Annotated in this window: 103 protein-coding genes and 1 pseudogene (2 of these 104 only partly in view); 50 read left to right on the plus strand and 54 right to left on the minus strand. The window is 48.1% G+C overall.

The window, feature by feature from the left end; translation table 11 throughout:
• The 3 genes in view from KDN34_RS09940 to KDN34_RS09950 are tightly spaced (at most 59 nt apart) and all read left to right on the plus strand, a layout consistent with a single transcriptional unit that may run on beyond the window.
• Positions 1 to 1316, plus strand: the 3' end of a protein-coding gene (locus KDN34_RS09940; protein ID WP_212593647.1) for a DUF748 domain-containing protein. Its footprint begins 1756 nt before the window's first position; the window shows 1316 of its 3072 coding nt (coding positions 1757-3072); the start codon falls outside the window, past its left edge; it ends in the stop codon at positions 1314 to 1316.
• Between the two features lie 17 nt (positions 1317 to 1333).
• Positions 1334 to 1783: an RDD family protein gene (locus KDN34_RS09945; protein WP_228730306.1), complete on the plus strand. Its 450-nt coding sequence runs from the start codon at positions 1334 to 1336 to the stop codon at positions 1781 to 1783.
• Positions 1784 to 1842: 59 nt separating this feature from the next.
• Positions 1843 to 2355 (plus strand): hypothetical protein, encoded by a 513-nt coding sequence (locus tag KDN34_RS09950; protein WP_212593648.1) that lies wholly within the window; start codon positions 1843 to 1845, stop codon positions 2353 to 2355.
• 208 nt (positions 2356 to 2563) lie between these two features.
• Here KDN34_RS09950 and KDN34_RS09955 read toward each other — a convergent pair whose 3' ends face one another.
• The 4 genes from KDN34_RS09955 to KDN34_RS09970 all read right to left on the minus strand — a co-directional run bounded on the left by KDN34_RS09955 (position 2564) and on the right by KDN34_RS09970 (position 5259).
• Complete coding sequence (locus KDN34_RS09955) at positions 2564 to 2773, minus strand: cold-shock protein (protein WP_212593649.1); 210 nt, start codon at positions 2771 to 2773, stop codon at positions 2564 to 2566.
• Positions 2774 to 3009: 236 nt separating this feature from the next.
• The gene (rlmA, locus tag KDN34_RS09960) at positions 3010 to 3813 is read right to left on the minus strand and encodes a 23S rRNA (guanine(745)-N(1))-methyltransferase (protein WP_212593650.1); all 804 of its coding nucleotides are present in this window, start codon (positions 3811 to 3813) and stop codon (positions 3010 to 3012) included.
• 21 nt (positions 3814 to 3834) lie between these two features.
• On the minus strand, positions 3835 to 4641 hold the full coding sequence (locus KDN34_RS09965) for a hypothetical protein (protein ID WP_212593651.1): 807 nt from the start codon (positions 4639 to 4641) through the stop codon (positions 3835 to 3837).
• A gap of 156 nt (positions 4642 to 4797) precedes the next feature.
• On the minus strand, positions 4798 to 5259 hold the full coding sequence (locus tag KDN34_RS09970; protein ID WP_212593652.1) for a P-loop NTPase family protein: 462 nt from the start codon (positions 5257 to 5259) through the stop codon (positions 4798 to 4800).
• A 550-nt stretch (positions 5260 to 5809) separates the two neighbouring features.
• On the opposite strand from KDN34_RS09970, the gene sbcB reads away from it, so the two are divergent.
• Positions 5810 to 7222 (plus strand): exodeoxyribonuclease I, encoded by a 1413-nt coding sequence (sbcB, locus tag KDN34_RS09975; protein ID WP_212593653.1) that lies wholly within the window; start codon positions 5810 to 5812, stop codon positions 7220 to 7222.
• Between the two features lie 39 nt (positions 7223 to 7261).
• A complete protein-coding gene (cdd, locus tag KDN34_RS09980) occupies positions 7262 to 8152 on the plus strand; it encodes a cytidine deaminase (protein WP_212593654.1) in 891 nt (296 codons plus the stop codon).
• A 50-nt stretch (positions 8153 to 8202) separates the two neighbouring features.
• Here cdd and KDN34_RS09985 read toward each other — a convergent pair whose 3' ends face one another.
• The 10 genes from KDN34_RS09985 to yceD all read right to left on the minus strand — a co-directional run bounded on the left by KDN34_RS09985 (position 8203) and on the right by yceD (position 16182).
• Entirely contained in the window at positions 8203 to 9081 is an 879-nt protein-coding gene (locus KDN34_RS09985; protein ID WP_212593655.1) for an NAD(P)-dependent oxidoreductase, read from the minus strand.
• Between the two features lie 134 nt (positions 9082 to 9215).
• The gene (locus KDN34_RS09990; protein WP_212593656.1) at positions 9216 to 9695 is read right to left on the minus strand and encodes an acyl-CoA thioesterase; all 480 of its coding nucleotides are present in this window, start codon (positions 9693 to 9695) and stop codon (positions 9216 to 9218) included.
• A gap of 179 nt (positions 9696 to 9874) precedes the next feature.
• Positions 9875 to 11113: a beta-ketoacyl-ACP synthase II gene (fabF, locus tag KDN34_RS09995; protein WP_212593657.1), complete on the minus strand. Its 1239-nt coding sequence runs from the start codon at positions 11111 to 11113 to the stop codon at positions 9875 to 9877.
• Between the two features lie 163 nt (positions 11114 to 11276).
• The gene (gene acpP, locus KDN34_RS10000; protein ID WP_006081231.1) at positions 11277 to 11510 is read right to left on the minus strand and encodes an acyl carrier protein; all 234 of its coding nucleotides are present in this window, start codon (positions 11508 to 11510) and stop codon (positions 11277 to 11279) included.
• A gap of 161 nt (positions 11511 to 11671) precedes the next feature.
• Entirely contained in the window at positions 11672 to 12418 is a 747-nt protein-coding gene (gene fabG, locus KDN34_RS10005; RefSeq protein WP_212593658.1) for a 3-oxoacyl-ACP reductase FabG, read from the minus strand.
• A 12-nt stretch (positions 12419 to 12430) separates the two neighbouring features.
• Positions 12431 to 13357 carry an ACP S-malonyltransferase gene (fabD, locus tag KDN34_RS10010; RefSeq protein ID WP_212593659.1) on the minus strand — a complete coding sequence of 309 codons (927 nt, stop codon included), beginning with the start codon at positions 13355 to 13357 and terminating at the stop codon, positions 12431 to 12433.
• Between the two features lie 101 nt (positions 13358 to 13458).
• On the minus strand, positions 13459 to 14418 hold the full coding sequence (locus KDN34_RS10015; protein ID WP_212593660.1) for a beta-ketoacyl-ACP synthase III: 960 nt from the start codon (positions 14416 to 14418) through the stop codon (positions 13459 to 13461).
• An 8-nt stretch (positions 14419 to 14426) separates the two neighbouring features.
• The gene (gene plsX, locus KDN34_RS10020) at positions 14427 to 15455 is read right to left on the minus strand and encodes a phosphate acyltransferase PlsX (protein WP_212593661.1); all 1029 of its coding nucleotides are present in this window, start codon (positions 15453 to 15455) and stop codon (positions 14427 to 14429) included.
• Between the two features lie 15 nt (positions 15456 to 15470).
• On the minus strand, positions 15471 to 15641 hold the full coding sequence (rpmF, locus tag KDN34_RS10025; protein WP_212593662.1) for a 50S ribosomal protein L32: 171 nt from the start codon (positions 15639 to 15641) through the stop codon (positions 15471 to 15473).
• Positions 15642 to 15657: 16 nt separating this feature from the next.
• Positions 15658 to 16182, minus strand: a complete 525-nt coding sequence (yceD, locus tag KDN34_RS10030; RefSeq protein ID WP_212593663.1) for a 23S rRNA accumulation protein YceD — start codon at positions 16180 to 16182, stop codon at positions 15658 to 15660.
• 311 nt (positions 16183 to 16493) lie between these two features.
• On the opposite strand from yceD, the gene KDN34_RS10035 reads away from it, so the two are divergent.
• Positions 16494 to 17078: a Maf family protein gene (locus tag KDN34_RS10035; RefSeq protein ID WP_212596602.1), complete on the plus strand. Its 585-nt coding sequence runs from the start codon at positions 16494 to 16496 to the stop codon at positions 17076 to 17078.
• Between the two features lie 8 nt (positions 17079 to 17086).
• Here the strand turns inward: KDN34_RS10035 and KDN34_RS10040 are convergent, their stop codons facing one another.
• Both KDN34_RS10040 and rluC read right to left on the minus strand, forming a co-directional pair.
• Entirely contained in the window at positions 17087 to 17734 is a 648-nt protein-coding gene (locus tag KDN34_RS10040) for an HAD family hydrolase (protein WP_212593664.1), read from the minus strand.
• Between the two features lie 31 nt (positions 17735 to 17765).
• Positions 17766 to 18728, minus strand: coding sequence for a 23S rRNA pseudouridine(955/2504/2580) synthase RluC (gene rluC / locus KDN34_RS10045; RefSeq protein WP_212593665.1), 963 nt, complete (start codon positions 18726 to 18728; stop codon positions 17766 to 17768).
• Between the two features lie 588 nt (positions 18729 to 19316).
• On the opposite strand from rluC, the gene rne reads away from it, so the two are divergent.
• Together rne and KDN34_RS10055 are read left to right on the plus strand one after the other, a co-directional pair.
• On the plus strand, positions 19317 to 22685 hold the full coding sequence (gene rne / locus KDN34_RS10050; RefSeq protein WP_212593666.1) for a ribonuclease E: 3369 nt from the start codon (positions 19317 to 19319) through the stop codon (positions 22683 to 22685).
• A 133-nt stretch (positions 22686 to 22818) separates the two neighbouring features.
• Positions 22819 to 24375 (plus strand): SulP family inorganic anion transporter, encoded by a 1557-nt coding sequence (locus tag KDN34_RS10055; RefSeq protein ID WP_212593667.1) that lies wholly within the window; start codon positions 22819 to 22821, stop codon positions 24373 to 24375.
• 61 nt (positions 24376 to 24436) lie between these two features.
• Here the strand turns inward: KDN34_RS10055 and KDN34_RS10060 are convergent, their stop codons facing one another.
• Entirely contained in the window at positions 24437 to 25342 is a 906-nt protein-coding gene (locus KDN34_RS10060; RefSeq protein WP_212596603.1) for a bifunctional methionine sulfoxide reductase B/A protein, read from the minus strand.
• Positions 25343 to 25581: 239 nt separating this feature from the next.
• On the opposite strand from KDN34_RS10060, the gene KDN34_RS10065 reads away from it, so the two are divergent.
• Positions 25582 to 26421 carry an isopenicillin N synthase family oxygenase gene (locus KDN34_RS10065; RefSeq protein WP_212593668.1) on the plus strand — a complete coding sequence of 280 codons (840 nt, stop codon included), beginning with the start codon at positions 25582 to 25584 and terminating at the stop codon, positions 26419 to 26421.
• 120 nt (positions 26422 to 26541) lie between these two features.
• Here KDN34_RS10065 and KDN34_RS10070 read toward each other — a convergent pair whose 3' ends face one another.
• Positions 26542 to 26745, minus strand: a complete 204-nt coding sequence (locus tag KDN34_RS10070; protein ID WP_212596714.1) for a hypothetical protein — start codon at positions 26743 to 26745, stop codon at positions 26542 to 26544.
• A gap of 33 nt (positions 26746 to 26778) precedes the next feature.
• Between KDN34_RS10070 and nhaC the strand changes: the two genes are divergently transcribed.
• The 3 genes from nhaC (at position 26779) to ylqF (ending at position 30515) form a co-directional block, all read left to right on the plus strand.
• A complete protein-coding gene (nhaC, locus tag KDN34_RS10075) occupies positions 26779 to 28224 on the plus strand; it encodes a Na+/H+ antiporter NhaC (protein WP_228730307.1) in 1446 nt (481 codons plus the stop codon).
• 24 nt (positions 28225 to 28248) lie between these two features.
• Positions 28249 to 29418 carry a MalY/PatB family protein gene (locus KDN34_RS10080; protein WP_212593669.1) on the plus strand — a complete coding sequence of 390 codons (1170 nt, stop codon included), beginning with the start codon at positions 28249 to 28251 and terminating at the stop codon, positions 29416 to 29418.
• 158 nt (positions 29419 to 29576) lie between these two features.
• Positions 29577 to 30515, plus strand: a complete 939-nt coding sequence (ylqF, locus tag KDN34_RS10085; RefSeq protein ID WP_212596605.1) for a ribosome biogenesis GTPase YlqF — start codon at positions 29577 to 29579, stop codon at positions 30513 to 30515.
• A gap of 50 nt (positions 30516 to 30565) precedes the next feature.
• Here the strand turns inward: ylqF and KDN34_RS10090 are convergent, their stop codons facing one another.
• The gene (locus tag KDN34_RS10090; RefSeq protein WP_267459526.1) at positions 30566 to 31054 is read right to left on the minus strand and encodes a low molecular weight protein-tyrosine-phosphatase; all 489 of its coding nucleotides are present in this window, start codon (positions 31052 to 31054) and stop codon (positions 30566 to 30568) included.
• Positions 31055 to 31086: 32 nt separating this feature from the next.
• Complete coding sequence (locus KDN34_RS10095) at positions 31087 to 31923, minus strand: DNA ligase (protein ID WP_228730308.1); 837 nt, start codon at positions 31921 to 31923, stop codon at positions 31087 to 31089.
• 248 nt (positions 31924 to 32171) lie between these two features.
• On the opposite strand from KDN34_RS10095, the gene KDN34_RS10100 reads away from it, so the two are divergent.
• On the plus strand, positions 32172 to 32552 hold the full coding sequence (locus tag KDN34_RS10100) for a diacylglycerol kinase (RefSeq protein ID WP_212593671.1): 381 nt from the start codon (positions 32172 to 32174) through the stop codon (positions 32550 to 32552).
• A gap of 15 nt (positions 32553 to 32567) precedes the next feature.
• Here the strand turns inward: KDN34_RS10100 and hdfR are convergent, their stop codons facing one another.
• Positions 32568 to 33413 carry an HTH-type transcriptional regulator HdfR gene (gene hdfR, locus KDN34_RS10105; protein ID WP_212593672.1) on the minus strand — a complete coding sequence of 282 codons (846 nt, stop codon included), beginning with the start codon at positions 33411 to 33413 and terminating at the stop codon, positions 32568 to 32570.
• A gap of 109 nt (positions 33414 to 33522) precedes the next feature.
• Here hdfR and KDN34_RS10110 point away from each other — a divergent pair, with 109 nt between their 5' ends.
• Positions 33523 to 33957: a DUF413 domain-containing protein gene (locus KDN34_RS10110; protein WP_228730309.1), complete on the plus strand. Its 435-nt coding sequence runs from the start codon at positions 33523 to 33525 to the stop codon at positions 33955 to 33957.
• Positions 33958 to 34043: 86 nt separating this feature from the next.
• Here the strand turns inward: KDN34_RS10110 and KDN34_RS10115 are convergent, their stop codons facing one another.
• Positions 34044 to 35582 carry a M28 family metallopeptidase gene (locus tag KDN34_RS10115; RefSeq protein WP_212596607.1) on the minus strand — a complete coding sequence of 513 codons (1539 nt, stop codon included), beginning with the start codon at positions 35580 to 35582 and terminating at the stop codon, positions 34044 to 34046.
• Between the two features lie 204 nt (positions 35583 to 35786).
• Here KDN34_RS10115 and KDN34_RS10120 point away from each other — a divergent pair, with 204 nt between their 5' ends.
• A complete protein-coding gene (locus KDN34_RS10120) occupies positions 35787 to 36812 on the plus strand; it encodes a GGDEF domain-containing protein (protein ID WP_212593674.1) in 1026 nt (341 codons plus the stop codon).
• A gap of 73 nt (positions 36813 to 36885) precedes the next feature.
• Here KDN34_RS10120 and KDN34_RS10125 read toward each other — a convergent pair whose 3' ends face one another.
• From KDN34_RS10125 to pdsO, 4 genes are all read right to left on the minus strand, one after another.
• The gene (locus KDN34_RS10125; protein WP_212593675.1) at positions 36886 to 38040 is read right to left on the minus strand and encodes a 1-acyl-sn-glycerol-3-phosphate acyltransferase; all 1155 of its coding nucleotides are present in this window, start codon (positions 38038 to 38040) and stop codon (positions 36886 to 36888) included.
• Between the two features lie 163 nt (positions 38041 to 38203).
• On the minus strand, positions 38204 to 38842 hold the full coding sequence (locus KDN34_RS10130; RefSeq protein WP_228730310.1) for a class GN sortase: 639 nt from the start codon (positions 38840 to 38842) through the stop codon (positions 38204 to 38206).
• Positions 38842 to 41055, minus strand: a complete 2214-nt coding sequence (locus tag KDN34_RS10135; protein ID WP_212593676.1) for a marine proteobacterial sortase target protein — start codon at positions 41053 to 41055, stop codon at positions 38842 to 38844. Before KDN34_RS10135 ends, KDN34_RS10130 begins: the two co-directional genes overlap by 1 nt.
• Before the next feature lie 18 nt (positions 41056 to 41073).
• On the minus strand, positions 41074 to 41805 hold the full coding sequence (pdsO, locus tag KDN34_RS10140) for a sortase-associated OmpA-like protein PdsO (protein ID WP_212593677.1): 732 nt from the start codon (positions 41803 to 41805) through the stop codon (positions 41074 to 41076).
• A 207-nt stretch (positions 41806 to 42012) separates the two neighbouring features.
• On the opposite strand from pdsO, the gene pdsR reads away from it, so the two are divergent.
• The 7 genes from pdsR to KDN34_RS10170 all read left to right on the plus strand — a co-directional run bounded on the left by pdsR (position 42013) and on the right by KDN34_RS10170 (position 49357).
• Positions 42013 to 42705 (plus strand): proteobacterial dedicated sortase system response regulator, encoded by a 693-nt coding sequence (gene pdsR, locus KDN34_RS10145; protein ID WP_212593678.1) that lies wholly within the window; start codon positions 42013 to 42015, stop codon positions 42703 to 42705.
• Positions 42702 to 44867: a proteobacterial dedicated sortase system histidine kinase gene (gene pdsS, locus KDN34_RS10150; RefSeq protein ID WP_228730311.1), complete on the plus strand. Its 2166-nt coding sequence runs from the start codon at positions 42702 to 42704 to the stop codon at positions 44865 to 44867. The genes pdsR and pdsS overlap by 4 nt, the downstream gene beginning before the upstream one ends.
• Before the next feature lie 131 nt (positions 44868 to 44998).
• Positions 44999 to 46177: a cystathionine beta-lyase gene (locus KDN34_RS10155; RefSeq protein ID WP_212593679.1), complete on the plus strand. Its 1179-nt coding sequence runs from the start codon at positions 44999 to 45001 to the stop codon at positions 46175 to 46177.
• Between the two features lie 154 nt (positions 46178 to 46331).
• Positions 46332 to 46601 (plus strand): YihD family protein, encoded by a 270-nt coding sequence (locus tag KDN34_RS10160; protein ID WP_212593680.1) that lies wholly within the window; start codon positions 46332 to 46334, stop codon positions 46599 to 46601.
• Between the two features lie 279 nt (positions 46602 to 46880).
• The gene (locus KDN34_RS10165) at positions 46881 to 47204 is read left to right on the plus strand and encodes a hypothetical protein (protein WP_212593681.1); all 324 of its coding nucleotides are present in this window, start codon (positions 46881 to 46883) and stop codon (positions 47202 to 47204) included.
• Between the two features lie 337 nt (positions 47205 to 47541).
• Entirely contained in the window at positions 47542 to 47757 is a 216-nt protein-coding gene (locus KDN34_RS17450) for a GDCCVxC domain-containing (seleno)protein (RefSeq protein WP_228730312.1), read from the plus strand.
• Positions 47758 to 48046: 289 nt separating this feature from the next.
• Positions 48047 to 49357: a S10 family peptidase gene (locus KDN34_RS10170; RefSeq protein ID WP_212593682.1), complete on the plus strand. Its 1311-nt coding sequence runs from the start codon at positions 48047 to 48049 to the stop codon at positions 49355 to 49357.
• An 804-nt stretch (positions 49358 to 50161) separates the two neighbouring features.
• On the opposite strand, the gene KDN34_RS10175 is transcribed toward KDN34_RS10170, so the two are convergent.
• On the minus strand, positions 50162 to 51955 hold the full coding sequence (locus KDN34_RS10175; protein WP_212593683.1) for a SulP family inorganic anion transporter: 1794 nt from the start codon (positions 51953 to 51955) through the stop codon (positions 50162 to 50164).
• 253 nt (positions 51956 to 52208) lie between these two features.
• Here KDN34_RS10175 and KDN34_RS10180 point away from each other — a divergent pair, with 253 nt between their 5' ends.
• The 7 genes from KDN34_RS10180 (at position 52209) to pstB (ending at position 59812) form a co-directional block, all read left to right on the plus strand.
• Positions 52209 to 53432 carry a multidrug effflux MFS transporter gene (locus KDN34_RS10180; RefSeq protein WP_228730313.1) on the plus strand — a complete coding sequence of 408 codons (1224 nt, stop codon included), beginning with the start codon at positions 52209 to 52211 and terminating at the stop codon, positions 53430 to 53432.
• A gap of 298 nt (positions 53433 to 53730) precedes the next feature.
• Positions 53731 to 55455 (plus strand): acetolactate synthase 3 large subunit, encoded by a 1725-nt coding sequence (locus KDN34_RS10185; protein ID WP_212593684.1) that lies wholly within the window; start codon positions 53731 to 53733, stop codon positions 55453 to 55455.
• Positions 55455 to 55952: an acetolactate synthase small subunit gene (gene ilvN, locus KDN34_RS10190; RefSeq protein WP_212593685.1), complete on the plus strand. Its 498-nt coding sequence runs from the start codon at positions 55455 to 55457 to the stop codon at positions 55950 to 55952. The genes KDN34_RS10185 and ilvN overlap by 1 nt, the downstream gene beginning before the upstream one ends.
• Before the next feature lie 172 nt (positions 55953 to 56124).
• Positions 56125 to 57171, plus strand: a complete 1047-nt coding sequence (gene pstS / locus KDN34_RS10195; RefSeq protein ID WP_212593686.1) for a phosphate ABC transporter substrate-binding protein PstS — start codon at positions 56125 to 56127, stop codon at positions 57169 to 57171.
• Between the two features lie 66 nt (positions 57172 to 57237).
• On the plus strand, positions 57238 to 58173 hold the full coding sequence (pstC, locus tag KDN34_RS10200) for a phosphate ABC transporter permease subunit PstC (RefSeq protein ID WP_212593687.1): 936 nt from the start codon (positions 57238 to 57240) through the stop codon (positions 58171 to 58173).
• Complete coding sequence (gene pstA, locus KDN34_RS10205; RefSeq protein ID WP_212593688.1) at positions 58170 to 59000, plus strand: phosphate ABC transporter permease PstA; 831 nt, start codon at positions 58170 to 58172, stop codon at positions 58998 to 59000. The genes pstC and pstA overlap by 4 nt, the downstream gene beginning before the upstream one ends.
• Entirely contained in the window at positions 58997 to 59812 is an 816-nt protein-coding gene (gene pstB / locus KDN34_RS10210) for a phosphate ABC transporter ATP-binding protein PstB (protein WP_212593689.1), read from the plus strand. Before pstA ends, pstB begins: the two co-directional genes overlap by 4 nt.
• 111 nt (positions 59813 to 59923) lie before the next feature.
• Here pstB and KDN34_RS10215 read toward each other — a convergent pair whose 3' ends face one another.
• Positions 59924 to 60568 carry an MBL fold metallo-hydrolase gene (locus KDN34_RS10215; RefSeq protein ID WP_212593690.1) on the minus strand — a complete coding sequence of 215 codons (645 nt, stop codon included), beginning with the start codon at positions 60566 to 60568 and terminating at the stop codon, positions 59924 to 59926.
• A 219-nt stretch (positions 60569 to 60787) separates the two neighbouring features.
• Here KDN34_RS10215 and KDN34_RS10220 point away from each other — a divergent pair, with 219 nt between their 5' ends.
• Both KDN34_RS10220 and KDN34_RS10225 read left to right on the plus strand, forming a co-directional pair.
• On the plus strand, positions 60788 to 62074 hold the full coding sequence (locus KDN34_RS10220) for an alpha/beta fold hydrolase (RefSeq protein ID WP_212593691.1): 1287 nt from the start codon (positions 60788 to 60790) through the stop codon (positions 62072 to 62074).
• A gap of 210 nt (positions 62075 to 62284) precedes the next feature.
• Positions 62285 to 62482 carry a DUF4250 domain-containing protein gene (locus KDN34_RS10225; protein ID WP_212593692.1) on the plus strand — a complete coding sequence of 66 codons (198 nt, stop codon included), beginning with the start codon at positions 62285 to 62287 and terminating at the stop codon, positions 62480 to 62482.
• Here the strand turns inward: KDN34_RS10225 and KDN34_RS10230 are convergent.
• The 3 genes from KDN34_RS10230 to fadI form a co-directional block, all read right to left on the minus strand.
• The gene (locus KDN34_RS10230) at positions 62479 to 64485 is read right to left on the minus strand and encodes a DNA topoisomerase III (protein ID WP_212593693.1); all 2007 of its coding nucleotides are present in this window, start codon (positions 64483 to 64485) and stop codon (positions 62479 to 62481) included. The two genes, KDN34_RS10225 and KDN34_RS10230, sit on opposite strands and share 4 nt — an antisense overlap.
• Positions 64486 to 64611: 126 nt before the next feature.
• Complete coding sequence (gene fadJ / locus KDN34_RS10235; RefSeq protein ID WP_212593694.1) at positions 64612 to 66741, minus strand: fatty acid oxidation complex subunit alpha FadJ; 2130 nt, start codon at positions 66739 to 66741, stop codon at positions 64612 to 64614.
• Between the two features lie 5 nt (positions 66742 to 66746).
• Complete coding sequence (gene fadI / locus KDN34_RS10240; protein WP_212593695.1) at positions 66747 to 68057, minus strand: acetyl-CoA C-acyltransferase FadI; 1311 nt, start codon at positions 68055 to 68057, stop codon at positions 66747 to 66749.
• Positions 68058 to 68423: 366 nt separating this feature from the next.
• Here fadI and KDN34_RS10245 point away from each other — a divergent pair, with 366 nt between their 5' ends.
• The 14 genes from KDN34_RS10245 to KDN34_RS10310 all read left to right on the plus strand — a co-directional run bounded on the left by KDN34_RS10245 (position 68424) and on the right by KDN34_RS10310 (position 84301).
• Positions 68424 to 69380, plus strand: a complete 957-nt coding sequence (locus KDN34_RS10245; RefSeq protein WP_212593696.1) for an AAA family ATPase — start codon at positions 68424 to 68426, stop codon at positions 69378 to 69380.
• A 2-nt stretch (positions 69381 to 69382) separates the two neighbouring features.
• Complete coding sequence (locus tag KDN34_RS10250; protein ID WP_212596611.1) at positions 69383 to 70321, plus strand: DUF58 domain-containing protein; 939 nt, start codon at positions 69383 to 69385, stop codon at positions 70319 to 70321.
• The gene (locus tag KDN34_RS10255) at positions 70318 to 70836 is read left to right on the plus strand and encodes a DUF4381 domain-containing protein (protein WP_212593697.1); all 519 of its coding nucleotides are present in this window, start codon (positions 70318 to 70320) and stop codon (positions 70834 to 70836) included. The genes KDN34_RS10250 and KDN34_RS10255 overlap by 4 nt, the downstream gene beginning before the upstream one ends.
• A complete protein-coding gene (locus KDN34_RS10260) occupies positions 70830 to 71816 on the plus strand; it encodes a vWA domain-containing protein (protein ID WP_212593698.1) in 987 nt (328 codons plus the stop codon). Before KDN34_RS10255 ends, KDN34_RS10260 begins: the two co-directional genes overlap by 7 nt.
• Positions 71813 to 74002 (plus strand): vWA domain-containing protein, encoded by a 2190-nt coding sequence (locus KDN34_RS10265; protein WP_212593699.1) that lies wholly within the window; start codon positions 71813 to 71815, stop codon positions 74000 to 74002. Before KDN34_RS10260 ends, KDN34_RS10265 begins: the two co-directional genes overlap by 4 nt.
• A complete protein-coding gene (locus tag KDN34_RS10270) occupies positions 73996 to 75624 on the plus strand; it encodes a BatD family protein (protein WP_228730314.1) in 1629 nt (542 codons plus the stop codon). The genes KDN34_RS10265 and KDN34_RS10270 overlap by 7 nt, the downstream gene beginning before the upstream one ends.
• 177 nt (positions 75625 to 75801) lie before the next feature.
• Positions 75802 to 77253 carry a sodium/proline symporter PutP gene (gene putP, locus KDN34_RS10275; protein WP_212593700.1) on the plus strand — a complete coding sequence of 484 codons (1452 nt, stop codon included), beginning with the start codon at positions 75802 to 75804 and terminating at the stop codon, positions 77251 to 77253.
• Between the two features lie 210 nt (positions 77254 to 77463).
• On the plus strand, positions 77464 to 78177 hold the full coding sequence (locus tag KDN34_RS10280; protein ID WP_212593701.1) for an SIMPL domain-containing protein: 714 nt from the start codon (positions 77464 to 77466) through the stop codon (positions 78175 to 78177).
• A 145-nt stretch (positions 78178 to 78322) separates the two neighbouring features.
• On the plus strand, positions 78323 to 79354 hold the full coding sequence (locus KDN34_RS10285; RefSeq protein WP_407695768.1) for an efflux RND transporter periplasmic adaptor subunit: 1032 nt from the start codon (positions 78323 to 78325) through the stop codon (positions 79352 to 79354).
• 15 nt (positions 79355 to 79369) lie between these two features.
• On the plus strand, positions 79370 to 82621 hold the full coding sequence (locus tag KDN34_RS10290; RefSeq protein ID WP_212593702.1) for an efflux RND transporter permease subunit: 3252 nt from the start codon (positions 79370 to 79372) through the stop codon (positions 82619 to 82621).
• 1 nt (position 82622) lies between these two features.
• On the plus strand, positions 82623 to 82835 hold the full coding sequence (locus KDN34_RS10295) for a YgaP family membrane protein (RefSeq protein WP_212593703.1): 213 nt from the start codon (positions 82623 to 82625) through the stop codon (positions 82833 to 82835).
• A 15-nt stretch (positions 82836 to 82850) separates the two neighbouring features.
• Positions 82851 to 83222: a rhodanese-like domain-containing protein gene (locus tag KDN34_RS10300; protein ID WP_212593704.1), complete on the plus strand. Its 372-nt coding sequence runs from the start codon at positions 82851 to 82853 to the stop codon at positions 83220 to 83222.
• Between the two features lie 98 nt (positions 83223 to 83320).
• Positions 83321 to 83647 carry a VF530 family protein gene (locus KDN34_RS10305; RefSeq protein WP_212593705.1) on the plus strand — a complete coding sequence of 109 codons (327 nt, stop codon included), beginning with the start codon at positions 83321 to 83323 and terminating at the stop codon, positions 83645 to 83647.
• 159 nt (positions 83648 to 83806) lie between these two features.
• Positions 83807 to 84301 (plus strand): FlxA-like family protein, encoded by a 495-nt coding sequence (locus KDN34_RS10310; RefSeq protein ID WP_212593706.1) that lies wholly within the window; start codon positions 83807 to 83809, stop codon positions 84299 to 84301.
• 337 nt (positions 84302 to 84638) lie between these two features.
• Here the strand turns inward: KDN34_RS10310 and KDN34_RS10315 are convergent, their stop codons facing one another.
• Positions 84639 to 85253 (minus strand): tyrosine-protein phosphatase, encoded by a 615-nt coding sequence (locus KDN34_RS10315; RefSeq protein WP_212593707.1) that lies wholly within the window; start codon positions 85251 to 85253, stop codon positions 84639 to 84641.
• 402 nt (positions 85254 to 85655) lie between these two features.
• Between KDN34_RS10315 and KDN34_RS10320 the strand changes: the two genes are divergently transcribed.
• Positions 85656 to 86687, plus strand: coding sequence for a purine-nucleoside phosphorylase (locus KDN34_RS10320; protein WP_212593708.1), 1032 nt, complete (start codon positions 85656 to 85658; stop codon positions 86685 to 86687).
• 57 nt (positions 86688 to 86744) lie between these two features.
• Here the strand turns inward: KDN34_RS10320 and ribA are convergent, their stop codons facing one another.
• From ribA to rssA, 4 genes are all read right to left on the minus strand, one after another.
• Positions 86745 to 87359, minus strand: coding sequence for a GTP cyclohydrolase II (ribA, locus tag KDN34_RS10325; protein WP_212593709.1), 615 nt, complete (start codon positions 87357 to 87359; stop codon positions 86745 to 86747).
• 283 nt (positions 87360 to 87642) lie between these two features.
• A complete protein-coding gene (gene nrdG, locus KDN34_RS10330) occupies positions 87643 to 88116 on the minus strand; it encodes an anaerobic ribonucleoside-triphosphate reductase-activating protein (protein ID WP_212593710.1) in 474 nt (157 codons plus the stop codon).
• A gap of 44 nt (positions 88117 to 88160) precedes the next feature.
• Positions 88161 to 90278, minus strand: a complete 2118-nt coding sequence (gene nrdD / locus KDN34_RS10335; protein ID WP_212593711.1) for an anaerobic ribonucleoside-triphosphate reductase — start codon at positions 90276 to 90278, stop codon at positions 88161 to 88163.
• A 294-nt stretch (positions 90279 to 90572) separates the two neighbouring features.
• Positions 90573 to 91529: a patatin-like phospholipase RssA gene (rssA, locus tag KDN34_RS10340; protein ID WP_212593712.1), complete on the minus strand. Its 957-nt coding sequence runs from the start codon at positions 91527 to 91529 to the stop codon at positions 90573 to 90575.
• A gap of 187 nt (positions 91530 to 91716) precedes the next feature.
• On the opposite strand from rssA, the gene KDN34_RS10345 reads away from it, so the two are divergent.
• Genes KDN34_RS10345 through KDN34_RS10355 form a run of 3 tightly spaced genes read left to right on the plus strand, consistent with a single transcriptional unit; the run spans position 91717 to position 94054 of the window.
• A complete protein-coding gene (locus KDN34_RS10345) occupies positions 91717 to 93063 on the plus strand; it encodes a DEAD/DEAH box helicase (protein ID WP_212593713.1) in 1347 nt (448 codons plus the stop codon).
• 35 nt (positions 93064 to 93098) lie between these two features.
• Positions 93099 to 93536 (plus strand): DUF3010 family protein, encoded by a 438-nt coding sequence (locus KDN34_RS10350; RefSeq protein WP_212593714.1) that lies wholly within the window; start codon positions 93099 to 93101, stop codon positions 93534 to 93536.
• Positions 93533 to 94054 (plus strand): M48 metallopeptidase family protein, encoded by a 522-nt coding sequence (locus KDN34_RS10355; RefSeq protein ID WP_407695801.1) that lies wholly within the window; start codon positions 93533 to 93535, stop codon positions 94052 to 94054. The genes KDN34_RS10350 and KDN34_RS10355 overlap by 4 nt, the downstream gene beginning before the upstream one ends.
• 159 nt (positions 94055 to 94213) lie before the next feature.
• Here the strand turns inward: KDN34_RS10355 and KDN34_RS10360 are convergent, their stop codons facing one another.
• The 9 genes and pseudogenes from KDN34_RS10360 to KDN34_RS10400 all read right to left on the minus strand — a co-directional run bounded on the left by KDN34_RS10360 (position 94214) and on the right by KDN34_RS10400 (position 103940).
• On the minus strand, positions 94214 to 95497 hold the full coding sequence (locus KDN34_RS10360; protein ID WP_212596614.1) for a peptidoglycan DD-metalloendopeptidase family protein: 1284 nt from the start codon (positions 95495 to 95497) through the stop codon (positions 94214 to 94216).
• Between the two features lie 143 nt (positions 95498 to 95640).
• Positions 95641 to 98715 (minus strand): AAA family ATPase, encoded by a 3075-nt coding sequence (locus tag KDN34_RS10365; RefSeq protein ID WP_212593716.1) that lies wholly within the window; start codon positions 98713 to 98715, stop codon positions 95641 to 95643.
• The gene (locus KDN34_RS10370; protein WP_212593717.1) at positions 98712 to 99845 is read right to left on the minus strand and encodes an exonuclease SbcCD subunit D; all 1134 of its coding nucleotides are present in this window, start codon (positions 99843 to 99845) and stop codon (positions 98712 to 98714) included. The genes KDN34_RS10365 and KDN34_RS10370 overlap by 4 nt, the downstream gene beginning before the upstream one ends.
• A gap of 33 nt (positions 99846 to 99878) precedes the next feature.
• Positions 99879 to 100655, minus strand: a complete 777-nt coding sequence (locus KDN34_RS10375; protein WP_212593718.1) for a TSUP family transporter — start codon at positions 100653 to 100655, stop codon at positions 99879 to 99881.
• Between the two features lie 127 nt (positions 100656 to 100782).
• On the minus strand, positions 100783 to 101172 hold the full coding sequence (locus KDN34_RS10380) for a ribonuclease E inhibitor RraB (protein WP_212593719.1): 390 nt from the start codon (positions 101170 to 101172) through the stop codon (positions 100783 to 100785).
• 12 nt (positions 101173 to 101184) lie between these two features.
• Positions 101185 to 101415 (minus strand): RNA-binding S4 domain-containing protein, encoded by a 231-nt coding sequence (locus KDN34_RS10385; RefSeq protein ID WP_212593720.1) that lies wholly within the window; start codon positions 101413 to 101415, stop codon positions 101185 to 101187.
• A 61-nt stretch (positions 101416 to 101476) separates the two neighbouring features.
• A complete protein-coding gene (locus KDN34_RS10390) occupies positions 101477 to 101632 on the minus strand; it encodes a GNAT family N-acetyltransferase (protein WP_212593721.1) in 156 nt (51 codons plus the stop codon).
• Between the two features lie 16 nt (positions 101633 to 101648).
• Positions 101649 to 101963, minus strand: a pseudogene (locus KDN34_RS10395) (GNAT family N-acetyltransferase); the annotation flags it as partial.
• A 150-nt stretch (positions 101964 to 102113) separates the two neighbouring features.
• The gene (locus tag KDN34_RS10400; protein ID WP_212593722.1) at positions 102114 to 103940 is read right to left on the minus strand and encodes a DUF885 domain-containing protein; all 1827 of its coding nucleotides are present in this window, start codon (positions 103938 to 103940) and stop codon (positions 102114 to 102116) included.
• A gap of 81 nt (positions 103941 to 104021) precedes the next feature.
• On the opposite strand from KDN34_RS10400, the gene KDN34_RS10405 reads away from it, so the two are divergent.
• The gene (locus KDN34_RS10405; protein ID WP_212593723.1) at positions 104022 to 104525 is read left to right on the plus strand and encodes a nucleotidyl cyclase domain-containing protein; all 504 of its coding nucleotides are present in this window, start codon (positions 104022 to 104024) and stop codon (positions 104523 to 104525) included.
• Positions 104526 to 104596: 71 nt separating this feature from the next.
• Here the strand turns inward: KDN34_RS10405 and KDN34_RS10410 are convergent, their stop codons facing one another.
• The 9 genes from KDN34_RS10410 to KDN34_RS10450 form a co-directional block, all read right to left on the minus strand.
• On the minus strand, positions 104597 to 105841 hold the full coding sequence (locus KDN34_RS10410; RefSeq protein ID WP_212593724.1) for a tetratricopeptide repeat protein: 1245 nt from the start codon (positions 105839 to 105841) through the stop codon (positions 104597 to 104599).
• A gap of 1 nt (position 105842) precedes the next feature.
• Positions 105843 to 106463, minus strand: coding sequence for an energy transducer TonB (locus KDN34_RS10415; protein WP_212593725.1), 621 nt, complete (start codon positions 106461 to 106463; stop codon positions 105843 to 105845).
• Position 106464: 1 nt separating this feature from the next.
• The gene (locus KDN34_RS10420; RefSeq protein WP_133037629.1) at positions 106465 to 106869 is read right to left on the minus strand and encodes an ExbD/TolR family protein; all 405 of its coding nucleotides are present in this window, start codon (positions 106867 to 106869) and stop codon (positions 106465 to 106467) included.
• A gap of 13 nt (positions 106870 to 106882) precedes the next feature.
• Positions 106883 to 107410 carry a MotA/TolQ/ExbB proton channel family protein gene (locus tag KDN34_RS10425; RefSeq protein ID WP_212593726.1) on the minus strand — a complete coding sequence of 176 codons (528 nt, stop codon included), beginning with the start codon at positions 107408 to 107410 and terminating at the stop codon, positions 106883 to 106885.
• The gene (locus tag KDN34_RS10430; RefSeq protein ID WP_212593727.1) at positions 107410 to 108765 is read right to left on the minus strand and encodes a MotA/TolQ/ExbB proton channel family protein; all 1356 of its coding nucleotides are present in this window, start codon (positions 108763 to 108765) and stop codon (positions 107410 to 107412) included. Before KDN34_RS10430 ends, KDN34_RS10425 begins: the two co-directional genes overlap by 1 nt.
• The gene (locus tag KDN34_RS10435; RefSeq protein WP_212593728.1) at positions 108765 to 109547 is read right to left on the minus strand and encodes a DUF3450 domain-containing protein; all 783 of its coding nucleotides are present in this window, start codon (positions 109545 to 109547) and stop codon (positions 108765 to 108767) included. The genes KDN34_RS10430 and KDN34_RS10435 overlap by 1 nt, the downstream gene beginning before the upstream one ends.
• Positions 109548 to 109869: 322 nt before the next feature.
• On the minus strand, positions 109870 to 110811 hold the full coding sequence (locus KDN34_RS10440) for a class I SAM-dependent methyltransferase (RefSeq protein ID WP_212593729.1): 942 nt from the start codon (positions 110809 to 110811) through the stop codon (positions 109870 to 109872).
• Positions 110812 to 110864: 53 nt separating this feature from the next.
• Positions 110865 to 113474 (minus strand): TonB-dependent receptor, encoded by a 2610-nt coding sequence (locus KDN34_RS10445; RefSeq protein ID WP_212593730.1) that lies wholly within the window; start codon positions 113472 to 113474, stop codon positions 110865 to 110867.
• Between the two features lie 449 nt (positions 113475 to 113923).
• Positions 113924 to 115343, minus strand: partial view of a DNA polymerase II gene (locus tag KDN34_RS10450; RefSeq protein ID WP_212593731.1) — the 3' portion only. It continues 944 nt past the right edge of the window; the window shows 1420 of its 2364 coding nt (coding positions 945-2364); its start codon lies beyond the right edge, outside the window; its stop codon occupies positions 113924 to 113926.

Below are 115343 nucleotides of genomic sequence, written 5' to 3' on the forward strand. Positions count from 1 at the left end.
AACAAGCGTCGGACAAAATGGCCGACACCAAAACGACAACTGCTAAAACCAAACCAGCGCCAGAAGCGACCAATGACGGCAAGACAGAACAACCGTTTAAAGTAACTGTCGCCAGCATTAACTTTAACAACGGTTCCGCCTTTTTTGCCGACAACTCACTGACGCCTAACTTTGCGACGGGAATTGAACAACTCCATGGTAAAATCAGTAGTCTGTCCTCTATTCCGGGAACCAAAGCGACCGTAGATATTGCGGGCAAAATCGATCGTTATGCCCCGATGACCCTAAAAGGGGAAATAAATCCACTTTTGAAACAACCGTACTTAAATTTGGATTTGTTATTCAAAAGCGTCGAACTGACAACGGTTAACCCCTACTCCGGTACTTATGCAGGTTATTACATCGATAAAGGGCAGTTAACGCTGGCTCTGAATTATCAGTTAGAAAACAATCACCTCAATGGTAATAACCATGTTGTCATTGATCAATTGAAACTCGGGAAACCTACAGACTCAAAACTCGCTACAAGTTTGCCCGTCACGCTGGCAATAGCGCTGCTACAGGACCGGCATGGAGTCATTGATCTCGGTTTACCGGTCTCAGGTGACCTGGATAATCCCGATTTCAGTTTTGGCGGGGTCCTGCTTACGGTGTTAACTAATGTGATCACTAAAGCAGTGACAGCCCCCTTCTCCTTCCTTGCCGGATTAATCAGCAGTGATGAGGAACTCAATCTGGTGGCCTTTGATGCAGGTTCCTCGAAGCTGAGCAAAGCCGAACAGGACAAATTGCAAAAGCTTGCCTCTGCACTTGCGGATCGGCCCAAACTGACACTGAGTATTGAAGCCTCAGTTGATCCACAGCCAGATAGTCAAGTGTTAGCAGAACGCAGATTGCAACGGCAATTACTGCAACAGAGTGGCTTAGATAATTTACCTGACGATTTTAGTGCTAGCCGGATCCCCGCATCAGGGAAACTGACAGATGCGTTGTTAGCATTGTATCAAAAGCAATTTAATATCGACCCCACTATCGAAAAAGCAAAAGCGGAGAAGGCTGCTACTGACGATAAAGGCAAGGTTGACACAAATAAGCTGACCACGCTGTGGCACATCGGTCTCTACAATCAGCTGTTAAATGCCGAGACTATCACTGACGCTGACCTAGGAAATCTGGCGCAACGTCGTAGTCAGTCAGTTAAAGCATTTTTAGTCGACAATGCAGCAGTTGCTCCTGAGCGGGTATTTTTATTAGACAGTAAAACCAAACTGAATAGATCCAAAGCTGAGGCACAGTTGAGTCTTAGTGCAAATTAACCGTAGGAGAACCACTAGTGGCGGATGTTAAGTCAGAAGCAATGTCGTATCAATATGTGGGCTTTGGGGAACGCTTTGCCGCAACCATGATAGATGTTCTGTTGCTACTGATAATAACGCTGCCACTCAGTATCTGGATATACGGTGACAAGCTGGTATCAGATACCAGCTTGATCCATGGCCCCGCAGATATCATCATCAACTATCTGGTGCCACCACTGTTAGTGCTACTGTTCTGGAGATACCGTTCAGCGACACCGGGAAAAATGTTGATTAAGGCTACAATCGTGGATGCCGAGAGTCTTAAAAAACCCTCAATGCGCCAATGGATTATCCGATATCTGGGCTATATTCCGGCAATGTTACCGTTATGCCTGGGTTTAGCATGGGTCGCATTCGATCCCCGAAAACAAGGATGGCATGACAAACTGGCAGGTACAGTTGTCATAAAGCATATAGGGTATTGAACCTTACCCATTTTTAAATCTCATATAAAGATACACGTTTTAAAAGGAATTCTTCATTTATGCGCCCGTTGCTGTTGCTTGCTACGCCATTAATACTTTGCGCTTGTTCTTCTGAACCCGATCCACAGGCATTAGCAGGAAAGCTGACTGACAGTTTTCAGACTGAGATAAAAAGTGATGGCATGAAGCTGTTTACCTATAGTATTGAAACTATTAACCGTCACCGTAATCAGCAACAACGGCGAGCAATGAACGATGATAGGCAACAATCCCCAACTGGCATGCCCGACAGACAAAGGACCAGGCAACCACAGGATAATATGGGCAATCAACAAATCAATCGTAGCTCACGCCGCAGTGATTCCGAGAACAAACAGATGACACAAGAACTGGAGTTCGGACTAAAAAAAACATTGGAAGCCAATCAATATTGTCGTGACGGCTATTATGAGCTTGAACGGTTGGTATTGAATGACCGGGCAGAATTACGCGGCGAGTGCCATGAAGGCGCGACCGATAAAGATATCCAACGTTTTGGCTATGGGAAATTCACTTCTCAGAAAACAGAATAGAGTGAATGCGTTATATAAAAAATAGGAAAATCGTTTAAATTTTTATTGGTAATCAAGCGGCGGGAAATTAAAGTCCGGTTATAAATATTCAATTTATTTTAATAGCAGCCTTAGTCACTCTGATAATCGGTAATAAATAAACCATTGGGGAATAAAAAAACGCGGCATTTTGCCGCGTCTTTTTCGAATTTCTATAATAGAAATTATATTAGCTGATTACAGTTACGTTTTCAGCTTGTGGACCTTTCTGGCCCTGAGTAACGGTGAAAGAAACTTTCTGACCTTCGTCCAGAGTTTTGAAACCTTCAGAGTTGATAGCACGGAAGTGTACGAATACGTCTGGACCTGATTCCTGAGCGATGAAGCCGAAACCTTTGTCAGCGTTAAACCATTTAACAACACCAGTTACTTGAGACATAGTCTTAATCCTGTAACAAAAACAATACATAAGCCTTAACGGCGGTGGAGCTGAAAATGCCGGTATTATTTATGCTAACAGGACGAACAAGTCGTTTTGAACACATAAAAATAAGCCCAACTTTCAAGCCTCCATGACTATAAATCATTCCCTAAAGAAGTCAACTGACTTCGTAAATAGAGCATTAAAATCTGCGCCATAAAGCTAAATTTAAATTTCTCAATACGACTTTATGCTTATATATGCCGCTTAAACAGCTCAATACAAAAATCCAGTTCACAATTGACACCGAGCGCTTCCATTTGAGCTATCTGTTCCGCAGTAAATTTCCACAAATATGGGGTCATCTGTAAAAAGCTACGGCTACACTCTCCTGCTGGCGTATGCAGCATCCATTGCAGTCGTTCCTGATGTTGCAATACAAAACCCGGTATTTTCCCTTCACTTAAAGGATGTTCTCTCGGAGCATCATAGATGATCTCTTTTAATGCGTAATGATGCATTGGCCCTGCCGTCACACTCAGGTAATAGCCGCCAGGTCGACAAACTCTAACGAGTTCAGTTGCTGCGGCAGGGGCGAAAATCTTAAGCAGCAGATCAAAACTATTGTCGGCAAAAGGCATATCAAAAGCACTTGCAACACAAAACTGCAAATTTGCATAACGCTTTGCGGCATAACGAATGGCTGTTTTTGAAATATCCATGCCCTGCAGATTGGCATTGGTAGCACTTTGTAACCGCTGGCTGTAATACCCCTCACCACAACCCACATCGAGGATATCTGGACAGATGAGCCCCAAGTCTTTAGCTAACGCATTAATACGATCACTTAACGGCTGATAATAGCCAGCATCGAGGAAAACTCGACGGGCAGTCATCATCTGCTGATTATCACCGGGATCGAGTGACCGCTTTTTATTAACCGGCAGCAGATTGACGTAACCTTCCTTCGCCACATCAAAGCAATGGCGCTGTTCGCAGCGCCATTGCTTATTATCTAGGACTAACGCCTTACGGCAGATAGGACATTCATAATTCATTTTATTCTCTCAGGTTAACGATCAGTGTTCGCTGTCGTCACCAGCAAGCGCCTTCACCATTGCCGTCAACTCAGGAGGCGCCAATAATTCATAACATTCGAGTATACGTTGTAGTTGGTCATCGCCTATCTGGTTAGCACTATAGCGATAGCTGTGACGACTCAACGCCTGGTTATAACAATGCACCAACCATTGCCGTTTTTGTTCCAACTGATCTTGCAATTGCAACAATGTTTCCACATCATCTGGTAACAATTCCAATGCAAATCGGCGTTGGTAACTTTTGAGTCGATAACTCGCCTGCAAAAGTTCAGCGAGTTGTACTGCCAGCTCTACCGCTCCCGCGTTGAAATCTGGGGCTACCGCTAATACAGCCCTTGCTTGCTGTATGGGCTGTGGTTGCTTGAAAAGACGCTGATCAGCCTCAAGTGATATCAACTGAAATGCCTCAGTCTCTAGGGAGAAACAAATATTGTCAGTAGTTTGCAGATACAAGGTAATCCCTTGTCGTAACTCAGCGATGGCAACCGTATTACTTTTTCCGGGAATCGTATAAAGTCTTACCCCCTGACCAAACGTTCTGACCATCGCATCAGTTTTCATCTGTTGGCGATCGTCAGACAGTAATGTTTGCTGCAAAAAAGGTTGAGTGCGTAGCAGGCTGCTAACGCCATTTCCCGCATTTTCCCCAACGACCCACTCCAATATCGGAAGACTTGACAGTTCCAGCAACACAAAATCACTAAACTTCGCTGGGACTTTCAGCTCGAGTCGCTGAGGGCCCGAGGTCACTATTGCAGAGGCAGACGCAAAATACTGACTTAACATACCCATTACCCATGGAAACAACGTTTGTCCACCTGACACTGTCGTCCGGCAAGCACCATTGTAATGTTTAATTGTTAATGGATCATCCGGTAACAACTAAACATTTAGGCGCGTTCATACCTGTCGCCTATATACCTTGAAATCAGTCTGTTGGCGTCAGTAAAAAGCATCGGTATCCACTAAAAATGTTTTAACCGTCTTAATCGAAGTTAGATGATATACATGCTTGCTACTGGCAGCATCATTAACAAACTTACGATAGGCAGGGGAGAGTTTTTTGTGACACAACCATAAAACACGGTAGCTATTAATTGACCCTTTCAAAATCGGACTAAGTTCTGACCATCCTTCAGGATTAATAAAAATGCCTTTGAACAATCGCTTAGTGACCCAAAGAAAATGCCATACAAGCGGTAGGTCGATGTAAATTAACGTGTCGGCTGCGGCAAACCTTTCCCATGCAGATTGCATACAGCCAAAACCATCGATAATCCACGTATCCTGTTTGAGCAGTTCAGCATGAAGTTTTAAATACTCTTTATGAGATATTTCCTCACCACCAGGAAGATACTGAATTTTATCAAGCGCATAAAGCGGTAATTGCGTGACTTGAGTCAACTGCCTGGCCAGGTTGACTTCCCTCCCCCAGCATTTCCAAATATCGCTACTTTTTTCATAAGGCCTTCTAAGCGTATCGGTACCTAAGAGGCGAAAAATTAAAACCCGCCTCTACGGCGGGCTTACGATCCAGTGACACACCAAAACCCACCATTCCCTACGGAATGATGGTAATAATACTGAAAAACTGATCCGGTATTTTTGTTTGTATGACATGGTAATGGTGCCTATTAGATGACAAAGTCAACCATTAGTTTGTGTCTTCCCTTTCCTTTGACTGAAAGTCATCAACGCTTGGGGCATTTTTCTAACCATGAACCGCCCAGACAGCACTCAATACGAACAAGAAATTTATGGGTGAAGCGTGGTATGCTGCAACCACAAAGACTGCACCATACCGCCAACCGCGATTTAGTGCCGTTCAAAAATTTGAGGCAAATGAGATGAGTAATCGATAGCGGTTTATAAAGCCGCAGCCAGAAATCACGCCTTCTCATAAAGCTAATAGATACATATAGATAAATGATCAAATAAAAGGATTTTATCCGCAATGAAAGAACAGATGCCGGCCACAATTTACTGGCACGATTATGAAACCTTTGGCGCAGACCCTTCTCGTGACAGGCCAGCACAGTTTGCCGGTATTCGCACGGATCTGGAGCTTAATATCGTTGGCGAACCTGATACGTTTTATTGCCGACTCGCTGAAGACTATCTACCGGCTCCAGAAGCTATTCTCATTACAGGCATAACACCACAATTAGCCAATAGTAAAGGGATGGTAGAAACCGAATTTATGGCGCGTATCAATGAAATATTCAGCGTGCCCAATACCTGTGTTGCCGGATACAATTCGCTGCGTTTTGACGATGAAATCACTCGCTATGGCTTTTACCGAAACTTTATCGATCCTTATGCCAGAGAATGGCGTAATGGTAATTCCCGTTGGGATATTATCGATTTAGTTCGTGCCTGTTATGCGTTACGACCAGATGGCATTAACTGGCCAGAGCGAGAGGATGGAAGCCCCAGCTTCAAACTTGAACATCTGACACTCGCAAATGGCCTAGGTCATGAAAAGGCACACGATGCGATGTCAGATGTTTACGCCACGATCAGCCTGGCACGGCTGATTCGTGAGCATCAACCAAGGTTATTCCAGTATTATTTTGATTTACGCAAAAAGCAGGCGGTAGCAGATCTGGTTGATGTACTGAACATGACGCCCTTGGTGCATGTCAGTTCAAAGATCCCAGCCAGCCAAGGATGTACCACATTAATGGCACCGATAGCCTACCATCCAGTTAATCGTAATGCCGTTATCTGTATTAATCTCAATATGGATATTAGCCCGCTACTGGAATTGGATGTCGATGAACTCCGTCGCCGAATGTATACGGCTCGGGATGATTTAGCACCAGACGAACTACCGGTGCCGGTAAAACTCATCCACTTAAACAAATGTCCGTTTATTGCACCAGCCAAAACCTTGCCAGATGATCGTGCCGTTGCATTAAACATCAACAAAGATTTTGCACGCGAGCAATTTCGAAAATTGCGGCAAACACCGGAACTCAGACAGAAATTGGTAGCACTGTTTGAAGATGAAACTCATGCCGAGATAGCTGACCCAGATCGTATGCTTTACAGCGGTGGTTTCTTCTCTGATGCCGATCGCAACAAAATGGAGATTATCCGTAATACTGCACCACAGAATCTCGCCGCACTTGAGTTGCAGTTTGACGATGCCAGATTACCGGAAATGCTGTTTCGCTACCGGGCGCGTAATTACCCAGCACTGTTGGATTACCAGGAAAGTTTACGTTGGCGGGAATTTTGTAAGCAGCGTTTGAGCGACCCTGATTACATTATCAGGCTGGAAAATCTGCTGGAAGAAACCGCTGCAAATGAAAGCAAACAGCAATTGCTGAAATCACTGGTGCTTTACCTGCAATCACTTTAGCTGCATCATTCGTGATCCGCTCACCAACAGGAAAGACGGATGCAAGATAGATTTCTCAATAGTCTGCAACAGTTGCCGTCATCATTGAGCACTGTGCTGGTGCCTTTGCTCGGGAAAGACTTTGCTGGACATTTCGATGCTCAGCAATTGGCGCATTTGCAGCATGCAAGTGGTATGGATGAATCCCAGTTACTTTCGGCATTGCTTCCTATTGCCGCCGCGATGTCACTGGCACCTGTGAGTGATTTTTATGTCGGTGCCATTGCCAAAGGTCAAAGCGGCGCGGTTTATATGGGTGCCAATATGGAATTGGCCGGTGAAGCGTTATGTCATTCGGTTCACGCCGAACAAAATGCGATTAGTCACGCTTGGTTATGTGGTGAAGTACAAGTGACTGATATCTGGGTAAATGCCAGCCCTTGTGGCCACTGCCGGCAGTTTATGAACGAATTAGTTGCAGGCGGCAATATCTGCATTCATTTGCCACAACAGCCCCCCGCGACGCTGACACATTATCTGCCTTATGGCTTCGGTCCGAAAGATCTGGGCGTTGTTTTGCCCTTACTCGCAAAACAGCAAGTCGAGTTGACGCTAGAAAGTAGTGACCCAATGGTTATCGAAGGGCTTGATCATGCGAGCCTCAGTTATGCACCTTACAGCCAGAGTTACAGTGCCGTAGTGCTGGAGATGGTTGACGGTGTCACTTTCTGTGGCCGTTATGCTGAAAATGCCGCGTTTAACCCTTCAATGATGCCGATGCAAATGGCGTTAGCGAGTCTTATTCGCCATAATCGAGACTTCTCCGATATCAAACGCGCGATGTTACTGGAATCTTCTGCCGGGAAATTATCACTAGTGGATATGAGCATGGATGCGCTGCATGCAGTCGCCAATGTAGAACTGGAATATGTAGTAGTCGCGCCACTTTAACCGTAATCAGAAAGAGGGCTACAAAAAGCAGCCCCCAGATTACAAAGCGATTATTTTTCCTGACATTTTTGCTGGCGGGCCATCAGGCTGGAAGTATCCCAACGATTTCCGCCCATGGCCTGCACTTCTGCGTAAAATTGATCAACCATCGCTGTCAGCGGTAATGTGGAACCGTTGCGACGCGCTTCATTTAGCGCAATGCCTAAATCTTTACGCATCCAATCCACTGCAAAACCGAAATCATATTGGCCTTTTAACATGGTCTGGTAACGATTTTCCATCTGCCAGCTTTGGGCGGCGCCTTTGCTGATGACGTCAACGACCTTTTCACCATCTAATCCAGCGTTTTTTGCAAAGCTTAAGGCTTCAGCTAACCCTTGCACCACTCCGGCAATACAGATTTGATTTACCATCTTAGCCAGTTGACCCGCTCCGGTATCACCAATCAATTCAGCACTGCGAGCATAAGCACTCATGACGGGCTTTACAGCGGCAAATACATTGGCATCACCACCGACCATTACAGTCAGCACACCCTTTTCAGCCCCTGCCTGTCCACCAGAAACCGGCGCATCTAGAAAGGCAATACCATTAGCCGCCAAGGTGACAGACAACTCACGAGCGACATCAGCCGAAGCCGTTGTGTGATCAACAAATACGGCACCTTGACTCAAGCCATGAATAGCGCCATCGGCTCCAACAACAACTTGTCGCAAATCATCATCATTGCCAACACAACAAAATACGATGTCCTGCCCTTCTGCTGCATCCTTAGGTGTTGCGCAACAACGGCCACCATACTCGCTTACCCATGCCTGCGCCTTAGCAGCTGTTCTGTTATAGACAGTGACCTCATGCCCTTGTTTGAGCAAATGGCCGGCCATGGGATATCCCATAACTCCCAAACCTAAAAATGCAACTTTGGCCATTGTATTTCCTTAGTTTAATGATTTATAAGCACTAAACGGACAATGATAAAATCATTGTCCGATATAGGTTAGTAAAAGTGTGTAACGCATTGTGCCACGACGACCAGCAGAGTGAAAGGCAAGCAGCACTTCGACTATGGATGAATATGAGCTTCCATTTCAGCGCCAATTTTTTTGCGCATTTCCACTAACTTCAACGCGGAATCCCGCAGTTCAATATCGCGCTTGGTCGTCGGGATCCATTCAGGTACTGGTGTTGGTTGGCCGCTTTCATCCACAGCAACCATAATCACGATACAATGTGTGGTCGTTTCACGCTGGCAGAATTTGGGATCACAAGCCTTAACTTCAATGCCAATGTGCATTGATGTGCGGCCGGTATAAATGACCTTGGCACACACCTCTACCATATTGCCCACTAAAATTGGTCGTACGAATCGAATGCCGCCGGCATATGCGGTAATACAATATCTACCGCTCCACCCAGCAGCACAGGCATAGGCCGCCAAGTCGATCCATTTCATCACGGCACCGCCATGCACTTTACCACCAAAGTTTACGTCTGTAGGCTCTGCCAGAAATCGCAGGGTGATCTCTCTATCTGTACCCGCCATTATGGTCCTCTCGCTGTTGTCACAGCTTCTGATTAAAACTGCCGTTGAGTGTATTCGAAAAATACATTTTAGAAAATTGTTACTGAAAACTAAGCCACTTATTGCATTAGAAAACGGCAAATTATTATGAATGTGATAAAAAAAGCGCCATGATGGCGCTTCTTATACAGGAATCGTCGTTAAACGCGTTTCAGTAGTAGTGACCCGTTGGTGCCACCAAAACCAAATGAGTTACATAGGGCATAATCGAATTTAGCCTGGCGCGCTGTGTGCGGTACAAAATCCAAGTCACACCCTTCATCTGGGTTATCCAGATTGATAGTCGGTGGCACGGCCTGATCTTTGAGCGCTAACGCGGTGAAAATCGCTTCCACTGCGCCGGCTGCACCGAGTAGGTGTCCGGTCATGGACTTAGTGGAGCTAACCATCACTTTGTAAGCCTGTTCACCAAAAACAGACTTAACTGCCGCAGCTTCTGCTTTATCACCGGCCGGTGTTGAGGTGCCGTGAGCATTGATATAACCGATCTGCTCCAAGGCAACGCCACCATCTTTAATGGCATTGACCATCGCCAAAGCTGCGCCAGCACCGTCTGCTGGTGGAGAAGTCATATGAAATGCGTCACCACTCATACCAAAGCCGTTGATCTCTGCATAAATCTTCGCGCCACGGGCCTTAGCATGTTCATATTCTTCCAGCACCATAATGCCCGCACCATCGCCGATGACGAAACCATCACGATCTTTATCCCAAGGGCGACTAGCTGCAGTCGGATCATCATTGCGGGTAGAAAGTGCTTTCGCGGCTGAAAAGCCCCCGACCCCCAGTGGACAGGTAACGTCTTCAGCCCCGCCGGCTACCATTACGTCAGCATCACCATAGGCAATGGTACGTGCAGCGAAACCAATGTTATGTACACCGGTAGTACAAGCGGTAGTGATCGCAAAGTTAGGCCCAGTCATGCCGTATTTGATAGATAGATGACCAGCAATCATGTTGATGATGGTGCTGGGCACGAAAAACGGCGATATTTTCCGCGGACCACCTTCCATATAGGCTGTGTGATTCTGTTCAATGAGCCACATACCGCCCATACCGGCACCAATGGCAGTACCCACACGGGTAGGATCTTCCTGCGCCATATCCAGTCCAGCATCTTCAACAGCTTGAATACCTGCAGCCATACCGTACTGAATGAACAAGTCCATCTTACGGGCATCTTTTTTGGAGACATACTGTTCGGCGTCAAAATCTTTGACGGAACCGCTGATGCGTGTTGCAAAAGCACTTGCATCAAACTTGGTGATGGGAGCAATACCACTTTGTCCAGCCAACAGCGCTTTCCAGCTACTGTCGACAGTGTTGCCCACCGGCGTTACCAACCCAAGGCCGGTAATGACGACTCGACGTTTTGTCACGTTAATCACCTTTCTTTAGCGAACGAGTTGAAGAAAGAGGTGCTTTTACACCCTTGAGATAGGTTTTATCTCGAATGCCCTGTTTTACTAAGCTTAGCTCAGCGAAAAGAGCCTAAAACAAAAACAGGCGGCATATTAGCCGCCTGTTTTCAGGAATTCAGTATTACTGATTCTTGGAAACGTAATCAATCGCTGCCTGAACAGTGGTGATTTTCTCAGCTTCCTCATCAGGAATTTCGGTATCAAACTCTTCTTCCAGAGCCATAACCAATTCGACGGTGTCCAGAGAATCTGCACCGAGATCGTCAACAAAAGAAGCTGCTGGCTTAACGTCTTCTTCTTTAACGCCCAGTTGCTCTACAATGATTTTCTTTACACGTTCTTCGATGTTGCTCATTAGTTTTCTTTCCTATTCAAATTACGCACTTGCGTAAGATTGCGAGTAGTTTATTAGATTTGACCAACATTGCAAGCCCCGTTTTCGTGGTCTAACCACGATTTAAGGCCCCAATAACTGCAGATCACCACCCAATTTACGACAGTTCCCTGCAATCGCCATTAAACCATATACATCCCACCATTTACATGCAAGGTTTCCCCTGTAATGTAAGCGGCGGCATCAGAGGCCAAGAATAATACGGCATTGGCAATTTCTTGGGCCTGCCCCAAACGCTCCATCGGAACTTGGGACATGATGGCTTTTTGCTGTTCTTCTGTCAGTTCATCCGTCATGTCAGTCTGGATAAAACCAGGAGCAATAGCATTAACTGTAATTTGACGGGATGCAACCTCTTTGGCAAGAGATTTGGTAAACCCGATCAATCCAGCCTTAGCTGCTGCGTAATTTACCTGACCAGCGTTACCCATTGTTCCTACCACAGAACCAATGCTGATAATGCGACCATGGCGTTTTTTCATCATTGCCCGTAACACAGGCTTGGACAACCGGAAAAGCGAAGTGAGGTTAGTATCAATAATAGACTGCCACTCTTCATCTTTCATCCGCATCAATAAGTTATCGCGAGTGATACCGGCATTATTAATCAGAATATCAATATCCCCGGCTTTTTCTTTGATCGATGCAAATAAATTTTCAACAGATTGCAGATCTGTGACGTTCAGCACTAATCCATAGCCTTTATCGCCGAGATAAGCGCTGATAGCGGCAGCACCACTATCGCTGGTGGCAGTACCAACAACAGTAGCGCCAGCTTGTGCCAGTGTGGTCGCAATGGCTTTACCAATGCCACGACTGGCACCAGTAACCAACGCAACTTTGCCAGTCAAATCAATGGCAATACTCATGAACAGCTCCTTTTATTCAGTCAGCGCCGCAATTGCAGCCGCTGTGTTAACTGCCTGAGCAGCTATCGATTTATTGATCCGTTTTGCCAGCCCAGTCAATACCTTACCGGGCCCCATTTCAACCAGTTCGGTAACACCGTCTGCAGCCATTTTTTCTACGGTTTCAGTCCAACGTACTGGGTTATATAACTGGCGAATCAGGGCGTCTTTGATTGCATCAGCATCGTATGGTGAAGCAACATCAACGTTATTAATGACTTTAACCTTAGGCTCAGCAAATTCCACTTTAGCGAGAGCTTCAGCGAGCTTTTCAGCGGCAGGCTGCATGAGTGCACAGTGAGACGGAACGCTCACTGGCAACGCGACTGCCATTTTTGCACCAGCTTCCTTACAAGCTGCTGCAGCGCGCTCAACCGCATTTTTTTCACCGGCAATGACCACTTGCCCAGGACTATTAAAGTTAACCGGGCTAACAACTGAACCTTGGGCACATTCTGCGCAGATATTGGCAATAGTGTCGTTATCTAAACCGATAATCGCGTACATAGCTCCAGTCCCCGCAGGAACCGCTTGTTGCATTAGCTGACCACGCAACTCTACCAGCTTTACCGCCTCTTTGAATGGGATGACGCCCGCACATACCAAAGCGGAATACTCACCCAAACTGTGTCCGGCCATCATCTGAGGCAACGCCTTACCGCTGGCTTGATAAACGCGATATAACGCTACAGAAGCGGTCAACAATGCAGGCTGAGTTTTATCCGTTTCGTTCAAAGTTTCAGCCGGTCCTTGTTGCACCAACTGCCATAAATCATAGCCTAGCGCTTCGCTAGCTTCGGCAAACGTGTCTGCCACTACTGGGTATTGCTCTGGCAAATCGGCCAGCATTCCCACGGTCTGAGAACCTTGACCTGGGAAAACAAAAGCAACGCTGTTCATATTTATTGACCTTTTGAGTTAAAAACAGGTTGAGTATAGCTGGCAACCCATCACATACGTTTATATGACGAGATTGCCATGCTCGGAATTCGTGTTAGCAATCAAAAGCGGACTAAAGCACTGCCCCAGGCGAAGCCTGCACCGAAAGCTTCGAGTAACAGCAACTGCCCACGTTGGATGCGACCATCACGCACCGCTTCATCTAAGGCGATAGGAACTGAGGCAGCTGAAGTATTGCCATGTTTGTTGAGTGTGACCACAACTTTCTCCATGGTCATATCAAGTTTGCGAGCTGTGGCCGCGATGATGCGTAAGTTGGCTTGGTGAGGCACGAGCCAATCAATATCCGCTTTTTCAACATTATTCAGACGCAATGTTTCAGTGACAACATGAGACAACTGCGTTACCGCAACTTTAAAGACGTCATTTCCCTTCATTGTCATATAGCCCACAGCGGCTGAGGACTCTCCGACACGTGGAGGAAACGAACATTTCAGCAAATCGCCCTGACTGCCATCAGCATAAAGATGCGTGGCAATAACTCCCGGCTCATCACTACGGCCGACAACTGCTGCGCCAGCACCATCACCGAACAGGATAATGGTGCTGCGATCTTCAGGCTGACAAAAGCGGGATAATACGTCAGCGCCAATCACTAGAACCTTTTTGGCAGACCCGGCTTTCACAAATTGATCGGCAATCGATAACGCGTAAATAAAGCCTGAACACGCGGCAGCAACGTCGAAGGCAGGTACCGGAGCAATCCCAAGCATCGCCTGAATTTCACAAGCCGCCGCTGGAAACGCATTGGAAGCACTGGTCGTGCCACAAATAATCAAATCGATTTCACTGGCGTCGATTCCGGCCATCTCGATGGCCTTCACTGCGGCGTTATACCCCATGGTCGCCACAGTTTCATCACCGGCAGCTATACGGCGCTCCGAAATACCCGTGCGTTCAACAATCCACTGGTCACTGGTTTCCACCATTTTTTCCAGATCCTGATTGCTACGCACCTGCGCCGGCAGATAACTGCCAGTTCCAAGAATTTTTGTATGCATAGGAGAAATCAGCTATTGATGTCTAAAAGAATCGACTCGAGACGTTGTTCTATCATCTCTGGGAGTCGACGTGTAGCTTCGGTTACTGCCAGGCAAATAGCTTGTAGAAAGGCAGTTTCGTCCGCATTACCATGGCTCTTAACCACTATTCCGCGCAATCCTATCAGACTTGCACCATTATAGTGGTCGGGGTTCATTTGTCGCAGAACCGATTGAATACTAGGCGCCAGCAATTTTGCCAGCAAACGGATGAAAAAGCCCTGTGTCAGTCCCTGCTTCAATTGATGCAGTAACAGACGGGCGATACCTTCGGAAGTTTTGAGTGTGATATTACCAACAAAGCCATCGCAAACAATGACATCGACTTTGCCACAATAGATTTCATCACCCTCAATAAATCCCTGATAATTGATCTGAGGCGTATGTGTCAGTATTTGTGCGGTCTGCTGTACCTGACCATTGCCTTTAATCTCTTCGCTGCCCACATTCAGCAAAGCCACCGAGGGATGTGGCTTTTTGGTGACGGCTTCACAAAGTACCGACCCCATGACTGCAAATTGAAACAGCGTTTCAGCATCGCAGGCGACATTGGCACCAAGATCCAATAGATACACAGGTTTATGATTGATTGTGGGTAAACAACTCACCAAAGCAGGACGATCAATCCCCGGGAGCGTTTTCAGTACAATCTTGGCGATCGCCATCAATGCACCAGTATTACCAGCACTGACACAAGCATCCGCTTGATGCTCTTTAACCAAATCAAGAGCAATACGCATGGAGCTTTGTTTACGGCAACGCAACGCAAAGGCAGGCTTATCCCCCATTTCCACAATTTCGGAAGCATGGTGGATTTCTAAACGAGAAGTTATATCTGTCCCGAATTGAGACAACAACGGCCTAATCTGGTTTTCATCACCAACCAGAATTAGTTTTAGACTTGGATATATTCTAAGTGCCTGCACAGCGGCAGGCACCGTAATACGGGGGCCATGATCGCCACCCATTGCATCCAACGCAAGCGTCAGATCTGTCATAGGACAATCAACAGCTTACTTGTTGATTACCTTTTTGCCACGGTAGAAACCGTCAGCAGTGACATGATGACGAAGATGTACTTCGCCGGTGGTTGCATCTACTGCCAGCTGAGCAGTGCCCAGTGCATCATGTGAACGACGCATACCACGCTTTGAACGGGATTTTTTATTCTGTTGAACAGCCATTGATCTGTCTCCTGGATTACTTGCTCTTCAGTTTTTCTAACACTGCAAACGGATTTGGACGACTTTGTTGAGCGTCTTCAATCTCGCCGACGGCCATATCGTTGGAACCTACATGACATGCAGCCACATCATGAGTAGGCACCAATGGCACAGCCAGGATTAATTCATCTTCAATCATAGTATGAAGACGAACTTCGCCAATTTCATCACACTCAATAGGATCGTACGCTTCCGGGAGCTCATCGACTTCTGCCTGTGTCCGACAAGGACTAAAGCAAAATTCGACCGTAACCTCCGTGGTAAACAGCGTCATACAGCGTTGACATAACAGAGTGAGCTCCGTCACAGCCTTCCCTTTCAGGTAGACTATCCCCTGTAAATCCACACCGCATTCAAGCGACACTGCCACATCGGAACAGTCGCCGGCACATAATTCGTTCAATCTTTTTAACACTTTGCCTGGTACAGTTCCCTGATAGTTCAGGCGACTGGTGGCAGCGCGAATAGGATCGATTGAAACCGGTATCTTTACTGTTTGCATAAGCAGGCGCGCATCTTATAGTTTGGAGCCTGCGGAGTCAAAGGAAAAATGGTGTTCACGTAAATAAAATCTACGTCTATAGCCTTGGCTGCCGCATACTCGAAATTGACGGAGGGAAATTTTACTCAAGCGTTAGCAGCTGTACAAGCAGCACACGCATAAAATAGAAGCAATTGGGATAAATTATCGCGATAAATTGATTATTGCCAAGCACTAAGAGAATTGCCGACAATATAGCTGTAGGTTTTTTCTTTTACTCATCTCGCATGGTTAGTTAAGCAAGGATTATTGTGTCTAATTTCTCCAGTCCCATGGCGCGTCAATTAGTGTTGGCGTCCACATCTAGTTTCCGTAAATCCCTGCTGCAAAAACTCGGATTACCCTTTATCACCTGTGCCCCGGATGTCGACGAAACGCCGTTGCCAGGCGAATCTGCACAAGCGTTAGTGACAAGACTGGCACAGGCAAAAGCCACCGCTGGCGGCAAAATGCATCCTGGCTCGCTGAGCATAGGTTCAGATCAAGTGGCGGTGATTGATGGCGACATTATGGGCAAGCCATACACCGAAGCTAAAGCGTGTGACCAATTAGCACGGGCATCCGGTAAAGCCATTACCTTTTATACCGGGTTAGCACTCTATGATGACGCCACTAAAAATACTGAGGTCATGCTGGAACCCTTTACCGTGCATTTTCGCCGACTCACTGATCAACAGATTGCTAACTATGTTGCTAGGGAACAACCACTTTATTGCGCCGGTAGTTTTATGTGTGAAGGCTTAGGGATAGCGTTATTTGAACGCTTAGAAGGAGACGATCCGAACGCCCTGATAGGTTTACCTCTCATTGCCCTAACCCGTCTCTTAGCCAAACATGGGATCGATGTGTTGGGATAAACTCCCCCCTACTGTAGTAGCGACAGTAGGGCTAATGGTTCGTTAATGATGCCTTTGGGATTTTGAGTTCGCAGCTTTTCACGAGTGTGGGCACCATAACTCACCCCAATCGCGGCCACCCCGGCGGCATTTGCCATCTGCAGATCCAGCACCGAATCGCCTATCATCAGTGCCCGTGAAGCTGGAATGCCGGAATGTGACAGGAGTTGTTGCAGCATATCTGGATGGGGCTTACTGTGGGCTTCATCGGCACAGCGACTGTACGCAAAAAACTGATCCAATCCCGTCTGTTGCAGTGAACGATTGAGCCCCGGACGGGATTTGCCAGTCGCCACCGCCAACTGATAGTTCTGCTGCTGCAACGTACTAAGCAACTCAGTAATCCCTGCATATAAAGGTGTCGCAACATGCGCTTGCCGATGATAGTTGTCACGATAACTCTGCTGCAACAGCGCATATTCTGGCGCGGGTCGGTCCGGAAATAGTGTTTGCATCGCCTGATCCAGTGACATACCGATGATATCCCGCAATGCTGACTCAGGTGGTTCAATTAGTCCCAGGTCACTGGCAACGTGACGCAAGCAGGCCAAGATGCGACCTATGGAATCCATCAGCGTGCCATCCCAGTCAAAAACAATCAGATCGTAGTGCTTCATTTATACCACTTGGTAAATCTTGGACGGAAAATCAAACCTTGGTGAGTTTATCCAGTAATACCTGTAATTCAGCGTCCAGCGGCGCCTGAACTTCCATTACCACCTCAGTTTCTGGATGAATAAACCGTAATTGTGCTGCGTGCAGAAATAACCGGTTCAGTCCAAGCGCTCGCATACTGTCATCGAATTTCTGCTCACTGTATTTTTCATCACAGGCAATCGGATGCCCTACGTACTGACAATGCACGCGGATCTGGTGGGTGCGTCCAGTCACAGGACTTGCCTTGATAAGCGTTGTCCCGTCATAACGCTGCATAATTCTGAAATGGGTTTCTGAAGGCTTACCTTCACTGTTCACTCTGACAATCCGTTCCCCTGATGGTAGGGTGATTTTCAGTAGCGGCGCTTTAATTATCCGGTCATGACTCTGCCAGTCGCCACGGACTAGTGCCAGATAGTCCTTTTGCATCTGTTTGTTACGTAGCTGATCATGCATGTGACGTAATGCACTACGCTTTTTTGCTACCAACAACACACCGGAGGTTTCCTTATCCAGTCGATGTACCAGCTCCAAAAACTTCTGTTGTGGCCGCAACGATCTTAAGGCTTCAATGACCCCGTAATCGACGCCACTACCACCATGCACTGCAATGCCCGCAGGCTTATTCAGCACCAGAATGTGTTTGTCTTCAAAAAGAATACGCTCTTCCAGTTGCGATACACGATGCAGATTGGCCGACGGGGCCTGACGTGGATTGTCTTCACTCACTCTGACGGGAGGAATACGCACTTCATCACCGATATTCAATTTGAATTCAGGCTTAATACGCTTTTTATTAACACGCACTTCGCCCTTACGGACGATGCGATAAATCATGCTCTTGGGAACGCCTTTGAGCTTAGATAACAGAAAATTGTCAACGCGTTGGCCGGCGTTGTCTTCATCTATTGTGAGCAGTTGTACCTGCCTGGCGATGGATTCTTGATTATTCATAACACTTACAAGAGAAAAGAAAGCGCCTCATTGTACATGATGTCCCGCTATTTGATTGCTCTAATTTTTCATTTCGGCTATATTTCAGCAGCGAACAGTCGGTTAGAACGCCTTTGGGGCTGACCGGACAACTGTTCACTTTCTGGTCAAACAGAAGTTAACCTTACAAATTTTGGTAGCATCTCATTGATTTGCAGGCTGTTGTTAAAAGCAAATTACGTTTAATGGCGCTTTTACAGTCAAACCAACATAGAACAAGTATTTTTGGTTTTCTTCAGACAAATACCAGGCCGTTTTAAAGAATTTTATTATTAACCAGTTATCAAACGACTACGTGCGAAATTGGCATTACTGGAAAGAATTTAAAGAATTTATGGGGTTGGTTGACGTTTTACAACGAATTCCTTGTTTTTGTAATCATTGAAAAATAAGCCATAAATAGGATGCGACACGCAGTGACTGCGTCTAACAGCAATGCGCACCTGCCCGCCTGGGACCCCGCCGTGAGGCACTGGTAATATCGACCCAAGGCCCGTAATGCAGCGACAACGTGATGTTTGATGACCCATTGAGAAGAATGACGTCATCATGAAAAGGATGCTAATTAATGCAACTCAGTCAGAAGAGTTGCGCGTTGCCTTAGTGGATGGGCAGCAACTGTATGATTTAGATATAGAAAGTCCAGGCCACGAACAGAAAAAAGCCAATATTTACAAAGGTAAAATTACCCGCGTAGAACCCTCTCTGGAAGCTGCATTCGTTGACTACGGTGCTGAGCGCCATGGCTTCCTGCCACTCAAAGAAATTGGTCGTGAATACTTCCCAAAAGGTTATTCCTTTCAGGGACGCCCAAGTATTAAAGAAGTGGTCAGTGAAGGTCAGGAAGTTATTGTCCAGATCGATAAAGAAGAACGTGGTAATAAAGGTGCTGCACTAACCACTTTCATCAGTCTTGCCGGTTCCTATCTGGTACTGATGCCTAACAATCCTCGTGCTGGTGGCATCTCTCGCCGTATTGAGGGTGACGAGCGCACAGAACTGAAAGAAGCGATGTCAGAGCTTGACGTACCAAACGGTATGGGCCTGATCGTGCGTACGGCTGGTGTAGGAAAAGCGGCTACCGAATTGCAATGGGACCTCAAAATTCTGTTGCAACATTGGACCGCAATTCAGGATGCAGCAGCCAGTCGCCCGGCGCCATTTCTTATCCATCAGGAAAGTAATGTTATCGTCCGTGCTATCCGCGATTATCTGCGTCGAGAAGTCGGTGAAATCCTTATCGACCATCCAAAAGTATTCGAACGCGCCAAAGAACACGTAGCGTTGGTTCGCCCGGATTTTGTCGAACGCGTAAAACTTTATAAAGCCGAAGTACCACTGTTCACGCATTACCAGATTGAATCGCAGATTGAATCTGCGTTCCAGCGTGAAGTACGTTTGCCATCCGGTGGCTCTATCGTTATCGATCCAACGGAAGCGCTGACCTCTATTGATATCAACTCTGCCCGAGCAACTAAAGGCGGTGATATTGAAGAGACAGCCCTGAACACCAACCTGGAAGCTGCTGACGAAATTGCGCGCCAATTGCGCCTGCGTGACCTCGGCGGTCTGATTGTAATCGACTTCATCGACATGACACCGGTACGTCATCAACGTGAAGTAGAAAATCGTTTGCGCGATGCGGTACAAACTGACCGTGCCCGTATCCAATTAGCCCGCATCAGCCGTTTCGGTTTGATGGAAATGTCTCGTCAACGTCTGCGTCCATCACTGGAAGAGTCTGCCGCGCATATCTGTCCTCGCTGTCATGGTCAGGGAACCGTTCGCGGTACTGAATCACTGGCGTTGTCTATTTTGCGGCTGATTGAAGAAGAAGCAATTAAAGATAACACCACACAGATTGAAGCGATTGTGCCGGTTGATGTTGCGGCATTTTTGTTGAACGAGAAACGTAAAGCCATTCGTATCACTGAAGAGCGGCACGATGTTGAAGTCTATATCATCCCAGATCCGCATATGACCACCCCCGATTATCGGGTAGTGCGTCATCGCGATGATGATGAAATTGATGAAGCTAGCTATAAACGCGCAGAAGTACCGCAATCACAATTGTACGAGCCGCGTAAACTAGAACGCGCTGCAGCAGCACAACCAGTGTTGAGCGGTTTTGCGACACCGGCAGCACCAGTCGTTCAATCTGCCCCTGTCAAGGCAAGTCCAGTTAAAGCGGAGAAACCTTCCGTTGAAGCTAAACCCGGATTGCTTAGCAAGCTATTTAAGGCACTGGCCGCGATGTTCTCTTCTGCTGAATCTGCTGAAGAAAAAAGTGCAGCCGCTAAGCCTCAGACAGACAAGGGTGCTAGCGGTAATAAACGTCGTCCACCACGCAATAATGATCGTAATGCCGACCGCAACAACCGTCGTCGCAAACCAGCTATCGATAAAGATAATGATGCAGAAACCACTGCAGTAACGGCCGCTGCGGATGACAGTAAAAATGAAAAGTCATCTCGTAAGCGTACGCCAAGAAATGCTCGTAACGCTGAAAAGGCGGAAAGCAATAAGAGCAAAAACGTTAGTGAAAAAGACACTACGAGTCAGGCTAGTTCTGCCACACCTGAAAGTGTTGAAGAACCTAAACAGGAAGTTGTTCGTGAACGCCGTCAGCGTCGCGACCTGCGCCGCAAAGTACGCATAGAAAAGCAGCCTGGCGATGAGATCGCAGCCAGTAACGATGTTGTTGAAGCGAAAGCAGATAACGTGCCGGTACCAGAAGAAAAGCCAACTCGCCGCCCACGGAAACAGGAACCTAAGACTGAGAAAGTCGAAGTGGCTGACACAGAAACAGCTGACGTTACTGCCGTAACCGAGATTGCAGCAGCAACTTCAGTGTCTGAAAAGCCGGTACAGGTTGAGCTAGATACTGCAGCAACTGACGTAACAAACACTGAGGTTAATGAAGCTGAAACCACAGAAACTGAAGCTGCTGATGCTGAAACTAATGGTAAACGTGATGGCCAACGTCGGAGTCGTCGCAGCCCGCGTCATTTGCGTGCAGCTGGGCAACGTCGCCGCCGCGATGAACAGCAGAAAGAGCCTGCTGCCGATGAAGCCGCAATTACTTCGGCCGAAACCGTTGCTGAAGTTGCTGAACCTGCTGAGACTGAACCCGCACAGCAACAAATTGCTCTGGCACTTGACGAGCAGACCACCACTACTAGTGCCACAGTTGCGGCAAACGTTGGCGAAGTCACTCCAGCAGTGACAGTAGCCACTAGTGCTCATGAAGTGGTAGCAGAAGCGCCTCAATCTCAGACTGAAGTAGTGACAGAAAAAGTTGTTGAAACTGTTGAAGCTACTAACGTTTCCGCGGCCACTCCTGCCGCTGCAGAGCCAGTCGTAGCCGCGCAAAATGAAACCGAGTTGGAAATCGCAGCCGAAGTCATCGAAACGCCCAAGGCTGTAGACGTAGCTGTTAACGCTGATACCGAAGCGCTCTCTAGCACCGCAACTGCTGCTGTAGCCGGTGCGGTTGTCGAGACTCAACCGGTAGTTGAAAATGTCACAACTGAAGCCACCGCTGCAAAAGACTTGGCGGAAGTTGAACCTGCCATCGTCGCCGAGGAATCTCAACTGACCGAAGCCGCTGCCGTAGTGCATGCCAATAGCGCGGCCTCAGCGCCTATGTCGAAACCTAGTGCCGTAGTACCTAAGGCCGTGAAGGTTGCCGTGCAAGCTGAAACCGAAGCACCTGCTGCAGTGGTAGCTGAACCTATTAAGGCGCCGGTAAGTCGCTTCAGTGCTATGGTTGGCTCCAGCATGTCCAAGCCGCAAGTTGAAGCTAGAGCCAAGGTTGACGTACCTCACGGCCATGAATATCAGGCCGAAGAGACACCGGTAGCGCCAAAGCACAGCTTTGGCAATGCCGCGACATCAGATATGGCAAAGCCTGAATAAAATAGCGGGTTACGAGATAAAGCCATGCCTTAGTGCATGGCTTTTCTTTTTGATGTTTCTCACACTTTTTCCGGCTGCAGTTCTCTGTTAGTATGCGCGGCTTTGCTTTTAAGTGACGAGGAATCCCCGCCACATGTTTGATCTTATCCGCCACCAGCACGGTAGTCACCGTGCAGATGTCCTTTCGGGATTAACTGTTGCACTCGCATTAGTCCCAGAAGCGGTCGCCTTTGCTTTTGTCGCCCATGTCGCGCCCATGGTGGGTCTATATGCGGCGTTTATCATGGGCCTAGTCACCGCGGTTATCGGTGGCCGGCCCGGCATGATTTCCGGGGCTACAGGCGCAATGGCTGTGGTGATGACAGCCTTGGTTGAAAGTCATGGAATACAGTACCTGTTTGCCGCGGTCATCCTAGCTGGATTATTGCAGATTAGCGCCGGGATCTTACGCCTAGGAAAATTTATCCGCATCGTACCAACGCCGGTGATGATCGGTTTTGTGAATGGACTGGCGATTGTAATATTTCTGGCGCAGCTCGGACAATTTCAAACCAAAGGTGCAGACGGTCATATGCACTGGATATCGCAACCAGCACTGCTGTTGATGCTGGGGCTGGTATTGCTCACGATGGCAATTATTCATTTTCTGCCTAAGCTCACCACCGCAGTGCCATCATCATTAGTGGCTATTCTGGTTGTAACGGCACTGGTCGCAGGCCTGAATTTGGATACGCGTACCGTTGTCGATTACCTGCAAAACATGAGTGGTGATGCCACTGCTACCATCGCCGGAACGCTGCCTTCGTTTGCCATTCCCATGGTGCCGCTTAATTGGAACACACTCTACGTCATTCTGCCCTATTCCGGCATTTTGGCCGCTGTCGGCCTAATTGAATCGCTGTTAACGCTCACGGTTGTTGATGAAATGACGCAAACTCGCGGCCAGGGCAATCGTGAATGTATCGGCCAAGGGACCGGAAATCTTATCAGCGGTTTCTTTGGTGCTATGGGTGGCTGCGCCATGATCGGCCAGTCGATGATCAATATCAATTCCGGCGGGCGTGGCCGATTATCTGGTATCACTGCTGCCATTACTCTGCTGTGTTTTATCCTGTTTGCCGCTAACTTTATCGAGATGATCCCGCTGGCAGCATTAGTGGGCGTGATGTTCATGGTGGTTCTCGGAACATTCGAGTGGGCAAGTTTCAAGATGATGCGCAAAGTGCCAAAGACCGATGCGTTTGTGATCGTGTTGGTGACTGTGGTAACCGTGTTTACCGATCTGGCCATCGCGGTATTTGTTGGGGTCATAGTATCGGCACTGGTATTTGCCTGGGAACACGCAAAACACATTCACGCCCATCGCACAGAAACCCATGAAGGCAGAACTTGTTATCAACTCAAAGGCCCATTGTTTTTCGGTTCCACCGCTTCCTTTTTAGACCTGTTTGACGCCAATGCGGATCAAGATGAAGTAGTGATCGATTTCCGCGATTCTCGGGTTTGCGATCATTCCGCGCTGGAAGCCATCGATACCTTGGCTGAACGCTATCTCAAACTGGGCAAGCGACTGCATCTGCAACACCTGTCTGAAGACTGCAAAAAGCTGTTGCAGCAAGCTGGCGACATGGTAGAAGTGGACCTGCTAACCGACCCGAAATACCGTGTAGCAGACGATCAGCTAGCCTGAGACTCCAACAGACAAATCAGGGGACAAATGTCCCCTGCTAACAAATGCCTCTTTTCCAGTATTATTTTTGCCAGTCGGCAAAATAGTGACGGATTTTTTCCAGTTTCGGCCCGATCACCAGGGCACAGTATGGTTGCTGCTGGTGCCCGGCATAGTAGTCTAAGTGTTCCGCCTCTGCCGGATAAAATGTCTGATAAGCGCTGAGTTCAGTGACAATACCCGTTGAATATTCGCCACTTTGCGACAGCGCTTTGATAAAGGCATCTGCCGTGGCAATTTGCTGTTCATCATGAGCAAAAATTACCGAGCGATACTGGCTACCCACATCATTCCCCTGCCGATTCAGCGTAGTCGGATCATGGGCAGCAAAAAACACCTCCAACAACTGCTGATAGCTGATCTGCGCAGGGTCATAAACTATTTGTACGACTTCAGCATGCCCGGTATCACCGTTGCACACGCGGCGATAATGCGCCGTGCTTTCTTCGCCGCCCGCATAGCCCGGCGTCACCTGCAACACACCTTGCAGCGATTTAAACACGGCTTCAGTGCACCAGAAACAACCGCCTCCAAAAGTTGCCAATGCGGTTGTGGGGGCAACATCTTCTTTCGCATCCGTCGCTTCAAACACCATAGATACCGAATTGACACAGTGCCGCAGGTCCTTCGGCGTCAGATTTTCACCGACAAAGACGTGCCCAAGATGACCGCCACAATTCGCACACAGGATTTCGGTACGTTGGCCATCGGCGTCAGTTTTTCTGGCAACTGCGCCGGGGATCTCATCGTCAAACGCCGGCCAGCCACAGTGCGCCTGAAATTTGTGTTCTGACAGATACAAAGGTGCACCACATTTACGACACAGATAGCGCCCGTGTGCGGTGTGATGATAGAACTGACCGCTAAAAGGCCGCTCAGTGCCCTTTCCTTCAATGACGTGACGTTCAAAGTCATCTAATGGTGGCATGGTCTTCATGAGATTACTCCTGCGTTAGTCGGCGCCTTGGTTACTGCTGCGCTGAAGGCGCCCAGTTGTGGCGTCCACCTTGTGATCGCGATCACTTTACGTTGCTGCCATTACAACATCAAGGTAGACTTGCGACCGAATGAATGCCGGACTAAAACTTCAACAATAATCAGTCATCGGTACCTCTGACCCGCCAGGTACACCGGCACGCAACTTTAGCTGACACACGCAGGGTAAACATGAAATTAGAAACCATCGATTTTCGTGCAGCAGATGCACCACAGCGTTTTGTTGAATCATTACGCCACACCGGTTTTGGTGTGCTCAGTCATCACCCGATTCCACAACAGCTGGTGCAGCAGATTTATCAGCAGTGGCAGAGTTTTTTCATCACTGATGCCAAAGAGCAATATCTGTTTAATCCTGCTACGCAGGACGGCTTCTTCCCATCACGAGTGTCAGAAACCGCCAAAGGCTATAGCGTTAAGGATATTAAAGAGTACTTCCATGTATATCCCTGGGGGCAGATCCCGCCGCAGCTGAAAACCGATATTCTGGATTATTACCAGCAGGCCAACAGCTTCGCCGCCGAGCTGTTAGATTGGGTTGAACGTTATTCGCCGGCTGAGGTTGCAGCTAACTACCGTGAACCGCTGTCTCAGATGATCAAGGATAGTCAGAAAACCTTGTTGAGGATCCTGCATTATCCGCCGATGACCGGCCATGAAGCGCCTGGCGCTATCCGCGCAGCTGCCCACGAAGATATCAACCTGCTGACGGTGTTGCCTGCCGCAAACGAACCCGGACTGCAGGTAAAATCACGTGAAGGTGAATGGCTTGATGTGCCCAGTGATTTTGGCAGTATCATTATCAATATCGGTGATATGTTACAGGAAGCTTCCGCTGGCTACTTTCCGTCCACCACGCACAGAGTGGTTAATCCTGAAGGTGCCGACATGGCCAAGTCACGAATTTCCCTGCCGCTATTCCTGCACCCGAGACCAGACGTGGTGCTGTCCGACCGTTACACTGCTGACAGTTATCTGATGGAACGCCTGCGAGAACTTGGTGTTATCTGACCTTTTTCGTTCTGAATTCTACTGCGGCCGAGTTCGTTAGCTCAGGCCGCAATATTCCTCTGCGCTATTTCTATCACCTATGATGGTGACATTCCTGAATCGCCCTTTAGCCTAAGGTGTTCAACGGTAACTCGGGGTTGTCAGTACTGAGTGATACATTAACGAAATTGAAATTTTGCGATGTGGTTTCTGTGGTTTACGCATTTGCTGAGCCGCATTTTTCACCGTTTCTTGCGCAAAAATGGTGATGTCATTTCCGCCGTGGTAAATCTGTTGTTCCGCGAGTTTTGTCAGCGACATCAGGTAACGTGGTTGTGCCGACAACGTTTTCCGTTAATGTCTTACAAGGAAATTATCGTGACAACACCCAAGCCGCTGCCGTCGTTTGCGCTAGCGCTGCTCCCCATTCTGGTAATGTTTAGCTTATTAATCATTGGCTATGGCTTACTGGGATTACGTATCGAAGCATTACTGCTCATCTCTGCGGCGATTACCGGTGTCATCGCCTTCAAAATGGGCTATTGCTGGGATGAAATCATGGGAGCCATCGTCGCCAAGTTAGCCAAAGCGATGCCAGTGATTTTGATTTTGGTCGCGGTTGGCGGCTTAATCGCCAGTTGGATGATCAGCGGCACCATTCCCTATATGGTTTATTGGGGACTAAGACTCATCAGTCCGCAATACATTCTGATCGGCGCATTTTTTGTCACAAGCGTTGTATCAGTTTTTACCGGAACCTCCTGGGGCTCAGCCGGCACTGTCGGGATTGCCTTGATGGGGGTAGCCGCCGGGTTGGATGTATCGCTGCCAGCCGCAGCGGGGGCTGTAGTATCTGGCGCCTATTTCGGCGATAAACTCTCGCCATTATCTGACTCCACTAATTTTGCCCCAATCGTCGCCAACACCACTTTGTATGAACACATACAACATATGCTATGCACGACCGTGCCGGGATTTGTTATCGCCGCTGTAGTATTTTGGGTTGCCGGCCACCACCACACTGAAATTATCTGTGCCACAACGCCGCCGAAAGTCGTCAACATTATTCAAGGGCTGGAGCAACTGTACCACTTTAATTTGGCGCTACTGTTACCACCGATACTCATCCTATGGGGAGCTCTGGCAAAAAAGCCGGTTCTACCATTAATGTTGGCGGCGTCAGCACTGGCAATAACGCTCGGAATAGCACTGCAAGGATTTAGTTTGCAGCAAAGTTTTCAGGCCTTCGTCGGTGGCTTTGATACCAGTATGTTTCACGCCAATACTCAACCATCAGGTAAAATCTCAGCGGATATTGTCACACTGCTGAACCGTGGTGGTCTCGCCGCCATGATGCCAACCATTCTGTTAGTATTCTGCGCATTTTCATTCGCGGGTATATTGAGTCTGACCGGAGCCCTGACGGTTGTTTTAGGACGCTTTTTACATCTGATCCACAGCACTGGTCAGTTGATTCTGTCGACTATCATTGCCACTATCACTGTGGTACTGACAACCAGCGACGGCAAATTGGCATTGCTGATCCCAGGAGAATTGTTTCAGGATGCCTACGTAAAAATGGGACTGGATACAAAAAACCTGTCACGCACACTTGAGGATGCTGGCACGGTTATCGAACCCTTAGTGCCCTGGACCGCGGCGGGGATCTATATGGCTGGCACACTGGGTGTTACCACGCTGGATTACTTGCCTTGGGCCATTCAATGTTACACCGGAATAATATTCGCATTGTTCTACGGATTTACCGGCCTGACCATCGTTAAACGGCCGACATTAATTCAGCAACAAGACAGTTGCCAATAACTCTACAGCGTTAAGGTAAAACAAATGACTACAGCTTTTGATCCGGTAATTAATCGTCGCCATACCGGTTCAGTGAAATGGGATTTTATGGCAGAAAAACTTGGCCTTGATGGTGACGATTTACTCCCGATGTGGGTCTCCGATTATGATTTTCAATGCCCGCCGACTGTGTTGCAGGCATTGCATCAACGGGTTGAGCATGGGGTATTTGGCTATGCCGAGCGTGACGCCGCCTATTACCAGGCGATTATTGACTGGTATCGCACGCAGCACCATGTAGAAATTGAAAAAGACTGGATCACCACTGTGCACGGGATTTTACCGGGGTTAGCGGTCCTGTTGGAGGTGCTGACCGAATCAGGTGACAAAGTGGTGATGCAAACACCAGGATATGGTGCATTTCGCAAAATCACCGAACTGAATAAACGGGTTTTACTGGAAAATCCGTTACTGGAACACGCAGGCACATACACTCTCGATTTAGCACAGTTAGAAATGTGCTTTCAGCAAGGCGCTAAAGTGCTGCTATTTTGTAATCCTCATAATCCTACTGGCAAGGCGTGGTCAACAGATGACATCTTCGCGGTAGCGCAGCTCTGCCATCAATACCAAGTGTGGTTATTTAGCGATGAAATCTGGGGCGATTTAAATATGCCAGGGCATCAATGCCATTCGGCATTATCTTTGCCCAGCGCTATAACACAGCGGCTGATTGTGGCTACAGCTTCCAGTAAAACATTCGGGTTATCGTCATTACGAATTTCAAACTTGATGATCCCCAATGCTGAATTGAAGCAACAGTTTATCCGCCGCCTAGATGCTCATGGTATGGATGTGTTTAACAGTCTTTCAATGTGTGCGGCGACGGCAGCTTACCAAACAGCTGCCGATTGGTTAGCAGAGTTGAAGCAATATCTGCAACATAACGTCGACCTGCTAGCCGACTATCTGAAGCAACATCTTCCGCAGCTGCACTTTACTGCGCCCGAAGCGGGTTACTTAGCCTGGATTGACTGCAGGGCATTAGCCATCAGCGACCATGAACTGGAACAAAAACTGGTGCATGCCGGTTTAGTCGCGAGTATGGGCATTGGCTTTGGTAAGCAAGGGAGTGGCTTTATCCGGCTAAATTTGGGTTGTCCTCAGGAAACCCTGAAAAAAGCCTTACATATGCTGAGTAACGCACTCGCGTAATCGCCATTGGCTGCGGCTGCACGCTATACTGTTAGCTGCTGTCTAAGTGCAAATCTTGGCGTAATTCCCCTGCCGCGGCAGCCGAAAAACAGCGGCGGGTGCTTTTTCAAAAGCGAGATAGTACAATACGCGACTTTTCAGATTCAGCAGGAAAAATGATGGCCGTTCAATGGTATCCGGGGCATATGCACAAAGCCCGCAAAGAGATTGAAGAGACAATGCCGCAAATCGATCTGGTGATCGAGGTGCTGGACGCCCGCATTCCTTACAGCAGTGAAAACCCCATGGTCGCACAACTCCGTGGAGACCGGCCTTGCATTAAACTGCTGAATAAAGCTGATTTAGCTGATCCGGAAGTTACCGCGCAATGGATTGAATATCTGGAACGCGAACAAGGCGTAAAAGCCCAGGCTATCTCTACCACTTTGCAACCTGGAGCATTAAAAGCGCTGCCCGATCTGTGTCGTAAGCTGGTGCCCCAGGCAGAGGGCGATGTGCGTGATATTCGCACTATGATTATGGGCATTCCTAACGTAGGGAAATCTACCATTATCAATACCTTGGCCGGACGCGTGGTTGCCAAAACGGGCAATGAACCTGCGGTTACGAAAGGCCAGCAACGCATCAACCTGAAAAACGGCATCGTGCTATCTGATACTCCGGGAATTCTGTGGCCCAAAGTCGACAACGAAGCATCCGGTTACCGCTTGGCCGTTACGGGTGCTATTAAAGATACGGCTATTGAGTACGATGATGTTGCTATGTTTGCCGCAGGCTATTTCCTTGAAGCTTATCCAGACCAAATCAAAGAACGTTATAAGCTGGATGAACTGCCAGAAACCGATATCGAGCTATTGGAAGAGATTGGCCGCCGTCGTGGCGCGTTGCGCTCTGGTGGTTATCTGGATCTCCACAAAGCCTCAGAACTGCTGCTGCATGAATATCGCTCTGGGAAAATTGGCTTGTTATCGCTGGAAACCCCGGCCATGGCAGAAAAAGAGAAAGTAGAAGTGGCTGAAATGCTCGCGATTAAGGAAGCCGAGAAAGAAGCCCGCCGCGCTGAGCTTAAACGTAAACATTCAGGTAAGCGTCATTAATGAAATAATGCGATGAGATAAAAGAACGGCAGTGTTATCTGCCGTTTTTCTTATCGATTCAATATTCGGCTAAACAGTCCTGCCATAGCCAATTCGAGTAAATCCAACACCCGCTCAAAACCTGTATCGCCACCATAATAGGGATCGGGCACTTCTTTAACTTCTTCATCGGCAAATGCCAAGATAAGTCCCAGTTTATGTTGGTACACTTTGGGGCAACGCTGTTGGAGGTCACCAAGATTATGCCTGTCTGCCGCTAGGATCAGATCAAACCGTGCAAAATCTGCATCGATAACTTGTCGGGCGCGCATATTGGTAAAATCGAGGCCACGCTTTTGCCCTGCCTGACGAGCTCGCCTATCTGGCGCTTCACCTTGGTGATAGCCAATCGTGCCAGCAGAATCCACTATTAAATCCAGCCCATATTCAGCGGCTTTTAAGCGAGCAACAGCTTCTGCCGTAGGAGAACGACAGATATTGCCCATGCAAACAAACAGGATACTACGAACCTCAGTCAGGTTAAGAGCAGACCAAATCAAAAAGGCTCCGTTGTGCTATCAGGTACAGACTGTCACTCAAGGGCTTTGCCAACTGGCTGATTTTCTGCACCATGTGTCAGTTCATAGTCCGATCTTACCCGAAGGAAACGCGCGAACCTAGGTTTACCTTTGCTGGTAATGCCGCTGTAGGCAAACGTTACCCAGCAGCCAATAGCGGGGGGATGTTTCCGCTCGGCATCAGTGAATCCTGTACCCATACGAAACTGCACGCCAGCCGCAGTTTCCACCAGCAACGCCCCCATCATGCCCTGATATTTGCCCTTTCCTGGCAAAATTGCTAGCACTCTGGCTTCATCATCCTCAATCGCTTTCAGCTTAAAGAGATTACCACTGCGCCCACTGGTATAAACTGCATCTTGCCGATGCAACATTAGTCCTTCACCGCCACGGTCCAATATCGCCTTTAACCAATGTTGTAAGGCGGTGCTATCCTCCAGTCGACGTTGCGGGATAACTCGAAGATAAGGCGTTAATTGATCATACGCTGCGAATTGCTTATAACGTGCAGCAAAACTGCCAGCTAAAGTTGGCGCATCAAACAAGTAAAGTTTTATTGACCGCCACACTTGTTCGTCACTGTTGCTTCTGGCGGCGACGGAGACTTGCTCAAAACTGCCATAGCCAGCCCATAATTCGCCTTCCAGGACGATTGGCGGGAAGCCGTCAGTGAACCAAGCGGGAGCAGCAATTACCAGACCGGAACGGCTTAGCAACTGCCGACCGTCCCAGCGGGCTCGGACGCCATCCAGTTTTTCACTCACCAGAAAGTCAGCAATATTTTCCTGAGATTGCCAAACCTTGGCGAGTTCAGCCGTGGGGATAGCAGCAGTCACCAGTAGTGGGATCAAAAGTCCACAGATACCTGCCCCTACTAACTTGATGCATCTCCTTACACGTGCGGTTAGTCGCATATTGGCCTCCTTGCCGAGATGTGTGCTTTTTCAGTCTAGCGCATTGAATCGCACCTGCTGGGAAATCATCACTGACACTTTCCCTTAAAGGAGCAGGTGTTATACTGTCGCGGTTTTTCACCACAGCTTAGTGACGACTGAAATCACTCAGCAAATTAACTTCATAACGGGCCAGCAGTTGCACCATGAAACCAGCCAATAACCACGGAATAAAGCGGATTTTCCGCGCTACCGGATTTTCCATGCAAGGGATTAAATCTGCCTGGATCCACGAAGCCGCATTTCGCCAGGAATCTATCCTTGCACTGCTCATGCTGCCATTTGCCATTTGGGTAGAAGTGCCCATCATGGAAAAGCTATGGCTGATCCTGACCGTATTTTTGGTATTGATTGTAGAACTGTTGAATTCGGCAATTGAAGCAGTCGTTGACCGTATTGGCGATGAATACCACCCATTGAGTGGTCAGGCCAAAGATATTGCGTCAGCGGCAGTGTTTCTCAGCTTGTGCCTGTGTGGTATCACCTGGCTAGTGATCTTATGGCCGCTATTGAAAGCAGCCATATAATCCATAAATAGCTATTCAGGCCTGAGTTTTTAAGTAGTTCACGGCCTGTAAGATCTGCGGTAACCGGTCATTACTGGTAAGGTAAGAGACATACACGCTACGACTGATGGTGCTGGTATGGGGCACTAAATATAACTGCCCCTTATCAAGATATGACTGAACCATTTTTTGCGGCAAAAATGCACAGCCACCATTATTTAACAGAAAATCCAAGGCAATTCGCGCTGAACCGGTATGCAATACCGGTAATGGCAGCTCCGCAAAATCTCGTGCATGTTGAATATTAAATGCCGTGCCCCAATCAACCTTGATGTACTGTTGCTGCAAGGTATCAGCCAGCGACATCACCGGCTCACAACTGACCAGTCCCAGCACAATTTCGCCTATCTGTAACAGTTCAAACTCTTCCAGCTTTGGCGGATCGAAGGAAATCGCGATATCCAGCGTGCGCTCCATCAATTGTCTGGTCATAGTAGACTGGTTCTGCACTTCAGTACGTAACGCAACGCCAGACAACCCCACGTGTAACCCTTGCAGATAATCCTGCAGATAGGCATCCCAGATATTCGGTGCCGCGCCAATCGCCAGTTGCACTGATTGGACCTGACTTAATGAAACATCCTGTTTAGCTCGTTCCCATGCCAATAAAACGGCCTCCGCATGTACCAACATACGCTCACCGGCCGGGGTTGGCTGAATGTTATTACGCTGCCGTTCAAACAGTTCTACGCCAAGAATGCTCTCTAACTGCTTGACACGAAAAGAAACTGCGCTGCGGGTTAAATAAAGATTTTCAGCAGCTTTACCAAAATGGCGGGTGTGGGAGACTTCAAGAAACGTCTTGAGCAGATCGGTGTCCATAAAAATTCTTTATCAAACAAGACAAATTTTTTTGATTTATAAATCAATCATACTAGCCAATACTCAGCTTGCAAATCTCTGGTACAGGTAATTTTGCAAGGATATGACGATGTTAACCACGACTTCTACACCATCTGGCGTGCCTCAAGATAATGTTGCCAGTTTTACTGCGACTCGCCGTTTTTATGATGATGCCAATTTTCCCAAAGGGTTTCACCGCTGCGGGGATTTTACTCAAAAAGAAGCCGAGTTGCTTGAGACTCACGGAGTTGCCCTGAAAGCTCTCGCGGAGGGAACGATGTTACCCCGTACGGCCGATGAACAACGCTTCGTTGATGTAATTAACGGTTCGCAGACCGCATCTGCTCCAATGGAAAAACTTTGGATAAAGTACCTTACCCTAGCGCAGGGTCGACCTTTTTATGCGGTGGTCGGCACAAATCTGGTACGCACAGCTGAGACGGAAGAGTATCTGGATACTTTAGATGTTGAAGCAGATGCCAGTGACGAGGATGAAGAACCGGAAGCTGAGGAAAAGGCCTAAGGGAAAAATGTCCGCATAGGCGTTCAAGCGCTGTAACAAAAGGAGGCAATCAGCCTCCTTTTTCTGCATCTCAATCTGCGCGTCAATTAACGCCCATCTTGTGCCCGACGCTTTTTAAAGTCGGACTCTTCCAGCCATTTTGGCCAATCACGATTATTGGCAAGCTTGTCCAGAATATCACTCATTAACGTCAGGTCCTGCGATACGCCACCGAGATCCCAATGAGGATCATAACGGTCAGCAGGCTGATGATACTTGTGCTTGATATAGTCCGGATCGGTATCGCCAAGACTGAGGAACAGCAATCCTGGCACCCCTTCTTTCGCTAACGCAAAATGGTCAGAGCGGAACATTAGCCCGTTTTGTGGACGGGGATCTGGCTTCACAACGCGTCCCTGAGCCTTGGCAGCATCGGAAAGGTATTTTTCTAACGCTGACACACCATCACCATACTGCAGCACATAGTTTGTCGGTTTACCCACATTCATGCCATCAATGTTTAGCAAAGCCACCAGCTGCTTAGTTGGTACAGGCGGGTGCTCGGCAAAATACTGAGCCCCCAACAGCCCATTTTCTTCGGCAGTAAAGTCTGCAAACAAAATTGACCGTTTAGGCGCATCCTTACCTTTCAAGCTCTTAAAATAACGCGCCAGTTGCAATACCCCCGCAACCCCAGAGGCGTTATCCACCGCGCCGTGATATATCGCTTCCTTACCATCAACCATCGCTTTACCAAGATGGTCCCAGTGAGCATGCATGACTAACCACTCATCAGGATGCTCAGTACCTGGTAGCAATCCGGCAACGTTATGAGAAGTCGCCAGCTCAATGCTGTTATTAATGGTCAAATTAGCGGTTAAATGCAGCGGAATCGCTTTAAAGCCTTTTTTGATAGCGGTGAGTTTTACCTGGTCGTAGTCTACCCCTGCGGCTTTAAATATCTGCTGTGCCACACTGTGCTGGATCCAGCCCATCACGCCCACGTGAGACAGGTTTTTGTTAGCGTCCACCAGCGTATATTTTTTATTGGTATTACTGCTTTCTACCACATTCCAGCCATAGGCTGCTGGTGCGGTTTCATGCACAATAAACACCGCCTTGGCGCCCTCGCGGGCAGCTTCTTCATACTTGTAAGTCCAGCGACCGTAATAGGTCATGGCATTACCTTTAAAGACCTTGGGATCCTGCGTGGCAAAACCAGGATCATTGACCAGCACAATGACCGTTTTGCCTTTAACATCGACACCGGCATAGTCGTTCCAACCATATTCCGGCGCATTAATACCGTAGCCAACGAACACGACATCACTGTTATCAAGCTTAACTTGCGGCACGACTTGTTCCGTACGGGCGGTAAAGTCGCTGCCGTTAGCAAAAGTCAGATCACCAACTTTAAGCTGCATATTCTGATCAGCAGTAATCTCAGCCATTGGTACATTCTGTACAAAACTGTTACCAAACGCAGGTTTCAAGCCGATATCACGGAAAGACTTTGCGAGATAATCTATCGTTAGCTTTTCGCCTTCGGACAGCGGGCCCCGGCCTTCAAATTTATCACTGGCCAGAGTCTTCACATCGTGGCGGTAAGCCGATTCATCAAATTGAAATGGCGCAGCATGAACCATGGGCAGGAACAACAAGCCCAACGCGGCTACCAGAGAGGAGGGTTTCACTACAACTTCCTTACTTCCGACAATATTATTGTTGAATTTTCATTGTAACAGCGAATATGCTCCCGACAATCGTAACGCCCGATAACTGAAAGCAAATTTGTAATAAGTTGTAGCTGACATGCTAAGATGGCGAGATAACAAACAGTGGTAAGTTGAATGACTCAATCTTTATTACAACAAGCGGCCCAATATCTTAAAAAAGCATTGCCACTTATGCTGAAATATCAGATACCGACAACGCCTACTAACTATGCGTTATGGTATACCTATGTTGGCGAGCAAAATTTGCAGCTCAACGCCCAGCTTGACGAAGTGGTTTCACAGTACCAGACCTGCCCGCCAACCACGGCAGAAGTGTTGTACCAACAGCATATTGGTGATCCCAAAGATCTGGATGTCAGTAACCTGCGGCAAAACATGGACGCGATGACCACAGAGTTAGCGCAGTCATTAAAAGATACCAGCGTCGACACTGATGCTTTCAGAAACAAACTGGAGGCAAACTTCGGTAAGTTAAGCTTACTGGAACAAGAAGCCATCAGTCTGGAACAGGTGATGGATATGGTGCGCGGATTGGTAAAAGAGTCTGACGACATCATCAACAGCACCGCCTACTTTACCCGGCAACTGGATAAAGCGCAGCAAGAGATTGAAGCATTACGTCAGCGGCTTTCTACGGCTGAACATGATGTCATGTACGATGCATTAACAGGATGTTTCAATCGTCGGGCTTTTAATCTGGATATCTCTGCACTGCTGCAGCAGTCTCCGGAAGGCACCTGCTTAATCCTCAGTGATATCGACCATTTTAAAGACTTTAACGATACTTATGGCCATGTATTGGGCGATCAAGTGCTACGTGCGGTTGCCAAACGTATGCAGGAAAATTGCCGTGATGGCATCAAACTTTACCGTTTTGGTGGTGAAGAATTTGCGGTATTAGTACCTAAAAGCCAGCTAAGGATTGCCAGACATCTTGCTGAATCGCTGCGGCGCTCATTGGAGAAAGTCACCGTACGTGATCGCAAACAGCACGCAAGTGTCGGTAACATCAGCGCCAGCTTTGGCGTCAGTGAATGGCAACCCAAGGATACGGTTGCGGGTTTTATTGAACGCACTGACCAATTTTTGTATGAAGCCAAGCGCTTAGGACGTAACCGAGTGATGCCTATTAACGGTTAGTTACGCCGCTAATCATGGCGTAACTCCCCCCCCGCCTACAAGCTTACTCCGGTGAGTTCTCGGATTGAACGGCTCAACCACATGGGGTTTTACCGACTTTATTCAGCACCGGATTGGCATACATCGCCAGAAAGATGGCACGTTGTTCCTCTGCAATAGATTGCAAGCGCTGCGTAAATTTTTCTGATTGTGCAGCTATATCCGTTACGGTGACATTCGCGACACTTTCATCAGCATTGCCGGTGTACTGACGATAAGCGAGCACATTACTGGGGAACAGGTGATAGTTCTGCCAGATCTGCCGGTCTATCTCTGCCGCAACCGCTTCAGCGTTAGCGTAATCAGCCGCAAGTGGCGCACCGAATGCCAAATGCACTCTGCCCTTAAAACCAGCGATGCCAGAGGCGATACTGGCGATATCTTCATGGACCTGCTTACGATATTCACCTGTTTGTTGCAAACTATACAACTCGCGGGTCTTAGCCACATCACACGGGTCCCATTCATAAGAAATGGCCACAGGCACAATGTTCAGTTCCCGGATATAATCCGCAAAATTCTGAGTCTTAGGACGGTTCAGTGACAACATCGAAATGATTGCGGCGTTAGTGCAATCATTTCCATCCTTGGCGCGCCCTTCTCGCTGTGCTAACCACACATGACTATGCTCTTGCTGCAACGAGTGCTGGATAAAGGCGGATAGCTGTTTTGAGGCTTTGAGTTTTTCCCGTGGGCTACTGGCGGAACGCTTAACAATAAAACTTTTGTTCACACGCATCAGATCGGTCACATAATCTTTTGTCAGCAGATTGTCACCAATCGCGATCCGTACTGTTTGCTGTCCATGGGCATAAAGTGCGATATTCACGAATGCGGGATCGAGTGCAATATCGCGGTGATTACTGATAAACAGGTACGACTTATCTGCGGCCAACTGTTCCAGACCGGATACGGTTAATGCAGTAACGGTAGTAGCCATCATCCGCTGCATATATGCCGCGACCACTTGCTGAACTTCAGCCACCGTTTTTAATCCACTTAATTGACGCTGCAGATGTCGACTAACCAGCCAATCTGTAGCCCATGGTGCCAACCGACTCAGTCGTGGGAAACGCCAACGCGCCAACGTTCGTCGGAGTTCATGACTTTGTAAAATTCGCGCCAGAACTGCAGATACTTCGTCATCATGGTAGGGACGAATATCATCAAAAGAGCCGTTGTCAGTCATTAACCGTATATTGCCTACTACTTGCACGCCGCATCGGCGCAGAAAATAAAACGGCAAAATACCCGAAACTTGCCGGATTGGCTACCACTCAAGGCACAATCCGACCAGTTGATCGAAAAACCACATTGGCAACAGTTTAATACCCATTGCCTTTGCGGATTGGTCAAGCCGATTGCTGCAATGGTGCAACTTCCTCCGCTTCTACCAAGAATCGGAGCGTTGCGCCCCCCGTCAACGCATTAAACGGATAACAGGTGACCAATGTCAGCAGCGATTCATCGCCACTTGTGAGCCATTGTGTCTGCGATTCATGCACGATACGAGTGGCACGAATGCGATAAAAGTGCACTTCACCATCCATGGTCTGTAAACGGATCATCTGCCCGCGACGCGCATAAGCCAACACCGCAAAATGGGTATCGCGATGTCCTGCAATAACCGTATTACCCGCCTCACCCGGTTTTGCTCTGCCCATCATCTGGGCTGGACCAAAGGCCAGATTACGGCCGCTGGCACCCGCAAGCACGTATAACGGAGGATTATCACCAATCCATAATTTTCCAACGGGATGAGTATCGGCCCAGAACCATGGCTTATGAGGGTGTTTATCCTGCAAACTTTTATTCCAGGCGTCCTCAATCAAATATTGGGCAAACATCGCTTTAGCCTGCATATATCCTCCTTTCACGACCATGGCCAATCCCGATAGCAACAGCAGTATCATCGCCAGACTGACGCACATCTGCTTAACCCCACCTGACCAGTCCAGCACAAACAGATGCCGATATGCGCTAGATGCCATCAGCAACACCTTGCCTGCCATAAGCGCTGTCGCCAGGCGCCACAGAATAAAGCACCAATCAGACATAGCAGCCCAAGCACCAACATTAAGCGACTATCGGTTGCTGTTTGCGGCATGTTGCCAGAGGCTTGCCATCCAACAGGAGCCATATTCGGAGCTTGTCCCTGCACATTATGCTGCGGCGCAGGGTTCACTGGCGTCACATCAACGGCGATCAGACTGGTATAATGACTGACCAGATGATATTTCAGCGCCAGCGCAGTCGCCTGTTGCGTGGTACGCTCGCGATTGTCACCGTTACGCATCATTTCCAGCGAGGCTATCTGTTGTCTCGCCCAGAGCAAATCCAGCCCGAGCGCAGCGATACTCGCCTTGAGTTGCACCTGTTGTTGCCACCGTTGCCCGTTCCGCATTCCGGAAACCAATAACGGTGGTTGGTCTTCACTCCGCTCACGTAAATTGACCATTAACGGTTCGCCCATGTACAGGTCCGGAATAGATGCGGGCCAATAGTCGGGTACGGTGCCATCGCTATAATGCAACTGCACATCCGTTAACACTGGTGCCGCAATTTTGCTAAGTAGTGAAATTGTCTTCTGCTCCACTTCCTGCATATTGCCGATATAGGTAAACGTCCCACGCCCTAACTCCGCTGCGCGATGCATAAAATGACTGTTGGGCGCACTGCCAATACCGACGGTAAACAAGCGACTCGCCCCAAGCCGATTACGGATCATCTCAAACAGCTCATCTTCATTGGCAACGGCACCATCGGTCATAAAGATCACTTGCCGTAATCGCTTATCTTTGGCGGTTTTAGAATTGTCCTCGTTGGTCAACGGTAATGCTTGTCGCAAGGCTTTGGCCATTTCGGTACCGCCATCGGCATCGAGACACCGAACAAACTGCTGCGCCCGACCAAGGTTAACTGCAGTAACCGGTAGTGCTTCTGGCGCCAATGGCTGTACGTCTGAGTTAAACGCGACAATATTGAAATTGTCCTGCGGCTTAAGACTTGATAAGGCAAAGAGCACGGCACTTTTCGCCTGCGCCAAGGCGGCCCCCCCCATTGAACCGGAAGTGTCGATAACCAATATCAGCTCACGTGGTTGCGCAGTGCTTGGTGACTGTGCCGGCGGCATCAACATTAACAGACTGTAACGACTTTTATCTGGCATCACTGAGTTACCCGCACGGGGAGTCAGAAGATGTGTCTGCCCCATCTGACTATACAACGCCGCGGTTGGCTCCGCCTCCGGTTGGGGTTGCCATTCCAGGACAAAATCCCGGTCTGGCAATATCTTCGTCAGGGAAATAACCACCTGACCGTTAGACTGCGATTGCTGCTGGATCTGATGACTGGATGAGCGGATGGCCGCTAACGGGACACCAGCATCGAGCGTCACTGCAATATCGGTTCGATTAACAGTCGCTTGTTCGCGTTGTAGTGCATCACTATCGACCATCGGGGATTGCAGGGATAATGCATCTGCTAGCTGAGCCTCGTTACGCAACATTGATAGCGGGACATAACGCGGTGTGATAGTCATAGGAAATCGTAAACTGAATTGACCGTCGCGATAGATCAGTGATTGCTGATAACTAAACGTGATCTCCAGCGATTCACCTGGCCCCAAGTTGGCCACATCAGTGGTAAACAGATTCGGACGTTGCTGACTCAGCAAACTGGCTCGTTTCCCTTCTGCCTTCGCTTGTTCATAGATTTGCCGTGCCTCTGTCCTGGGTTTGATCTGGCCTTCAATCCTCCGTTCACCAATCTTCATCTGCAAACTGTCCACTGCCGCATTCTCTGGTAACGGAAACAGGTAACGGCCGTTGAGCCATTGTTCGCTATGGTTAATATAATGCTGGGTGACGGTAACCCGATTTGTCAGTCCCGACACCTGCATGTTTATTTCAGTCTGCAAGTTTGGGGCAACGTCAGCATTGACACCTTGCCATTCCAAAGTGCCACTGCCTGGCCACAATGGGTTAGCCACCCTGTCATCGGGCATTTGCGTTGATGCAATGGCTGATACGGAGGTCAACAGATTAAACAACAACACGGCTAATAGCAGCAGACCACTGGTTTGCATCAGGCTGAACATCCAGTCAGGCAGAAGCGCCTGACCGTCGTCGCAACGTGATACATCCGCCGTTTCAACACGGCAAGGATGTATTCCGGCAAACGTCTCAAGGAAATCCTTTTTCATCCGTATCTCCTCAACTCGCTACTGATTATTGGCTGCCAACGCTGCATCAGGACTTTGCAGGCGCAAGGTCACCCGACGGTCAAAAAAGTCATTTTCTAGGCTTTCTTTTGGGTTCAAAGGGGCGCTGGCACCATAAGCGTTCGCGGTTAATCTTGCGCCATTCACCCCTTGCTGGATCAGAAACTCCCGTACTGCCTGCACTCGCTGTTCGGATAACTGTTGATTGAATTCCGCCGAACCACGACGGTCAGCATAACCGGACAGCTCCAGCGTCAGCTCTGGTGCAAGACTCATGGCAAACGCGATATCTTGTAACTGCTTCGCGAAATGAGGCTCAATCTCTGCAGTACCGGTACGAAACTGAACATTCATGCCTACCGTCAGTTCCTCCAGTTTCGATGCACGTGCTGCCTGTAAGGTCTTCAGTTGTCGCTGCGCTTCGGTGTATTGCGCTTGTAATTGCTCCAGTGACTGCTGTTTCTGATTAAGCACAGTGATTTGTTGAGCTTGTTCATCCAATGTTTGTTGCTGTGCTTTGAGGTGTTTGTCATCCCCAACGCTCTTCCCCACCAAGCTACCACTAAAGGCCCCGACAATGGCGCCGACTGGGCCGCCAACGACAGCGCCCAAAACCATACCACTACCAAAGCCAATGGCCGCCGGGGTCTGGTTGTCTTGCTGTTCCTGTGCCATCACAGGCATCGCCATCAGAGAAGAGATCACTAAAGCGGAGATAATGTGCTGTTTCATTTCACTGTTTCCTTGTTGTTAGTGTTAAGTCATCGTGCTTTCGATGGGGACATTAAACCTGGGTGAAATGGCGGACACAGGGAGTAAAAATGGCAGTTCGCCGATCAATTGTGGCAACAAAATGGCATTTGCCTGTGAGCACTTTTTTATCGGGCAAATTGTTGTATAGTCACGGCTAATGACTCATAACCCGAGATTTCAGCGCTCATGAAACGCATCGCTATCGTGGAGGATGAAGTTGCTATCCGCGAGAACTATAAGGACGTATTACAAAATCAGGGCTATAGCGTACAAGGTTATGCCAATCGCGCTGAAGCGATGCACGCATTCAATACCCGCCTGCCGGATCTGGCGATTATTGATATTGGGCTGGAACACGAAATAGATGGTGGTTTTACCCTATGTCAGGCATTACGGGCGATGTCTAATGCTTTGCCCATCATATTTCTCACTGCCCGGGACAGCGATTTCGATACGGTTTGCGGATTACGCCTTGGCGCTGATGATTATCTCAGCAAGGATGTCAGTTTTCCGCATTTGCTGGCACGCTTAGCCGCACTGTTTCGGCGCAGTGAATTAGCGGGCAGCGACCTTCAAAGCGAATCATTGATGGAACGCGGTCACTTGTCGATAGATGCTAACCGCATTCAGGTTTGCTGGAAGAATGCCCCAATTGAACTCACGGTGACTGAATTTTGGATGGTACACGCGCTGGCAAAGCATCCCGGCCATGTGCGCAGCCGGGGCGATCTGATGCAGGAAGCCAAAATTTATGTGGATGACAGTACGATCACGTCTCACGTTAAACGTATTCGCAAGAAGTTTCTGGCGCTCGATCCGGAATTCGACTGCATCGATACCGTCTACGGCATGGGCTATCGCTGGGATAGTCAAGCGTGAAGCTGCCGGTTTATCACCCGCCCATCGGTCTGCGCACCAAAACGCTGGTGTTGTCGTTATTTCTGTTAGGTTTGCCCTGGCTCAGTTATCAATACGTCTGGGAAATGGAAAAATACCTGCGTCATGGCCAGGAAAAAACGCTGGAAGGGACGACGCAAGCGTTAGCGACTGCACTACATGAACGCCCCAAGCTCTTTGACTCGCAGGCAAGCTTTCTAAAACAGGTAGAGAAAGGCCGCGACCTCTATGCTTATCCGCTACAAGGCCCGATCCAGCTGGATGGCAAACTGGACGACTGGGAACAATATCGCAGCAAATCGATGGAATACGGCGACGGTTACCGCTTGTTTCTGGCACAAAACAGCGACTCGAAACTGTCATTCCGCCATATGGTGGGCAAATACAGCGGTTACCTCTATGGCTTTTTTGAAGTCACCGATCCGCACGTTGTCTATCGTGGTCGTAACAGTCTGGCCGTTGATCGCAATGACTATCTGGATATTGCCACCCAGGCATCGGATGGCAGCTTTCACCGTTATGTGGTGGCCAATATGAAAGACGGCTGGCTCAGCAGTTATGAATTGCCCGCCGATGCCACCCTCACCTCACCGGTTGTCCCGGAAAACCGCATTCAGGGGCAGTGGCGTAAAACCGAACAGGGTTACAATATTGAACTGCGAATGCCACTAGAAATGGTGGGCAGTAAACTGGGATTTGCCATCCACGATGTGAATAACCGTAAGACCCGGCAACTGGAAGCCGTTGTCGGCACGTCTGCCACCGACAGTGTTGACCGACTCGGTACTGTGTTAGTACCGTCGCCAGAAATTGAAAGCATTATCAAAGGTATGAGCCATAATAGTTCACGTATATGGGTAGTGGATACCCATGGACGCGTGCTAGCGAAGTCGGGCGATATCCGCAACAGCAATGGCGTGTGGGGCGAAGTTGATGATGAACCGGAGACCTTCTGGAGTCGCCTGCAAAAGCAATATCTCAATCCTATCTACTACAAAATCCTGACCCGGCCCCCCAATGACTTTATCGATTCGCTACAGGATTCGACTGAACTGCAAGGCAGTCATATTCAGCAAGCGCTGGCAGGGAATCTGGCCTCGACTTGGCGCCTAACACCTGATAGCAAAGCGGTGGTGTTGTCAGCCGCGAGTCCGATCTGGATTGACAACAAAGTCATGGGCGCAGTGGTGGCAGAAGAAACCACCCATGGCATTCGCACTCTGCGTAACCGTGCCTTGGAGAAGCTGTTCAATATCATCCTGATTGTGATGACTGTTGGTACTCTTGCGTTGTTCTTTTTTGCGTCAAGTATCTCCAGCCGGATCCGTAAGCTCAGGGATCAAGCTGAAAAAGCCATTGATAGTCAGGGACGAGTACGAGACACCATTCCGCCTTCAGCAGTTCGCGATGAAATTGGCGATCTATCACGCAGCTTCGCCAACATAGTGTCTCGGCTAGGACAATATACCCACTATCTGGAAAATATGTCATCGCGGCTATCGCACGAGCTGCGCACGCCGGTGGCGGTAGTCCGTAGCTCGTTGGAACATCTCAGTTTGCAACCCATTGACGGCGAGGCGATGAAATATGTTGACCGGGCTCAGGAAGGCGTAAAAAGGCTATCGTTGATCCTCGCCAATATGAGTGAAGCCACCCGCCTCGAGGAATCGCTTAACAACAGCGAAGCTGATCAGTTTCCGCTAACCAAAGTCGTCAGCGGCTGCGTTGCCGGGTATCAGATGACTTACCCGCAAAAGCGCTTTACCTTGAAACAACCGGATGAGCCATTAATGATGCTGGGTGTGCCGGAATACATCGCGCAATTGCTGGATAAACTCATCAGCAATGCGCTGGAATTTCATACGCCGGATTCACCGATTAATCTGGTACTCCAGATACAGGCGAAACAGGCGATCCTCACCGTTGAAAATAAAGGGCCATTACTGCCTGAGAATATGAGCGAGCAGATCTTCGAATCGATGGTTTCAGTGCGTCCCGCAGGTAATCAAGAAAAGCCGCATTTGGGGCTGGGACTTTATATCGCCAGGCTAATCGCCGCGTTTCATGGTGGCAGCATCAAAGCCGCGAATCTGGGTGATGGCTCCGGCGTCATGTTCACCTTAACCTTGCCACTTCCCGGCTAACATGAACAACTCTCAGGCTGGCAGGAGTTCCCCACAGCCATTTCAGTGTTAAGATGCCTGTTCACCCTGAAGCCAACGTTCAGGGAACACAGGTCTTACATTCAGAACATCAGCAGTACAAGAGCCTAATAATGAAAAGAGCTACCAAAATAGTTTCCCTAGGAAGGGACAAAAAATGGACTAAAGGCGTAGTCAATCCGCCGGTCGTTCGCGCTTCCACCGTTTTATTTGACAGCCTTGAACACATGGCCAAAGCTGGCGCTGGCCGCAGTAAAGGCGAACTGTATTATGGTCGTCGCGGCACCGATACCCATTTTGCACTCCAAGCCGCTATCGCCGAATTAGAAGGTGGCGCAGGTACTGCACTCTATCCTTCTGGCGCGGCGGCTATCTCGGGCGCACTTTTATCTTTTCTAAAAAGTGGTGACCACCTGTTAATGGTTGACAGTGTATATGAACCTACCCGCGCACTTTGTGACAATCTGCTCGCGGGTCTGGGAATCGAGACCACGTATTATGATCCCATGATAGGTGCCGGGATTGCTGAGCTTATTCGTCACAGTACCAAAGTGCTGTACCTAGAGTCCCCCGGTTCGCTCACGATGGAAGTGCAGGACGTACCGACATTATGCAAAATTGCACATGAGCATGGACTTGTCACCATGCTGGACAACACCTGGTCATCTCCCATTAATTGCCGTCCGTTTGAATTAGGGGTCGATATCTCCATTCAGGCTGCCACCAAATATATTGTGGGCCACTCAGATGTGATGATGGGTACCGCCACTGCCAGCGAACAGTATTGGGAACAGTTGCGCGAAAACAGCTATCTGCTCGGCCAATGTGTATCTGCCGACGATGCCTATCTCGCACTGCGTGGATTACGCACCCTTGGGGTACGTATGGCGCAACAAGAGAAAAACGCACTTGAGATCGCCCATTGGTTAGAAACTCGTCCTGAGATTGATCACATTCGTCATCCGGCATTTCCGTCATGTCCGGGGCATGAATTCTTTCAGCGCGACTATCTCGGCAGTAACGGGCTGTTTTCGTTTCTACTGAAATCAGGCAACCGTAAAGCAATGCAGGCGTTTGTCGAAGGCATGGAGCACTTCAAGATGGGCTTTTCTTGGGGCGGTTATGAAAGCCTGATCCTGGCGGAATTTGGTGTTGAAAAAATCCGCACGGCTACCCGATGGGACAGCAGCAAACCGATGTTCCGGGTACATATTGGTCTGGAAGACCCAGAGGATCTTATTGCAGATCTGGAAGCCGCCTTCGAGCGTTACCATGCGGCACTTGGCGCATAACCGATTCCGTCATAGGAAGCTGATTAATGGGTGGCTCCTTGCCACCCTTTTTGTAGGTCATTGGCAACTCGTAGCGGTGTTATTGCATGCTGTACTTTGCGAATACATGCTTCACTGTTATGTTGGTTACCATAACGCCTAAAAGGAGCCCACCATGAATTGTCACCGCATCAACGAATTGCTGGAATTACTCAATCCTGCCTGGCAAAAATCCTCTGAGCTGAATCTGCTGCAATTCATCGTACAACTGGCACAAGAAGCGGGTTACCAAGGCGAATTGCAGGACTTATCCGATGATGTATTAATCTATCATTTGAAAATGCGAGATGCCGATAAAAGTCAGCCTATTCCCGGGCTGCAAAAAGATTATGTCGCCGACTTTAAAACAGAAATTCTACGTGCCAGAGGAATGCTGGACGAATAATGCTTCCATGAATTTTCGCGCGGATATTAGATGATAAACGATATCTCCATATTTTCTTTTAAAATAACGCGCCTGAAATCTGCAGTTTACCTTCGCTGCGGCCGTGCATTGTTTATCCAAAATATCTACGATAAATTGATACAAAATTGACAGCTGTAATCTGCAAGCACTGACCTAGTCTTAAAATCGCACCTTGTTATCGAAAGGCGCACCTTATACGTGTCGTCGCTGGCAGCATTAAGCAACCGAAATTCAAACCACTTAATACATGGACGTTTTATGATCATTGTACTGATCACAGCCGTTGTGCTGTATTTTTCGATTCAGTTACTTCAGCGAGATCGTGCTGCAACAGACTTTGGCACCGCATTTACCATAGTGTTTGTCCCAGCGTTAATTATTTTTCTGGGAAACTTAGCAATTGGTTTATTGGGACTGCCACCACTGCTCACGTTTGTTCCCATGGCTTTGGCAATTGTCTCTATCTTTCTTATTTCCAAACACGCCTTTGAGTGGGGCAATAAAAAGTCGTTGATACTCACCGCGATTTACTTTCTTACGCTAGTGGTTTCTGAGGTCGGTATCACCCGGTTAGTGGCATGACAAGTCACTTGCCCCAGTAGTAAAAATACCAGCTCAAAACGCTTTTCCCGACATTGACGTTGAGCGGGCATTCGTCACCGCTGACGAGCGGTTATCTGATGAATATATTTTGAAATACATTAAATCAGACTCGACGCCGCACACAGAGGTAATAATGTCTTAACATTGCAAAATTAGAAGCCATGAATGCTTCAATGCACCATAACGAATTCAGCCTAGCAGTTGATGTCGCTATTGAATGATGCGTAATGATTTATACCCTGTTGTTTTGCATTGAATTTACTGCGAATCAAGTTAGTCTGTGGTGTAGTCACGTGAAGAAGGTATTGATAAAAAAATGACAACGTTAATTTTGACATCGGAGATTACTTGCCCCGAGTGTGGTTTCAAGAAACAAGAGCAAATGCCGACCAATGCCTGCATATTCTTTTACGAATGTACATCGTGTCATCAGCTATTAAAGCCAAATCCCGGCGACTGTTGTGTCTTCTGCTCGTTTGGCTCAGTAAAGTGCCCACCAATACAACAAGGGAAAAACTGTTGTTGTCATTGAGAACCACTTCCACCTCCGCTGGAATATGGCTAAAAGGCTAAGTTTCTATGCATCACACCAGCATTAGCCAAGTTAAACAACCAGAACGATGATAAAAAATTAGGGAAAAATGATGCGAAAAATTTTACTCATTGGCTGTCTGATTAGTAGCTTTCATCTGATGGCTGAAACGCCAAAAAGCACTGAGCCTAGTCCCTTGCTAGCAGTACCAGAAATTCAATCGTTCGTGACACAGCACAAAGGTGAATTTAACGGTACAACAATTAGTTATACAGCCACCGTAAGCAATATGCATTTGTATAATGATAAAGGTGACGTTATTGCTGATGCTGTCACTACCGCCTACGTGGCTGACAGTAAGCAACATCGTCCGGTCACGTTTGTGTTTAACGGTGGACCGGGGTCTGCGTCCATTTGGTTACACATGGGCATGTTTGGTCCCAAACTTGTGGTTGTTCCTAGCAACGCTCAAGATGCCGGGAATTCACCGTATCAAATTATTGATAACCATCTGAGTCCATTAGATAAAACCGACTTAGTCTTCATCGATCCTATCGGCACTGGATATAGCAAACTCGCAGGCAAAGGCAGTGCCAAGGATGTATGGGGCATGGAGGAAGATGCCAAATCCGTAAGCCAGATTGTGAAACGCTGGATTGCGAAAAACAACCGGTGGAACTCAGCAAAATATTTAGCGGGTGAAAGTTACGGAACGACTCGCGCTGCAGCAATGCAGCCGTATCTGGATGACGGTATGTCTCCTATCCGCATGAATGGTTTGATTTTAATTAGCCAAGCGCTGGATTATGAAGGCAGCACCCCCACCGCTGATAATATGATTTCCCATGTGACCTATTTGCCAACAATGGCTGCCACGGCTTGGTATCACCATAAAATTGACCAAACAAGTATCACGCTGCCAGCGTTAGTCGCAGAGGTAAAAGCCTTTGCGGTCAACACCTACCTCCCGGCGTTGTTTAAAGGGAGTGCATTGCCGCAAAATGAATTTGACGCTGTAGCAGAAAAACTCGCCTATTACACCGGACTGCCGCTGAAGCTGGTTAAACGGGCGAATTTACGCATTAATGCCAAACATCATGTGAAATTATTGATGGCAGATGAAGGTCTTGCCGTCGGTCGTTTGGATTCCCGCTATAGTAACGATGAACTTGATGATTTGGATTCATTCCCCAAATATGACGCAGCCAGTGTTGCCGTATCAGCCGCTTACAACGCCGCATTACGTCATTATTTTGCAACAGATCTTAAGGTTAGCTGGGACCGCGATTACGTGGTGAGTTCCAAAGAGGTAGATCATAACTGGGTTTATGATCGCACCCCGGGCCGTGAACCTCATTATGTTAATGCTGCTCATGCCTTGTCAGAAGAGATGCGTAAAAATCCCAGCCTGAAAATCCTGTTGGCTAGCGGTTATTTTGACTATGCCACGCCGTTCTTTGATGGCGAATATACTTTCGGACGATACGGTATCGATTTATCCCGAGTCACTCGTACTTATTATGAATCAGGCCACATGATCTATTTGCACAAACCGGATCGAGAAAAGCTGGCACATGATATTCACCAGTTTTACGAATAATAACCACCATTAAAACATTACAACCTGGTCAGATGCCCAACCGAAGGGTATCTGACGATTCCCTGCTACTGACATTGTCATTGTCACATGTAGTTGCGTAAGAGTTATTCAACACGAACGCGGTACAGTTTGCTGCAGAGGTTTAATGAATAAAGGAGAGATAACAGCGTTCACAGTGGGTTACAGCCAACGCACCACCAGATGATGAACAAATAACATAAGCCGCCATTCTCCGATATTGCATACATCGATTTAAAAACACATCAGCATGTCCTACAAATGGTAACCAGCTTTACCAGCTTATGGTTTTAACCTTCTTTAACACGAAAGTTTTGCATTGCCTCCGCGCATTTTGAGCCGCTATAGCGTCAACCATTTACGTTGTTAACTGGCGGCGAGGCTAACTTTACACTCTGATAAATAAGGGAAACCAACATCACATTCTTAAACAATAAAATAGCAAAATTGCGTTACATCAAATAATTCCATTCTCATCTATGGCAAAAACAACTAGGAGCATGTCGGTGTACTTGTAGCACTTTTCCGACGTTGCTGGGATTCAGGATAAATCTCAACGGCAGTTGATCATAAAAGGGAACGTACACTATGGATATCGCCATACTCACTGGATGCGCCATTTTGCTTGCGCTTAACTTATTATTCGCATGGCGAGCATTTACTAATCGACTGAATCTCACGCATGCTAAACGGTGTCTTTGGGTGATGGCTGGTCTGCTGTTAGGGCCAATCGGCTACTATGCATATGAAGGGCTATTACCTACAGAATTATTTTGCGAGGATTGACTACAGGATGGCGTGAACCAACACCTCATCCGGGTCTTCGGCCTTACGTAGTTGTGGGGCGATCCCCTGCTGCAGCGCTTGTTTATAATTTTGGTGCATCCTCACTGCCATTGTTAAGTCTGAACGAACAGTCAACTTTCCTTCACCACCAGTCTTTATCCCCGCCATTTCACACCATTTCAGTAACTCCCGTTTGCGTCCGGCTAGGATCAGATGAACACCTTGTTTATGTAACTGCTTATGTAATTCGTCAATCATAGACATCACACTGATATCCATGTGGCTAAAGCAGCTAACCGCATCAACAACCACACACTCTACCGGCACTTGCTGCTCGGTTATTCGGTGCAGTAATTGCCGCTTAAAATAGACGGCATTGAAATAGGTTAATGGCGAATTAAAGCGATAGATCAATATGCCAGGGATCGGCTTAGCTTTATCGGTTTTATCCAGACTCCGCAAAATCCCTTTCTGGCTGATCCCCAATAGTTGATCGGTCGGCCGCATCACCAAACGGATAAATTGAAACAACCCCAGTAACACCGCCAGGGTAATCCCTGGGATAATGCCAATGAATAACACCGCCAACAAAGTAATGGTTGCCAGCATAAATGCGCCATTATCACGTTTATGCAAACTCCAGACTGCACGAAAATCGATAAGGGAAATGGAGGCAATCACTAACACAACCCCCAGGGCTGGGGCAGGAATAAATTGCAACGGCGAAGTGAAAAACAACACAACGACGAGGATTAATACTGCACTGAAAACCGAAACTAACTGGCTTTTACCACCGTTGGCATCATTAACCGCTGTACGAGAGTCAGCACCACTGATCGCAAACCCCTGTGAGATAGCCGCAGCGATATTGGCAATGCCTAAAGCTCGAAACTCTTTATCAGCATCAATGTCGTAACCATTTTTGGCAGCAAAACTTCGGGCGGTGAGCATCATGCTGATAAAACTTACCATTGCCAAGTTCAGCGCGGGCATCACCATTTCACGCACAATACCTAAATCAAACACCGGGCTCTGAAATTCCGGAAATCCGCCTTTAGTTTCACCCACAATATCGACGCCATAATGCGCCACATTGGCGAACCATGACAATAAAGTCGCCCCAACAATCGCCACCATAGCTGCAGGCCACTGTGGCCTGAGCCACCGCGCTATCAGAAAAATGGCCAAAGTGATCAGCGCCACACCTAGGGTGGGCAGATGAGTCAATTGCAGGTACTCAACGGAATGATATAAACGCTCGAGCAAATAACGTTCCGTAAAAGTGAAGCCGCAAATATTGGCGGCCTGGCCGACAATAATGGTGATTGCCACACCATTAAGTAATCCCATTAGGATAGGCTTGGACAAAAACTCTGCCAAGACGCCGAAGCTAAAACGCGAGGCCAAGAGACACCAGAACCCCGTCATCAGCGTCATGGTCATCACTAATTGCCACTGACGTACCGGGTCGCCGCCAGCTAATGGCGTAACGACTGCTGCAATGACGGCACAGGTGGCCGCATCGGGGCCAACGATGAGCTGTTTTGACGTACCAAAGATCGCATACATCAACATAGGTAAGATGCAGGCATATAACCCGGCAACCGCGGTAACGCCGGTTAACTGTGCATAAGCGATTGCGACAGGTAACGCCACCGCGGTGACAGACAACGCTGCCCGCAAATCATCCTTCAGCCACTCACGTTGATACTGCAGTAGCCCGTCCAGTCCGGGAAACCATTGGGAGAACCGGGAATCTTGAGTGATGGCGGAAAAGGTGACTTTACTATCCATGTCGCTCCCGTCAGCCCATAAATAAAAGAGTTATTTTTATAAGTTATGACATGGAAATCGTCATGTTGCGAGAGCTAACCATTTCATTTGATAAAAATAAAAGCACTTCATTACGAAAGATGGTCATCAGCGGTTCTTTAAACGCATCATTCGCAGTTTGTAACACTCTTTGCGGTTGGCAGATAGCCAATGAGGCTTTACCATTGCTGTCCCGCAACGCTGGTCTCTGGCAAAGATTTATCTCGAGGTATTTTTGAATAACGCCGTTTCACCTTCACCAACAGAATTGGGGTTGCCGCTTTACCTCTTACTGCCCATGCTGGCGGCAATTATGGCAATTACGCCGCTGACGATTGATATGTATCTGCCCGCAATGGCGATTATTGCCGACAGTTTTCATTCCGACGTCACCACCGTACAGCAGTCGCTGAGTGTGTATCTGGCAGGTTATTCTATCGGCATGCTGACATTTGGGCCATTAGCGGATCGTATCGGTCGTCGTCCGCTGGTGATTGCCGGACTGTCAGGTTTTATGTTGTGCAGTATTGGGCTCGCCCTTTCGCCCTCATTACAGCTGTTTATGATATTGCGATTTGTACAAGCCTTTATCGGCGCCGCAGCCACGGTTGTTATCCCAGGTTACATCAAGGAAATCTACGGCGAAAATACTGCCAAAGGCATGTCATACGTCAGCCTGATTATGATGCTGGCACCGTTGTTGGCACCGAGTATTGGTAGCCTGATCCTTGGTTTTGGTCATTGGCCCCTGATCTTTATCATCCTGGCCATTTATGCGGGCGCACTATTGCTGCTGGTCAGCCTGAAACTGAAAATGGCCTCGGATGCCAAAGGTGCTCCGCATAGCACGCAATCATTTTTAGGCAACTACCGTATCGTGTTGTCACGGCCGGGTGTCAAACCCTATCTCGCCAGTGGTTTATTGTGCGCGTTAGCGTTTTTCTGCTATCTCACCGCCTCCCCGTTCGTTTATATGGAAGTATTCCATCTGAGCAAATCGCTGTTTGCCATTCTGTTCAGCTGTAACGTTGGAGCGCTGGCCATTGCCAACATTCTTAACTCTCGCTTAGTTGTGCGTTTTGGCCCCAGAAGAATGCTGGCGGTTGCGACCATGACTGGCACAGTATCGGCACTAGCATTGGTGACCGTTAATCTGCTGGGGCTGGAATATTACTGGACGGTCATTACCCTGGCACCACTGATGGGCTCAATGGGCATCATGTCGGTGAACTCTGATGCGATTGTGCTGATGAAGTTTAAACAGGAAACCGGCACGGCTACGGCTGTTATCGGAACACTACGCTTTGGCATAGGCGCGATGGCCGGCCCAATATTGGCGTTTTTCTATACCGGAACTGCCGTGCCTTTCGCCGCAATTATGTTAGCAGCCATTGTGCTAATTGGCGTGTGCCAATTATTTACAGGACCCGGCACACTAAAATCGCCAACAGCACCTTAAGCCCTCCCTCATATAGATAATTGCGACCTGGCAATATCGCGGCTAGGCACTGTCAGCAACAGGGAAATAACATAAAGTTGTGAAAATGTGATGCTGACAGGCTTGCATAATCGTCTTTTTTCAATATGATGAATCCTGTCCTTCAGGACAAGAACCCCCATCTTACAGGGTGGCAAGCCGCAATGGCCGGGTTCAGGGTGGCAGGAATTACCCTTCCTGCTAATTGTTAGAGCGATTACCGTCGCTGTAAAAGTTACTGTTTACCGTAACGGTATCTTCTTATCTTGAGGAAATTACAATGGAGATGCTTTCCGGCGCCAGCATGATCGTGCGTTCACTGATCGATGAAGGCGTTAAACATATCTTTGGCTACCCAGGTGGCTCCGTTCTAGACATTTACGACGCACTACACGAAAAATCCGATATTGAGCATATTCTGGTTCGCCATGAACAGGCCGCTGTGCATATGGCTGACGGCTACGCACGTGCCACCGGCAAAGTGGGCGTAGTACTGGTGACATCTGGTCCTGGTGCAACTAATGCGATTACCGGTATTGCCACCGCATATATGGATTCCGTGCCATTAGTGGTGTTGTCAGGTCAGGTGCCAAGCAATCTGATTGGTAATGATGCCTTTCAGGAATGCGACATGATTGGTATTTCCAGACCTGTGGTAAAACACAGCTTTCTGGTGACCGATCCACAAGAAATTCCCAATATCATTAAAAAGGCGTTTTACATTGCGTCCAGTGGCCGCCCAGGCCCAGTAGTGGTAGACCTGCCAAAAGATTGCCTGAATCCGGCAATTAAATATGAATACCAGTATCCTAAGAGCGTTAAGTTACGTTCGTATAACCCGACTATCTCGGGTCACAAGGGTCAGATCCGTCGAGGATTACAGGCATTATTGGAAGCCAAACAGCCAGTACTGTACGTTGGTGGAGGCGCCATAATTTCTGAATGCTCAGCGCAAATCCGCCAGCTGGCTGAAAAGCTTAACTTGCCTGTGGTAAACACCCTCATGGGTTTAGGCGCCTTCCCCGGCAGTCATCCGCAGAATCTGGGGATGTTGGGGATGCACGGTGTATATGAAGCCAATATGGCGATGCACAATTGCGATCTGATCTTTGGTATCGGTGTCCGGTTTGACGACCGCACAACCAACAATGTGGCCAAGTACTGCCCTAATGCCACTGTGATGCATATCGATATCGATCCCTCATCCATTTCTAAAACCGTGCATGCGGATATCCCAATTGTGGGTTCAGCTGACAATGTGCTGGATGAGATGCTGGAGCTGTTACGGGAACCTGAACTGTTTCCACAACAGGATACTGCCGCGCTGGAGAACTGGTGGCAACAGATCAACGGCTGGCGCGAACGCCATTGTCTGAATTATCAGAAATCCAGTGAACGCATCAAGCCACAACAAGTGGTAGAAATGCTGTATAAATTGACCCAGGGCGACGCCTATGTGGCCTCTGACGTAGGTCAGCATCAGATGTTTGCGGCGCTCTATTATCCGTTTGATAAACCTCGCCGTTGGATCAACTCCGGGGGTCTTGGCACCATGGGCTTTGGTCTGCCAGCAGCGATGGGCGTGAAGATGGCGCTGCCGGATGAAACCGTGGTGTGTGTGACCGGTGACGGCTCAATTCAGATGAATATCCAAGAACTGTCCACCGCCCTGCAATATGGCGTTCCGGTAAAAATCATCAACCTTAACAACCGTTTTCTGGGCATGGTTAAACAGTGGCAGGATATTATATATGCTGGCCGCCATTCTCAGTCTTACATGGACTCGGTGCCTAACTTCGCCAAGATTGCCGAAGCGTATGGTCATGTGGGTATGACCATCAGCAATCCAGCAGAGCTGGAAAGCAAACTGGCTGAAGCGCTGGCAATGACCGACAAACTGGTATTTGTTGATATCAGTGTCGATGAGACCGAACACGTTTACCCCATGCAGATCCGGGGTGGCGCGATGAGTGACATGTGGTTGAGCAAAACGGAGAAATGCTGATGAAACGCCGAATTATTTCTGTATTGATGGAAAACCAACCTGGCGCTTTGTCTCGAGTGGTTGGCCTGTTTTCTCAACGCGGTTATAACATTGAAACCTTGACCGTAGCGCCCACTGATGACGCAACCCTGTCACGGTTAACTGTCACCGTATTTGCAGATGATTTCATTCTGGAACAGATTGAAAAGCAACTGCATAAGCTGATTGACGTACTCAAGGTGTCCAATATCACTGAATCCAGTTATGTGGAACGCGAATTGGCACTGATCAAAGTCAAGGCAACCGGCGAAACCCGCGATGAAGTAAAACGGACTGCGGATATTTTTCGTGGCCAAATTGTCGATGTGACCCCAACGCTGTACACCATCCAGATGACAGGGACCAGTGAAAAGCTTGATGCTTTCGTCCAGTCACTGGCAGAAACAACAAAAGTTGTAGAAGTATCACGTTCAGGTATTGTCGGCCTCGCTCGTGGCGATAAATCCATGAAAGCTTAGACATTTATTTTAAACAACATCAATTTATCAAAAGCTCCCATGGGAGCTTTTGCTATTTTTTTACGCAAACCTGCAAAATATTTCAGCTTGTCACATAGCTGTCATTTAGCAATGTAAGAATGCTCACCGTCAATTAACCAAATGACGGAAAGTCACTTTTTAGGATTGCTATATGAACAACTTGCTTAAAGGCGCCCTGTTAGGTTGTACCATTGCCGCATCAGCTTCTGTATATGCAGATACTGTTATTAACGGTGCCGGTGCGACCTTCCCATACCCTGTCTATGCTAAGTGGGCAGAGCAATACAACAAGGAAACCGGTGTTAAGTTGAACTACCAAGCCATTGGCTCTGGTGGTGGTATCAAACAAATTATTGCCAAGACTGTAGATTTCGGTGCCTCTGACGCGCCGCTCGACAAAGCAAAACTGGACAAAGAAGGTCTGGTTCAATTCCCTGCGGTCATGGGCTCCATCGTTGCGGTAGTTAACCTGCCGGGTGTTAAGGCGGGTGAACTGAAACTGTCTGGCGCACTGCTGGCGGATATCTACCTGGGTAAAGTAAAAAGCTGGGATGACAAAGCCATTGCCGATCTGAACAGCGGCGTAAAACTGCCACACACTCCTATCTACACCGTACACCGTTCAGACGGTTCTGGTACTACTTACAACTTCACCGATTATCTGGCTCGCGTAAGCAGTGACTGGAAATCCAAAGTAGGTGTTGATAAAGAAGTTGCTTGGCCACAGGAAGCTCATCAGCTGGGCGGTAAAGGCAACGCCGGTGTCGCTAACTTCGTAAAACGTACTAAAGGCTCTATCGGTTACGTTGAGTACGCTTATGCCAAGACCAACAACCTGGCCTACACCCAAATGCAGAACCAAGCTGGCAAGTTTGTTCAGCCAACCATGGAAGCGTTCATGGCTGCTGCGGCAAACGCAGACTGGGCAAATGCTCCTGGCTTCAAACTGATCCTGAACGACCAGCCAGGTGCTGCTTCATGGCCAATGACAGCCGCAACCTTCATCCTGATGCATAAGTCTCAGGCCAACGAAGCCACAGCAAAAGAAGTGCTGAAGTTCTTCGAGTGGAGCTACGCCAACGGTGACGAACTGGCTTCGCAGCTGGAATACGTGCCAATGCCAGATAACGTTGTGAAGATGGTTGAAACCATGTGGCACAGCGATATCAAAACAGCTGGTGGCAAAGCTGTTTACTAAAAATTGCCGCAATATGGCCCTCGCTTCTCGCGAGGGCTTAGCTATTTCTGAAAAAGTTGTGACTTTATGACTGCAATATCATTGAGAACACTTCCCTGGCAGGGAGACGATATTTTCCGTCGTGCGTGTCTCGCCAGCGCGGGATTGATTTCCGTGTTGATGTTTGCCCTGCTGCTGTCGTTATGTATTGGTGCCTGGCCTGCACTGGATAAGTTCGGGCTGGGATTTTTTACCAGTAGTGAATGGAATCCGGTGACTAAAGAGTTTGGTGCCGCCAATGCTTTATATGGCACTTTGGTATCGTCTATCATCGCCGTCGCCCTCGCGCTGCCAGTAGGTGTGGGTGTGGCGATTTTCCTGTCTGAACTCTGCCCGGCTTGGTTATCCCGCCCCTTATCCATCGCGATTGAACTGCTGGCAGCCGTACCCAGCATTATCTATGGTATGTGGGGCCTGTTCGTATTTGCTCCCTGGTTCTCCGACGGTTTTCAAGTGTGGGCAGGAGAGCACCTGTCCGAGTTACCGGTTATTGGCGCATTGTTCAGCGGTCCGCCAATGGGGGTTGGTTTGCTGACATCAGGGATCATTCTCGCATTCATGATCCTGCCGATCCTGACTTCATTGATTAAAGAAGCCTTATCTACCGTCCCCAAGGTCTTACGTGAAGCAACATACGGCATTGGCGCAACCCAGTTTGAAGTGATTGTAAAAGTGTTACTGCCTGCTATCAAAGGTCCGATTTTTGGGGCATTGATCCTGGCGCTTGGCCGAGCCCTAGGCGAAACCATGGCAATCACCTTTGTGATCGGTGGTGCCCAAAGTATCGATTCCAGTCTATTTATGCCGGCAACGTCCATCTCCGCCACCATTGCAGAACAGTTCAATGAAGCCACAGGCGATATGCATATTTCCGCCTTGATTGGGTTGGGACTGGTACTGTTCATGATCACTTTCCTGGTGATGGGTTCTGCCCGCATTTTGTTGCGGAGGAAAGCTAAATGATCCGCAAATTTAAAAATCAACTATTCAAAGCCCTGTGTTTACTGGCCACGCTGATTGGTCTGGGCATTTTGGTACTTATCCTGTTTACCCTGTTCCAGAAAGGCATGGCAGGTATGAGCTGGAGTTTGTTTACCGAGATCACTCCCGGACCAGGTGGTGAAGGTGGTTTGGCCAATGCGATTGTCGGTAGCATCATCATGACCTTACTGGGTATTGTGATTGCCGCACCAATTGGCATTCTGGCCGGCACCTGGTTAGCGGAGTATGGCCAGAACTCCAAAACTGCTGACACTATTCGCTTCCTTAACGGCATGTTGATGAGTGCCCCCTCTATCCTTATCGGCCTGTTTGTTTACGAGATGGTAGTGGTATTTATGGGTCACTTCTCCGGTTGGGCGGGCGCTATTTCGTTGGCCATCATTGCGCTGCCAGTCATCATCAGTACCACTGAAGAGATGTTAAAGCTGGTGCCTGTCACCTTGCGTGAAGCAGGGGCTGGCCTCGGCACACCACGCTGGAAAGTTACCGTTAAATTGAGCTATCGCGCTGTCGGCACCGGCATAATCACTGGCATTCTGTTGTCAGTCGCTCGCATCAGTGGTGAAACGGCCCCGTTACTGTTCACCGCGCTCAATTCAAGTTTTATGACCGTCAATCCCAATGAGCCAATGGCAAACTTGCCGGTCACTATTTACCAATTTGCAATGAGTCCTTATGACTCCTGGAACCAACTGGCCTGGTCGGGCGCGCTGCTGATCACAATGGCCATTTTGTTTTTGAACATTATTTCTAGGGTACTGCCCCAGTTGAAAAAGCGGAGGTCATGATGAGTCTGGTCGCGCAATTAAAAGATTACAAACAACCCCAACAAGTAAAACCACTGGTACGTCGGATGGAAATTAAGGATCTGAATTTCTTCTATGGCAAAGACAAACAAGTATTGTTTGACGTCAATTTGCCAATCTATCAGAACCGGGTTACCGCAATGATCGGTCCATCGGGTTGTGGTAAATCTACCCTGCTCCGTTGTCTTAACCGTATTTATGAGTTGTATCCACATCAGTACGCAGAAGGCAGCATCACGCTGGGCGAAACGTCAGTGTTGGACCGCAAAGTCGACTTAAATGACCTGCGCGCCAAAATCGGCATGGTGTTTCAAAAGCCTACACCGTTTCCAATGAGCATCTATGACAACATCGCTTTTGGTATTAAGCTCTACGAACGATTGTCTAAAAAAGATATGGATCATCGCGTCAAAGAGGCGTTGCAGCAGGCTCAGTTATGGAATGAAGTAAAAGATAAGCTCCATAGCGATGCTTCAGGCTTGTCTGGTGGACAACAGCAACGGCTATGTATAGCACGTACTATCGCATTGAAACCAGATGTTATTCTGATGGACGAGCCGACTTCTGCCTTGGACCCAATCGCCACGCAGGGGATTGAAGAGCTGATAACTGAACTGCGAAAAAATTACACTATCGTGATTGTGACCCATAACATGCAACAAGCTGCCCGTATTTCCGATTTTACTGCCTTTATGTATTTGGGTGAGCTGATTGAATTCGGTGAAACTAAACAGGTATTCCAGCAACCGGTAAACGACCGCACCCGCAATTATGTAAGTGGTACTTTCGGTTAATTGCGATGTTGAGCAAAGCGCTGCGGGCTTTACCATTTCACTATCTGTAGTTTGCTTTATAGACAAAAACGCCAGCGAAAAAGATGCTGGCGTTTTTGTGCAACTAAGGGCTTATTTTAATAATTGATCTGCCACAAACGGGTTACTCTGCCGCTCTTCACCAAAGGTGGACATCGGGCCATGCCCTGGCACAAAACTGGTATCGTTCCCCAGTGGCCATAATTTATTGCAGATAGAATCAATCAACGCCTGATAACTGGAGCCGGGAAAGTCCGTGCGGCCAATCGAGCCACGGAACAACACATCGCCAACAAATGCCAGTTTGTCCGCTTCGGACCAGAACACCACATGACCAGGTGTATGACCAGGACAGTGATACACCTTCAGCACGGTATTACCGACGGTCACTTCATCACCATCATCCAGATACCTATCGGATTCAAACGCAATGCTCGGCGGGAAACCAAATTTCTGACTTTGAATAGGCAACTGTTCCAGCCACATTTTATCTGCGATATGGGGGCCGATAATAGGTAACTGTTGTTCGGCGGCGAGTTTTGCTGCACCACCGACATGATCAATATGCCCGTGAGTTAACAGGATTTTTTCCAGTGTTAATCCATGTTCATGAACGGCATCCAATATCCGATCAATATTGCCACCGGGGTCCACGACTGCAGCTTTAAGCGTCTGCTCACACCAAATCAAACTACAATTCTGCTGAAACGGGGTTACGGGAATTATTTGAAATTTCATTTTGCTTGTTACTCTCAGGTTTTATCTATCCTTGATAAACGGCTTTATCATCTAATAGTCACCGCCATCAAAGTTTGATCTAAACCGTAAAAGCTATAAGTAGATTACCAGTTTAACTTTTACCAACAATGATTGCCCGGCTAATTTGGCCTATGCAGGCCACGAGAGCTAAATTCAGTGTACAATCGCCGACAATTTCATCCCTAGGTGAGACTATCAATGCACAACATCGCACAGATAGAAGGCATACATTGCCACAAACACTTTTTCACGCTGCCACTGGATTACTCGCGGCCGCAAGGCCCTACCATCAGTGTGTTTGCACGCGAATTGCGCGGATTACAAACAAACGCCGAATCACTGCCAATCTTATTGTATTTTCAGGGTGGCCCAGGATTCGCCGCACAACGTCCGCTTGCAAATAGTGGCTGGATTAAACGAGCGTTGCAGGAATATCGGGTGTTATTACTGGACCAGCGTGGCACCGGACTGTCATCGCCCGTCAGCTTTCGCTCGTTAGCCGGAATGACTGCCAGCGAACAGGCCCAATATCTTAGCCATTTTCGCGCCGACAATATCGTGCGGGATGCTGAAGCCATACGTCAGCACCTTTGCCCTGATACGCCTTGGAGCGTGTTAGGTCAGAGCTTCGGCGGCTTTTGTATTTTGCGTTACCTGAGCAGCGCTGCTCATGGTTTAAAAGAAGCCTATATTACCGGAGGCATTCCATCGCTATCACGCAGTGCTGATGAGGTATACCGGGCGACCTACAGCCGAGTACTCACTAAAAACCGGGACTTTTTCCGGCGTTTCCCTGATGCCCAGCCGTTACTAAACACGCTTGCTGATCATCTGCGGACCCATGAGGAGTATCTGCCGAATGGAGATCTACTCACAGTGGAAATGTTGCAATTGCTGGGCATTAATCTGGGGATGATGCAAGGTGCAGAAGCCGTTTATTATTTGCTAGAACAAGCATTAATTGATGGTCCTGAAGCTAAAATAGTTAATCCAATATTTGCTGACCACTTTACCCAGCTACTGAGTTATCACACCAACCCGTTATATGTCCTACTGCATGAAGCCATTTATTGCCAGCAGTCTTCTTCCAATTGGGCAGCGCATCGCATACGTGCGGAATATCCTGAATTTTCACCAGATGCCAGCGATTTGTTGCTTACTGGTGAGATGGTATATCCGTGGATGATGCAGCAGATCAGCAATTTACAACCCTTGCAGCCTTGTGCCGAACTATTGGCATCCAAACAAGACTGGCCAATGCTATATGATGCCCGAGCGCTGGCGAGCAATACCGTACCGGTCACCGCAGCCATTTATAGCGAAGATATGTATGTGGAACGGGAGTTCAGTCTGGAAACCGCAGCGAGCGTTGCGCATCTAAAATACTGGCTGACCTCTGAATATGAACATAACGGTATCCGTATGGACGGTGAACATATCCTTGATCGCTTAATCGCACTCAATCGTGGCCATCAATTACGTTAATTTTAACGTTGTTTAATGAGCAAACGGCCTACCGAAGACAGTAGCATAGCCAGCTTGCCGCCAATTTGAGAAATGTGTTTAAGGTCTGCTCATAAGGCAGGCCTTTTTGTTGGGCGTGACTTGTCCTAAATAAGGTAAAAGCTCAATTATCACCCGATTACTGTTGTGGTAATGACTATGCTTAAAAGATGCTAACGGAGGCCGCTGAATATGCCAGAACTACAACAATTACCTGCCGAAATTCTCCTCGGCATCATCAATGAAAAATTGCGTTTGTATTGTAAGAACCAGCAGGAATTACTCTACGATATCGATATTTCGCCACAACAGTTGGAGCAAAAACTTAACCAGCTAGGCTATGAATATGATGTCGTGGCCAACCAATATCGAAAAATGCGCGATAATTAAATCTCTTGGGTGCGGCGCTGCTGATTTGAAGAGACAGATGCCGATGATTTCCGTCCTCGTGTACGCCGGCCAGCGGTCGGCTTCTTGCCTGGATAACGCCTGCCAGTGTTGGTTTTCGCACGTTGATGGGCAACTTTGATCCCACTAAGTGCGCTTGGTAATGACGCCTGAGCGGCCGCGACCAATCCCGCTAGCTGTTCAGTCAGTGGTAGCATAAAATCCTGATATCGCATTTCGCGCCGACTCATCGCTTCCAAACTACTTTCCCACTTAGCCGTCATATCTGGCGTAGTCGCCACTTCTGGCAAACTATGGATCAGCCCGTTGCCCGCAGCTGTTGCCAGGATATTTTTGCCCTGTCGCTGTAAAAAACCACGTTTGAATAGCAGTTCAATAATCCCAGCACGAGTAGCTTCGGTGCCTAAACCATCAGTATCCTTCAACACTTTACGGATCTGCGGATCAGTGACAAATCGGCTAATTCCCGTCATTGCCGCCAACAATGTCGCATCAGTGAAATGCTTTGGTGGCTGAGTCATTTTCTCCAGCAATTGCCCTTCCAAGCAATGTAAGTGTTGCCCTGCTTTTAACGGTGGTAACAGACCCGCTTCACTGTCACTGTCTTCATCGGCGTTTACTTCTCGACGAAACAGCTGCCTCCAGCCTAACTGTTGTTCCTGTTTACTTTTGGCAACAAAGCTCCCACCCGCAATGTCCAGTTTTACTTCGGTTTCCAGATAACGATAATGAGGATAAAACTGCGCCAGATACTGCCGCGCCACTTGTAGATAAACTTGACGTTCACGCACTGACAAGCTTTCAAGTTTGGCCACTTTTGCAGTCGGAATAATGGCGTGGTGCGCATCAACTTTACTATCATCCCAAGCTTTGGACTTTAATTGGGCGTCCGGAGCATCGCACCCATGGAGTAACTCCGCTGCACCATGGTGAATTGCGGTTAACACATTGGCAGCATCGTAAAATTGTGCGCTCGGCAGGTGGCGACTATCAGATCTGGGATAGGTCAACAGCTTATGTCGCTCATACAACGACTGCGCCGTATCCAGCACCTCTTTAGCACTCATCCCAAAGCGCTTATTGCAATCTATCTGCAGTGCCGACAAACTGTAAGGCAACGGCGGAGCCTGCCGTTTGGGCTTTTCATCCACCGCAATAACCGTGGCTGGCTGACCATGAATACGGCGGATAACATTCTCCGCTAACCCCTTAGCTAAGACTCGTCCATCGCCATCCATCCACGGCTGGCAGGCCTCACTTGGCTGCCAATGTGCGCAAAACCCAGCGCCATCATCACATTGCAGATGCGCCAATACACCATAAAACGGCTTTGGCTCAAACGCAGCAATCTCTTCATCGCGACGCACAACTAGTCCCAATAGTGGTGTCTGTACCCGCCCGACCGATAACACCCCTTGATAGCCTACCTTGCGACCTTGAAGCGTATAAGCGCGAGACAGATTCATGCCATACAACCAATCTGCACGACTACGAGCCAGCGCCGATGTTGATATTGGGACAAACTCGTGGTTAGCGCGCATCTGCTGCAGCGCCCGATTGACCGCCTGCGGGTTGAGATCATTAATCAACAACCGCTTAGCCAGCTGCTGCTTTTCATGACTGGTGCCCAGGTATGACAGCACTTCATCCACCAGCAACTGTCCTTCCCGATCCGGGTCGCCAGCATGCACCAACGTATCCGCCTGCTTTATCAATTTTTTGAGGATACTTAATTGCGTGCGACTGCCTTTTTTCGGCAATAATTGCCATTGCTCCGGCACTATCGGCAGATGTTCCAATTTCCAGGATTTATATTGCGGATCGTAGGCTTCTGGCGTTGCCTGCTCCAGCAGATGACCAATACACCAGGAAACACAATCCCCATTGGCGGCTTCAATATAGCCATCATGTTTACGTTGCGGTTTGGGTAATGCGTCGGCAATTGCACGTCCCAAACTGGGTTTTTCCGCAATATAGAGGATCATTATCGTGTATTTACTGTATATAATTACAGTAAATTTAACCTACTTTTCGTACGACTGCAAAACGGTTTTGTGAGCCTCACAAAAAGCGCCCGCGAATGCGGGCGTCAATGATTGGTATATTCTGATCTAATTGAAGAACTTCTGACCTTCAGCCGCCATCGTTTTTAACCGTTCACAAGGCGCAAACCGTTCACCGAATCGGTACTGGTACTCTTGCAGGATTTCCACCAATTTAGCCGCGCCCATGGTATCGATGTAATGGAATGGTCCGCCAAGAAACGGTGGGAAACCGATGCCAAAGATAGCACCAATATCACCATCTCTGGCACTGCTGATAATTCCTTCTTCAAGACAACGCACCGCCTCATTGAGCATCTGCACCACACAGCGCTCGGCCAGGCGGCTGTTCTCCGATGCTACTCCAGGGGTAATCCCCAAGACTTTATAAACCGAGGCATCGACTTGCTTCTTCTTGGATTTTCGTTTGCCATACACGTAGAAACCTTTGCTGTTTTTACGGCCCTTGCGATCATCGGCCAACAGTTTGGCAAAGGCGGCAGGCGCCCGGAACCGCTCGCCTAATTCTTTTTCAAGGATCGGGCCGATTTTAGCACCAACATCAATCCCGACTTCATCCAGTAAGGTCATTGGGCCTACCGGGAAACCGAACTTGACCAGGGCACTGTCGAGAGTCTCAACGCTCTGCCCTTCCAGTAGCAACTGCGCCGCCTCGTTCATGTACAACGCCAGAATGCGGTTGACATAGAAACCGGCACCGTCTTTCACCACAATGGGGGTTTTACCCTGTTTGCGCGCAAACGCTACTGTGGTCGCAATGGTTTCTGGCGCAGTCTTGTCATGAGCAATCACCTCTACCAACGGCATCTTTTCGACGGGCGAAAAGTAATGCAAACCGATCACATTTTCCGGACGGCTGGCAACCGCGGCGATCTGTGCAATCGGCAAGGATGAGGTATTAGATGCAAATACGGTATTTTCACGACATTCACGTTCTATATCCTGCACCATCTGATGCTTAAGTGTCAGATCTTCAAACACCGCTTCCACCACAATATCAGCATCGTGCACACCGTTGTAGACAGTTGTGGTACTCATCAGCGCCATCTGCTTATCGCGCTGAGCTGCGCTTATATAGCGCCGTTTTACGCCGTTATTCAGTAGCTTATAGGCATAAGACAAGGCATTTGACAGCCCTTTTTCACTGATGTCTTTGACTCGTACTGGCAGCTTGGCTTTGCTGATAGTGACCGATGCGATGCCGCCGCCCATCAGCCCGCCACCGAGGACCACTGCTTTCTTCAGTGGGCGCGGCTGGGCACCTGCGGCACCGGTTTCCTTTTTCATCTGCGTAGTGGCAAAAAAGATTGAACGTAACGCCGCCGATTCCGGAGTCATCACCAGTTCACCGAAATAACGTGACTCTGTCGCCAATCCTGCGGCCATGCCCTCATCAGCCCCAATGCGCACACAATCAATGATTTTTGCGGGTGCCGGATAGTTGCCCTGTGTTTTACGTTCAACCTGCTTCAATGCTTGATCAAAGATGATATTGCGACCGAAGTGTGAATGTTCCAGCAACAACTCCATGATACCAGGTTGACGTTTGCGACGTTTTTTACCGCTTTTGAGCAGTTCAATGGCGGCGTCCAATAAAATGGTTTGCGGCACCATGTCATCAACCAAGCCCAGCTTCAATGCTTGTTTTGGCCGCAGTTGTTTACCGGTCAACATCATATCCAGTGCCTTGGCAATACCAATCAACCTTGGCAACCGTTGAGTGCCGCCACTACCCGGTAATAATCCCAGTTGAACTTCGGGCAGACCGAGCACGGTTTTACTATCGTCAGTACAGACGCGTTTATCACAAGCCAGCGCCAACTCCAGACCGCCGCCTAGGCATGCACCATGTATCGCGGCGACGACAGGGATCTCCAGTTTTTCCAATTCACCGAAAATCTTGTGGCCGGCGATCGACAAGTCGCTGGCTTTCTGGCTGGTATCGCAGGCATCCAACATAGCGATATCGGCACCCGCCACAAATGAATCCTTTTTCCCAGAAATAATCACCAGCCCTTTAATACTGCTGTCGCCACGCACCTGTGCCAATAGATCGGTCATCTCAGGCACAAATTCCGCTTTCAGGGTGTTCATGGTTTCGCCAGGCACATCCATGGTTAACAGAGCGATACCATCATCCCGACGAGTTAAGGTGAAAGTTTTTACAGTCGATTCCATGGCATTTACTCCACTTCCAGGATCATGGCAGCACCCAAGCCGCCTGCGGCACAGGCAGTCGTTAACGCTGTACCACCACCGCGACGTTTAAGTTCATTGCAAACCTGAGTGATCAGGCGCGTACCGGTTGCGGCAAAAGGATGACCATAGGCCAATGAGCCACCGAGCACATTAAATTTGTCCATATCGATTTCACCGATAGCACGGCTCTGCCCTAATTTTTCTTCGGCAAACTTCTTCGAGGCAAACATCTGAATATTGGCCAGAGTCTGTGCCGCAAACGCTTCGTGCATTTCAATCAAATCCAGATCTTCCAGCTGCATACCCGCACGAGCTAACGCTAATGGCGTGGCATAAGACGGTCCCATCAACATGTCTTGCCATACATCAATGGCACTAAACGCGTAACTTTTAATATAACCGATAGGCTGATAGCCCATGGCTTTTGCTTTACCTTCACTCATCATTAACACCGCAGATGCGCCATCTGTCAGTGGGGTGCTGGTTGCGGCGGTCACCGTACCATGTTTACGATCGAACACCGGTTTGAGCTTGGCGTATGACGCCAGTGTCGAGTTATCACGAATATTGTTATCACGTTCGATAAAGCTACTGTACGGCGGGACATGTGCCACCATCACTTCATCTCTCAGTTTGCCCTCAGCCCAGCTTTTACTTGCCAAAGTGTGGGAGCGATGAGCCAGCGCATCCTGATCGGCACGACTGATATGGTAGCTTTTGGCCATTTGCTCTGCGGTTTGCCCCATAGACAAGCCAGTGGAATATTCCGCGACAGCTGGCGGTACCGGCAACAAATCTTTGGGGCGAATACGACTGAGCACCTGCCATTTTTGTTTGAGGCTGCGCGCCTTTCCTAAATCGACTAATGCAATTGCCAATTTTTTGGAGACCCCAATCGGCAGTAATGAGGAAGAATCTGCGCCCCCCGCAATGCCGATGTCGATGTTACCGGTCATGATAGCTTCAGCAACGTTGACCGTACTCTGAAAACTGGTGGCACAGGCTCGGGTCACACTATAAGCATCAGTGGTTACCTGCATCCCAGTACCGAGCACGATTTCACGGGCAATATTAGGGGCGGCAGGCATCTGCACCACTTGACCATAGACCAATTGCTGCACTAACACTGGGTCTAACTCTGTGCGTTGTAGTAACTCTGCAACAACCATTTTGCCAAGATCTACTGCGGGCAACCCATGAAAAGCGGTGGCCTGACGGGCAAATGGTGTCCGCAAACCCGCCACAATAGCAATGCGTTCGCCTCGGGCATTGGTTACCTGCTGTCTGTCACTCATTTGTTATCCTCGTTCTCGTTTGATCCATCACCGGAAACTGAATTTTCAGATCAGACAGCGTTCAACAGGTCTGACCATTAAAATGTGATCCGATTCTAACTTCTTCCAGCCAAGTTTTAAACACTTGTTTAGATTATCACACGGATAAATTATCAGCAGCTATTCTACTTTGGGGATATTTAACGATATTGGGTGGTCTACAAGCATAGATCGCCTAAGCTATAGACATGACAGCAAGTACAACAATCTAAATAAAAATTAACTGTTAATTCATAGTATTTTGTACTTCAATCGGTCTGCAATATTCCGCACAATGACAGGAAAACCCTGCAGTTGACACTGCACGAGCTGGAAAAGAGAAGCCCTATGCCGTTAAGTCGTTTTCACGCATTAAGAACATATCTTGACCATGTGATAGTTGGTCAACCATCGTTAACTGAAAATCTACTGATTGCCATGATTGCCGATGGCCACTTATTGGTCGAGGGTCCTCCAGGGCTGGCAAAAACCCGCGCGGTGAAAGCGCTGTGTGATGGGATCCAGGGAGATTTTCACCGGATCCAATTTACCCCAGATCTGTTGCCTGCTGACCTTACTGGCACCGATATCTACCGCGCGCAGACCGGTACCTTTGAATTCGAAGCCGGACCGATTTTCCACAATTTGATCCTGGCGGATGAAATTAACCGCGCTCCGGCCAAAGTGCAGTCAGCATTGTTGGAAGCGATGGCAGAAGGACAAGTTACGGTCGGCAAGCATTCCTATAAGCTGCCACAGTTGTTTCTGGTGATGGCGACGCAAAACCCTTTAGAAAACGAAGGCACTTATCCATTACCGGAAGCGCAGTTAGACCGCTTCCTGATGCACCTGAATCTGGATTACCCCAGTGCAGAAACTGAGCTGGAGATTTTGCGGCTGTCGCGTAATGAAGCCAAAACGCGCACGATGGAAAAAATGACGCCCATTTCACAGGACGATATTTTCAGTGCGCGTGTGCAGGCACTGGAGATTTATCTGGCCGAGCCACTGGAGCGTTATATCGTTGATCTGGTAATGGCGACCCGGCAGCCAGCACGATACAGCGCAGAGTTAGCCAAATGGTTAGAATATGGTGTCAGTCCCCGTGCCACTCAATCCATTGAGCGCTGCGCCCGCGCCCGCGCCTGGTTACACGAACGAGACTTTGTCTCGCCAGAAGACATTCAGGCCGTGCTGCCAAATGTGCTGCGTCATCGGTTACTGCTGAGTTATCAGGCGCAAGCAGAAGGCATCAGCCGGGATGAAGTGATCAACCATATTCTCAGTCAGGTAGCTGTGCCCTAATGATGCAAACGCCACCGAACACTTTGCCGCTCTTCGCTGATGGCGTGCATCTGAGCGAGGCGGAACTGTTAGCCTGCCGCAATCTCGCCAGAGCAATACCGGATCGCAGAGTTCGCGCACGAGCCGCTATGGCAGGCAATCGCAGCAGTCTGATAAAGGGCCGGGGGATGGAGTTTGCGGAAGTTCGTCACTACCAGCACGGTGATGATGTCCGCACTATCGACTGGCGAGTGACGGCAAGAACCGGCAAAGCGCACACTAAACTATTTGTTGAGGAGCGTGAACGGCCGGTACTGCTGTTGGTTGACCTGAAACACAGTCTCTATTTTGGTTCGACTTTGCTGTTACAGTCAGTACAGGTGGCTCATTTAGCCGCAACGCTGGGATGGAATGCCATTCAGCAGGGCGACCGCCTCGGGGCGCTGATTGTCGGCGATAATAAGCGTCGGGAGTTAAAACCCCGTACCCGTGAACATGGAATTCTGGCGTTAATTTCTGCGATGACAGAAGTACATAAACACCAACTGGAACACCTTGAAACACCCGTGTCGGCGAGTCAGGGATTGATGGCGCAGAGCTGTCGACAGTTGGTGCGGCTGACCAAACCCGGTTCACAGGTATGGTTGATCACCGATGGCAATGGTTTTGATGATGACTGTCGTCAATCACTGTCAGCGCTGACCCGTCATAACGAAGTCGCCGCATTTGTGGTGACGGATCCTTTGCGTAACGGCACACTGCAATTACCGAAACGGTTTTCACTGCCGGTACGGGATCAGGGAAAGTCGCTGGTACTGGACCGCCACAGTTATGATGCCTGGTTAGAACGGCAACGACACAGCCTGTGGCACTTTGAACAGATGATGCAATCTCTGAGTATCCCGGTGCGATTGATAGATGCCGGGCAAAATCTCAATCAACAAATGAATTTGTTAAGATGACGCCAACGTCCACTACTGCCAATCCGGCACTCAATGCCCTGAAAGATATCCGGCTGCCAGCTGAGGTTGGCTTTTGGCCACCCGCACCGGGAATTTGGGCACTGCTGATACTGTCACTGATGTTAATCATCGCGCTGATCGTATGGCTTTACCTGCGCCACAAACGCCACCTGCGCCAACAGGCGCCGGCCAAAGCTGCGTTACAACTGCTTTCGCAGTTAGATGCCAATGATCCCCAACTGATGCTGCAACTGAGCAGCTTACTTAAGCGCTGTGCGATCAGTTATGGCGGCAGAGAACAGGTGGCCAGCCTAACAGGTGAAGACTGGTATCAATACCTAGACCAAGCGCTGCCAATTAAAATGCACGGAAAATTCAGCCGCCTTTTGAAAAGTCGTTATCAACCTCATAGCGACACTGACACTACCCGCGAGCTGCTGACGCTTTGTCAGCAATGGTTACAATGCGCGCCGAGTTATTATCGCAAAGCTAGCAAGGGGGCAAAATCATGTTAACTCTTGCCTGGCCCTGGCTGCTGATACTGTTGCCACTGCCACTTATTATCCGGTTTCAACCTTTGACTACTGCTGGTGGTCAATTACAGATGCCGGGTATCCAGCAATATGATGTCACCGAAGCCAGTAATAAAACCAAACGCCACTGGGTACTATGGTTGTTATGGTTGCTGCTAATCTTGGCCTTAGCCAGACCTCAATGGTTAGGAGATCCTATAGAGCTCCCGACACAAGGGCGCGATTTGATGGTAGCCGTGGACCTTTCTGGCAGTATGCAGATTGAAGATATGGTGCTCAATGGTAAAACCGTCGACCGCTTCAGTGTTATCCAAAAAGTGGTCAGTGACTTTATCGACCGCCGTGCTGGCGATCGTATCGGTCTCATTCTGTTTGCGGATGCGGCGTATTTGCAAGCGCCGCTGACATTGGACCGACGCTCTGTAGCCCAATATTTGAAAGAAGCACAAATCGGCCTGGTAGGAAAACAGACTGCCATCGGTGATGCTATCGCCCTGGCGGTGAAGCGGTTTAGCCAACTGGATAAGAGTAACCGAGTATTGGTATTGCTAACGGATGGCTCCAACAATGCTGGCAGCATTGATCCAGATGAAGCCGCCGCAATCGCGGCCAAGAGTGGCGTCACCATCTATACCATCGGGGTCGGAGCTGATGTTATGGAACAACGCACGTTGTTTGGCGTGCAACGCGTTAATCCGTCTGCCGACCTTGATGAAGATCAACTGAAACGGATTGCCGACGTGACTCATGGTAAGTATTTCCGCGCGCGCAATCCCAAAGAGCTGGAGCAAATCTACCACGATATTGATCAGTTGCAGCCTGTCAGTCGGAACCCGCAGACCTACCGTCCCCAATCGGAACTATTTTATTGGCCATTAGGACTGGCAGTACTGTTCAGTCTGTTATTCAGCATTAGTAGCGTTCTGTCCTCACGTTCAGTCGTATCCGGGAGGTCATCATGAGTCTGCATTTCATCCGGCCGGAATGGTTTATCACCCTGCTGCCACTAGCCTTGGGTTTATGGCTAAAACTGAAATACAGCGGCAGTCACTCTCAATGGAACAAATATATTGCGCCTCATCTCGCTGGCGTTTTAGTCAGCCACGCCCAGCAGCAACGTCGGCAATGGCTGCCACTGCTGGTCTTAAGCTGGTGTATCGCCATACTGGCGCTCAGCGGACCCGCACTGTATAAAAAATCATTACCGGTATTTGCCTCGACCCAAGGCCGGGTAGTGCTGATGGATATGTCACTATCGATGTATGCCACCGATCTGTCACCAAACCGACTGACGCAGGCACGTTTTCGAGTCACGGACCTGCTTAAAGGACTCAAAGAGGGCGAAACGGGTTTGGTGGCCTATGCCGGTGATGCGTTTGTGATCAGCCCCCTCACCCGCGACAGCAACACCTTACTGAATCTGTTACCGACACTCAGCCCCGATATCATGCCAGTGAGAGGCTCAAACCTGCCAGCTGCACTGACAAAAGCCAAAGAGTTACTCAAACAAGGTGGCCATATTAAAGGCGACATTATTTTAGTCACCGATGGTGTAGCAACTGACCAACTCAACGAAGCCAAAGCGGCACTGCAAGATAGCCAATATCGCTTGGTGATACTGGCGCTGGGATCAGCCCAAGGTGCACCAGTCCGTTTAAGTGATGGTCAGTTAATGCGGGATAGCAGCAATCAAGTAGTCGTGCCAACAACCAATTATGCCCAGCTAAACGAACTTGCCCAAAGTAGCCACGGCATGCTGATCCCATTTGCAAACGACGGCAGCGATCTTACTAAGTTACGCCAATGGCTGTCGAAAGACGAAAACGATGATGCCAAAGCGACCAACGTTGCCGGAGATGTGTGGATTGATTTGGGGCCATATTTATCGCTGTTGCTACTCATCCCTTTACTAGCCGCATTCCGCTATGGTTTGCCCATGTGGCTGGTGGCACTGCCGCTCACTGGGCTGCTATTACCACCGCAGGCCCATGCCAGCAGTTGGGACAATCTTTGGCAAACAGCTGACCAACAAGGAATGCAGGCATTTAAACAACAGGATTTCAAAACCGCGGCAGGCAAATTTGCCAATCCGGCTTGGCAAGGCAGTGCTCTTTATCGTGCTGGCGATTATCAAGGCGCACTCAAGGCATTTGAGAAGGATAAAAGCGCAGATGGTTATTACAACCAGGGTAATGCTTTGATGCAGATGGGTAATTATGAAGAAGCCATCAAGCGTTACGATAACGCACTGAAAAAAAATCCCAATTTAGAAAATGCAAAGGCCAATAAAAAATTGGCTGAAGAAAAAGAAAAGCAGGACAAGCAGGACAAGCAGGACAAGCAGGACAAGCAGGACAAGCAGGACAAGCAGGACAAGCAGGACAAGCAGGACAAGCAGGACAAGCAGGACAAGCAGGACAAGCAGGACAAGCAGGACAAGCAGGACAAGCAGGACAAGCAGGACAAGCAGGACAAGCAGGACAAGCAGGACAAGCAGGACAAGCAGGACAAGCAGGATCAGAATAAGTCTGGTCAGCAGCAAAACCAACAGTCAAATCCCCCTGAGGACCAAAAACCACAAGACAAGCAAAAAAATAGTGGTGACGATAACCAAGGCAGCGATAAACCGCAGTCAGGCGATAAACAGCAAAGCGCTAGTGAACAACAGCAAGGACAGAATAAGTCGTCACAAGCTCAGGATCCGGCGGATCAGCAAGGCAATTCTCGTGAGCAATCGGCTAAGTCACAGCCCACTGCTGATAAAAATGAGCAACAAAAGCAGGCTGGCGAAAAACAGTCGCCGCCGCAAGCTCAGCAAGGACAATCTTCATCGGGAGAGGATAAGCAGCAACCGTCGCCACAGATGCAAGCCGATGCCAGCCAGGGAAATAACGCCGACCAGGACGATAAACAGCAAGCTCAGGCAAGCACTGCCAAGCCAGCCGAAAACAACTCGCCGAAGCAGTCCCAAAATGGCACGGTGGCAGCATCATCCCTGGACGATAAAGATAAACTGCCAGCTGATATGCAGCGGGCATTAAAAGCAGTTGTCGATGATCCAGCAGCACTGCTGCGTAATAAGATGCAACTCGAATATCAAAAACGCCGCCAACGCGGTGAGACACCCAAGGAACAACAACAGTGGTAAAACTACGCATTTCTTTTTGGCTGCTGCTGGCGGTGCTATTGCCGCTGAAAGCTATGGCACTGACAGAACTGCAGGCGTCAGTCGACAAAAACCCGGTGACCCAAGGGGAATATATCGCATTAACGGTCACCGCTGATGATGATCTGGAAAGTCAGGCGTTAGATACGTCCGCGTTGCTCAAGAACTTTATCGTCGGGCGCACCAGCGTGGGTCGCAGCACGCAAATCATCAATTTTGATACCCGCAAGGAAACACGCTGGCAAATCCTGATTTCGCCCAAGCAGCTAGGACAAGTGACCATCCCAGCGTTTGAAATCAACGGCGTTAAATCCAACCCTATTGCATTGCAGGTAGTTGATTCGGCCAGTCAGCCACAACAGATGCAAAACCTGTTTCTGCGCACCAGTGTCTCTAGTGACGAAGCCTATGTGGGACAATTAATCACTTACAAAGTGAAGTTGTATCTGGCAGTGGATCTGCAACGTGGAGTGTTATCCGCCCCCAATCTCGACGGTGCTCAAGTGAAGCAAGTCGGCGATGACAAAGACAGTACCGATATTGTTAATGGCAGACGTTATCGAGTCATCGAACGCACCTACAGTATCGTTGCCGATAATCCTGGCAAATTAATGATTAGCGGCGTGAATTTCTCAGGCGATGTTCTGGTGAATGGTGCTGGTGGCGGTATGTTTTCATTTCAGGAAAGTCGGCCGGTGCAGGCACAGGGAGACAGCACGGTTGTCACCATCAAACCGGTGCCGCAAAGTTATGTCGGTGACTGGTTGGTTGCTGATGTTGTCGCCCTGCAGGAAGACTGGAAAGACGGGCAAACTTATGAAGCCGGACAGCCAATTACGCGCAACATCAGTTTATATGCTTCCAATGCCGATGAAACCAGCCTGCCGGATTTGAATATTCCGTTACCACCGGGCATGCGCAGCTATCCCGATAAAGCCGTTAAAAAGACTATCGCCCGCGATGGTCAAACAGTGGCAAAGCTGACGCAAACCGTGGCGATCGTCCCGAGCAAAGCCGGTGACTTTACCCTACCGGAAGTGAAAGTGGCCTGGTGGAATCCGCATCTTAATAAAGAAGAGTACGCCACGCTGCCCGCACGACAGATTAAGGTAAAGCCTGCCAGCAATACCCCGACCCCCGATCTCACAATGCCGACACCGACTACCACGACAAGTGCAGGATACTGGCCTGCCGCCACCGCCATATTGGCCGTGCTGTGGTTGATGACACTGGGATTGTGGTTAAGCGCCCGTCGTAAAGCGCCGATTAAGGTTGTAGACCGGATAATGGCGACTGCCACGACACCCACTGCGCCGGCAAATTTGCAAAGTGCCATCGACAAAGATGATGCAGCAGAGGTCCTCAATGCGTTGTTGCATGAAGTCTCAAGCATTAAAGGGCAAAATATTAGCCTGGGACAGCTGACACAGCTCTCTGCACCACTCGCGGCAATTGCCAGCAAAATCCAGGCCGCACATTATAGTCGCACGCCTAAGGAAACCGCTCCGCTGTATCAGGAATTACAAGGGGCGCTCGCGCAATTTCGCAGTGACGAATTGCAGAAAAAACAGCAAAAATCGCCACTGTCATCACTTAATCCTTAATGGATGTCCCAACCATCGGGAGCCTCACGGCTCCTTTTTTTTAAAAAAAACAAATCTAAATCATTGGGTTGTCGTTTTGTGAAAATTAACTGAAACAACAATATTGTGAGCAATTTCAAATATCTGCTACGATTGGCCGTCGAACAATAACATCCGAATAACAAGCAGTTAAATCTAATGCAAATTGAAACACCTATCGCAGTCACGTTTGTCGCTTATCTCGTCGCAATGTTGGCAATTGGATACTGGGCCTACCGCGCCACAGATTCTCTTGATGATTACATCCTTGGTGGCCGCAAAATGGGGCCGGCAGTCACGGCACTTAGTGTTGGTGCCTCTGATATGTCCGGCTGGCTGTTACTCGGCCTCCCCGGGGCGGTTTACCTCGGCGGCATGGGCGAAGCCTGGATTGGTATTGGGTTGTTGTTTGGCGCTTGGTTAAACTGGTTATTTGTGGCCAAACGCCTGCGGGTCTACACCCAGATGGCTGACAACGCACTCACTTTGCCAGACTTTTTTGAAAAACGCTTTGCTGACAAATCTGGCATCTTGAAACTCGTCTCCGCACTTACCATTTTGGTGTTTTTCACTTTTTACGCCTCCTCTGGCATGGTAGGCGGCGCCATTTTGTTCGAAAAAGTGTTTGGAATGGATTACACGGTGGCATTGGTTGTCGGCTCAGTAGTGATTGTGGCATATACCTTTGTTGGTGGCTTTTTTGCGGTGAGCTGGACCGATTTTTTTCAGGGTTGCCTGATGTTGCTGGCACTGTTAATCGTTCCGGTCAGTATGTTCACTCATCCCGAAAGCCATAAAAGTTTGGGGTCATTGGATCCCGCCCTATTATCGCTGTTTAATGACAAACTGACGCTGATCAGCTTACTGTCAGCGTTAGCCTGGGGCTTAGGTTATTTCGGTCAACCGCATATATTGTGTCGGTTTATGGCGATTCGCAGTACACAAGATTTACCAGTCTCTCGCCGCATTGCCATGAGTTGGATGTTACTATCGCTGCTGGGAGCCTTGGCAACAGGCATCGCCGGGATGTTGTATTTTGCCGACAAACCGCTGGATAACCCCGAGACAGTCTTTATTCACCTGACACAAATTGCGTTCAATCCCTGGATTGGCGGCATTCTTATTGCGGCAATTTTATCAGCCATCATGTCGACCATCGATTCTCAGCTGCTGGTGTGCTCCAGCGTGGTGACTGAAGATTTCTACCGTCGCTGGCTGCGACCTAATGCCTCTAACGGTGAGTTGATGCTGGTGGGCCGCTTAGCCGTGCTAAGTATCGCAGTATTAGCCGGGGTCATTGCGCTGAATCCCAAAAGTAGCGTACTGGGTTTAGTGAGTTATGCCTGGGCCGGCTTTGGTGCGGCATTTGGTCCCGTCGTTTTGCTGTCGCTGTTCTGGCATGGCTATAGTCGTCAAGGTGCCATTGCCAGCATTGTGGTGGGTGCGGTCACCGTGGTGCTGTGGAAACTGGCCCAAGGCGGGATCTTTTCCTTGTATGAATTGTTGCCAGGCTTTGTGTTTGCCACACTGGCGGGGATTGTTGTGAGTTTGCTGTTTCCTCCACCAGCCGATACCGTACAGCAGTACCGAACTGTTAAACAGTCATTGTGAGCACGAGCCCAAAGGCTGACCTGAGGTAAGCTGATTTGATAGCGGGCTGAAGCATTGCCATCACATCCAGCACTTAAACTATCTAGTTTTCCAATTTGCATCGTAAAGCGGGTGAACATTTTCCCCGCTTTTTGCTATCTTAATTAAGCACTTCAGCGTGATTAACGCTCGTTAAGCATACATTTCTTTCCGTACACAAGGAGTCCCGGAATGAATAAACACACCGCCCTCGCCACCGTGCTTTTAGGCGCATTCATCTGCAGCGGATTATATTTGCTCGGCACCAGTATCGGTAACAGCCTGTTAGCCATGAAAGCCATGGATCGCGTCGTTACCGTGAAAGGATTAGCCGAACAGGAAGTAAAGGCCAATATTGCGATCTGGCCAATCACTTTTAATGACGTCGATAACAATCTGAATAATCTCTATGACTCAGTTCAGAAGAAAACGGAGCGAGTCAGGCAATTTTTGTTAGCTCAGGGATTCAGTGGCAATGAAATCAGCGTTTCTCAGCCGTCTATTGAAGATCGACAAGCGCAGGGCTACGCCGATCCCAATGTAAAATTTCGCTATAACGCCAAAGTAACCGTATCGATTTATACCCAGCAGATAGAGAAAGTCTTAGACAGCAGGAAAAAACTGCTGGAACTGGCGAAGGATGATATCGCGGTGGCACAAAATTATGGTAACGGCACTGAATTCATCTATACCGAACTCAACAGCATCAAGCCACAAATGGTGCAGCAGGCAACCGAAAACGCACGAGAGGTGGCAGAGAAATTCGCCCGTGACTCTCAATCATCACTCGGGAAAATTAAGAATGCCAGCCAGGGGACCTTTTCAATCAGTGATCGGGATAGCAATACGCCATACATTAAGAAGGTTAGAGTGGTGTCTACCCTCACCTACTATCTGAAAGACTAAGTGAGGGTAGCGCAATCATGATTGCGTTTTTTCGTTTCTAATTCAGGGTTTACTTAATTTTTTATTTTTTCGCGTACGCTGTTGCGTATTGAGTTACCATCCATTAGAATTTTCTCATAAATGTGATGCCGTGAGATAAATACCTATGCGAGGACTGTTGTTGACCACCATGATGGTGGGGTTCGGATTAGCTGTCAGCCCTGCGGTGAACGCCGCAAACAGTGATGTGGCAACGCTGACTGTCGTCTCTCAGAAAGCCCCACATATGCTGGTGTTGGACGGTACACTGGAAGCTGTAAAGTCCGCTACCGTTTCCGCCCAGACCAGCGGCCGGATTGTAAAGCTTAATTTCGACGTGAATGATCTCGTCCCGGCTGGTGCGCCGTTATTAGAGATCACCAGTAAGGAACAAGGGGCGGAGCTGGCTGCAGCCGAGGCTGACTACGCCAAAGCACAAGCACTCAACGTTGAAGCGCAAAAGACTTTGGCGCGTTATGAAAAATTGTTCCCACAAGGAGCAATTTCTAAAGGAACCATGGATCAGGCTATCGCCAATGCCAAGTCCACCAAGCAAGCCGCCAGTGCGGCCAGTGCGCAGGTGACCAAAGCCCGTGAGTCATTGAAATATACTGTGGTATCTGCACCTTATGCTGGCGTGGTGACTCAACGCCATGTTGAAGTCGGTGAAACTGTCAGCCCCGGTCAGGCACTCCTTTCCGGATATGCGACTGACAAGATGCGCGCCGTAATTCAAGTGCCTCAACGTTATCGTGGAGCCTTGATTAAAGCCGGAGCGGTGAAAGTGACCTTAGCAGATGGTCGAGAATTCGATGTTACCAACCCGGTGATTTTCGGTTTTACCGACACCCAATCGCATGCCTATAAAGTTCGCTTACCTTTACCTGATGATACCCCAGCCCTATTGCCTGGAAGCTGGATTAAAGCCCGGTTCCAAGTCGATGAGCGAGAAATTACCCTCATTCCACAAACTGCCCTTTACAGCGTTAACGAGCTGTCTGGCGTCTATCTCAAGCAAGGCGACAAGTTTGTACTGCAGCAAGTACGCTTAGGCGAAACTCGCGGTAATGATGTGGAAGTGCTGGCAGGATTGCAGGCTGGCGACGTGATTGCTACCAATGCCTATCAGGTGTTGCTCACCCATCCTGTACAGCAGTAAGCGGGAGTTAAGGCTATGAGTAAAACTACAGGAACAGGCATTTCTGGCCGGGTTGCGGCCAAGTTCCAGAACAGTGCAATTACGCCTTTGCTGGCGCTGCTTGGCCTACTGATGGGGGTGTTTGCCATCATAGTGACACCGAAAGAGGAAGAGCCGCAGATTGATGTGACGTTTGCGGATGTTTATATCCCCTTCCCCGGTGCCAAGCCTTCTGAAGTTGAACAACTGGTAACCCTGCCTGCCGAAGAAGTGATTTCACAGATCAAGGGCATTGACACTCTGTATTCATTTTCCCGCCCTGATGGCGCACTGATCATCGTCATTTTCAAAGTTGGCGTGCCACGCAATGACGCCATCGTTAAGCTGTATAACCAGATCTATTCGAATCTGGACAAGTTGCCAACTGCAGCCGGTGTGGGTCAGCCACAAATTAAGCCCATGGGCATTGATGATGTCCCCATCGTAAGCCTGACGCTGTGGTCGGAAGATCCAAAGATTTCTGCAGAGCAACTGACCCATGTGGCACACGGGATGGAAACCGAGCTGAAACGTATTCCCGGTACTCGTGAAGTAACCACAGTGGCGCCGCATGATTTGGTGCTGAATGTGCGTATCGACCCACAGCGGATGAATTACTATGGGGTCAGCTACGATAAGATCCGTACCGCGCTGTCGGCCAATAACTCAGTTTCCATGCCAGTATCGCTGGTACAGGGCAATCAGGAAATCAAGGTGCAAGCGGGTCAGTTCCTGCAATCGGTCGATGATGTTAAGCAGTTAGTCGTCGCCGTCAATACTGACGCCAACGGCCATGCTGCACCGGTCTTTTTGTCAGACTTGGCTGATATCAGTCTTAAAGCAGACATCCCCACCGCCAGTGCCTGGCACTACAACACCCAACGTGATGGCAACAAGTTGCAAGCAGGAATATTCCCAGCGGTGACGATTTCCATTGGGAAAAAACCTGGCGAAAACGCAGTGGATGTAGCCAATGAAGTGCTGGCTAAAGTTGCGCAAACACGCAATGTGCTCATCCCCGAAAAAGTGAATATCACGGTTTCGCGCAACTATGGTGTGACGGCAGCGGAAAAATCCAACACCCTCATTTTCAAACTGATTTTTGCAACTACCGCTGTAGTTATCTTGGTATTGTTCACCATGGGCATGCGCGAAGCCCTAGTGGTGGGTGTGGCGATTGGTATTACCTTGGCCATTACCCTGTTTGCCTCTTGGGCATACGGCTTCACGCTCAATAGGGTGTCGCTGTTCGCGTTAATTTTCTCCATCGGCATCTTAGTGGATGACGCCATTGTGGTGGTGGAAAATATCCACCGCCATATGTCGATGGGTAAACGTTCCTTTGCAGAACTCATTCCGTTAGCCGTGGATGAAGTCGGTGGACCGACCATTCTGGCGACATTCACCGTTATTGCCGCACTACTGCCTATGGCATTTGTGTCTGGATTAATGGGCCCATATATGAGTCCAATCCCGATTAATGCCAGCATGGGGATGTTGATCTCCTTGTGTGTCGCCTTTGTTGTCACCCCTTGGCTTAGCCGTCACCTGTTAAAGGCGCATAAGGCAGATGACGCATCCCATAATCCGGATTCAGTGAATCCGAAAATGCTCAGCATCTTCACCCGTTTGATTAAACCCTTCCTTGACAGCCGTAAGGCGCGTTTAGGTTTGGCGGGGGGCGTAGCAGCACTGATTTTGATGGCAGTTGCATTGCCAGTAGCGCAATTAGTGGTGCTCAAGATGCTGCCATTTGATAACAAGTCTGAGTTTCAGGTGATTGTGGATATGCCGGAAGGCACACCTGTGGAACAGACCGAAAAAGTGCTAAAAGCATTATCGGGTTATCTGGCAACGGTGCCAGAAGTGCGCAATATGCAACTGTATGCGGGGACTCATGCGCCTATCAACTTTAACGGATTAGTACGTCATTATTTCCAACGCAGTACCCAGGAAGCGGGAGATATTCAGGTAAACCTGACTGATAAGCATCATCGCCATCGTGATAGTCATAACATCGCCTTGGCGGTGCGAGGACCGCTGCAGAAAATTGGCGATAAATATCAAGCGAATGTCAAAGTCGTGGAAGTGCCTCCAGGTCCACCCGTATGGTCACCGATTGTGGCCGAAGTTTATGGACCGAGCGAATCCATTCGGGAGCAGGCTGCCCATGAGTTAATGGATCTGTTCCACAAAACGAAAGACGTGGTGGACATTGATATTTACCTACCGGCAATGCAGCAGAAATGGCAGGTCAGTATCGACCGTAGCAAAGCCAGTCTGTTGGGGGTGCCTTATGCCAATATCGTTGACTTAGTGGCAACCTCTGTCGGTGGCACTGACGTCAATATCCTGCACAAGAACATGCAGAAATCTCCAGTACCCATCCGTTTGGAGCTGAACGAAGCCGACAAACCGGATCTGACCCAGCTGTTATCAATGAAACTTGATAGCCAATTCGGGGGTACCGTGCCATTGTCAGAACTGGTAACCGTTCATAAAGGCAGCATTGACATGCCAATCATCCACAAAAACATGATCCCAATGATCATGGTAGTGGCAGATATGGCGGGGCCATTGGATAGCCCGCTGTACGGTATGTTTGAAATGGCATCGAAGATTGACAGTCCCAACGGTTTGGGTTTTGACCAGTATTACATCCACCAACCCGATGGTTTGAATGCCGTGAGCGTGAAGTGGGATGGAGAATGGAAGATCACCTACGAAACCTTCCGTGACATGGGCATTGCCTATGCTGTCGGAATGATCGCCATCTACTTGTTGGTAGTGGCCCACTTCCGTTCCTATCTGGTACCGCTGATCATTATGGCTCCTATCCCATTAACCATTATCGGGGTAATGCCAGGACATGCGCTTCTAGGGGCTCAGTTCACCGCCACTTCGATGATCGGTATGATCGCCCTCGCCGGAATTATTGTGCGTAACTCGATATTGTTAGTGGACTTTATTAATCTAGAGACGGCCGCAGGCAGACCGTTTGAAGAAGCGGTGATCCATTCTGGTGCGGTGAGGGCAAAACCCATTATTCTGACGGCACTCGCCGCGATGATCGGTGCCACCTTTATTCTGGATGACCCGATATTTAACGGCCTGGCCATCAGTCTGATTTTCGGTATTTTTATCTCCACCCTGCTAACGCTGGTGGTCATCCCAGTACTGTACTACGCTGCCATGCGTAATCGTATTGGTCATTTAATCCAAATGGCCGAAGAAGCCAAAGGAGCTTAATATGTCTGTAGAACGTGCCACGATGGCGTTTGCTGGGTTTATGGTGATGTTGTCACTATTGTTGACTGCCACCGTACACCATAATTTTTTCTGGTTGACCCTGTTCGTCGGTGCCAACCTGTTCCAGAGCGCTTTCACTCGCTTTTGCCCAGCTAGTATGCTGTTTCATAAGCTGGGATTGAAAACTGAGGCAGAAATTGCTCAGGGCAAATAATCGGAACCAGTTGTTATGTTGAAAATTAGTTTATTGGTCGTCATTGCTGTGGTGTTGTTTGTCAGTATGCGGGCTTTTGGCCGCAGTAGTGAGCAAGATCCAGCGACAGCGTTCGCAAAAATTGCTCAGGGCGCCACGGTCATTGATGTACGCACAGCGGAAGAGTTTGCTGCCGGACATCTGCCAGAGGCACACAACATTCCCTATGAGCAGATTATTGCTGGGGTAGAAAAGCTTAATATTGGCAAAGACCAGCCGGTCGTTGTGTATTGTCGTAGTGGTCATCGAGCAGGTATTGCCAAAACGGCGTTGGAAAAATCAGGGTATACCCAGATCTACAACGCTGGTGGTTTGCAAAAATTACAGGCATTTAAACAAAAAAATTAGGTTGGCTGGTCGCATTAGCTAACAGCGTTAAACCTCATACTGCAGAGGAACTCGTGCTAAACTAGCAACGTCTTCTTTCATCAGTATGAGGTTTTCTTTTGAGCACTTCCGCAGATAACAACGCTTCTAGCCATAAAGATCCATTGCATGGCATCACGCTGGAAAACTTACTCAAAGCGTTGGTGTCGCAGTATGGCTTTGATGGGCTCGCCGCGCAGATCAACATTCGCTGTTTCAGTCATGACCCCAGTATTAAGTCCAGTTTGAAATTTTTGCGTAAAACCCCGTGGGCGCGCGCTAAAGTAGAACGGCTTTATCTGACCATGCAAGGGTTACCGATCCCCGAGCATCTGAAGCACCCCGAGGCCAGCGCTGACAAAACCCCCACAACAAAACAGGTCAATCGCGATATTTGGGGCAAATAGTCTCACTGAATCTTTTAAGGCAGCCAAAATCGTGATCTATCTGACACTCCATGGTAAAGAAAAGTCAGCTTTGCAGAGTCCCTATCAAGTTTGTGATTAAGTGGCCGTTGTCCAGGTAACCAGCACCTATTGTATTGATGACCCTAAGGGGACAATTAGATGAATATTAGCGGACTTAATCAACTCAGCAGCCAAAGCAGTAGCACCACGTCTTTTAGTGTCACTATCACCACCGAAGATGATTCGACAACGACCACACTTGCCACTGAAAGCAGCGATAGCAGTGATACGCAGGACACTGTCACCATTTCAGCAGATGCGCTGAAAGCACTATCTGCTGACAGTGGTGCAACGCTGCACAGCAATGCCTCGCAGGCGTCAGAAGCTAAAGGCACCGCAAAAGCCAGCAGCAGTGATAGTAGCCAAGATAGCACTGACCCTGTGGCCAAAATTGACCAGCAGATTGAAAAGCTGCAACAGCAACTCGAAGAACTACAGCAGCAACTTCAGGCACTGAAGGGTGATAATTCTGATGAAGCAGATGCGAAACGTCAGCAGTTACAAGGACAAATAGCTACCGTCAGCGGCCAAATTGCCTCGCTGAACAATCAGAAATCTACACTCCAAAACCAGGATAGTACCAGTGCGTCCTGACAAGCATCATCTGCGGCAACTATATTTGTTGCTGCAGATATCCCCACAATGGCTTAAACCTATCGGATTCGGATTAACCACATAATTCTGACCGATAAGCAGCTCGTCCCCTACGCCACTGGACGCTCTTAATATTTTCAGTTGAGGCCGGTTATGTTTGAATCCTAATATCACTTACCAACTGGGAGTGTGCATTCTTGAAAAGGCTTGCTACATCAAATTCAGATTACTGCTCGACAGATCAATAGACTCAAGCAAGCGGTAATAAGCAGATAAACGGCCTAGAAACTCGCCCGCCTTGCATGAAAGTTTAGTCGCTATTGCTATACGCTAAGACTCAGTCATAAATGCCTAACATCGGTTCGAGGTGTTCAAAACTTTCATCCATCGCATAGGCGCGAGAGATATAAGGTACTGAAACATGGCCATAACGGAACGACAGCTGAGCCTCAGCGATTTCTTCACTATTTTTCGCAATCGCAGCCTCATATAAAGCGGCGACAAGCCCACTTCTATCCGCGCCCGCCCGACAATGAATTAATATTGGCTTTTCTGCATGTCTGAGCAGATAAATAATCGCTTGCGCATCCGTATCCGATAAATCGCGGCCATCTGACATGCCGAAATTGATATGTTTAATGTTTAATTTTTGGGACTCGGCAATTTCATTGTCATACCATAATTTCCCCTTGTGCTCACCACGAAGGTTGATAATGGTTTTAATGCCATAAATCTTTTGATAGTTCGCGATATCTTTTAGCGTTGGTTGAGCGGAACGATAGAGTTCCCCAGAGATGACCGTATGAAAATTTCCGGTTATTCGCAAAAAACCGGCATAAAGTCCTAATGAAGCCAGTGCGATAATTAACCAAAATGTCGATCTTAGTATCAGCATACGGACTAGCGACATCTTGCGCGCATTTAACTTGGCGGTTTTACCGGAATTAAGCATATGTGCTCCACATCTAAACCTGCTAAGCAGAATAACGCGTGTTTATGACAGTATTGATTTCAATAAAACATGCCGTTATCAGCCAACTGCTAATGCAAAGTACCGAGCAAACCTTAAGATCTTCTGAGCATTTCAATAAAAAGCATGAAAACAGGTCCTAATGAGATGCTTTGGATTACTCCCCCAATCCTAAAGATAAAGGTTTGAAAAAAATCATCGCAATAAACTCAATATGCTGCCGAAATTACATGTTAAGCTGTTGATTCGATTATTAAGTCCTTTTGATGCTGTCTGGTTACGCATTTCCAACAGGACTCAACATTGGTTTAGTTTTCGTTTCCACCTAAATAAAACAATAAGTTATATACATTCATCTCTGGCACTACACGACATAGAGGCGTTATGATAGGCACGTTTTTTAAGTATCTTTCAGCGACGGTTGCAATCAGCACAACCGGTTTCGCGCAACCCGTTTTGGCAGCATTACCGGCAACAACCGTAACCCCAAAAGTGCTCATTGTGACCATGTTTGGCAGTGAAGCAAAACCTTGGGAACAGCACGCTAAGTTTACCCATACCTACCCATTACCGGGCCTCAGTGCCGATTACCCCGATTTAAAATGTAATGATCAAGCTGTATGTATGCTGACAACCGCGATGGGGTATGCCAATGCCGCCACAACGCTGACATCGGTGGCTTTTAGCAGCCAACTCGACCTACGCCAAACCTATATCATCATCGCCGGTATTGGTGGTGTCGATCCGCGAAAAGGCACGTTGGGCTCGGCGCACTGGGCTCAATATGTGATTGACGGCGGACTGGTACATCGAATTGATGCGCGGCAGATGCCCAAAGAATGGACCACGGGAATGTTTGCCTTAGGCACCATTCACCCCGGAGAAAAGCCGAAGTGGCATGCAGGCAGTGAAGTGTTCGAACTTAATGGCGCTTTAGTCAATAAAGCCTATATGCTGAGTAAAAATGTTGAACTGCTGGATACCCCGGAAGCTCAGGCCGATCGAAAAATGTTTCCTGTGGGTTCTGTTGCTACCAAAGCTCCGTTTGTGTCGGTGTGCGACACGGTTTCCACCGATACCTTTTGGGTGGGTTCCGCCATTGCCAACGCCATGGACCAATACGCAAAGCTGCTGACAGATGGCGCCGCTGATGTGTGTACCTCACAAATGGAAGACAATGCCAGTTTGACAGCTTTGAAACGTGGTGCAGATGCAGGGAAGCTCGACTTCAACCGAGTACTGGTACTCCGTACAGCTTCCGATTACGACCAGGAAGCACCTGGACAAACTCCGGTGCAAGCGCTGGCGGCTAACGGTAGTGGGTATAAGCCTGCGGTTGTAAATGCTTACCGCGTTGCCGATGCGGTAACCCAAGATATCATTGCGCACTGGGCGCAATGGCAAGACGGGATTTAATTCGCTATTAACGATAAAGGCCGGATAATCCGGCCTTTATTCACAACCCTCGGAAAGTTAATCCTGATGTTCCTCAAAATAGGAATCCGGAATTAAATGCCCTAATTCGTGAGATTTGGTTTTCAGGTAAAACTCGTTGTAGCGGTTTTTACCTACTTGCAGCGGCACCCGTTCCACGACTTCGACGCCAATATCCTTCATGGCTTTCATCTTGCGCGGATTGTTGGTCATCAGCCGTACTTTGTGGACGCCGATCTTTTCCAGCATGGGGGCAATCATATCGTATTTGCGCATATCGGCCGGGAAGCCTAACTGCTCATTTGCTTCAACGGTATTGGCTCCTTGATCCTGTAATGCATAAGCACGGATTTTATTGAGCAACCCAATTCCCCGCCCTTCCTGACGCAAATAGAGAATAAAACCGCGACCTTCTGCGGCAATGTTCTGCATCGCAGTTTGCAATTGAAAACCACAATCACAACGCAAACTGAAAAGTGCATCACCGGTGAGACATTCAGAATGAATACGTCCTAGCATTGGCTCTTGCGCATTCAACTCACCATAGGTCAATGCCACATGTTCCTTGCCAGTTTCAGTGTCTTCGAAACCGTGCATTGCAAAAATACCCCAAGGCGTTGGTAGCTTGGCAGTGGCAATATATTTAATTGACATCGATTAACCTTAACTACTGCTCTCATTCCATGAGACGGTTAATGTCTCTCAGCATAGAGACTTACATATACATTGATTCAGGCGGGCCATTTTAGGCTGTTTCACGTTAAATCGGAATACCTGTAGCAAAGGCTTGTTCTACTTTAGAAAAGCACTGCCGCACAGTTAGTAACCTGAAAACCGTTGACTGTGAAGTATAACAATTTCCGGCTATGACGGCAGTGGTTTGTGAATGCAAAAAATGACGGCTATTTTTCGATATAACCCATCAAATTGCAGAGTGTCATTGATGCTCGTGCAGATGATGCACAATCTGGTTACTGGAACCACGATAAATCAATGATGGATCGGCCAGCGTTTGCTCAAATTTGCCATCAATCAACACATCGATATAGGGCAAAACAGAACGTTGCGCTGCGTTCAGCTCACTTAATTTATAACCGGTCCACAGCCAGACATCCTTGCCATCACATTCCTGTCTTACGCGCTTGAGGAGTTGCAATACTGCCGGGACATTAGCTGGAAACAGTGGGTCACCACCAGAGAGTGACAGACCGCGACGGTGTATGCGGCTATCGTTTAAATCCTTAATAATCTGGTCTTCCATCTTTTTATCAAACAGATGACCAGAACGAGGATCCCAGGTGGACTGGTTATAACAGCCTCGGCACTGGTGCTCACAGCCGGAAACAAACAGGGTGCAGCGAGTACCGGGACCATTGACTACATCGACCTGATAATAACGATGATAATTCATGATATTGTCCTCTGGTGCGCCCGCTCGGGCGCACCTGGTTGTACTCAAAGATGTTTTACACGACGTTTTACTTCTTCCTGCTTGCCTTGGTTAAAGGGTCTGGCATCAGGACTCCCAAGGTATCCACAGACACGACGGATAACAGACACCCGAGCCGGATCATGGTTGCCACATTTCGGGCACACAAACCCTTTACTGGTACAACTGAATTCTCCGGTATAGCCGCAGTCGTAACATTCATCAATAGGCGTGTTAGTACCGTAATATGGCACGCGGGTATAGCTATAATCCCAAACGTTTTCAAGCGCTTCTACGTTACGTTGCATATTGGGATATTCGCCGTAACAGATGAAACCGCCATTTGACACTTCAGGATATGGCTGTTCAAAGTCGATCTTGTCATACGGATTAACTGACTTTTCAACATCCAAGTGGAAGCTGTTGGTGTAATACCCTTTATCGGTAACACCAGGCACCATGCCAAACTCTTTGACATCCAGTTTGGCAAAGCGGTTACACAGGTTCTCACTCGGGGTAGCATACAGACTAAAACCGTAGCCAGTTTCTTCTTTCCAGCGCACAGTGGCAGCCTTCAGATAGGCGACAATTTCAACGGCTTTCTGACGCAGAACTTCACTGTCATACACGTGGGTTCCGGTGCCATACAATGCGTTGATCGCTTCATGAACACCAATATAGCCCAGTGAAATAGAGGCGCGACCGTTCTTGAAAATATCGGCGATACAGTCATCCGCTTTCAGGCGAACCCCGCAAGCACCTTCCATATACAGAATAGGCGCTACCCGCGCTTTCACATTTTTCAGACGTTCAATACGGGTATCCAGTCCCTTACGGGCAATGGCCAGCCGTTCATCAAGTATCCGATAAAATGCGCTTTCATCACCTTTAGCTTCCAATGCAATCCGCGGCAGGTTAAGACTAACAACCCCCAGATTATTCCGACCTTCGTGCTGCAACTCGCCATCTTGTTCATAAGCCCCGAGGAAACTACGGCAACCCATAGGGGTTTTGAAGGAACCGGTCACCCGCACAACTTCATCATAATTGAGGATATCGGGGTACATGCGCATAGTGGAACATTTCAGCGCCAATTGCTTGATGTCGTAATTGCAATCACCCGGCCTGTGGTTAACGCCATCACGAATCGCAAAAACCAGTTTCGGGAACACCGCAGTCTTATGGTTTTTACCCAGACCTTCCATACGGATTTTCAGAATGGACTCTTGGATCAGGCGTGACTGCCAGGATTTGCCCAAGCCGAAGCCAAGCGTCACAAATGGAGTTTGCCCATTAGCCGTATGCAGGGTATTAACTTCATATTCCAATGACTGGAATGCGTCATGACACTCTTTTTCAGTGCGTTCTTCCGCATACGCGGCAGCATTATTAATGCCCCACTTCTGCGCTACTTCCATATGCTTTTCGTAGCTTTTTGTCACGAATGGCGCCAGTACTTCATCAATACGGTTGATAGTAGTACCACCGTAAATATGGCTGGCAACCTGAGCAATAATCTGTGCAGTAACTGCGGTCGCAGTCGAAATTGATTTTGGTGTTTCAATTTCGGCATTACCCATTTTGAAGCCATGATTCAGCATGCCACCTAAGTCAATTAGCATGCAGTTAAACATCGGGAAGAATGGCGCATAGTCCAAATCGTGGTAATGGATTTCACCGCGTTCATGCGCGTCAACGACGTCTTTTGGCAGAATATGATGCTTGGCATAATGTTTAGCCACAATCCCCGCCAACAGGTCACGTTGGGTCGGGATCACTTTGGCATCTTTGTTAGCGTTTTCGTTGAGCAGTGAGGTATTGGTCTGCTCAACCAAGCCACGAATTTCTAGGCTCAGTTTACTGCCGGTTTCACGGCAGATATCGCGGTCGTGGCGATATTCAATGTAGGCTCTGGCGACAGACTTGTATGGACCATCCATCAACAAGTTCTCCACCCGATCCTGTAATTCCTGGATTTCAACCTCAGCTTTATCTTTAACAGCAGCTGACACTACCGCAGCCAGCGTGGCTGCATAGTCATCATCGTTAATACCACAGTGCGTCGAGGCTGCAAGCACCGCATCCCGGATTCTATTTTCATCGAATTGAGTACGACACCCGTCCCTCTTAATCACTACTGGCATAATCTTCACTCCCTTATGATTGTAATAACCATATATAGTGCTCATTTTTTAGCTAACCACTATATGTGGTAAGATTAGGCTACAAAAACACTAAAGGGATATTGATCTGGATCATGTAAAAGGACAGCTTTTACCACTTGGCAAAATTTGTTGTTGGCGTCCGCTGATTGTGACTAATTACTACTTGACCGGAGAGTCAGTCAACGATAGTGACGCAAAAAAAGCGAAAAATATGTGATAAAAAACACAGCAACCGGTCACGGTGACCGGCTGCGGACGTCATTGGCTAAAACCTCAACACTCGCCGAGTACCGCATCAATGAGATGCGCTGACTGTCTGACAGCGGCTTCTCCAGCAGCAATGGCTTCTTTGGCATGGTGAAATTCCATCGTCCCGATATCGGCAACATTAGGGACAACAAAAATATCTGGGGGATCACCCACTAAGCGCGCCCGCTTATGGCGCTGTTCCAATATATCCATAGACTGCGACATTACCGCCAGCATACCGGGTTCGGTTTTGTTGCCACGAGAAAATTTATGGGAAAGCCCAGCGACGTAGTCCTTACCCTTGGCCCACAGATCCATAAAACCAGAATCACCATGAGCTTCTGAGTTGGCCGTTTCCGTTACAATCTGCTGCTGTGCTTTCATGCTTTGGACATTGACCGGCAATACCTGCAGTTTTTCGCGATGATATCCGTGTAAATCAACACCAATCACCACCTGACACCCCATCGCGCGCGAGACAGACACCGGAATGGGGTTTACCACCGCACCATCCACCAGCCAGCGTTTTCCCTGCCGCACGGGTGACATAATGCCCGGCATCGAGCAAGATGCTCGAACCGCTTGGCGTAAATCACCACTGCGAAACCATACTTCCTGGCCGGAATACAGATCAGTGGCCACTGCGATAAAAGGCTTTTTCAAATCTTCTATCAGTAAATCACCAATGCGGTTTTGGATCGCATCAAAGACTTTATCGCCGCTGATCAGCCCGCCGCGACGCCAGCTGATATCCATCAACCCAAGCACATCCCAACTGGAAAAACTGCAAACCCATTCTTCCAGCTCCTCCAAACGATCGTTAGCATAAGCTGCGCCGACTAAAGCCCCCACAGAACAGCCGGCAATTTTTTGTGGATGGATCCCCATCGCTGCCAGCCCTTTAAGTACGCCGATATGCGCCCAGCCCTTTGCTGCTCCGCTGCCTAATGCAATCCCTATTACCGGTGAAGCGTCTACCATGTGCCAATAACTCCCGTATGGTGATGCAGTTAACGAACTATTCATGCATTCTATCGGGGCGATAAATTCAGATTCAAGAATCTCCGCCACAACTAATGAGAAAAATCTAGCTAAGCTAAGATCAAAACTGCCTAACACGGTAAAACCCGCTATAATATGCCCCCGCAGAATTTTATGGAGACAACCTTTGCAATTTACCGATTTTTCATTGGATAAGCGCCTGCTGCAATCTCTGAAGCATTTGGGGATTGAACAGCCGACTGAAATCCAGGCTGATGCAATTCCTGTTGCGTTGGCCGGACGAGATCTGATGGCGTCATCCAAAACCGGCTCAGGTAAAACGTTGGCGTTTTTACTGCCGGCATTGCAAAGACTGATGTCTACTAGAGCGCTCAGTAAACAGGATCCACGCGTGTTGATCCTGTTACCCACCCGAGAATTAGCCAACCAGGTGTATAGTCAGTTGCGGCTGCTGGTGGCCAATACTCAGTACAAAGCAGTGAGTATTCTCGGGGGCGAGAACTTCAATGATCAAGCTAAAGCGCTGGCACGTAATCCCCATATTATCGTGGCAACGCCGGGGCGTATTGCTGATCACCTGCAGCAACGTCATCTGTATCTTAACGGATTGGAACTCCTGATCCTTGATGAAGCAGACCGGATGCTGGATTTGGGGTTTGCCCCGCAACTCAGGGCCATTCATCAGGCAGCGGATCACCGGCGACGTCAGACACTGATGTTTTCTGCCACCTTGGATCATCACGATATTCACGAACTGGCGCTAGAACTGCTCAATAATCCTGAACATGTCGCAATTGGCTCCAGCCATGAAACGCATCAGGACATTCAGCAACGTATCTATTTGTGTGACCATCTTGATCATAAAGAAGCGCTGCTGCTGGCACTGCTTAAAGCCGGGTCACACAAGCAAATAATGATTTTTACTGCAACGCGTGAAGACACCGAGCGCTTGGCAACCAAACTGGTACACCAAGGTTATTCAGCCACTGCGCTCAGCGGTGAATTGAAACAAAGTACGCGTAATCAGATCATGGATCAGTTCAGCCGCGGTCAGCAGCAAATTCTGGTAACGACCGATGTGGCCTCTCGCGGACTAGACTTACTTAACGTATCGTTAGTGATCAACTTCGATATGCCGAAGTTCGCGGAAGAATATGTCCATCGAATTGGCCGCACCGGCCGCGCGGGAGCAAAAGGCGATGCCATCTCCTTAGTGGGACCAAAGGATTGGGAAGCGTACATGCGTGTGGAAGCGTTTCTGTCGCAACCACTAGCGACGGCGACAGTTGAAGGGCTTGAACCGGTATTTAAAGGGCTGGCACCGAAAAAGCCTCAAACTAAACGTCGAGTAGCGACCGAGCCTGAAGTATGGAAAAAGGCGGCCGCCAACAAATCACGTAAACCGCAGTCTCGGGATAAACGCTTCCTGACGGCGGTAGATGCAGGGGATACACCAATGCGTCGTAAACCTGCACCGGCAAAAACGCCGAACAACAACGAATCTGAAGAGTAATACGGCTGTCGCCGTTCTTGAATGCAAGGATATTTATGCGAGTCTGTGGTGTTGAACTAAAAGGCAGCGAAGCTGTTATCTGTTTGGTGAGCTACAAAGGGGATAGCTATAACGTCCCGGAATGTCGTCGGCACTCTTTTACATTAGAGGATGCCGCGAGTCAGGAAGCTATTCGTGAATTCCATTTTGCCTTCCATAAATTGTTGGAAGACTATCAGGTGGATGAAGTAGTGCTCATTGCCCGGGAATACAAAGGTAAATTTGCCGGGAGTGCCAGCAGCTTTAAGCTGGAAAGCGCCATTCAACTCAGCGACAAACCCGTTGCGATGCTGACACCACAAGCGATACGCGAGCAAAACAAGCGGAATCCACCATTGGTAGAATTTGCCGCTTTGGAGCTGCGTAAATTCCAGCAATCCGCATTTGAAGCAGCTTATGCCTACCTGACCCAGAAACGTTTCGCCAAAGACTGATGGCAACAGACTACCTGGCACATTACAGCGAGGAGGTGCGCGCCAAGGTGACGGCGCTGCACCAACAAGGGCTGTTACCGCAGTTTCTGTTAAAACGCCACCCGGAAGTCCATCAAATCCGCTCTGACCGCGCCCTTTATGACTTCACCGTGGCGCTGAAAAATAGTTATCTGAAAAAATCAGCACCACTGGCAAAAGTGTGTTTTGACGACAAAATAACGTTGAGTCATCAGGCCTTGGGGTTACACACATATGCCGCACGGCGTCAGGGTAACAAGGTCAAAACTAAGAATGAAATTCGTATTTCCTCTCGCCTCAAACGGGCACCAGAAGCGTTTTTACGGATGCTAGTGGTGCATGAACTGGCACATCTAAAAGAAAAAGATCACAACAAATCCTTCTATCAATTGTGTTGTCATATGGAGCCAGAGTATCACCAGTTGGAGTTTGAGCTGCGTGTGTATCTGATGCTGGCCGACGAAGGTATCGACCCTTATCAGGGCGAATTATCGAGTTAACACCATCCGCTGTTGTAAATGCGAGGCAATCATTTCACTTGTGGAGGCTCGCACCTCGCGTCATTGGCTGACAAATTAGCCGCTTGTACCGTTATTGCATCAACGACAAAAACAATAAAGGCCACCGTTTGGTAGCCTTCGCTTTAAATCGTTAACCAGTTAACCCAGATTCATCATATGTTTTCGGGATGCCACCAACTGTTCAAACGCTTGCTTGTCCTTACCCGCCAAATGACCTGCCATGGGGATCTGCGCCGTCATCGGATTCACCGGACGACCGTTAATGTGAAATTCATAATGCAGATGCGGCCCGGTAATACGGCCGGTTGCCCCAGATAAGGCAATCACCTGACCACGGCTTACACGCTGACCTTTATGCACAAGGGCTTTGGAGAGATGCAGATAACGTGTGGTGTATTTGCTATCGTGTTCAATCACAATGTACTTACCGGCATAGGGATGGTTGGTCACCAGCGTGACGACACCATCACCGGTGGCAACCACTTTAGTGCCTACAGGTGTAGAGAAATCGACGCCGTTATGCGGCGCGATACGTCCGGTGACCGGATGAAGTCGGTGCGGGTTAAACGCGGAGCTGATGCGATATTGCTTCAGCAATGGTAAACGCTGAAAGGCACGTACCAGACTCTGGCCATTTTCATCGTAAAAGTTACCATCACTGTCCTGAAACGCCGTCACTCGGCTGCGGCCCAAATTGATGCTAATCCCCAGAAGATGACTGACACCGGTCGATTCGCCGGCCACATATTGATCATTTAGCAGCACAGAGAAGTTATCACCGGCCCGCAAATCGCGGGCGAAATTAAGTTTATCTTTCAACAACATTTCAATGCGTTGAATTTCAGCAGCACTCAAACCCACTTTTTCAGCAGAACGGTAAAAAGATCCCTGAATATCACCGCTGACAATACGATCCTGCCAATCTCCGGGAATATTGATCTCGTTTACTTCATAGCCACCTTCCGGGTAGCGCGTAAACACCACCTGGCGAGCCGCGTTGAAGTACAACTCTAACTTTGTGAGATTTCCCTGCTCATCCTGCCAGAAACTGATGCGGTTACCCGGCATCAGCGTATCTAACGCCAACACGTCAAGATCGGCCTCCAGTACTTTGTACATGGTCTGCTGATCGACGCCTGCCTCAGAAAACAGCGCACTGAGCGTATCGCCAGAGGTAATGGTGTGAACATAGGAAGGTTTAGCAATATGGGGGGCAGTGATGGGAGCCGGGTTAGTCAAAATGGACTCAACATCCAGCGGAACCGCGACACGTTGTGGACTAAATTCCTGACTGGCTGGCCATAACATCGCGATACCGATAGCCAGACCGCCAGTTAACAACAGCTTTTTATGTAAAGAAGGAAGCGCCTGCAAACGCATCATCGGGTTAAAATTCAACCATGATATTTTCTCAGTCTGCAACACTTCTCTCCCATGCCACTGCCAATAAAAGCCCCTTAAATTGAAGGGGAACGCCAAAGTTATATCAAAAAAAGGGCAGGATACAAGGGTTAGATGATATGTCTGTCACATTAGATACAATTTTCACCAGTTTTCAGGCATTCTCAAGGTGTCACAACCCTGATATGACTGCCTCTCACCTGTTTGGCGATATCGATACGCGTCGTTATCTGCTCTTTCATTTCAGATACATGTGAAATAACACCGATCATACGACCGGTGGATTGCAGATCGATTAGTGTGCGAATTGCCAGTTCCAATGAATCCTGATCCAAACTTCCAAACCCTTCGTCGATAAATAAGGTATCAAGACGAATCCCGCCCGCATAAGCCTGTACGACATCCGACAGTCCGAGCGCTAATGCCAGTGCCGCCATAAAACTCTCGCCGCCGCTAAGGGTTGCCACAGGTCGCACTCGAGAACTGTACGCATCTTCCACTTCCAGTTCCAGCCCTGACGCCTTGTTGCCTTTTGCCCGATCTTCTTTACGTAGCAAGCGATAACGGCCTTTGCTCATCAACGCCAGTCGTTCGCTCGCTTCTAGCAGCACATCGTCGAGCAAGACACTCAGCACAAACCGTTGCAGGCTGAGTTTGCCCTGATTATTGCCGTTAGCCACATCGGCTAAGGTACCAACCACAGCATATTGCTGTTCCAGGAGTCGTGATGCTTGCGCTTCCTGTTGTAACTTGTCTGCGGCGCGCTGGAGATTGGCCATCTGCGTGTGTAACTGTTGCCAAGCGGACTCTGCTTGTTGCCAATGACGCTGAGCATTAGTTAACCGTTGCTCCAATGTCGGCAGATCCGGTACGGCGCTCTCCTGAAGCTTCTGCTGTAACGCCTCTAATTTACCGATGAGTTGATCTCGCTGTTTTTCCCAGTCGCGCAATTGTTGTTCCAACTGCGCCATCGCAGCACTGGCTAATGTGGCATGTTCCAACGCCGTATTATCGTTAAAGCCTGCGGCCTGTAACTGCTGCAGGAATTCCGTTTCAGCCTGTTGCTGATGGACTTTCGCTGCATTAAGCCGCTCCATTCTGCTGTTGGCCTCACTATCGGCCTGTGTTGCCGCAATGCTGGCTTGTTGAAAGTGCTGTTGGATCAAATCTATTTGTTGCGCCGCTACGGTTAACTGCCCGGCAATATCGCTGAGAACTTGGGTCAGTTTCGCTTCCGCCGTCACAGCATCCAGTTGTTGGAACTCCTGGGGTAACTGGCGTTGCTGTTCGCTGAGAATACCGTGAATATTACTGGCGTTACGTTGAAGTTCTGCCGATTGCAGCTGCCACAGTTCCAGTTGCTGCTGCGACTGCTGCATGTTGAGCTCCAACGTTTCCAGTTCACCTCGCCGAACTTCCAGTTGTTCGGTCGCCTGCTGCGCTTGTTGCAGTGCGATACCGATGTTATCCAGCATGGTCTTGGTCACCGCAACATTCTGGTCGGCCTTACCTTCGAGCTGTTGCTGCTGCAGGGTTATCTGTTCAGTCAACGGCTGCAGGCGATCCCGCAGACTTTTGTACTCACTGCGGATATTGTCATATTCCGTACGAGCCAACTCCCATTGCATCTGCGCCTGGTCCAACTGTTCGCTTGTGGGCAACGACTGCTGACTGTGCGCCGGTTGTGGATGCTGCCGACTGCCACAGACCGGGCAAGGCTGATCAGCGGTCAATTCTTTGGCTAGAATAGCGGCCTGACCTTGATGCCAGGCTAATTGCAACTGCTTATATTCGGTTTCCGCCTGTTGCTTCTTGTCCCGAGCCAGCTTCCCTTGCGCCTCGGCGACATTTAACGCATGTTGCAACTGTTGCTGTTGTTGGTTCAGCTGATCCAGTTGCTGGCGCTGTTCCAGTTGCCGACTCAGCGCATACTGTTGTTGTTGCAATGCCGCCATTTTAGAAGCAACCGCCGACAGCTTAACGATCTCGGCATTAAAAGCGGTTTTCTGTTGCTGTTGTTGTTGCAGCAGTTGTCGCTGCTGTTGCTCAGAAGCTACAGCCGCCTGGATCTGGCGTTCCAACTGTTTTAACTGCTGATGCTGTGCGCCAAGGTTATTTAATAATGGCTGTAACTGTTGATATTGTTGCAATTGCAGTTGTAGTTGCTGTTTCTGAGTCTCCAGAAGCGGCAGCTTAGCCTGAGCGGTTACCGCCTGCTGCAACACGGCTTTTGCTTGTAATTGTTGTTGCTCAGCGTTGACTAATGCCTGCTGTGCCTGAGTCAGCTCCAGTTGCCATTGTTGCAGTTGATGTTTGGCTGGCTGCAGTTTTTCAGCGCGTCGGGCCAACTGCAATTGTTGCTGCAGACGCAGTTGCTGCGGCTCTTGCGCGGTAAAGGCATCAGCTTGCAGTTGCAGCTTTTGCCGTGCATCGAATTCTTTTGCCAATGTTTTCGCGGCTTCCAATGCCTTTAGTGCTTGTTCCTTCGCTGCGACAGCTTGTAGCTTGGCCTGTTCCGCCAGCGCCAGCGGTGCCGCCAGTTCACAGAGGGTTTGCTGTAATGCTTCAATAGACTCGACACCTGCGGTGTCCAAAATGCCTTGTCGCCGCTGCTGCATATCACGCGCCTTGGCTTTGATGTCCAACGCTTGTTGCTTCAACCGCTCTTCAATACGACTATAGATGTGTGTCTGAAATAGCTGACTGAATATTTTTTCCCGCTCTTTAGAATCAGCCAGCAGTAGTTCCCGGAATTTCCCTTGCGGCAATACCATCACCTGGCGAAACTGATCGACATCGAGTCCAGTGAGATCCTCCACCATGGCGGTGGCATCGGTTACCTTATTGGCGACGAGTAATTCCTCTTTGCCATCCTCATGGATCCGTAAAAGTTCAGCTTCACTTTTTTGCAGGGTGAACCCATCACCGCGACTTTTAGCGCGTTGTTGTTCCGGTACTCGCCGAATGCGGTAACGCCGGTGTCCCAGCTCAAAACTAAAAATGACCTGGGTGAGCAATTCATCATCAGCATAATCGCACCGCATCTGGCTGCCTTCGCGCTCATTGCCAGTTGTTTTGCCATAGAGCGCAAAGCAGATGGCATCAAGAATGCTGGTCTTGCCTGCGCCCGTTGGCCCATTGATCAGAAACAGTGGGTTATCACCCAAACCTGAAAAATCAATGTGCTGAGTATCGGCAAATGGCCCAAAAGCACTCATCTCCAGCGTCAGCGGCTTCATTGCAACTCCCCTTTATGTAGTTCATCAATCAGGGAAGTCATCATCTGCTGTTGTGCTTCAGTCATTGGCGCACCAGCAACCTGGCCGAAGAAATCGCTGAACATCTCCAATTCGCCTTTTTTAATTCGCTCTCGCCCGCTTTCTTCACCTTGTTGCCGGGACATCAACCCCGTGCGCTCAAGATGTAGCACATTCGGATAGCGGCTACGCAGTCGTCCCATCGGATCAAGCAGAGCCTGAGTGTCACTTAAACGTACCATCAGATAATCTTCAGGGGTGGGATCGGATTTTGCTGCCAGCAGCAGGTCTTCCAGAAAGCCCTCGATGACCCTGACGTCTTTTCGCGGTGTGATTGGCAGCTGCTGGATAATAGGTGGGCGCCCCGCTTCCAACTCTACGAGAGTCACTGATTTTTTCTGTTTGGCTTCGCTAAATGAATATTTCAGGGGCGAACCAGAATAGCGGATATGCGCTTCGCCGCGATACTGAGGGCCATGCAGATGCCCTAAGGCGACATAATCAAACGGTTGAAATAGCGTGGGATCAATTCTGTCAGCGCCACCAATGCTTAGCGGCCGTTCAGACTCTGATTCACTGCCACCATCCAGAAAACAGTGCGCAACTACAACTTTCGGAAGCCCTTGACTGTCATGGGTCATGACCTGTTGCAAAATCACTGCCATTGCCTGTTGATGCGTTGTGATGTCATCATCCTGCAGCAAATGTCTAACGACTGCCGGTTCTGCATATGGAATCGGATAAAAAAAACAGTCACCCAACTGTAACGGCTGCACCGCCGCGCAAAGAGGGCCATAGATATGCAGCCCGCTACGGGCCATCTGCTGCGAACCAAATCCTAAGCGTTCATGACTGTCATGATTTCCGGCAATCAACACAACCGGAATACCATGATCGGTAATCATTCGATCTAAAAAATGGCTGAGCAGCTCAACCGCACTGGCCGGAGGAATGGCGCGATCATAGATATCACCAGCGATGATAAGCGCATCAACCGCTTGAGAGATGGCAAGTTCCATAATCTGCTCAAGCATATGTGCCTGTTCATCAAGCAGCGGCTCATTGTGTAGTTGCCGCCCTAAATGCCAGTCGGAAGTATGGATGAATTTCATCGACAGTCCTTGTTAGCTGTAATCCCGTACGACTCAAAATAACCCGAGATGATATTGTTCCGTCAGCAACTTGATACTCATCGCCAGCGACATCGTCACCACTAATGGGCGAATGATTTTAGTGCCCTTGGTCACCACCAAACGTGAGCCCAAAGTCGCGCCTAACGCCTGCCCTGCCAGCATCACCAGACCGAGCAGCCACACCACCTTTCCACCCAAAGCAAAAAACAGCAGCGACGATATATTGGTGGCGAAATTCAACACCTTAGCGTGAGCCGTCGCTTTAGCGAGCCCAAATCCAGCCAAGGTAACAAATCCGAGGGCAAAAAAACTGCCGGTACCGGGCCCGAAGAAACCATCATAAACACCAATGCCTAAGGCCACAGTAAATGCAAATGCGGTGGGGTTTAAAACTCGGGCGCGATCACCGTCCGTAATTTTTTTTGAAAATAAAAAATAACAGCCAATAGCAAGAATAAGAAAAGGCAAAATCATCTTCAAGACACTGGCATCCACCATCTGCACCAGCGTAGTTCCTGATGCCGCCCCCACTAACGCACAGGCAATCGCTAACTTCATTTCATTTACATTAACCATGCCTTTTCGCACAAAATAGACACTGGCAAAAAAGCTACCCCCACAGGCCTGAAGTTTATTGGTGGCCAAGGCCGCAGCGGGCGGTAAGCCTACCCACATAAGCGCCGGAATGGTTAATAGGCCACCGCCGCCGGCAATCGAGTCAATAAAACCAGCGACCAGCGCCACCGAAAACAAAATTAAAGCGAGTTGCAGGGTTAATTCAATTTCCATCTTAGGTTGTTATCAGAATATTCGGGCAAGAAGGTTATTAGACGGTGTTTCTAAATAAAAGGCAAAGGGAACGACATAACAAAAAAGCCACCCTTAGGCGGCTTTCCGTACTGATGCTTTGGGCAATTTAGTGATGACAGTGTTCGTCACACTCGTGATCATCATCGTCATCGGCGAATTCGTCGCCGTCCTGATGTTGCATCACGCCCCAACCATCAGTCATACCATCAAATTCTGCCGCAAAGTCATTAAGTTCTGTTTCTTTAGCGACAATGGCATCATAATCCGGCACCATTTCAACAGACACAATAACTTCCCACTTTTCGATCTCATCATTGAAGCTGAGTTCGACATCATCACTGTGACCGGCCGCAATCAAATCTTCAAGCGCTGACTCGGCATCACGTTGTTCTTCAAACACCAGAAAAAAATCAATCGCCATAGACTGCGACAGATCCATGCCGGAATCACTCATTGCCTGCAACATCTGGCCATTATCATCATCAGGGAATTGCATGTTTATCCTCTCTCAGGCAGCAGCTACAACTTGAACTTGCTTACCTTTGTACGACACTAGATCGCCCGCCAGCAGTTTTTTGCGTTTTCGGGTTTCTACTTCGCCATTGACTGTGACCATACCTTCAGCAATGACATGTTTTGCTTCTGCGCCATCGGCACATAAGCCTTCCACTTTGAGAAGCTTAAAAAGTTCGATAAACTCTTCGTCAGCTCTTAGGGAAAATTCTGGGATTTGTGACACTCTGTTTGGCCTTATCAGAAAAACTGTCGGCAATTATATCAAGGCAAGCTATAACGCGTCATTACGATTGCATGAAACTGCTATATTCTTCTGCCAATAGTCCGTAATAACGCTCATCTAGCCATTCACCCAAAATTTTATGGTTGTGGCGTAGTAGTCCTTCTTGTGTAAAGCCGCACTTTTCCAGAACGCTGGTGGATGCGAGATTTTCTGACACACAACGCGCCTCAACCTTATGGATATCTCGTTCGTGCCTGGCCCAGCGCTAATAATTTGAGCACTGCTGTTGTATAACCGTTGCCCTGCTGACCGCTTGCCATCAGGTAGCCCTCTTCCCATTGACCAAGGGCTTCATCAGTCAAACAAATTCCCATGAACCCGATAAAATCACCCGCGACAGACTCCACTACCAATGACATCCATTCGCCACACCGCGCTTGCATGCCTTTGCTGCGCTGCTGAAATTTATCCAGAAGGACCTCTGCTGTATCAACTTCACGGATGTATCGATTCAGGTGTGGATCCTGATTGATCTTTAAAAAGACTGGCCAATCTTGCGCTGCATCAAACGCAAACGAATACGTTCGTTTGTCACAATGGGATCTGAGGACACTGGAATCTCCTGCTTAATCCTTTGGGTTATTTGCCGCTATCACAGCTTACATCAAAAGCGCCACTAGATGGCGGCGCTAACAAGATTAAGCCTTCTGTTGCGTTGCTATCCAATGATTGATTTTATCCTCCATCACTGCCAGCGGTAATGAGCCTGATGTCAGCATCTGATCATGAAATGCTTTCAGATCAAATTTATCGCCAAGCGCGACTTCAGCCTTGTGTCTCAATTCGAGTATTTTCAATTGCCCGACTTTATAAGATAACGCCTGTCCAGGAATTGCCATGTAGCGTTCAACCTCAGCAATGATGTCACTTTCCGCCATGGGTGAATTATCTTTCATATACTGAATGGCTTGCTCACGGGTCCAACCTTTGGCATGCATGCCGGTATCAACAACTAAACGCATTGCACGCAGCATTTCATCGGATAACTTACCGAAATACTGATAAGGATCACTAAACACACCCATCTCGATTCCCAGATACTCCGAGTATAGTGCCCAGCCCTCTTCAAACGCTGTATAACTGCCAAAACGCTGAAACTCTGGCACACCCGTCAGTTCTTGTTTGATCGATATCTGAAAGTGATGACCCGGCGATGCTTCATGTAACGACAAGGTCGTCATTCCCCACTTAGGCTGAGCCTTGAGGTTATAGGTATTGATGTAAAAAATCCCAGGTCGACTACCATCCACCGCTGGGGCTTCATAGGATGCACCGGCGGCAGATTGCTGCCGGAAAGCTTCTACAGGCTTTATCACATAGTCAGCTTTAGGCATTACATGAAAGTACTTAGGTAATACCGCATTGATACGCTGTTTAACGGCAGCATAGCCGTTAATCAATTCATCTGGCGTATTAAAAAAGTATTGAGGTTCTGATGAGAGTGAAGCGAAAAATGCTTTGAGATCACCTTGGAAGCCCACTTGTTGGCGCACTTTATCCATTTCCTGACGGATACGTGCCACTTCCTGTAAACCAATCTGATGAATTTGCTCGACCGGCATAGTTGTGGTGGTATGGTAATTAGCTAAATACTGGTACCAAGCCTTCCCATTTGGTAAATTCCAAAAGCCGGAAGAGTTACGAGCTGCTGGCAGGTAAGTATTATTAAAGTAATCACGCAAAGATTTAAAAGCAGGTAACAGTTCATCAGCGATCATACTGCGGTACTCTGCAGTAATTTTTGTTCGGTCTGCGTCTGAAAAAGTATCGGGGAACTGTTTTATTGGTGCGAAAAAGATACTGTCTTCAGGGGCATTGACGAGTTGGGCATCGAGTTGCGGGATAATCCGTTCAACCAAGACTTTTGGCAGTACCACCTTCGCGAACATGCCTTCATTCATCCGTTGCTGCGCTAAGGCCATCCATGTCACAAATCCTTTGACTCGCGAATGCCAGTTTTCATAATCGGTCACTGTCTTAAACGGCTGTGCGCTCTCCCCGCTGCCGAGCTGCACCATCGTGATAACAGTGCTGTAAAACTGACTAATGGGCATTAACCTCCCCGGAAAAGCTTCCCCCTGCAATGCGATTTTTCTGTCATAGACGAACATGTCATAACTGAGTTGTAATTGAGGCGATAGCTGCTTACGGTCAATGAGCTGAACTTTAGCCAGATAATCACTATTGAGCTGGTGACTGGCTTGCAGATAGGTATCTGTCAAATCGCCACCAAAGTCGGCGTTATAATCGTTTACGCCGAAGAAAGTGGCATATAGCGGCTCTAACTTCAGATAGTCTTTAAAATAATCATCGACGACTTTTAAATACTGCTGCTCCACAACATGCACATTCGGCTCAGCTGCAACGTCTGTCTTTGCAGTATTGGCAGTTTCGGCTTTCTGATTGCATGCCGTTAAACCCAATGCCACAGCGATAACAGTAGAAAGGACAAGTCCCTTATTCATTTATGATAATTCTCCAATGGTAGATCTATGACGCAGAAGCTCCACTATACTTTGAAAACGAAAACTGATGGGTACAGCTTCATGATTTATTCGTTCAGCAATTCCGGCTTTAGAGACCCAGAAACCGGTGTCTACAACCAGACATATTTTATGGAAGTGTTTAACCGCGAATGGTACCGGCATTTACGCGATCAACAGACGCTGGCTTTATTGTATCTGTCGCCACTGTTACCTGGAATGATCAATCAACCACATCTGCTGGATTTTTTTACCGGGCGCATTCAAGCATCGTTATTAAGAACCACTGACCTACTCGCAAGATTGAATCAAACGTTATTTGCCGTGGGATTATTTAACACCGATGAAATTGGCACTCAAACCGTAATAGAAAGGATTACGGAACAACTAGAAGAATTTTCAGGAGAATATCGGCAGCATCATGGTGTTGGATTTGATTACCGCATCGCTGCGTGTTTATGCCAACCTTCTACTGAGGTAAAACCTGAGGCACTATTTATTGAGGCAGAAGGCCGCTGTATTAAAGCCGGAAACGAAAAATTACCAATTATGATCAGAGTCCAGTAATGCCTATTTTTTTAATCGTTACGCGCATAAAAAAAGCCCCTTAACAGGGGCTTTTTGCTAACCATTCGGATTTACAGAGAAATCTTATGGATGCGAGCTTTTTCTTTGATGTACGCAATATAGTTAGTTGCGCTTTTAGCGGTTTTCTTATCTTTAGCTGCTAATTCAGCATAACGATATGCTTCTTTATACTGCTTCAAGTTTAGATAAGACAACATCAACTCATACTGTGCTTCACCTGGGCTATCCAGACCAGCATTCAAAGCTTTTTCAAGTACCGGAATAGACGCTTTGTATTGCTGATCCAGAGACAAAATACGTCCCTCTTTCAGATACAGTTTGCCATCTTTCGATATTGACGCAGCCTGGTCGTAATAAGTCGCAGCTTGTTTTAGCGCTTTAGCTTGGTGGAAGAACCCTGCCATCATTGACAAGTTCTTTTCATCCTTAGGCACTAATCCACTCTTGATATGCTTTTCAAGAATCAGAGCACCACGATAAGGAGAACCCTTCTGCGCTAACAACTGGCAAAGACGAATGATGTTGTCAGGCTTTTCGAGGAATCCGCCAGCATAGGCGATTTCATAAGTAGCCAGAGAACGATCATAGTCTTCTGTCAACAGATAGAGCTGCGCTAATTGTACCCACAAACGCTGATCATCAGGGAACAATGGCACCATGGTTTCAAGAACACCCACAGCCTGCTTGTACTTTTTCAGGTTGAACAGTGATTGAAACTTAAGCTGATACAGTCCCTTATCGGGTTTATCCATGACGGATATCCCCTCATCGACTGTCTTCAGTGCATTATCCCACTGCTGCATTTCAGTGTAAGCAATAGCCATACGTCGGTAAACGACAGCATCTTTCTTACATGTGAAATCCATCCACTTGCGGTAATAGCTGATTGCTTCCTTGTACTTCTTCTCTTGCAATAGCAAGTCAGAATACAGCTTCAAGGTCGCAGCATGGTCTACACCACCCAAAACGTCGGCATCAACCGCAGACTTAAGGTATTTGATGGCTTTATCCATCTGTCCTTTTTCTGCATAGAAGTTACCTAACATACGAGCAATATATGCCTTATCAAAATCACCACGTGGATCAGCTTCCAACAGCGTTGCAATAGCGTCGTCCAGCTTGCCGGCTTGATAAGCTTCAAAAGCCTTCTGAACTTTACGCGCAGCAGACTCACCGACAGCCTTGGACTGGCGAGAATCAATCGGACACTTTTCAGCTGCCATTGCACTGTTAACGATCACACTGCCAGAAAAAGTTAGCAGTAAAGCTGCAGCAAGCGTTGTCACTTTATGCATCTTAGTTGCCTCCTTTATTCAGTTTAAAGTCCAACTGAACTTTCTGACCAGGTTGTCTCTGGGGCTTGCCGTCAACAATCTTTGGTTTGTACTTCCACTTTCTCAGCGCACGAATCGCTTCACGATCGAAGATACGTTTAGGTTCAGCGTTGATGACTTGAACATCATCAACAGCACCGGTTTCAGTAATAGTGAAACTCAGTTGTACCCAACCTTCCTTACCATCACGAGCCGCAGCAATAGGATACTGTGGTTCGATACGCACGATAGGAGTGGCATCACCATCACGAGTCATCATGTTACCCAGCTTAAAGCCTGTGCTTGCTGGGCCTGATGCAACTGCTCCAAAACTGAAATTCATAGAAGTATCAATATTGGAAGAGTCGTCAGGTGGAGTGTCATCCATCTGAGGCGGTTGCTCTGGTGGTGGTGGTGGTTTAGGTGTTTCTCTGACCTTTTTCTGCGCCTGAGAGTCCTGCTTATCCATTGTGATCTCAATGACCGGCGAGTCAGAGGAGGTGTCGGCACGTTTAGCGCCGCCACCAACCAGAGTTGCCATAAACCAAAACAGACCAAATGTAACAGCAGCACCAATAATGATAGATACTAGTGCTCTAAACATATCAGTCTTTCCCCGCAGATACCGAGATCTTATCTACGCCAGCAGCCTTAACCTGATCCATAACACGAACCACTAAGCCATGTTTGGCTTCTTTGTCGGCTTGAATCAATACTGCGGCTTCAGGAGCCTCAGCCAGCATTCGTTCAACGTTTGCTGACACCCGTTCAATATCTACCTGACGGTTTTCCATCATGATCACGCCAGTCTTACTGACGCCGATAAAGATGTTGGCCGACGGCTTAGAGGTCGCATGTGCAGCCTGAGGTTTGTTGTAATCCAAACCAGATGGCTTCACAAACGACGTAGTTACGATGAAGAAGATCAACATAATGAACACGATGTCGAGCATCGGGGTCATATCGATCTGCGCTTCCTCGTCTATACTGGAATGCTTCTTACGTGCCATGTTAAATCTCTCTCTAGTGCTGAGGCAGTCTGTCTTTCAACTTTTCCATGCGGACTTTCATCTTGGCATCGAGACGAGTGCTGAAAAACACTCCTGACAACGCTGCAACCATCCCAGCCATAGTTGGCATAGTGGCTAATGAAATACCCGCAGCCATAAGACGAGCGTTACTCGTCCCTTGAACTGCCATCACGTCGAATACTGAAACCATCCCTGTCACAGTCCCTAACAGTCCGATCATCGGACAGATAGCAACTAGGGTGTTAATAATCAGCATACGAGCTCTGATCTCTTGAGTTGCCTGGGATACCCAGGCCTCACGGATGCGATGTGCATACCAAGAATGTCTGTCCTCTCTGGCGTTCCATGTGGCAATAATTTGCTTGTGGATTTTTGGCGCGATCCAATTGACGTACCAATAACGCTCAAGCATCAATGCCCACATAAGGAACAGCACAAACGCTACCAACCAGAGGATATTACCCCCGGCGGCCATGAAGCCCCTGACGGTTGCCCAAACGTCCATCAGGTATAGCATCATTAGTCAGCCCTCTTCTCAGCATGCAGTGCTATCAGACCAGCACTCTGTTCTTCAATAATCTGAACAACAGATTTACTACGAGTTACACACAAAGCATGAGCCAGCATCAATGGTAATGCTGCAACCAGACCCTGAACAGTTGTTACCAGAGCCATAGAAATACCACCAGCCATCAGTTTTGGATCGCCAGTACCGAACAACTGGATAGATTGGAAGGTTGCAATCATACCAGTTACAGTACCCAACAAACCAAGCATAGGAGCGATAGCTGCCATTACTTTCAGAATGGAGATACGAGCTTCCAGAGCAGGAGTTTCCTTCAGAATGGCTTCGTCCAGTTTCAGTTCTAGAGTTTCGACATCGACATCTTTGTTGTCGAAGTAAACTTTCAGGATACGACCCAGTGCGTTGTTACCTGGTTTATCAATATTTTTGGCCTGAGCTTTAACTTTGGCAGCAATGATAGTCAGAGTGATGATACGCTCGATAGAGATCAACAGACCCAGCACCAGCACACCAATGATGATGTAACCGATAATACCTGCAGATTCGATACGATCTTCCAAGCTTGCTTTCTGGGTGAAGATGTTCAGCAGTGCGCCACGACCCGGATCGATGTAAACCTTAGCAGTTCCTGAAGTAGCTTTTTCAAAATCAGCTGCTGCACTAACCATGTAGCCTTCTGGCTGTTGTGACAGTTCCTGGATCAGGTTCAGGTTAGGGTTCCATACAACATATTTGCCATTAGCAATCAGGTTGAATGCGCCGATACGAGTGATACTAGTCTGTTGTACGTTACCATCAATATCAGTAACTGAACCATTGAACTTGACGACTTTGCCGCCTTGGCTCATTTCAAACAGCTCTTGTTCCCAGAACTTTTCCAGTTCTTCAATTTTTGGCAGCTGTTTACGAGCACCCAGATCAGCGATGAATTTATCGCGGCCAGGATATTGAGCACTTACGTTGGAGTTGATCAGTTTACCAGCGAAATCACCAGCTTCACCTTTTACAACACCAAACATTTCACCCAAGTCACCCTGAGCAGTTTTCAGATCATCTTGCAACTGAGCAATCTTATGCTCGTTGTCAGTGAACTGTTTATTCAAATCTTCGCCGCGTTTTTTCTCAGCAGCTAGAGCATTTTTTTCGCGCTGTAACAGAGCAGCTTTATCACCACGTTCAGCTTGGAATTCAGCTTCACGCTTGGCGTTAATCTTACCCTGATCGGCACGTTCAGTTTTGATTTGTTGCAGCAACTGATCAATAGTCTTTGGCGCGTCAGCAGCGCTAACCATACCAGAGGCCAGAGAGAAACTTGCAGCAACCAGCGCTGTAGCGATTAACTTCTTCATTATTTAGCAGCCTCCGCAGCTGGAATTGGTAACGCGAACAGGTCCATTGCTCCTTGTTTACGAGCAATACGAATGCCTTTAGTGATGTCACGCAGATAGCTGTCATCCAGCTTATCCCAACCCTTAGTTTCGGTGTTGTACATCCAAGCAGTTCTCTGGTCCAGACTCTGTGCATACAGAGCTACGCGGCCCAAACGGAAGAAGTCTACCAGTACTTCTTTACCATCAAGGTTCAGTTTACCGGTTTCAACGTCTACGAAGTTGCCGTAGTCACGTTCGATGCTGTAGGCATCAAGAATCATACGGAATTTTTCGGCCAATGTAACATCGGCGCTATTCAGCAGATTCTTAAGGTTTTCTACGCGAGCGTGGCGGTCTTCACTTCTGAAAGGAAGATCAAGCGCTACGAATTTTTCCAGTCCATCTACCATCTTGAACATAAGAGGAACAACACCCTGACGCAGTTTATCTACGCCATTAATGTCGTCCTGAATGCCTTTCATAGTATTGTCCTGATCTGCAACCAGAGTTGCCAGATAGTCGTTGTAGGCTTTCAGAGATTCACGCTGGTCTGCCACGTTTGAGTATTCAAACAGCATATCCTGAGCCTGATCGAAATATTTATCGACCTTCTTTTGAGACGCCGCAGCCTCAGAATGAATCTGAGTGGCTGCTTTTTGGGCATCGGCAAGAGGATCGGCAACAACTAAGTTGCTGCTGGCTAACGCCAGCGCGCCAACAAGCGCAGAAGCGATTTTGGTTCTATTGCTTACCTTGGACATAGTTCCCAACCAATTTGAAGTGAATAAACAGGGTAACTTATCGACAATTACTGTTTTTTACTCAGTTTTTATTGCCTATAAGTACATCTTTCTCTTGTGATTGTTAGATTTTTCTTCCCTTTCTATACCTTATAAAGGCATAGACCCGCAGGAATCATTTCATAAAATGTTGACCGGTGTCAACTAATCGGAGAGCTAAAAAGTAGTGAAAATTTACATTGACTTACTACTGCAAACAAACCTAATGAAACAACATTTTTAGTTATGTTAAAAAGCTTTTTTCAGCTCTTTTTTGAATGCATATAACATATTGTTATATTAGTTATTTTTCAAAAATTACAAACCATGCAAGTAACTTCGATTCTTGAGTCGTTTCCACTGTTTTTACTTGTACTACCTTGTGATTGGCGTTTTGCACGCACAGAGTCAAATCATTAACCTGTTTCAGATCCATGGCCGCTTCGATTAGCTCCCCCAGACGCTCAGCGTGAAGCCTTAATCCAGAAAACAATTTCGACACAAATGCTTCTTTTTTATCCACAGTCCAAAACAGACCTTGTTTAAATAGAAAATCGACTGCTGGCGATATGCCAGTTTCCAAATAATTTTGTTCATCTTGTTCCCACAATTGCTTGAGAATACTAAAAAACCTTTTTCTCAAGTTCTCACATTTCAAATCTTTACGAATCTTATGGACATCTTCTGGTGTTCTCAGTATTCCTATACTCTGAATCAATTGGATCAATGCATCTTCAACAGCGTTAAGTAAGGGGCTTTCAATAAATTTTTTTGTTGAAAGATTCCTTTTTACAATGACTGAATCCTGATGATGTATAACTAAGAACATTCGCCCGCCAGTCTTCAAAACCCTGAAAGATTCAATAAGTGCAGGTTGAACTGCAGCATATTCAAAGCCAAATTGTGAAGTGATATAGTCAAAGCTGCTGTCGGAAAATGGCAGTGCGGTAATTTCGGTATTACCCTGAATTCTCACTTCTACTTGCCCACATTCGTGGCATTCACGTACAAGTGCTTTATCAACCCCAACAATTTTGCCGGTAACGTCTGTAGGTAGGTATTCTCTGACTAAAAATGGAATGGCGCCATTACCCGTGGCCAAATCCAACATTGTAAAACTCTGTTTCAATTGTCCGATATAGTGCTGCCACAGCTGTAAAAATTCCCCTCCATAATTGCCCTTATAATCAGCAGATAAGGATGTAAGATGCCCTTCTTGCCAATAATCATCCCAATTTTTTGTCATGCAGGACTCCAAAAACAAAGCCCCCTTTCGGGGGCTCTTTAGAGAAAAGTTGCTTAGAACTTCAGCGTGTAGTTAGCACGATATTCGCGACCGTAATTGTTATACAGATCCGCATTATCGTATGAACCAGCAGAGCTTAATACTGGATCTTCATTTGTCAGGTTATTTACGCCGACCATCACTTTACCCCAATCTCCTATATCGTATGTATAAGATATATTGTGGATCAGCCATGAAGGTAAATGACCAGTATTGTCATCTTCATATGTAGAATTGATATAGTTCATGTTCCAGGCAAACTGGCTATTACCAATAGTATATGTTGCAGTCAACACTGACTTATAGTCTGGCTGACCGTTCCATCCAGCAGTGTCTACAGCACCAGCACCACCTTCTACTTCTTCTACATAATCTAGTACAAAGCTATTAGTCCAGTTCAGACCGAACTCGCCAATACCAGTTTCCAAGTTGCCGTTCAATGTAACGTCGATACCTTTAATCTGCAATTTGTCGCCGTTACTGTAACCGGTACCAACCTCCAGCGCCTTACCAAGCCCAGTCGAAGAAGCAGCACGAACCACATAGAAAGTATCATCTGCTGTCAACGTACCATTCGCAATACCACGCATTACGTTGGTAATAGAACGCATAGAGATTACATTATCAATCTTCAGATCGAAGTAATCGACTTTAATTCCAAGGTTGCTAAATGGATCGTAGGCAAAACCTAAATTGTAATATTTAGAAGTTTCAGCTCCCAAACTAGGGTTGGCACTAATCCAAGTATCTGTCTGGCTATATGAACAATCGCTTGCTGAAATGCCATTTGCTTCACAATATGGATAGTCAGTACCGAATTCAGCTGAGAATGTAGTCGCTGCATGCAGCTGATCCAGCGACGGAGCGCGGAATGCTTCGGAGTATGAAGCACGGACGACTAAATTATCCAGTGCCTGCCAACGCACAGCTACCTTTGGCGCGGTATTATTACCAAAGTCACTATATTTGTCGTAACGTATAGCAAGATCTAATTCAACGTCATCAACAACCGGTAATTGTGCTTCGTAGAATGCCGCCCAAACGTAGCGAGAACCACCAGCAGAGTTACCAGCGCTACCGCCAATCAAACCAACTTCAGACTGGGCATCATACACAGAAGCATACTGCTGCTCAAAATACTCCATACCAGCATAGTGAGCTACTGCACCGCCAGGCAATTCGAACAGGTCAAAACCAATACCGCCGTTAATCTGCTGGAAGGTCGAACTGTCCTGAGTCAACGTAGTTGACTTCATGTTAGCGACACCAGCTTCGGAACCAATATCAATGCCGTTTAACTCGTTGTATGCGAGCCCAGCATAGCTCAGATAGTATTCACCAACAGATTTGTTATCGGCTTTATTGTAGTGGTAGTAAACTTCCCATGTAGCATCATTCCACGCAGGAATGGTACCACGTAAACCGGTCAAATAATCTTGGTTTAAGTCGTCTACGTTGCCATCACGAGTACCAATACCAACCCAACGCCAATAACCTGTAGTAGGCTCGCCATAAGGGTTATTTGGGTTGTCAGCTGCCATGTTTGTCCATGCTGCTGCCGGAGGCGCATAACGTCCGAACGAGTTATTTACCGTTACCATGGTACGGCCAAACCATTCAACATCATCCGCTAACTGATAATTCGCATCAATGTAAACAGTGTTACGTGATAACGATGCTTTGTTATAAGATACGTTGGCATAAGCATACATACAGTATGTTGAGCCAGCGCCCCAGTCATCATCAGCAGCGACATTCGCAAAAGTGTTACTGCCATATTGTGCAATTAAATCATTACACAATGGAGAAGCTTGTGCTTCAGAATAATCTGGAGATGCCACAGTGGCACCATAGATACTCCAACCAATGGTCTCCGTATATGCTTGAATAACACCATCACCATTAAGGTCGGTCATACTGGCTGCAGTATATGGCCGATCACCATCGGAAATGCCCGCACGGTCTTGATGATCAAACGCAAATGTAATATTGCCTTTATCCATCTGATAACCAGATGTCAGTGAGAACTGCTTGCTAGTTAAGCCACCATCTTCTTCACGGCTACCGGCACCCGCAGAAAACTCAAGGCCCTGGTAGTTTTTCTTCATAATGATGTTAACTACACCAGCAATAGCATCGGAACCGTAAATAGATGATGCACCATCAGTCAAAATTTCAATACGTTCAACCGCTGCCATAGGGATAGCGTTAAGGTTCGCGGAAGACCCACCAAGTGTTGGAGAACCGGGGAAACGCTTACCGTCAATTAACACTAATGTACGTTCAGAACCAGCACCACGCAGGTTGATAGTTGCCTGTGACTGAGCAGAGCTACCTGACCTTTCAGAAAAGGAACCAAAAGAGTTAAGGTTGCTGTTACGCAGCGCATCCGCAACAGAGAAGTTACCTTCAACTTGCATATCATCTGCGGTGATTGTGGTAACGGGAGAGGCGCCTTCCATATCAGAACGCTTAATTCGAGACCCAGTTACCTCAATTCGTTCGACCTTTTCGGCACTCTGTTCATCAGCGGCAGCAACGATAGGGGCCGAAAATGCAGCAGCCACCACCCCGCCTGCCAGTGCTAAATGCACAGCCTTGGCCAGAATATTTCGATTGTTCATATTATTTGTTCTCCCTTGACATCATGTCAGTTTTTATGCGAGCTCTTTGACTAGCACTTTTTGTAAACAAACGAAGCTAATTACATGAATATGTAAATTATGTTCATGTGATATACATCGCATGTAAATTTTCAAATGAATAAAATCACAATGCAAACATTTTATCAACATTGACAAAACAGTTATAACCCCTTTGAGACTCAAGTAGATGTGATTTCAATGGAGAACAGAAAGAAATATTAGAATGTAGAATTGACAATAATTAGCATATTTAACTATTTACACACAAAAAAATAGAATTAAGAACTAATAACTAAGCATGTAAAGTATCAGTGGCGTAGAAGTGTATAAACTAAGAAATATGTTCCAAATCACGAATATTTACATTCATTTAAATTCGAATGTAAATTTTCGCAAGCATCGAGAAATTGTTAAAAAACAAAGGTCATTTAGATTAAGGTCATCTGTCTCAACACCAATTGGTTAAAAGACAGATTTAACATTGACAAAACAGGCTCTGCGATAGGCTTGATCTGTTTTTCGAGATAGTAGAGGTAATCCACTGCGGAACGTGTTAACTCAACTGGTTCAGGACCGTTAACGGTAATAATATACTCAACCCGTTGTCCCTTTTTGCCATAGGACGAATCGTCAAATGCACTGACTAGCAACTGTGCAACTTTTACATGTGGCACGTTTGACTGGTAGGCATCTACTGAGCGACGCAGCTGTTTACTGAAAACCAATTCATCATCCAGCTTACCCTGCTGTAAAAGTTCTACTTGTTCGGACAAATATTCGGCAACATCAAGATCGTTAAATAGGCGTTGATAAAGTTCGTATTGAATGCGTTTAGCGATGGGGCTCCAATCACTGCGAACTTGCTCCATACCTTTGAAGATCAGCTCCAGTTCACCATCTACACCACGTACGGCCCCTACATAGCGTTTCTTAGAACCTTCAACAGAACCTCGCAGCGTTGGCATCAAAAAGCGTTGATAATGGCTGTCAAACTCCAATTCCAGCGCACATTCCAGTCCAAAGGCTTGTTTAATATAGTCTCGCCATCTTTCGGTGATGTCAGCGGCAAGCTTGATGCCAAAGTCTTCGGGCTCTTTGATACCATGTTTGTCGCCAAGCCAGATAAAGGTGGAATCAGTATCGCCATAGATGACTTTATAGCCTAGTTCTTCAATCCAAGTCTTAGTGGTTTGCATGATCCAGTGACCACGCATGGTAATAGAGCTGGCAAGTCTGGCGTCGTGAAACACGCAGCCTCGGGACCCCAGCACGCCATAAAGTGAGTTCATGATGATCTTGATCGCTTGTGATAACGGCGCATCTTTCTGTTGCTTTGCTTGTTCCCTAGCTTGAGCCAGTTTCGCCACTAATTTAGGTAGAATAAAGTGCTGTCTGGAAAACCGGGCACCGCGATAACCATCTACGGTTTCGCTGGGTTCCTGCGCTAAGCCGAGGATCATCCCAAGCGGATCAATCAAAAACGTGCGGATAATAGAGGGATACAGACTTTTAAAATCCAACACCAGAATATCGCAATAAAGACCAGGGATAGAGTCCATCACATAGCCACCCGGACTTTCCAAGCCATCACTCACTGGTTCAGCTGGTGCGATATATCCAGCGCGATGCAGATGCGGCAAATACAGGTTATTAAAAGCGGCGACTGACGCCCCTACCCGGCCGAACTCCAGCCCAGTGAGTTGCGCTCTGGCGATAGCGAATGACAGCAGATGGGTTTTAGCAAAGATCTGCCACACCAGTCGGCAGTCACTAAGGTTATAACGAGCCAGTGCCAGCTTATCTTCCTGAAAAAGTCTGGTGATTTCCTGCCCACGATTATCGACATCC

It is taken from the genome of Shewanella yunxiaonensis (assembly GCF_018223345.1).
In the GTDB taxonomy this organism is placed as follows: domain Bacteria; phylum Pseudomonadota; class Gammaproteobacteria; order Enterobacterales; family Shewanellaceae; genus Shewanella; species Shewanella yunxiaonensis.

Bases quoted from the DNA above. Each gene is read 5' to 3' on its own strand.
- KDN34_RS09950 (WP_212593648.1), top strand. From the start codon at position 1,843: ATGCGCCCGTTGCTGTTGCTTGCTACGCCATTAATACTTTGCGCTTGT.
- KDN34_RS09955 (WP_212593649.1), bottom strand. From the start codon at position 2,773: ATGTCTCAAGTAACTGGTGTTGTTAAATGGTTTAACGCTGACAAAGGT.
- rlmA (WP_212593650.1), bottom strand. From the start codon at position 3,813: ATGAATTATGAATGTCCTATCTGCCGTAAGGCGTTAGTCCTAGATAAT.
- KDN34_RS09965 (WP_212593651.1), bottom strand. From the start codon at position 4,641: ATGTTAAGTCAGTATTTTGCGTCTGCCTCTGCAATAGTGACCTCGGGC.
- sbcB (WP_212593653.1), top strand. From the start codon at position 5,810: ATGAAAGAACAGATGCCGGCCACAATTTACTGGCACGATTATGAAACC.
- cdd (WP_212593654.1), top strand. From the start codon at position 7,262: ATGCAAGATAGATTTCTCAATAGTCTGCAACAGTTGCCGTCATCATTG.
- KDN34_RS09985 (WP_212593655.1), bottom strand. From the start codon at position 9,081: ATGGCCAAAGTTGCATTTTTAGGTTTGGGAGTTATGGGATATCCCATG.
- KDN34_RS09990 (WP_212593656.1), bottom strand. From the start codon at position 9,695: ATGGCGGGTACAGATAGAGAGATCACCCTGCGATTTCTGGCAGAGCCT.
- acpP (WP_006081231.1), bottom strand. From the start codon at position 11,510: ATGAGCAACATCGAAGAACGTGTAAAGAAAATCATTGTAGAGCAACTG.
- fabG (WP_212593658.1), bottom strand. From the start codon at position 12,418: ATGAGTATTGCCATTGATTTGACTGGCAAAGTTGCGTTGGTTACTGGT.
- fabD (WP_212593659.1), bottom strand. From the start codon at position 13,357: ATGAACAGCGTTGCTTTTGTTTTCCCAGGTCAAGGTTCTCAGACCGTG.
- KDN34_RS10015 (WP_212593660.1), bottom strand. From the start codon at position 14,418: ATGCATACAAAAATTCTTGGAACTGGCAGTTATCTGCCGGCGCAGGTG.
- plsX (WP_212593661.1), bottom strand. From the start codon at position 15,455: ATGACAGATCTGACGCTTGCGTTGGATGCAATGGGTGGCGATCATGGC.
- rpmF (WP_212593662.1), bottom strand. From the start codon at position 15,641: ATGGCTGTTCAACAGAATAAAAAATCCCGTTCAAAGCGTGGTATGCGT.
- yceD (WP_212593663.1), bottom strand. From the start codon at position 16,182: ATGCAAACAGTAAAGATACCGGTTTCAATCGATCCTATTCGCGCTGCC.
- KDN34_RS10035 (WP_212596602.1), top strand. From the start codon at position 16,494: ATGGCGCGTCAATTAGTGTTGGCGTCCACATCTAGTTTCCGTAAATCC.
- KDN34_RS10040 (WP_212593664.1), bottom strand. From the start codon at position 17,734: ATGAAGCACTACGATCTGATTGTTTTTGACTGGGATGGCACGCTGATG.
- rluC (WP_212593665.1), bottom strand. From the start codon at position 18,728: ATGAATAATCAAGAATCCATCGCCAGGCAGGTACAACTGCTCACAATA.
- rne (WP_212593666.1), top strand. From the start codon at position 19,317: ATGAAAAGGATGCTAATTAATGCAACTCAGTCAGAAGAGTTGCGCGTT.
- KDN34_RS10055 (WP_212593667.1), top strand. From the start codon at position 22,819: ATGTTTGATCTTATCCGCCACCAGCACGGTAGTCACCGTGCAGATGTC.
- KDN34_RS10060 (WP_212596603.1), bottom strand. From the start codon at position 25,342: ATGCCACCATTAGATGACTTTGAACGTCACGTCATTGAAGGAAAGGGC.
- KDN34_RS10065 (WP_212593668.1), top strand. From the start codon at position 25,582: ATGAAATTAGAAACCATCGATTTTCGTGCAGCAGATGCACCACAGCGT.
- KDN34_RS10080 (WP_212593669.1), top strand. From the start codon at position 28,249: ATGACTACAGCTTTTGATCCGGTAATTAATCGTCGCCATACCGGTTCA.
- ylqF (WP_212596605.1), top strand. From the start codon at position 29,577: ATGGCCGTTCAATGGTATCCGGGGCATATGCACAAAGCCCGCAAAGAG.
- KDN34_RS10100 (WP_212593671.1), top strand. From the start codon at position 32,172: ATGAAACCAGCCAATAACCACGGAATAAAGCGGATTTTCCGCGCTACC.
- hdfR (WP_212593672.1), bottom strand. From the start codon at position 33,413: ATGGACACCGATCTGCTCAAGACGTTTCTTGAAGTCTCCCACACCCGC.
- KDN34_RS10110 (WP_228730309.1), top strand. From the start codon at position 33,523: ATGTTAACCACGACTTCTACACCATCTGGCGTGCCTCAAGATAATGTT.
- KDN34_RS10115 (WP_212596607.1), bottom strand. From the start codon at position 35,582: ATGGTTCATGCTGCGCCATTTCAATTTGATGAATCGGCTTACCGCCAC.
- KDN34_RS10120 (WP_212593674.1), top strand. From the start codon at position 35,787: ATGACTCAATCTTTATTACAACAAGCGGCCCAATATCTTAAAAAAGCA.
- KDN34_RS10125 (WP_212593675.1), bottom strand. From the start codon at position 38,040: ATGACTGACAACGGCTCTTTTGATGATATTCGTCCCTACCATGATGAC.
- KDN34_RS10130 (WP_228730310.1), bottom strand. From the start codon at position 38,842: ATGGCATCTAGCGCATATCGGCATCTGTTTGTGCTGGACTGGTCAGGT.
- KDN34_RS10135 (WP_212593676.1), bottom strand. From the start codon at position 41,055: ATGAAAAAGGATTTCCTTGAGACGTTTGCCGGAATACATCCTTGCCGT.
- pdsO (WP_212593677.1), bottom strand. From the start codon at position 41,805: ATGAAACAGCACATTATCTCCGCTTTAGTGATCTCTTCTCTGATGGCG.
- pdsR (WP_212593678.1), top strand. From the start codon at position 42,013: ATGAAACGCATCGCTATCGTGGAGGATGAAGTTGCTATCCGCGAGAAC.
- KDN34_RS10155 (WP_212593679.1), top strand. From the start codon at position 44,999: ATGAAAAGAGCTACCAAAATAGTTTCCCTAGGAAGGGACAAAAAATGG.
- KDN34_RS10160 (WP_212593680.1), top strand. From the start codon at position 46,332: ATGAATTGTCACCGCATCAACGAATTGCTGGAATTACTCAATCCTGCC.
- KDN34_RS10165 (WP_212593681.1), top strand. From the start codon at position 46,881: ATGATCATTGTACTGATCACAGCCGTTGTGCTGTATTTTTCGATTCAG.
- KDN34_RS17450 (WP_228730312.1), top strand. From the start codon at position 47,542: ATGACAACGTTAATTTTGACATCGGAGATTACTTGCCCCGAGTGTGGT.
- KDN34_RS10170 (WP_212593682.1), top strand. From the start codon at position 48,047: ATGCATTTGTATAATGATAAAGGTGACGTTATTGCTGATGCTGTCACT.
- KDN34_RS10175 (WP_212593683.1), bottom strand. From the start codon at position 51,955: ATGGATAGTAAAGTCACCTTTTCCGCCATCACTCAAGATTCCCGGTTC.
- KDN34_RS10185 (WP_212593684.1), top strand. From the start codon at position 53,731: ATGGAGATGCTTTCCGGCGCCAGCATGATCGTGCGTTCACTGATCGAT.
- ilvN (WP_212593685.1), top strand. From the start codon at position 55,455: ATGAAACGCCGAATTATTTCTGTATTGATGGAAAACCAACCTGGCGCT.
- pstS (WP_212593686.1), top strand. From the start codon at position 56,125: ATGAACAACTTGCTTAAAGGCGCCCTGTTAGGTTGTACCATTGCCGCA.
- pstC (WP_212593687.1), top strand. From the start codon at position 57,238: ATGACTGCAATATCATTGAGAACACTTCCCTGGCAGGGAGACGATATT.
- pstA (WP_212593688.1), top strand. From the start codon at position 58,170: ATGATCCGCAAATTTAAAAATCAACTATTCAAAGCCCTGTGTTTACTG.
- pstB (WP_212593689.1), top strand. From the start codon at position 58,997: ATGATGAGTCTGGTCGCGCAATTAAAAGATTACAAACAACCCCAACAA.
- KDN34_RS10215 (WP_212593690.1), bottom strand. From the start codon at position 60,568: ATGAAATTTCAAATAATTCCCGTAACCCCGTTTCAGCAGAATTGTAGT.
- KDN34_RS10220 (WP_212593691.1), top strand. From the start codon at position 60,788: ATGCACAACATCGCACAGATAGAAGGCATACATTGCCACAAACACTTT.
- KDN34_RS10225 (WP_212593692.1), top strand. From the start codon at position 62,285: ATGCCAGAACTACAACAATTACCTGCCGAAATTCTCCTCGGCATCATC.
- KDN34_RS10230 (WP_212593693.1), bottom strand. From the start codon at position 64,485: ATGATCCTCTATATTGCGGAAAAACCCAGTTTGGGACGTGCAATTGCC.
- fadJ (WP_212593694.1), bottom strand. From the start codon at position 66,741: ATGGAATCGACTGTAAAAACTTTCACCTTAACTCGTCGGGATGATGGT.
- fadI (WP_212593695.1), bottom strand. From the start codon at position 68,057: ATGAGTGACAGACAGCAGGTAACCAATGCCCGAGGCGAACGCATTGCT.
- KDN34_RS10245 (WP_212593696.1), top strand. From the start codon at position 68,424: ATGCCGTTAAGTCGTTTTCACGCATTAAGAACATATCTTGACCATGTG.
- KDN34_RS10250 (WP_212596611.1), top strand. From the start codon at position 69,383: ATGCAAACGCCACCGAACACTTTGCCGCTCTTCGCTGATGGCGTGCAT.
- KDN34_RS10255 (WP_212593697.1), top strand. From the start codon at position 70,318: ATGACGCCAACGTCCACTACTGCCAATCCGGCACTCAATGCCCTGAAA.
- KDN34_RS10260 (WP_212593698.1), top strand. From the start codon at position 70,830: ATGTTAACTCTTGCCTGGCCCTGGCTGCTGATACTGTTGCCACTGCCA.
- KDN34_RS10265 (WP_212593699.1), top strand. From the start codon at position 71,813: ATGAGTCTGCATTTCATCCGGCCGGAATGGTTTATCACCCTGCTGCCA.
- putP (WP_212593700.1), top strand. From the start codon at position 75,802: ATGCAAATTGAAACACCTATCGCAGTCACGTTTGTCGCTTATCTCGTC.
- KDN34_RS10280 (WP_212593701.1), top strand. From the start codon at position 77,464: ATGAATAAACACACCGCCCTCGCCACCGTGCTTTTAGGCGCATTCATC.
- KDN34_RS10285 (WP_407695768.1), top strand. From the start codon at position 78,323: ATGCGAGGACTGTTGTTGACCACCATGATGGTGGGGTTCGGATTAGCT.
- KDN34_RS10290 (WP_212593702.1), top strand. From the start codon at position 79,370: ATGAGTAAAACTACAGGAACAGGCATTTCTGGCCGGGTTGCGGCCAAG.
- KDN34_RS10295 (WP_212593703.1), top strand. From the start codon at position 82,623: ATGTCTGTAGAACGTGCCACGATGGCGTTTGCTGGGTTTATGGTGATG.
- KDN34_RS10300 (WP_212593704.1), top strand. From the start codon at position 82,851: ATGTTGAAAATTAGTTTATTGGTCGTCATTGCTGTGGTGTTGTTTGTC.
- KDN34_RS10310 (WP_212593706.1), top strand. From the start codon at position 83,807: ATGAATATTAGCGGACTTAATCAACTCAGCAGCCAAAGCAGTAGCACC.
- KDN34_RS10315 (WP_212593707.1), bottom strand. From the start codon at position 85,253: ATGCTTAATTCCGGTAAAACCGCCAAGTTAAATGCGCGCAAGATGTCG.
- KDN34_RS10320 (WP_212593708.1), top strand. From the start codon at position 85,656: ATGATAGGCACGTTTTTTAAGTATCTTTCAGCGACGGTTGCAATCAGC.
- ribA (WP_212593709.1), bottom strand. From the start codon at position 87,359: ATGTCAATTAAATATATTGCCACTGCCAAGCTACCAACGCCTTGGGGT.
- nrdG (WP_212593710.1), bottom strand. From the start codon at position 88,116: ATGAATTATCATCGTTATTATCAGGTCGATGTAGTCAATGGTCCCGGT.
- nrdD (WP_212593711.1), bottom strand. From the start codon at position 90,278: ATGCCAGTAGTGATTAAGAGGGACGGGTGTCGTACTCAATTCGATGAA.
- rssA (WP_212593712.1), bottom strand. From the start codon at position 91,529: ATGGTAGACGCTTCACCGGTAATAGGGATTGCATTAGGCAGCGGAGCA.
- KDN34_RS10350 (WP_212593714.1), top strand. From the start codon at position 93,099: ATGCGAGTCTGTGGTGTTGAACTAAAAGGCAGCGAAGCTGTTATCTGT.
- KDN34_RS10365 (WP_212593716.1), bottom strand. From the start codon at position 98,715: ATGAAGCCGCTGACGCTGGAGATGAGTGCTTTTGGGCCATTTGCCGAT.
- KDN34_RS10370 (WP_212593717.1), bottom strand. From the start codon at position 99,845: ATGAAATTCATCCATACTTCCGACTGGCATTTAGGGCGGCAACTACAC.
- KDN34_RS10375 (WP_212593718.1), bottom strand. From the start codon at position 100,655: ATGGAAATTGAATTAACCCTGCAACTCGCTTTAATTTTGTTTTCGGTG.
- KDN34_RS10380 (WP_212593719.1), bottom strand. From the start codon at position 101,172: ATGCAATTCCCTGATGATGATAATGGCCAGATGTTGCAGGCAATGAGT.
- KDN34_RS10400 (WP_212593722.1), bottom strand. From the start codon at position 103,940: ATGAATAAGGGACTTGTCCTTTCTACTGTTATCGCTGTGGCATTGGGT.
- KDN34_RS10405 (WP_212593723.1), top strand. From the start codon at position 104,022: ATGATTTATTCGTTCAGCAATTCCGGCTTTAGAGACCCAGAAACCGGT.
- KDN34_RS10410 (WP_212593724.1), bottom strand. From the start codon at position 105,841: ATGCATAAAGTGACAACGCTTGCTGCAGCTTTACTGCTAACTTTTTCT.
- KDN34_RS10415 (WP_212593725.1), bottom strand. From the start codon at position 106,463: ATGTTTAGAGCACTAGTATCTATCATTATTGGTGCTGCTGTTACATTT.
- KDN34_RS10420 (WP_133037629.1), bottom strand. From the start codon at position 106,869: ATGGCACGTAAGAAGCATTCCAGTATAGACGAGGAAGCGCAGATCGAT.
- KDN34_RS10425 (WP_212593726.1), bottom strand. From the start codon at position 107,410: ATGATGCTATACCTGATGGACGTTTGGGCAACCGTCAGGGGCTTCATG.
- KDN34_RS10430 (WP_212593727.1), bottom strand. From the start codon at position 108,765: ATGAAGAAGTTAATCGCTACAGCGCTGGTTGCTGCAAGTTTCTCTCTG.
- KDN34_RS10435 (WP_212593728.1), bottom strand. From the start codon at position 109,547: ATGTCCAAGGTAAGCAATAGAACCAAAATCGCTTCTGCGCTTGTTGGC.
- KDN34_RS10440 (WP_212593729.1), bottom strand. From the start codon at position 110,811: ATGACAAAAAATTGGGATGATTATTGGCAAGAAGGGCATCTTACATCC.
- KDN34_RS10445 (WP_212593730.1), bottom strand. From the start codon at position 113,474: ATGAACAATCGAAATATTCTGGCCAAGGCTGTGCATTTAGCACTGGCA.